At 69.7% G+C, this 115,343-nt stretch carries 83 protein-coding genes and 2 pseudogenes (1 of these 85 running past the window's edge); 53 read left to right on the top strand and 32 right to left on the bottom strand.

Translation table 11 applies throughout. From position 1 onward, the window contains the following. A protein-coding gene (locus AB0M35_RS24395; RefSeq protein ID WP_363748102.1) for an AAA family ATPase crosses the window boundary here: on the bottom strand, positions 1-1,684 show its 5' portion. 1,049 nt of this gene lie to the left of the window's left edge; 1,684 of the gene's 2,733 nt are visible here — the first part of the coding sequence; it begins with the start codon at positions 1,682-1,684; the stop codon falls past the left edge of the window. A 191-nt stretch (positions 1,685-1,875) separates the two neighbouring features. Continuing rightward, the gene (locus tag AB0M35_RS24390) at positions 1,876-4,677 is read right to left on the bottom strand and encodes an AAA family ATPase (protein WP_363748100.1); all 2,802 of its coding nucleotides are present in this window, start codon (positions 4,675-4,677) and stop codon (positions 1,876-1,878) included. A gap of 691 nt (positions 4,678-5,368) precedes the next feature. On the opposite strand from AB0M35_RS24390, the gene AB0M35_RS24385 reads away from it, so the two are divergent. From AB0M35_RS24385 to AB0M35_RS24350, 8 genes are all read left to right on the top strand, one after another. Next, positions 5,369-6,139: an alpha/beta fold hydrolase gene (locus AB0M35_RS24385; RefSeq protein ID WP_363748098.1), complete on the top strand. Its 771-nt coding sequence runs from the start codon at positions 5,369-5,371 to the stop codon at positions 6,137-6,139. 10 nt (positions 6,140-6,149) lie between these two features. Continuing rightward, positions 6,150-6,806, top strand: a complete 657-nt coding sequence (locus AB0M35_RS24380) for a 4'-phosphopantetheinyl transferase superfamily protein (RefSeq protein ID WP_363748096.1) — start codon at positions 6,150-6,152, stop codon at positions 6,804-6,806. Between the two features lie 146 nt (positions 6,807-6,952). Further along, positions 6,953-7,177 (top strand): DUF5988 family protein, encoded by a 225-nt coding sequence (locus AB0M35_RS24375; protein ID WP_363748094.1) that lies wholly within the window; start codon positions 6,953-6,955, stop codon positions 7,175-7,177. Between the two features lie 9 nt (positions 7,178-7,186). After that, a complete protein-coding gene (locus AB0M35_RS24370) occupies positions 7,187-8,929 on the top strand; it encodes a methylmalonyl-CoA mutase subunit beta (protein WP_363748092.1) in 1,743 nt (580 codons plus the stop codon). Next, positions 8,926-11,031 carry a methylmalonyl-CoA mutase gene (gene scpA / locus AB0M35_RS24365; protein WP_363748090.1) on the top strand — a complete coding sequence of 702 codons (2,106 nt, stop codon included), beginning with the start codon at positions 8,926-8,928 and terminating at the stop codon, positions 11,029-11,031. The genes AB0M35_RS24370 and scpA overlap by 4 nt, the downstream gene beginning before the upstream one ends. After that, positions 11,028-12,017, top strand: a complete 990-nt coding sequence (gene meaB, locus AB0M35_RS24360; protein WP_363748089.1) for a methylmalonyl Co-A mutase-associated GTPase MeaB — start codon at positions 11,028-11,030, stop codon at positions 12,015-12,017. The genes scpA and meaB overlap by 4 nt, the downstream gene beginning before the upstream one ends. Continuing rightward, entirely contained in the window at positions 12,014-12,442 is a 429-nt protein-coding gene (gene mce, locus AB0M35_RS24355; RefSeq protein WP_363748087.1) for a methylmalonyl-CoA epimerase, read from the top strand. Before meaB ends, mce begins: the two co-directional genes overlap by 4 nt. A 320-nt stretch (positions 12,443-12,762) precedes the next feature. Continuing rightward, on the top strand, positions 12,763-13,713 hold the full coding sequence (locus tag AB0M35_RS24350; protein WP_363748085.1) for a Gfo/Idh/MocA family oxidoreductase: 951 nt from the start codon (positions 12,763-12,765) through the stop codon (positions 13,711-13,713). Between the two features lie 78 nt (positions 13,714-13,791). Here the strand turns inward: AB0M35_RS24350 and AB0M35_RS24345 are convergent, their stop codons facing one another. After that, positions 13,792-15,384, bottom strand: coding sequence for an MFS transporter (locus tag AB0M35_RS24345; RefSeq protein ID WP_363748084.1), 1,593 nt, complete (start codon positions 15,382-15,384; stop codon positions 13,792-13,794). Between the two features lie 245 nt (positions 15,385-15,629). On the opposite strand from AB0M35_RS24345, the gene AB0M35_RS24340 reads away from it, so the two are divergent. Then, complete coding sequence (locus AB0M35_RS24340; RefSeq protein ID WP_363748083.1) at positions 15,630-16,181, top strand: dihydrofolate reductase family protein; 552 nt, start codon at positions 15,630-15,632, stop codon at positions 16,179-16,181. A gap of 66 nt (positions 16,182-16,247) precedes the next feature. Here AB0M35_RS24340 and AB0M35_RS24335 read toward each other — a convergent pair whose 3' ends face one another. Next, the gene (locus AB0M35_RS24335; RefSeq protein ID WP_363748082.1) at positions 16,248-17,669 is read right to left on the bottom strand and encodes a class I SAM-dependent methyltransferase; all 1,422 of its coding nucleotides are present in this window, start codon (positions 17,667-17,669) and stop codon (positions 16,248-16,250) included. A gap of 12 nt (positions 17,670-17,681) precedes the next feature. Beyond that, positions 17,682-20,855: an amino acid adenylation domain-containing protein gene (locus AB0M35_RS24330; RefSeq protein ID WP_363748081.1), complete on the bottom strand. Its 3,174-nt coding sequence runs from the start codon at positions 20,853-20,855 to the stop codon at positions 17,682-17,684. 296 nt (positions 20,856-21,151) lie between these two features. Here AB0M35_RS24330 and mtnA point away from each other — a divergent pair, with 296 nt between their 5' ends. The 6 genes from mtnA to AB0M35_RS24300 are packed head-to-tail and all read left to right on the top strand — an operon-like array spanning position 21,152 to position 26,101. Beyond that, positions 21,152-22,186 carry an S-methyl-5-thioribose-1-phosphate isomerase gene (mtnA, locus tag AB0M35_RS24325; protein ID WP_363748080.1) on the top strand — a complete coding sequence of 345 codons (1,035 nt, stop codon included), beginning with the start codon at positions 21,152-21,154 and terminating at the stop codon, positions 22,184-22,186. Continuing rightward, positions 22,183-22,803, top strand: a complete 621-nt coding sequence (mtnB, locus tag AB0M35_RS24320) for a methylthioribulose 1-phosphate dehydratase (protein WP_363748079.1) — start codon at positions 22,183-22,185, stop codon at positions 22,801-22,803. Before mtnA ends, mtnB begins: the two co-directional genes overlap by 4 nt. A 27-nt stretch (positions 22,804-22,830) precedes the next feature. After that, positions 22,831-23,415 (top strand): cupin, encoded by a 585-nt coding sequence (locus tag AB0M35_RS24315; RefSeq protein WP_363748078.1) that lies wholly within the window; start codon positions 22,831-22,833, stop codon positions 23,413-23,415. Continuing rightward, positions 23,412-24,098, top strand: coding sequence for an acireductone synthase (gene mtnC / locus AB0M35_RS24310; protein WP_363748077.1), 687 nt, complete (start codon positions 23,412-23,414; stop codon positions 24,096-24,098). Before AB0M35_RS24315 ends, mtnC begins: the two co-directional genes overlap by 4 nt. Next, positions 24,099-25,322: a pyridoxal phosphate-dependent aminotransferase gene (locus AB0M35_RS24305; RefSeq protein WP_363748076.1), complete on the top strand. Its 1,224-nt coding sequence runs from the start codon at positions 24,099-24,101 to the stop codon at positions 25,320-25,322. Beyond that, positions 25,295-26,101 (top strand): S-methyl-5'-thioadenosine phosphorylase, encoded by an 807-nt coding sequence (locus AB0M35_RS24300; RefSeq protein ID WP_363748074.1) that lies wholly within the window; start codon positions 25,295-25,297, stop codon positions 26,099-26,101. Before AB0M35_RS24305 ends, AB0M35_RS24300 begins: the two co-directional genes overlap by 28 nt. 93 nt (positions 26,102-26,194) lie before the next feature. Here AB0M35_RS24300 and purD read toward each other — a convergent pair whose 3' ends face one another. Together purD and AB0M35_RS24290 are read right to left on the bottom strand one after the other, a co-directional pair. After that, the gene (gene purD / locus AB0M35_RS24295) at positions 26,195-27,511 is read right to left on the bottom strand and encodes a phosphoribosylamine--glycine ligase (RefSeq protein ID WP_363748073.1); all 1,317 of its coding nucleotides are present in this window, start codon (positions 27,509-27,511) and stop codon (positions 26,195-26,197) included. A 24-nt stretch (positions 27,512-27,535) separates the two neighbouring features. Continuing rightward, the gene (locus tag AB0M35_RS24290) at positions 27,536-29,158 is read right to left on the bottom strand and encodes a PLP-dependent transferase (RefSeq protein ID WP_363748072.1); all 1,623 of its coding nucleotides are present in this window, start codon (positions 29,156-29,158) and stop codon (positions 27,536-27,538) included. Between the two features lie 331 nt (positions 29,159-29,489). Here AB0M35_RS24290 and AB0M35_RS24285 point away from each other — a divergent pair, with 331 nt between their 5' ends. Together AB0M35_RS24285 and AB0M35_RS24280 are read left to right on the top strand one after the other, a co-directional pair. Beyond that, positions 29,490-30,653 (top strand): MFS transporter, encoded by a 1,164-nt coding sequence (locus tag AB0M35_RS24285; RefSeq protein WP_363748071.1) that lies wholly within the window; start codon positions 29,490-29,492, stop codon positions 30,651-30,653. A gap of 10 nt (positions 30,654-30,663) precedes the next feature. After that, positions 30,664-31,041, top strand: coding sequence for a RidA family protein (locus AB0M35_RS24280; protein ID WP_363748070.1), 378 nt, complete (start codon positions 30,664-30,666; stop codon positions 31,039-31,041). 190 nt (positions 31,042-31,231) lie between these two features. On the opposite strand, the gene AB0M35_RS24275 is transcribed toward AB0M35_RS24280, so the two are convergent. Then, positions 31,232-32,560, bottom strand: coding sequence for an FAD-binding oxidoreductase (locus AB0M35_RS24275; protein WP_363748069.1), 1,329 nt, complete (start codon positions 32,558-32,560; stop codon positions 31,232-31,234). An 11-nt stretch (positions 32,561-32,571) separates the two neighbouring features. Next, complete coding sequence (locus AB0M35_RS24270) at positions 32,572-34,173, bottom strand: PLP-dependent transferase (protein WP_363748068.1); 1,602 nt, start codon at positions 34,171-34,173, stop codon at positions 32,572-32,574. Between the two features lie 160 nt (positions 34,174-34,333). Between AB0M35_RS24270 and AB0M35_RS24265 the strand changes: the two genes are divergently transcribed. The 12 genes from AB0M35_RS24265 (at position 34,334) to AB0M35_RS24210 (ending at position 46,972) form a co-directional block, all read left to right on the top strand. Further along, positions 34,334-35,365: a GNAT family N-acetyltransferase gene (locus AB0M35_RS24265; protein ID WP_363748067.1), complete on the top strand. Its 1,032-nt coding sequence runs from the start codon at positions 34,334-34,336 to the stop codon at positions 35,363-35,365. Continuing rightward, positions 35,362-36,597 (top strand): MFS transporter, encoded by a 1,236-nt coding sequence (locus AB0M35_RS24260; RefSeq protein WP_363748066.1) that lies wholly within the window; start codon positions 35,362-35,364, stop codon positions 36,595-36,597. The genes AB0M35_RS24265 and AB0M35_RS24260 overlap by 4 nt, the downstream gene beginning before the upstream one ends. Before the next feature lie 81 nt (positions 36,598-36,678). Continuing rightward, positions 36,679-37,515, top strand: coding sequence for a methyltransferase domain-containing protein (locus AB0M35_RS24255; protein ID WP_363748065.1), 837 nt, complete (start codon positions 36,679-36,681; stop codon positions 37,513-37,515). A gap of 528 nt (positions 37,516-38,043) precedes the next feature. Continuing rightward, entirely contained in the window at positions 38,044-38,487 is a 444-nt protein-coding gene (locus AB0M35_RS24250) for a DUF6069 family protein (RefSeq protein WP_363748063.1), read from the top strand. 277 nt (positions 38,488-38,764) lie between these two features. Continuing rightward, positions 38,765-39,682: a DMT family transporter gene (locus AB0M35_RS24245; RefSeq protein ID WP_363748062.1), complete on the top strand. Its 918-nt coding sequence runs from the start codon at positions 38,765-38,767 to the stop codon at positions 39,680-39,682. Positions 39,683-39,860: 178 nt separating this feature from the next. Next, positions 39,861-40,358 (top strand): helix-turn-helix domain-containing protein, encoded by a 498-nt coding sequence (locus AB0M35_RS24240; protein WP_363748061.1) that lies wholly within the window; start codon positions 39,861-39,863, stop codon positions 40,356-40,358. Between the two features lie 372 nt (positions 40,359-40,730). Beyond that, positions 40,731-42,251, top strand: a complete 1,521-nt coding sequence (locus AB0M35_RS24235) for an AMP-binding protein (RefSeq protein ID WP_363748060.1) — start codon at positions 40,731-40,733, stop codon at positions 42,249-42,251. A 2-nt stretch (positions 42,252-42,253) separates the two neighbouring features. Further along, on the top strand, positions 42,254-42,526 hold the full coding sequence (locus AB0M35_RS24230) for an acyl carrier protein (RefSeq protein ID WP_363748059.1): 273 nt from the start codon (positions 42,254-42,256) through the stop codon (positions 42,524-42,526). Beyond that, on the top strand, positions 42,527-42,931 hold the full coding sequence (locus AB0M35_RS24225; RefSeq protein WP_363748058.1) for an ectoine synthase: 405 nt from the start codon (positions 42,527-42,529) through the stop codon (positions 42,929-42,931). It abuts the gene before it with no gap. A gap of 10 nt (positions 42,932-42,941) precedes the next feature. After that, entirely contained in the window at positions 42,942-44,120 is a 1,179-nt protein-coding gene (locus AB0M35_RS24220; protein WP_363748057.1) for an acyl-CoA dehydrogenase family protein, read from the top strand. Further along, positions 44,117-44,809 (top strand): transglutaminase-like domain-containing protein, encoded by a 693-nt coding sequence (locus tag AB0M35_RS24215; protein ID WP_363748056.1) that lies wholly within the window; start codon positions 44,117-44,119, stop codon positions 44,807-44,809. The genes AB0M35_RS24220 and AB0M35_RS24215 overlap by 4 nt, the downstream gene beginning before the upstream one ends. Positions 44,810-45,544: 735 nt before the next feature. After that, positions 45,545-46,972 (top strand): multicopper oxidase family protein, encoded by a 1,428-nt coding sequence (locus AB0M35_RS24210; protein ID WP_363748055.1) that lies wholly within the window; start codon positions 45,545-45,547, stop codon positions 46,970-46,972. A 78-nt stretch (positions 46,973-47,050) separates the two neighbouring features. Here AB0M35_RS24210 and rfbA read toward each other — a convergent pair whose 3' ends face one another. Beyond that, complete coding sequence (gene rfbA, locus AB0M35_RS24205; RefSeq protein WP_363748133.1) at positions 47,051-47,944, bottom strand: glucose-1-phosphate thymidylyltransferase RfbA; 894 nt, start codon at positions 47,942-47,944, stop codon at positions 47,051-47,053. 210 nt (positions 47,945-48,154) lie between these two features. Here rfbA and AB0M35_RS24200 point away from each other — a divergent pair, with 210 nt between their 5' ends. Next, positions 48,155-49,021 carry a putative sugar O-methyltransferase gene (locus AB0M35_RS24200; protein WP_363748054.1) on the top strand — a complete coding sequence of 289 codons (867 nt, stop codon included), beginning with the start codon at positions 48,155-48,157 and terminating at the stop codon, positions 49,019-49,021. A gap of 184 nt (positions 49,022-49,205) precedes the next feature. Then, entirely contained in the window at positions 49,206-50,483 is a 1,278-nt protein-coding gene (locus AB0M35_RS24195; protein WP_363748053.1) for a nucleotide disphospho-sugar-binding domain-containing protein, read from the top strand. A gap of 138 nt (positions 50,484-50,621) precedes the next feature. Here the strand turns inward: AB0M35_RS24195 and AB0M35_RS24190 are convergent, their stop codons facing one another. Next, on the bottom strand, positions 50,622-51,596 hold the full coding sequence (locus AB0M35_RS24190; protein ID WP_363748052.1) for an alpha/beta hydrolase: 975 nt from the start codon (positions 51,594-51,596) through the stop codon (positions 50,622-50,624). Between the two features lie 828 nt (positions 51,597-52,424). Next, positions 52,425-53,801, bottom strand: a complete 1,377-nt coding sequence (locus AB0M35_RS24185) for an extracellular solute-binding protein (protein WP_363748051.1) — start codon at positions 53,799-53,801, stop codon at positions 52,425-52,427. Between the two features lie 258 nt (positions 53,802-54,059). Here AB0M35_RS24185 and AB0M35_RS24180 point away from each other — a divergent pair, with 258 nt between their 5' ends. Genes AB0M35_RS24180 through AB0M35_RS24170 form a run of 3 tightly spaced genes read left to right on the top strand, consistent with a single transcriptional unit; the run spans position 54,060 to position 56,419 of the window. After that, a complete protein-coding gene (locus tag AB0M35_RS24180; protein WP_363748050.1) occupies positions 54,060-55,241 on the top strand; it encodes an acyl-CoA dehydrogenase family protein in 1,182 nt (393 codons plus the stop codon). Between the two features lie 18 nt (positions 55,242-55,259). Continuing rightward, complete coding sequence (locus AB0M35_RS24175; RefSeq protein ID WP_363748049.1) at positions 55,260-55,526, top strand: phosphopantetheine-binding protein; 267 nt, start codon at positions 55,260-55,262, stop codon at positions 55,524-55,526. A 2-nt stretch (positions 55,527-55,528) separates the two neighbouring features. Beyond that, the gene (locus tag AB0M35_RS24170) at positions 55,529-56,419 is read left to right on the top strand and encodes a phytanoyl-CoA dioxygenase family protein (protein ID WP_363748048.1); all 891 of its coding nucleotides are present in this window, start codon (positions 55,529-55,531) and stop codon (positions 56,417-56,419) included. Between the two features lie 201 nt (positions 56,420-56,620). Here the strand turns inward: AB0M35_RS24170 and AB0M35_RS24165 are convergent, their stop codons facing one another. From AB0M35_RS24165 to AB0M35_RS24145, 5 genes are read right to left on the bottom strand one after another with little or no spacing between them, the layout of a single operon-like run. Further along, positions 56,621-56,824, bottom strand: coding sequence for an MbtH family protein (locus tag AB0M35_RS24165; RefSeq protein ID WP_363748047.1), 204 nt, complete (start codon positions 56,822-56,824; stop codon positions 56,621-56,623). A gap of 25 nt (positions 56,825-56,849) precedes the next feature. After that, positions 56,850-67,085 (bottom strand): amino acid adenylation domain-containing protein, encoded by a 10,236-nt coding sequence (locus AB0M35_RS24160; RefSeq protein WP_363748046.1) that lies wholly within the window; start codon positions 67,083-67,085, stop codon positions 56,850-56,852. Then, a complete protein-coding gene (locus tag AB0M35_RS24155; protein ID WP_363748045.1) occupies positions 67,082-73,342 on the bottom strand; it encodes an amino acid adenylation domain-containing protein in 6,261 nt (2,086 codons plus the stop codon). The genes AB0M35_RS24160 and AB0M35_RS24155 overlap by 4 nt, the downstream gene beginning before the upstream one ends. Then, positions 73,339-76,470: an amino acid adenylation domain-containing protein gene (locus AB0M35_RS24150; RefSeq protein ID WP_363748044.1), complete on the bottom strand. Its 3,132-nt coding sequence runs from the start codon at positions 76,468-76,470 to the stop codon at positions 73,339-73,341. The genes AB0M35_RS24155 and AB0M35_RS24150 overlap by 4 nt, the downstream gene beginning before the upstream one ends. Beyond that, a complete protein-coding gene (locus AB0M35_RS24145; protein WP_363748043.1) occupies positions 76,470-79,172 on the bottom strand; it encodes an amino acid adenylation domain-containing protein in 2,703 nt (900 codons plus the stop codon). The genes AB0M35_RS24150 and AB0M35_RS24145 overlap by 1 nt, the downstream gene beginning before the upstream one ends. Positions 79,173-79,378: 206 nt before the next feature. On the opposite strand from AB0M35_RS24145, the gene AB0M35_RS24140 reads away from it, so the two are divergent. The 4 genes from AB0M35_RS24140 (at position 79,379) to AB0M35_RS24125 (ending at position 83,941) form a co-directional block, all read left to right on the top strand. Then, entirely contained in the window at positions 79,379-80,662 is a 1,284-nt protein-coding gene (locus tag AB0M35_RS24140; RefSeq protein ID WP_363748042.1) for an MFS transporter, read from the top strand. 19 nt (positions 80,663-80,681) lie between these two features. Continuing rightward, positions 80,682-81,149: a pyridoxamine 5'-phosphate oxidase family protein gene (locus AB0M35_RS24135; protein ID WP_363748041.1), complete on the top strand. Its 468-nt coding sequence runs from the start codon at positions 80,682-80,684 to the stop codon at positions 81,147-81,149. A gap of 181 nt (positions 81,150-81,330) precedes the next feature. Then, entirely contained in the window at positions 81,331-82,953 is a 1,623-nt protein-coding gene (locus AB0M35_RS24130; RefSeq protein WP_363748040.1) for an MFS transporter, read from the top strand. 256 nt (positions 82,954-83,209) lie between these two features. Continuing rightward, entirely contained in the window at positions 83,210-83,941 is a 732-nt protein-coding gene (locus AB0M35_RS24125) for a class I SAM-dependent methyltransferase (RefSeq protein WP_363748038.1), read from the top strand. A 78-nt stretch (positions 83,942-84,019) separates the two neighbouring features. Here AB0M35_RS24125 and AB0M35_RS24120 read toward each other — a convergent pair whose 3' ends face one another. Then, on the bottom strand, positions 84,020-85,390 hold the full coding sequence (locus AB0M35_RS24120; protein ID WP_363748037.1) for an NDP-hexose 2,3-dehydratase family protein: 1,371 nt from the start codon (positions 85,388-85,390) through the stop codon (positions 84,020-84,022). A gap of 30 nt (positions 85,391-85,420) precedes the next feature. After that, positions 85,421-86,668 (bottom strand): class I SAM-dependent methyltransferase, encoded by a 1,248-nt coding sequence (locus AB0M35_RS24115; RefSeq protein WP_363748131.1) that lies wholly within the window; start codon positions 86,666-86,668, stop codon positions 85,421-85,423. A gap of 227 nt (positions 86,669-86,895) precedes the next feature. On the opposite strand from AB0M35_RS24115, the gene AB0M35_RS24110 reads away from it, so the two are divergent. Next, positions 86,896-88,128, top strand: coding sequence for a cytochrome P450 (locus AB0M35_RS24110; RefSeq protein ID WP_363748036.1), 1,233 nt, complete (start codon positions 86,896-86,898; stop codon positions 88,126-88,128). Positions 88,129-88,164: 36 nt separating this feature from the next. Here the strand turns inward: AB0M35_RS24110 and AB0M35_RS24105 are convergent, their stop codons facing one another. Together AB0M35_RS24105 and AB0M35_RS24100 are read right to left on the bottom strand one after the other, a co-directional pair. Then, positions 88,165-88,767 carry a dTDP-4-dehydrorhamnose 3,5-epimerase family protein gene (locus AB0M35_RS24105; protein ID WP_363748035.1) on the bottom strand — a complete coding sequence of 201 codons (603 nt, stop codon included), beginning with the start codon at positions 88,765-88,767 and terminating at the stop codon, positions 88,165-88,167. A gap of 16 nt (positions 88,768-88,783) precedes the next feature. After that, a complete protein-coding gene (locus tag AB0M35_RS24100) occupies positions 88,784-89,935 on the bottom strand; it encodes a DegT/DnrJ/EryC1/StrS family aminotransferase (protein ID WP_363748034.1) in 1,152 nt (383 codons plus the stop codon). A 438-nt stretch (positions 89,936-90,373) separates the two neighbouring features. Between AB0M35_RS24100 and AB0M35_RS24095 the strand changes: the two genes are divergently transcribed. The 5 genes from AB0M35_RS24095 to AB0M35_RS24075 all read left to right on the top strand — a co-directional run bounded on the left by AB0M35_RS24095 (position 90,374) and on the right by AB0M35_RS24075 (position 97,493). Beyond that, a complete protein-coding gene (locus AB0M35_RS24095) occupies positions 90,374-92,554 on the top strand; it encodes a molybdopterin-dependent oxidoreductase (protein WP_363748032.1) in 2,181 nt (726 codons plus the stop codon). 238 nt (positions 92,555-92,792) lie between these two features. Continuing rightward, the gene (locus tag AB0M35_RS24090; RefSeq protein WP_363748031.1) at positions 92,793-93,050 is read left to right on the top strand and encodes a hypothetical protein; all 258 of its coding nucleotides are present in this window, start codon (positions 92,793-92,795) and stop codon (positions 93,048-93,050) included. Next, positions 93,047-94,558 carry a 4-hydroxyphenylacetate 3-hydroxylase N-terminal domain-containing protein gene (locus AB0M35_RS24085; RefSeq protein WP_363748030.1) on the top strand — a complete coding sequence of 504 codons (1,512 nt, stop codon included), beginning with the start codon at positions 93,047-93,049 and terminating at the stop codon, positions 94,556-94,558. Before AB0M35_RS24090 ends, AB0M35_RS24085 begins: the two co-directional genes overlap by 4 nt. A gap of 92 nt (positions 94,559-94,650) precedes the next feature. Beyond that, positions 94,651-96,198 carry an amino acid adenylation domain-containing protein gene (locus AB0M35_RS24080; protein ID WP_363748029.1) on the top strand — a complete coding sequence of 516 codons (1,548 nt, stop codon included), beginning with the start codon at positions 94,651-94,653 and terminating at the stop codon, positions 96,196-96,198. A 113-nt stretch (positions 96,199-96,311) separates the two neighbouring features. Next, positions 96,312-97,493, top strand: coding sequence for an acyl-CoA dehydrogenase family protein (locus AB0M35_RS24075; RefSeq protein ID WP_363748028.1), 1,182 nt, complete (start codon positions 96,312-96,314; stop codon positions 97,491-97,493). 146 nt (positions 97,494-97,639) lie between these two features. On the opposite strand, the gene AB0M35_RS24070 is transcribed toward AB0M35_RS24075, so the two are convergent. The 5 genes and pseudogenes from AB0M35_RS24070 to AB0M35_RS24050 all read right to left on the bottom strand — a co-directional run. Then, entirely contained in the window at positions 97,640-98,455 is an 816-nt protein-coding gene (locus tag AB0M35_RS24070) for a helix-turn-helix transcriptional regulator (protein WP_363748027.1), read from the bottom strand. A gap of 671 nt (positions 98,456-99,126) precedes the next feature. After that, positions 99,127-100,503, bottom strand: a complete 1,377-nt coding sequence (locus tag AB0M35_RS24065; protein ID WP_363748026.1) for an FAD-binding monooxygenase — start codon at positions 100,501-100,503, stop codon at positions 99,127-99,129. A gap of 21 nt (positions 100,504-100,524) precedes the next feature. Beyond that, on the bottom strand, positions 100,525-100,698 hold the full coding sequence (locus AB0M35_RS24060; RefSeq protein WP_363748025.1) for an SDR family oxidoreductase: 174 nt from the start codon (positions 100,696-100,698) through the stop codon (positions 100,525-100,527). Positions 100,699-100,999: 301 nt separating this feature from the next. Continuing rightward, on the bottom strand, positions 101,000-102,019 hold the full coding sequence (locus AB0M35_RS24055) for an NAD-dependent epimerase/dehydratase family protein (RefSeq protein ID WP_363748024.1): 1,020 nt from the start codon (positions 102,017-102,019) through the stop codon (positions 101,000-101,002). A gap of 18 nt (positions 102,020-102,037) precedes the next feature. Continuing rightward, positions 102,038-102,276, bottom strand: a pseudogene (locus AB0M35_RS24050) (GMC oxidoreductase); the annotation flags it as partial. A 138-nt stretch (positions 102,277-102,414) separates the two neighbouring features. Between AB0M35_RS24050 and AB0M35_RS24045 the strand changes: the two are divergent. The 5 genes from AB0M35_RS24045 (at position 102,415) to AB0M35_RS24025 (ending at position 107,934) form a co-directional block, all read left to right on the top strand. Next, positions 102,415-102,837: an SgcJ/EcaC family oxidoreductase gene (locus AB0M35_RS24045; protein ID WP_363748023.1), complete on the top strand. Its 423-nt coding sequence runs from the start codon at positions 102,415-102,417 to the stop codon at positions 102,835-102,837. A 337-nt stretch (positions 102,838-103,174) separates the two neighbouring features. Then, a complete protein-coding gene (gene cmdF / locus AB0M35_RS24040; protein ID WP_363748022.1) occupies positions 103,175-104,791 on the top strand; it encodes a tyrosine 2,3-aminomutase in 1,617 nt (538 codons plus the stop codon). A gap of 13 nt (positions 104,792-104,804) precedes the next feature. Continuing rightward, the gene (locus tag AB0M35_RS24035) at positions 104,805-106,142 is read left to right on the top strand and encodes a condensation domain-containing protein (RefSeq protein WP_363748021.1); all 1,338 of its coding nucleotides are present in this window, start codon (positions 104,805-104,807) and stop codon (positions 106,140-106,142) included. A gap of 11 nt (positions 106,143-106,153) precedes the next feature. Next, a complete protein-coding gene (locus AB0M35_RS24030; protein ID WP_363748020.1) occupies positions 106,154-107,407 on the top strand; it encodes an acyl-CoA dehydrogenase family protein in 1,254 nt (417 codons plus the stop codon). 200 nt (positions 107,408-107,607) lie between these two features. Further along, on the top strand, positions 107,608-107,934 hold the full coding sequence (locus tag AB0M35_RS24025; protein WP_363748019.1) for a hypothetical protein: 327 nt from the start codon (positions 107,608-107,610) through the stop codon (positions 107,932-107,934). A gap of 10 nt (positions 107,935-107,944) precedes the next feature. On the opposite strand, the gene AB0M35_RS24020 is transcribed toward AB0M35_RS24025, so the two are convergent. Continuing rightward, complete coding sequence (locus AB0M35_RS24020) at positions 107,945-108,577, bottom strand: transcriptional regulator (RefSeq protein WP_363748018.1); 633 nt, start codon at positions 108,575-108,577, stop codon at positions 107,945-107,947. Positions 108,578-108,648: 71 nt separating this feature from the next. After that, positions 108,649-108,771, bottom strand: a pseudogene (locus tag AB0M35_RS24015) (transcriptional regulator); the annotation flags it as partial. Positions 108,772-108,897: 126 nt separating this feature from the next. Between AB0M35_RS24015 and AB0M35_RS24010 the strand changes: the two are divergent. The 3 genes from AB0M35_RS24010 (at position 108,898) to AB0M35_RS24000 (ending at position 111,743) form a co-directional block, all read left to right on the top strand. Beyond that, the gene (locus AB0M35_RS24010) at positions 108,898-109,626 is read left to right on the top strand and encodes an Atu4866 domain-containing protein (protein ID WP_363748017.1); all 729 of its coding nucleotides are present in this window, start codon (positions 108,898-108,900) and stop codon (positions 109,624-109,626) included. A 19-nt stretch (positions 109,627-109,645) separates the two neighbouring features. After that, entirely contained in the window at positions 109,646-109,813 is a 168-nt protein-coding gene (locus AB0M35_RS24005) for a hypothetical protein (RefSeq protein WP_363748016.1), read from the top strand. A 133-nt stretch (positions 109,814-109,946) separates the two neighbouring features. After that, on the top strand, positions 109,947-111,743 hold the full coding sequence (locus AB0M35_RS24000) for a carbohydrate binding domain-containing protein (RefSeq protein WP_363748015.1): 1,797 nt from the start codon (positions 109,947-109,949) through the stop codon (positions 111,741-111,743). Here AB0M35_RS24000 and AB0M35_RS23995 read toward each other — a convergent pair. After that, entirely contained in the window at positions 111,732-112,292 is a 561-nt protein-coding gene (locus AB0M35_RS23995; RefSeq protein WP_363748014.1) for a helix-turn-helix transcriptional regulator, read from the bottom strand. The genes AB0M35_RS24000 and AB0M35_RS23995 overlap by 12 nt on opposite strands. 254 nt (positions 112,293-112,546) lie before the next feature. Here AB0M35_RS23995 and AB0M35_RS23990 point away from each other — a divergent pair, with 254 nt between their 5' ends. Beyond that, entirely contained in the window at positions 112,547-113,551 is a 1,005-nt protein-coding gene (locus tag AB0M35_RS23990) for an XRE family transcriptional regulator (RefSeq protein WP_363748013.1), read from the top strand. Between the two features lie 21 nt (positions 113,552-113,572). On the opposite strand, the gene AB0M35_RS23985 is transcribed toward AB0M35_RS23990, so the two are convergent. The 3 genes from AB0M35_RS23985 to dmpG form a co-directional block, all read right to left on the bottom strand. Further along, positions 113,573-113,989 carry a RidA family protein gene (locus AB0M35_RS23985; RefSeq protein WP_363748012.1) on the bottom strand — a complete coding sequence of 139 codons (417 nt, stop codon included), beginning with the start codon at positions 113,987-113,989 and terminating at the stop codon, positions 113,573-113,575. Then, the gene (locus AB0M35_RS23980) at positions 113,986-114,699 is read right to left on the bottom strand and encodes a fumarylacetoacetate hydrolase family protein (RefSeq protein WP_363748010.1); all 714 of its coding nucleotides are present in this window, start codon (positions 114,697-114,699) and stop codon (positions 113,986-113,988) included. Before AB0M35_RS23980 ends, AB0M35_RS23985 begins: the two co-directional genes overlap by 4 nt. Continuing rightward, a partial coding sequence (gene dmpG / locus AB0M35_RS23975; protein ID WP_363748009.1) for a 4-hydroxy-2-oxovalerate aldolase occupies positions 114,696-115,343 on the bottom strand: 648 nt, incomplete at its 5' end. The genes dmpG and AB0M35_RS23980, both read right to left, overlap by 4 nt.

Genomic DNA, 115,343 nt, shown 5'->3' with positions numbered 1-115,343 from the left:
GGCCCGCCCAGATCAGCGCCATCAGCGGCGCGGTCAGCGGCCCGATCGAGCCGCCGTCGGCGTGGTGGCGCTGCAGGACCTGCTCGGCAGCACCGGTCACGTCGCAGTGCGCCTCGGGAAGCAGGCTCGTGGCGAGCACGGTGAGGGCCTCCCGTGCGGCGTGCGACGCCAGCGGCGGACCGGCCGCCAAGACCTTCCGCGTCCACGTCTCGCGGTGCGGGCTGTTGCCGGGACGCACCACGGCGGACAGCAACCGGGCCGATCCCGGTGCGTCGGCCGGCGCCGACGGGCCGACGAGCCGGTCCACCTCGTCGAACCGGCCCTGCCACAGCAGGAACGGCACTGCCGCCTCCGCGTCGTCAACCAGATCGGCCAGCTCGGCGGCGGCGTCGAGTGGGTTCATCTGCCAGCGGGCGGTGAGCCGCATCGCGGTGATGTCGACCCGGCGCTCGCCGGTCGGAACGGCGCGCTCGGCGAGTCCCAGGTACGCGCTGGCCAGCTCGGGCCGGCCGAGGGCCAGCGACTGGGCGGCGGACTCCTGTAACGCGGTCACTGCCCAGTCCGCCTCGGCCCGGTCCGCGGCCAGCAGGTGCCCGGCCACCTCACCCGGCTCCGCGCCGTGCTCGTCCAGCGTCGCAGCAGCTCGCTCGTGCAGCCGTTGCCGCCGCTCGGGCGCCATGTCGGCAAGGATCGACCGGCGCATCACCTGCTGTCGCAGTTGGCCGTTCTGCACCAGGCCCGACGCAGCCAGCACCCGCAGGGCGCGGTTCGCGACGGCCGGATCGACGTCGAGCACCTGGCTCAGCAATTCGACCGGCACCGGCCCGTCCAGGACGGCGAGCGCCTCGGCCACTTCCCTGGCGACCTGCTCGTGGCGGCGCAGCGAGTCGAGGACGGCCCGGCGGAAGCGGGCTTCCGACTCCGGGCCGGCGTTCGTGCGAGACTCCAGCAACGCCTGCGCGAGTATCGGATTACCGCCGGTCAGCGTCAGGCATTCGTCGGCCCAGGCGGCTGCGGCGTCGGGCGTGACCGCACCGGCCATCCGGGCCAGGGCGCCGTGCCGAAGCGGTGGCAGGACGAGCCGGGTGGTGTGCGGCTGGCTCAGCAGTTCCGCCCGGAACAGCGGGTAGCGCGGCTGCACGGTCGAGGACTCGGTGAGCAGCATCATGACGACGGCCTGGGCGTACCGCAGGCGGCGGACCACGTACAGCAGGGTGTGCAGCGACGCCGAGTCGGCCGCGTGCACGTCGTCGACGGCGATCACGACCGGCCGGCGCGCGGCGTGCTCCAGCAGTGCCGTGGAGATCTCCTGCAGCACCGCGCCGTGGACCCGTTCGTCGGAGCCGGCCGACGTGGTGATCGGATCGCCCGGCTCCGGCAGCGGTCCGGCGGATGTGGGATCGCCCAACTGATCGGCGATCCACCGCTTGGTCGCCGGGCTGATCGGTACTCCGGCGAGCAGTCGGTCGATCACCCCGAACCGCCGGTAGGCGCCGGCCGCGCCGCGAGAGGTGAGGAAGAGCGCCGGACCGTCCATCAGGTCGCGCCCGAACGCGTCGAGCACGCTGGACTTGCCGCTACCCACGGCGCCGGTCAGCAGCACCACCTGGCTACGTTGTCGCCGTACGCACTCGTCGAGTGTCGACCGCAGCTCGCTTATCTCTGTTTCTCGCCCCAGCAACATGTTGTGCCCCCCGTGGCAACCGTCTACCTCGCTGGGCGAGCGGGATCCAGCTCACGGTGTCGAAGCGTCCCCGCACGCCCCCCGGTCGTCAGCATCGACCGGACCGTCGCCCGGTCACGCACGCCTTCGGCGGGCCGGGCACCTGACTCACGTTCAATGACGCCGAGTCTGTCATCGCGTGGTGATGTCGTTCAATCTCCGGTCACCCCTGACCATTGGCGGACAGATGACTCGCCCACCGGAGAACTAGGGGTTGACTCCGCCGCTGACTGGGCCCGCAGCCGCAGCGCAAGCTCACCACGGTTGTCCACCTGGAGCTTCCGGTACGCCTTCGTCAGGTGCTGTTCCACGGTGCTGACGGTGAGGAACAGCGTGGCCGCGATCTCGCGATTGGTGTGGCCCTGCGCGGCCAGCGTCGCCACCCGGCTCTCCGCCGGGCTCAAGCCCTGCACGACGGCCGCCTCGTCGGTCCCCGCCGGCTGCGATTCACTCCTGCCCAGCGGTATCGCTGCCGGAAGGTCGCGGATCAGCGCGTTCGCGGCCCGGATCGCGCGCCGGGCATCGTGGGTACGCCGCACCGCCTGGTAGGCCCCACCCAGATCGAACAGCGCCTGCGCCTGCTCCACAACGTCACCGCCGTCGGCGAGGGCGTCGACGGCCTGTCGGAGCAGCCGGACCCGCTTCCCTGCGCCCGCCGTGGCCGACAGCACCCGCAGCGCCTTACCCCGCAGCCGCGACGCGGTGGTCGGCAGCGCGGAGAGATCCTCCAGGGCGAGCCGCCGGGCGTCGTCGGTGCGCCCGAGTCGCAGACAGGCCCGGGCGGCGTTGGTCCGCCAGGGCAGCAGCACCGGCAGATCGAGTTGCCAGGCGGCCATCAGCCTGCCGCACGTCTCGAAGTCGCGCAGCGCCGCCTCGGCGTCGTCGGTGAGTGCGTACTCCCCGCGGGCATGCAGGTAGAACAGGCCGAAGGGGGTGTCGAACATGGCCGGCGGCACCGGCGTACGCAATTGTTCGGCGGCTTCGTCGAAACGGCCCATCAACGTCAGGGCCCGTACCCGGATGGCCAGCGGATACCCGATAGCCACGCCCCAACTGCGCGGCCCGAGGTGCGTGAACGCCCGTTCGCCGAGGCCCTCGGCAGCCGCCGGGTCACCCCGGCGGACCGACACCTCGGCCATCAGGGCGTTCACCACGGCCAGCGCCGTGAAGTTGCCGTTACGCTCGGCCTGGTCGGCCACCAGCCGGCACCACGTCGTGGCCGCCTCGAGCCAGTCGGCGTAGATCAACGCGGCGAGCGCCCAGACCGCACACCACAGGTCTCGTTCGTCAGTACCGACGGCGCGCAGTATTCGCTCGGCGTCCCGGAGCGACCGGTGGTGCGCACCCCGGTGCAGCACGCTCGACAGCGTGGACAGCCCCTGCTCCAGATGCCAGACGTCATTTCCGATCGAGGAAGCGTTGCCGGGCGTCGTGCACCCGGACTCCGGTCGCGGGGCCGACATGGGATAGAGCATCCACAGGAATTCCAGGTACGTACCCAGCTCGACGGTCGCCGACGTGTCGCGTGCCCTCCGCCGCCGCTCATGGTGGATCAGGTGGACCGCGGTGTCCGCCTGCCCGTGCCAGAGAAGACCGCGCAGGGCCGACACGGTGCCGCTGAGACCCAGGTGGCCGTCGCGCACCGCCCGGACCACCGCGGGCAGATGGCGCACGGCGGCCTGTGGGTCCCGGCCCCACTCGGCCTGCGCCAGGGCGGCCTGGACCCGGGCCTGCTCGGTCACGTCCGAGCAGCGCCGGTTGGCCCAGCGCAGGTAGCGCAGCGCCAGTTCGCTGCGGCTCTCGCGGATCAGCTGCTCGCTAGCGGACACCATGGCGCGGATCATCCACGGCTCGGCGGTGTCGCCGGTCTCCAGCAGGTGCGGCGCCACCGTGGTGTGCGGCTCACCGTCGAGATACAGCCGCCGGGCCACCGCGTGGTGCAGCCGGACCCGTTCGGCGAGCGACATGGCATCGTGGATCGCATGCGCCACCGCGTGGTGCGCGACGCGATCATCGCGGACCAACCCGGCCGTTGTCTCCTCGGTGAGCCGCACCTCGCCCGCCGCGCCGTCGAGGTCGACGAGGTCGCGCAGCAGCGGGCCGCCGATGCGGTCGCCGGTGACCGCCAACGCCCGCAGCGTCGTGAGCACCACCGGCTCGCACCGGTGCAGGCAGGTCAGGATCGCCTCGCGGAACGCGTCGCCGGCGAGCGCGACGTCGGTGGCTCCGCAGCCGCGCTGGTCGTCGAGCAGGGCTCGGACCAGCAACGGGTTGCCGCCGCTCATCGCGTGCAGGTCACTGGTCAGGGCCTCCGCAGCCGCCGGACCGAGGCGTCGCGCCGTCATTGCCCGTACCTCGGCCGCCCCCAGCAGCGACAGGTGCAGCCGGAGCAGGCCGGGCCGGGGCAACAGGAGGGCGCGGGCCGCGAAGTGCCGCGGCGCGGCCTGCGGCGCCTTGGCGAGCACCATCAGCATGGGCAACGGGGTGATCTGGTCGCTCAGCGCGGCGAGGCAACGCAGTGAGGCCGAATCGGCCAGGTGAATGTCATCGACCACGACGACGGCCGGCGACGTGCCGAGGGCCCGGCCGAGCGCTTCGCCCCAGCAGGCGATCTCCTCGTCAGGGTGCCGGGCGGGTTCATGCCGGCCGCGATCGGGCGGATCGGCCGGCGGGACGCTGGCGCCTGCGGCATCGAGGAGCTGCCGCACGATGCCGAACGGCACGTCCTGCTCGGCGCGTGAGGCGGTGGCGGCGAGCAACCGTGCGCCGGAGTCGGCGACGTGCGGGAGGAACGCGTGCAGTAGGTGAGTCTTGCCGGTGCCCACGGCACCGGTGATCACCACGACGGGCGGGCCGGTCGGCGCCGCGCCGGTGTGACATCGGCCATCGAGCGCCGTGGCGAGGTGACGGAGCCCGTCGGCCGCCGTGCCGCCGGTGATGGGCCGGAACGGCACCTCAGCAGCCTGTGCGTGTTCGGATGGAGAGATCAGATTCATGCTATGTGCCGGCAACTCGTCAACCATTCCTAGATTGGCAACGGCAGCAAAGAAGAGTTGTAAGTTGGTGCACCGGAGCGGCCGAGAACTCGGCAATGATGGTAGTGCCGGCTGGAATTATGGCAGCCGCTGCGATTTGCACACAAGCACTTTTTTGAAAGACGCCTCCCGGATTTTGGGATGTTGGGTGACCGTGAGCCGGATAGTCCGTATTCGCCGGTTCACTCTGGGTGGTGCTGTCGACTGTGATTCGTACTCCAAGTCGGACTAAGAGCTGTTCAATCGGCTTGATCGGGTATCGCTCTTATTGACCTCTTGGGCGTTTTGCGCCCTTAATGATGGTCTGGTATTGAATGTCGCGATGTGGAAGTTCCCTCACGCATTCAGGAATTGCTGCCGTCCTGCAAATTGGGGCTGGATAATGGCTGCGCAGGCATCGGAGTCAAAGGAGCCGTGTGAATAGCAGCCCGCCGAACGTTCGAAGAGAAGTTCCAGATGGCGAGCAGGATCATCCGGGGCGGACCATTCTGTCGGATCAGCGATAACGAGCGCGCTGAAGGCGGCGTAGGGGCAGCAGTCAGGGGTTGGCGCCGCCCGGGGGACAGCCGATGATCGATCACAATGCCTGGAGACCGATCGAGGAGCCGCCATGGCCACCGCACCAGCCGAGCGATGGTTCCGCCGGTACCGTCCTGCGCCCGACAAGGCGGTGCAACTGCTGTGCCTGCCGCACGCCGGAGGCTCGGCCACGTTCTTCCATCCCCTGGCCCGTGCGCTGGCGTCGGAACTCGATGTGATCGGCGTGCAGTATCCCGGCCGGCAGGACCGGTGGGGCGAGACTCCGCTCGACGACCTGCGTACGCTCGCGGACCGGGTGTTCGAGGCACTGGCGACCCAGCCGGTGCGGCCACTCGTGATCCTCGGCCACAGCATGGGCGCGGTGCTCGGCTTCGAGGTGGCCCGCCGCGTCGAGGCGGCACGACCCGGGACGCTGCTCGGACTGATCGCCTCGGGCCGACGCTCGCCGACGGTCCACCGCGACGAGGACGTGCACCTGCGCGACAACGCCGGGCTCCTCGCCGAGGTGCGCCGGCTCAGCGGCGACGAACTCGAGGTCGTGGCCGACGAGGACCTGCTGCGGATGATCCTGCCCCCGCTGCGGGCCGACTTCTGCGCGGTGGAAACCTACCGGCTGCGTCCTGGCGACCGGCTGCGCGCGCCGATCACGGTGCTGACCGGCGACCGCGATCCCCAGGTGACGCTGCCCGAGGCGCGCGCCTGGGCGGGGCTGACCGACGGCGGGTTCGCGGTGCGCGTCTTCCCCGGTGGACACTTCTATCTCCAGCGGCAGCAGGAGGCGGTGTCGGCGGCCGTCGCGGACAGCGTCGCCGGTTTCCGACGTCAGGTGGCTGTCGGGTGAGGCCCTCGCCGTGATCGAACGGATCCTGCCGGCCGGGGTGGCGGCCGTCGAAAGCTTCGGCGACCAGGCCGGTATCCCGCTGTTCGCCGAGGAAGAGGCCGTGGTGGCCAGGGCGGTGGACAAGCGACGGCGCGAGTTCGCCGCGGTGCGGCACTGCGCTCGTACGGCGTTGGCGCGCCTGGGATACCCGCCGGGGCCGATCCTGCCCGGTACGCGTGGCGCCCCGCAGTGGCCGGCCGGTGTGGTCGGCAGCATGACCCACTGCGACGGCTATCGCGCGGCTGCCCTGGCCCACGCCACGGACGTCCTCTCGGTGGGCATCGACGCCGAACCCGCCGCGCCGCTGCCGCCGGGCGTACTCAGTGCCGTCGCAATGCCCTCCGAGCGCGAGTGGATCGCGAAGCTGGGTGCCGAACGGCCCGGCATCCCCTGGGATCGTCTGCTGTTCAGCGCCAAGGAGACGGTCTACAAGACGTGGTTCCCGTTGACCGGACGGTGGCTGGACTTCGCCGAGGCGGAGATCGTCGTGCGACCCGAGGAGGGGGCCTTCGCCGCGCGGCTGCTGGTGCCCGGGCCGCTGGTCGACGGCCGTGCGATCAATGCTTTCACCGGCCGGTTCGTCGTCGCCGACGGGCTCGTGCTCACCGCGATCGCCCTGGTCGCGTAGGGGTCCGCTTAAGGGTTGGCCGTCCACGGGGCCGCAGTTACCGTCAGCTACGGGATGTTCGCCGAGGCGGCACAGAGCAGTCCGCCGGTTGACCCCCCGTCACACGTCAACCTCTGTCGCGTCGCGACAAGAACGGAGGCCGTGTCATGACCGAGATCTCGAGTGCCACCCACCTGATCGACGCGGTGCTTGAGGGCGGGCCGGCCGACTTCCCGGCCGAGCTGCGCGCGCACCGGGTCGCGCCGACCGAGGAGAAGATCAAGGTCTGCTCGTACCGGGGCTACGAACACTTCGAGCGGGTCGGCGCGGCCGGCGACGACACTTCGCCTGTGGTGTTCCGGTGGACGGGCCGCACCCGGGTGGCCGAGTAGCCGAATACGATGACGAACCAGGAACTTCGGCAGTCCGCGATGGACGACTGGCGCTCGGCGGTGACCGCGGTGCTCCGCAGGAGCGGCCGGCTGGCACTCGAAGAGGCGCCACCCGACGTCGAGCGCTTGCTCAGCGTCGAGACGTACGACGGCATCCGCATCGACCCGCTCTACACCGCCGATGACGTCACCGTGTCGTGGGAACAACCGGGCGTGACGCCGTTCACCCGTGGCTCCCGGCCGCCGGGAACCCCCTGGGAGGTCCGGCAGCGACACGACGACACCGATCCGCAGCGCTGCGCCACGGCGATCCGCAACGACGTCGCGGGCGGCGTGGACAGCGTCTGGCTGTCAGTCGGACCGGCCGGGATCCCGCTCGATGCGCTACCGGTCGTGCTGGAGGCCGTCGATTTGCGGCGTACCACGGTCGTCCTGGACGCCGGCCCGGACGTGGCAGACGCATTTGCGGCGTTGTGTGCGGGTGGCGTCGCACCGAGCGGAAACCTGGGCCTCGACCCGGCGCTGTTCCCGGAACTAGCGCTGCGGTGTGCCACCGAACTGCCCGGGATGCGGGCCGTGACCGTGGATGCCACCGTCCACCACGACGCGGGTGGCTCCGACGCCGACGAACTCGGCTGTGCTCTCGCGGCCGGCGTGACCCACCTACGGGCCCTGGTCGTGGCCGGGCTGCGCGTCCCGCAGGCCTTGGGGCAGATGGAGTTCCGGTATGCCGCGACCGCCGACCAGTTCCTCACCATCGCCAAGCTGCGGGCGGCGCGTCGACTCTGGGCCCGAGTGGCACAGTTGTGCGGTGCCCCCGAGGCGGGCGCGCAGCGGCAACACGCCGTCACCTCGTCGGTGATGATGACCGCCCGTGACCCCTGGACCAACATGCTGCGCACCACGGTCGCGGCGTTCAGCGCCGCGGTCGGTGGCGCCGACGCGATCACCGTGCAGCCCTACGACTCCTGCCTCGGGGTGTCCGACGAGCCGGCTCGCCGGCTCGCCCGCAACACCCTGGCCGTGTTGCGTGAGGAGGCGCACCTTGGCCGGGTGGCCGACCCGGCCGGCGGCTCCTGGTACGTCGAGAGCCTGACCGACGAGCTCGCGCAGCGGGCCTGGCAGTGGTTCACCGACATCGAGCGGGCCGGCGGGATGGCGGCCGCGCTCGCCTCGGGGCTGGTGGCGGAACGACTGGCGGCGACCTGGGAACGGCGTGCCGCCAATCTCGCGCATGGTGTCGACCGCATCACCGGAGTGAGCGAGTTCCCGGACGTGCACGAGGTACGGCCGCACCGCCTCGCCCGGTCCGCGGCCCTGCCGCTGCTTCGTCATGCGGCCGTCTTCGAGGCGCTGCGCGACCGCGTCGACCGGCACACCGAGGCTACCGGGGCCAGGCCGGTCGTGCTGCTCGTACCCGTCGGCGCGGCCGGCGCACCGGAGACGACCTGGGCGACCAACCACTTCGCCGTCGCCGGACTCACCGCCGAGGTCGCCGTGGCGACCGACGCCGACGGCGTGGCCGAAGCCCTGATCCGGGCGGGCACCACCGTCGCCTGCCTCTGCGGCGGCGTCGACGACCCGGCGCGGACGGCCGAGTTGACCAAGGCGTTGTCGAACGCCGGAGCCACCCGGATCTGGGCGACCGGCAAGCCGTCGGACCGGCCCGGCGTGGACGGGTATCTGCACCGTGGCTGCGACGTCGTCGACGCCCTCCGGAGCACCCTGGACACATTGGAAGTAGCGGAATGATCCCGAGCTTCGCCGACGTGCCGCCGGTGTGGCACACCCCCGAAGGCATCGACGTCAAGGCGTGCTACGACGAGGCCGACCTGGCCGGGCTGGACCTGTCGTCCTTTCCGGGCGCGCCGCCCTACCTGCGCGGCCCGTACCCGACGATGTACACCACCCAGCCGTGGACGATTCGGCAGTACGCGGGCTTCTCCACCGCCGAGGAGTCGAACGCCTTCTACCGCCGCAACCTGGCGGCCGGGCAGAAGGGCCTGTCGGTGGCGTTCGACCTGGCGACGCACCGCGGCTACGACTCGGACCATCCCCGGGTGGCCGGCGACGTCGGGATGGCCGGCGTGGCGATCGACTCGGTTGCCGACATGCAGCGGCTCTTCGACGGCATCCCGCTCGGCCGTACCAGCGTCTCGATGACGATGAACGGCGCGGTGCTCCCAGTGTTGGCGATGTACGTCGTCGCGGCCGAGGAACAGGGCGTGCCGCCGGAGCAGTTGGCCGGCACGATCCAGAACGACATCCTCAAGGAGTTCATGGTCCGCAACACCTACATCTACCCGCCGGCGCCGTCGATGCGGATAGTGGCCGACGTGTTCGCCTGGACCGCCGCGCGGACTCCGAAGTTCAACTCGATCTCCATCTCCGGCTATCACATGCACGAGGCCGGTGCCACGGCCGACCTGGAGCTCGCGTACACCCTGGCCAACGGTGTCGAGTACCTGCGCGCCGGGCAGGCCGCCGGGCTCGCGGTGGACGCCTTCGCGCCCCGGCTGTCGTTCTTCTGGGCGGTGGGCATGAACTTCTTCATGGAGGTGTCCAAGCTGCGCGCGGGGCGGCTGCTGTGGGCGCGGCTGGTCCGCGAGAACGGTGGCGAGTCGGCGAAGTCGCTGAGCCTGCGCGCCCACTGCCAGACCTCCGGGTGGTCCCTGACCGCGCAGGACGTCTACACCAACGTCGTACGTACCTGCGTCGAAGCCATGGCGGCCACCCAGGGCCATACGCAGTCGCTGCACACCAACGCCCTGGACGAGGCGCTGGCGCTGCCCGGCAGGTTCTCCGCCCGCATCGCCCGCAACACCCAACTGCTGCTGCAACACGAGTCGGGAACCACGCGAGTGATCGACCCGTGGGGTGGCAGTGCGTACGTCGAGCGGCTGACCCGGCAACTGGCCGACCGGGCCTGGGCCCACCTCACCGAGGTCGAGGAGGCGGGTGGCATGGCGCGGGCGATCGAGCAGGGTATCCCGAAGCTGCGCATCGAGGAGGCAGCTGCCCGCAGCCAGGCCCGGATCGACGCGGGCCGTCAACTGATCATCGGCGTCAACGCGCTGCGTGCCGAGACCGAGGAGCCGGTCGAGGTGCTCAAGGTGGACAACTCCGCGGTTCGGGCGGTGCAGATCGAGAGGCTGCGGCGACTGCGCCGTGAGCGGGACGAGTCGGCGTGTGTCGCGGCCCTGGAACGGCTCACCCGGGCGGCCGGCGACGGCCCCGGCGGGCTCGACACCAACCTGCTGACCCTGTCGGTCGAGGCGGCGCGGCTGCGGGCCACCGTCGGCGAGATCTCCCTCGCGCTGGAGCGGGCGTACGGGCGACACACGGCCGAGGTACGCACGTTGTCCGGTGTCTACTCTGCGGAGCTGGCCGGCGACGCCCGGGTCGAGCAGGTCCGCACCGCGGTGGCCGCCTTCGCCGAGGCAGAGGGCCGCCGTCCACGCCTGTTGGTGGCCAAGATCGGCCAGGACGGCCACGACCGTGGGCAGAAGGTCGTCGCCACCGCGTTCGCTGATTTCGGCTTCGACGTGGACGTCGGCCCGCTGTTCCAGACGCCGGCCGAGGTGGCCCTGCAGGCCGCAGACGCCGACGTGCACCTGATCGGCGTCAGCTCGCTTGCCGCCGGACACCTGACGCTGGTGCCGCAGCTGCGGCGCGAGCTGGACCGGCTGGGCTTCCCCGGCATCCTGATCGTGGTCGGCGGGGTGATCCCGCCGGGCGACCACGCCGAGCTGCGGGCGGCCGGCGCGGTGGCCATCTTCGGGCCGGGCACCGTGCTGGCCGAGTCGGCGCTCAGCCTGCTGGACCTGCTGGCCGAGCACCGAAAGACACCGTGACCGGGCGGCCGCCGGACGCCCGGGCGTACGCGGCCGCAGTGCGGGCCGGCGACCGGGCCGGGATCGCCCGCGCCATCACGCTGATCGAGTCCACCCGCCCCGATCACCGGGCCGTGGCCCTCGACCTGCTGACCGAGCTGGGTCCGCACACCGGCGGGTCGCGGCGGGTCGGCGTGACCGGGGTGCCCGGCGCCGGCAAGTCCACGTTCATCGACGCAGTCGGATCGGTGCTGACCGGCAGCGGGCACCGGGTGGCGGTGCTGGCCGTCGACCCGTCCTCGACGCGCACCGGCGGTAGTGTTCTCGGCGACCGTACGCGGATGGCCCGCCTCGCCGCAGACCCTGCGGCCTTCGTCCGCGCGTCCTGCTCCGGCGGTGTGCTGGGCGGCGTCGCGGACCGCACGTCCGAGACGATTCTGGTGATGGAGGCGGCCGGCTACGACGTCGTGCTGGTCGAGACGGTCGGCACCGGCCAGTCCGAGCTGGACGTGGCCGGGCTGGTCGACGTGGTGCTGCTGGTGATGGTGGCCGGCGGCGGCGACGGGCTTCAGCACATCAAGATGGGCGTGCTCGAGGTCGCAGACCTGATCGCGGTGAACAAGGCGGACGGCGGTGGTGAGGCGGCCGCCGGTGAGCTCGCCGGTGCTTTGCGGCTGGTGAACGGCGGCCGGGCGCGTACGCCGGTGGTGACGTGCAGCGCGCTCACCGGTGCCGGCCTGGCGGACGTGTGTGCGCGGCTGCGCGAGCAGCACGACGGTCTGCTGGCATCGGGCCGGTTGGCGGCCCGCCGCCGCGACCAGCAGGTGGCGCAGATGTGGCGCGCGGTACGGACCACCCTGCTGACCGAGTTCAACAACGACGTCGCGGTGGCGGCCGCCGCCGTGACCCTGCAGGCCGCCGTACGCTCCGGCGAGCTACCGCCAGCGCGGGCCGCCGAGCGGCTCGTGGCCGCGTTCCGAGTCGAGCGAGAGGTGGCGACGCCATGACCGAGCCCGTTGGACTGTTACGGATCGACCACGTCGGGGTGGCGGTGGGCGACCTGGACGCCGCGCTGGCGCTCTACGAGGGAACCTTCGGCATGCGCCGGGTCCACGAGGAGGCCAACGCCGAGCAGGGCGTCCGCGAGGTGATGCTGGCAGCCGGTCCCGGCGACGAAGGGGCCCGGATCCAGTTGCTCGCCCCGCTGACGCCGGAGTCGCCGATCGCGAAGTTCCTGGACCGCCGCGGGCCGGGCTTGCAGCAGTTGGCCTTCGTCGTCGAGGACGTCGACGCGACCGCCGATGCACTGCGCGCCCGCGGGGTGCGGCTGCTCTACGAGTCGGCGCGGCCCGGCACCGCCGGATCGCGGATCAACTTCATCCACCCCAAGGACGCCGGTAACGTGCTGGTGGAGATAGTCGAACCTCGGTAGGAGCGGCCGGCGTGTGCCGGTGACGCCGTCTGGCGTACTCGTCGAAGCGTTCATCCGCCCGGGAAACCGCTCGGTGCTTCCCTCCATGATGGACGGCGATCGCCATCGCAGGCTTCTCGGACGGTGCGCTGTCGACCTGCGGTGGGTGGCGCAGTCCGGCACGCAATCCAGGAGATGCCGGGGAGCGGCGTAACGCAAAGACTTGCTCGAAGCGTCCCGGCTGAGCACCACCCACCAACTACCGCCGGCTGACGCTCGGCCGACTCAACCGGCTCAACCCATAACCTGCCTGCTCTGACGTACCGACTGAAGGGGACGTGATGAACCTGCTGCTGATCGGTATGTCGCGGTTCGCCCGGCGGCGGGTGCTGCCGGCCGTGGCCGCGCTGGACGAGGTGACCACGCTGCACGTTGCCAGCGCGCACGCCGACCCGGACGAGCCGGTGCCGAAGGCGGGCCGGCGGTACCGGGACTGGCGGACGGCGCTGGGTGACACCGATCCTGGCCTGGTCTACGTCTCGTCGGTCAACAGCGACCACGCGGAGGCCATCCGGTACGCGCTGGACCACGGACACCACGTCGTGGTCGACAAGCCGGCGCTGCCCGACCGGGCCACGGCCGCGGAGGTCGTGGCCCGCGCCCGGTCGGCTGGACTGGTGGTCGCGGAGGCCACCTGCTACTCGTACCATCCGATGTTCGCCGAGGTCGGCCCGGCCGGCCTGGGTGCGGAACTGACCCAGGCGGTGGCCGTCTTCACCCCGCCGGTACCGGCCGGCGATTTCCGCCACGACCGCCACCGCGGCGGCGGCGCCCTGCTCGACACCGGCCCCTACCTCGCATCGCTGGGCCGTGTCCTGTGGGGACTGGAACCCGACGACGTACATGTCGTCGTGGGCGATCGCACCCCCGACGGACTGGAGCTCTCGTACGGCGCCCTGGCGAGATATCCGGGCGGACGCACGCTGGTGGGGCAGTTCGGCTTCACCACCACATACCGCAATTCGCTGCAGCTGCTCGGTCCGGGCCTTTCCGTCGACATCGAGCGACCGTTCTCCGCCCCGCCGGACATGGCCCCCGAGATCCGGGTCAATACCCGGGGGGAACAGGCCGTCCGGCGGGTGGAGCCGGCCGACAGCCTGCGGATCTTCCTCACCGAGGTGCTCCGCGCGGTACGCGACGGGTCACGGGAATTCGACGCTCCGCTGCTCAGCGACGCCCGTACCCGAGATCGCCTGACCCGGGCCGCCGCAGTGCGGAACCGGCGGGCCTGATGGCCCGCGTCGTTCGTCGCGGCGACGACGGAAAACGCCACCCGCGCGGCGGGTGGCGTTTCCGCTTACGGGCGGGCGTCAGACCTGGGCGCGCGTCTCCGCCGACTCGGCGGTCGCGTCGCCGTCGGCTGCGGCGTCGGGCGTCTCGCCCGTCGGCGGGAATCGGCGCAGCACCGTGACAGCCACGATCGCCAGCAACGTCGCGACCACCGCGGAAATCCCCGCGACACTCTGCAACGCCGTGGTGAAGGCCTCACGCGCGGCGTCGAGCAGGGCCGCGCCGGCGGCGCCTGGAAGTTCGGCCACCGCGGCTACCGCGCCGGTGATGTTCTCCTCGGCCGTCTCGGCCGTACCCTCCGGCACGCCGGCCGGCACATCCAGCAGGCCACGGTAGACGCTGGTGCCGATGGTGCCGATCACCGCGATGCCCAGCGCAACACCGAGTTCGCCGCTCGTCTCCGAGACCGACGACGCCGAGCCCGCCCGCTCCGGCGGCACCGAGCTGACCACGAGACCGGTGGAGAGCGATGCGAAACCGCCGGCGCCCAGCGACACGATCGCGATGGCGACGATCGGCAGTGCCAACGAACCCGTCGTCTGCACCTGGGTCATCAGCAGGAAGCCGGCCACCGCCCCGAGCAGGCTGATGGCGATGACCACGCCGGGGCGGATCTTCTGCGCCAGCGTCGGCGCGGTCATCGAGCCCGCCACCAGCGCCACCGCCGAGATCACCATCCAGAGTCCGGTCTCCAGCGGCGTGAGGCCGCGCACCGACTGCAGGAACAGCGTGAAGAACAGCGACATGCCGGCCATCATCATCGAGCCGACAAGCATGATCGTGAGGGCTCCGGTGAAGGCGTGATGCCTGAAGAGCTTCAGGTCGAGCAGGGGATCGCTCTGGGTCTTCTGCCGCCGCAGGAACAGAAAGCCGAGGACCAGCCCGGCCACCAGGCTGAGGGCGGGCAGGGCCTCCCACCCGTTGCGTGCCAGTTCCTTGAGGCCGTAGATGATCGGCAGCATCGTGCCGAGTGACAGCACCACACTGACCAGGTCGATCCTGCCGCCCTCGGGGCTGCGGTACTCCGGCAGCAGCATCGGCCCGGCCACTATGATCATCAGCATCACCGGCACGTTGATGAGGAAGACCGAGCCCCACCAGAAGCTGGTCAGCATGGCGCCGCCGACCACCGGGCCGATTGCCGCGCCGCCCATGAAACAGCCGATGAAGACCGCGATGGCCAGGCCCATCTGCTTGGGGTCGCGGAACATGTTGCTGATCAGGGCGAGCGCCGACGGCATTATGGTGGCCCCGGCGACACCCATCAGAGCCCGCGCGAGGATCAGCATCTCGGGGCTGGTCGAGTATGCCGCGAGCACGGACATGAGCCCGAAGGCGGCCGCGCCGATGAGCAGGATCCGGCGCCGCCCGATCCGGTCGCCCAGACCACCCATGGTGATCAGGAAACCGGCGATCAGGAAGGCGTACACGTCGATGATCCAGAGTTGCTCGACGCCAGTGGCACCCAGGTCCGCGCTCAGTTGCGGAAGGGCCAGGAACAGCACGCTGGCATCCACGGACAGCAGCAGCGCGGGAAGGGCCAGCACCGCCAGCCCGATCCACTCGCGCCTCCCGGCCTTGGCGACCGGTGCGGTGTCGTCAGTGGGTTGCATCAGGTATCCCTCCTGGTCCATTCCGTTTACCGATGGACCCCGAGTACATGGTCTCCGACAGGGAGCCAGATTATCGAGGTCGATGTTCGTTGGTTCTCCGAGGTTGCTCAGTGGTGAGCACATTGGTCGGACATCCGACCCACCGGTTGCGACACACCACGCACCGCCTTCCCGACTGGTTGCGATCTACCACTGTTTGGCATAAGGTGTGCCGGTTGTAAAACGCAATCAGATTGAGGTTCAGAATGCACGAGTTCACGCCGCAGACCGCTGAAGGAAAGGTGCTCTGGCACTTCTCCATGTCCCTCGACGGGTTCGTCGCCGGGCCGAACCACTCAATGGACTGGATGGAAGGTCTGTCGGACACGCCGGGAATCATCGATCCGTACATCGATACCCTCGGCGCCGTGCTCGGCGGCCGGGACGGCTATGACATGTACGGCGACACCAAGCCTTACGGCATGTGGGATGGGCCGGTCTTCGTCCTCACCCACCACCCCGAGGACGCCACGCCATCGCCGAACATCACGTTCCTGAGCTGCGACGTCGCCGAGGCGTTGCGGATCGCCGTGAAGGCCGCCAACGGGAAGAACGTCGAGGTGCACTCCGCCTCGATCGGCCAGCAGCTGCTCCAGCTCGGCCTCATCGACGAGATCGACCTGCACATCGCGCCGGTGCTGCTCGGCGACGGGATCCGGCTGTACGACAACCCCGGCGGTAGCCCCATCCGGCTGCGCGCGATGCTGCAGGACGACCCGCTGGCCGAGCTCAACGTCCGCTACCGGCCGATCCGCTGACCGTAAGCGCCCGCATCCGACATCCCGCTCCTGGCCGTCCGGCGCAGCTGGCCGATATCGCCAGCCTCACGGGTGGGATCCGTTCTGTTGTTGTGCGAGTTCACGCAGTCGCGTCTCGACAGCCGGCGGCAGCGCGCTGACGACCCTGATCGGGGCAACGTCGGAATCCGGTAGCCGTTCGGCGGCGAAACGGCGTACGTCCTCGGCCAGATCCGCCGCCTGTGGGTGGTTCAGGTAGCGCGCCGCCGGCTCGAGCGGCTCCCGCACCTCGTAGAGGTCGGTCAGCGGTTCTTCCGCCGCAGTGCCGAGAAAGACCGCGTCCATCTCGTCGGGGCGCGCCGATGCCGTCACCACGACCTTGCGGCCGAGTTGCTCCGCAAGCAGATGCAGATCCTCCGGCAGCCAGCCCCAGGCGTCCTGCGGCACGACCGGCTCGGCGCGCTCGATGGTGGCCGCCGCGGCGACGAGTCCGGTCAGGGCACGATTCGGGATTCCGGTCACCCGCAGGTCCGCACCCGCCCGCTCCTCGAGCAGACGAGCGAGGCCCGTGAGGTCGGCGCGGTCGGTCAGATCGGAAAACGCCAGCCGCGGCACACCGGCGAGCGAGCGAACCCGCGCCGGTGCCTTGTGCAGCACCGCGTCGAACCGGAAGCTGGTCAGCTCGTTCACCGCGGAACTGCGCTTGAGCTGAATGTCGACGCCCGCGACGTCCGGCAGTTCCCGCGCGGTGGCGACGAAATACTCCGGGGAGAGCAGCATCCACTGCTGGGTCATGGCCGCCTCGCGTACGCGGTCGCGGATCTCGGCCGGCGCGGCCGACGGGTCCCGCGTGCGCTGCACCTCGGTGAGGAACTGCGGCAGCAGGGTCAGGTTCTTGTTGTCGCCGATGAACAGCCGGCCGCCCGGCGCCAGCACCCGCAGGGCCTGCTCGATGAACCGGCGCAGATACCCCGGCCCCGGGAAGTGCATGGTCACCGAATTGAGGATCACCGTGTCGAAGTACGCCTCGGGGAACCGGTCGGTCTGGACGGCCTCGGCCGCCCGCAGGTGCACCCGGCTCGCCCAGGGTACGTTCGCCTTCCTCAGCCGGGCCCGCAGCTTCGCGATGGTGACCGGCGAGAAGTCGGTGGCCCGGTACTCGACGCAGTCGGGGGCCAGGTGCCAGAGCAGTAGTCCCGACCCGACGCCGACCTCGAGCACCCGCGACGGCTTGAGGGCACGGATTCGTCGGACGGTGGCGCCGCGCCACTGCTCCATCTGGTCGGTCGGGATCAGCTCGCCGGTGTAGCTACTGGTCCAGCCGCTGAAGTCGGACGTGTGCCCGGCCGCCTCGGAGTCGGCGGAGTAGAGGTCGTCGTAGAGTTGGCGCCAGTGCGTGACGAACTCGGTCTGGCGTTCCTCGGCCGGGATCACGTATGTCACCCCGTCGCTCACCACCGCACGCTCCACCTGAGGATGCGTGGCGAGGACGTTCTCGATGGCGGTCATCTCGCACTCCCCCTAGGCGTTCGCGTGCGCGGCCAGGGCCCGCAGGTCGACCTTGCCGTTCTTGGTGATCGGGAAGGCCTCGATGAAGGACCACAGCTCGGGCACAGCCCATGCCGGCAGCGTCTGACCGACCCAGGCCCGCAGCTCGGCCGGCGACGGGGCCGGCCCTTCGGGGATGACCCCGGCGATGAGTCGCTGGTCGGCGACCTTGCCCTCGCCGACGACCACCGCGTCGCGTACCTGCGGGTGCTCGCGCAGCCGGCGCGCCACCGCCTCGGGCTCCACGCGGAATCCACGTACCTTGAGTTGTTGGTCGAGCCGGCCGACGAACATGAGGCGGCCGCGGCCGTCCCAACGCACCAGGTCCCCGGTGCGGTAGAGGCGCTCACCGGTGTCCGGCGCCGTGGCGCCGAACGCGCGGGCCGTCTCCTCCGGCTGGTCGACGTAGCCGTCGGCGAGCGCGATGCCGCCGACGCAGAGCTCGCCGATCGCGCCGGGGGGCACCGGACGGCCCTCGTCGAGCACGAACAACCGGGTGCCCGTCAAGGGCCCGCCGATCGGCAGCGGGTCGCTCACCTCGGCCGGCGAGTCGAAGTGGTGGATGGTGGTGAACGTGGTGCACTCGGTCGGGCCGTAGGCGAGGCTGATCCGCAGTCCCTCGTAGCGTTCCAGCACCCGGCGCACCTGCTGCGGCGGCGTGACCTCGCCACCGGTGATCACCTGGCGCATGTGCGCGAACGCCTCGGGCCGGTGGTCGGCCATGAGCCGGAACAGGCCGGTGGTCAGGAACGCGACGGTCACCCCACGGTCGATCATGAACCGAGCCAGCTCGGTCGGGGCGACCGGCCCGTCCGGGAGGACCTGCAGGCTGGCGCCGGACAGCAGTGAGGCGAAGATCTCGAAGGTGGAGCCGTCGAACGCCAGGGGTGAAACGCGCAGGAACCGCTCGCCCGGGCCCTTCCGCGCATAGTCGGTGTCGCGGACCAGACGCATGATCGCCCGGTGCGGCGCCGGGACGCCCTTGGGCTGCCCACTGGAGCCGGAGGTGAAGGCGATGTACGCGATGCGGCCCGGGTCGGCCGGCGCCGGCTCAGGTCCGGGCTCCAGCGGCATCGCCGGCGTCCACGGCTCGACCAGCGGCCGACCGGCCAGCTCAGCCACCTCGGGCGAGCCGATGACGGCCACGGGCGAGACCTGGCGCAGGATCTGGGCGAGCCAGTCAGGGGGCGCGGCCTGGTCGACCGCCACGTACGTCCCGCCCCGGTGCAGCACCGCCAGCACGGCCACCACCTCGGCGACGCCGCGCGGCACGGCCAGCACGACGCGGTCGCCCGGGCGGACGTCGGTCAGGGCGGCGGCCTGGGTACGCACGGCGGCCAGCAGTTCGTCGTACGTGAGGTCCTCGACCGCCACCTCGTCCGGGAACGTCTCGGCGGTCTCCTCGAAGAGTTGCCACAGTCCCGCCTCGCAGTCGGTGGCCTTCCCGTCGGATCGCGCCTTGAGCCACCGCCGCTGCTCCGCCGACATGGTCCACACCGACGACACCGGTGCGTCCAGGTCCGCGACCAGTTCTTCCAGTGCCGCGGTGAAGCTGTCGATCAGCGCGAGCGCCTCGTCGGGCCGGAAGACGGCCGGCTGGTACTCCAACTGCAACGACGGCCGATCGCCCCAGTTGGTGAGGAACAGCGTGGTCTCCATCATCGACGATCCGCCGAATCCCTCGTGCAGCCGCAGATCCAGCCCGCTCGCGCGCAGCCGGTCGCCCACCAACTCGTCGTGGGCCTCGAAAACGGCCTCGATGATCGGCGTGCGGTCGCGGACCTCATCCTGCCCGAGCGCGCGGATGATCTCCTCGAACGGCAGCTCGGAGCGCCCGGTCGCGGCTGACCAGGACGCGGCCCAGGCCCGCAACTGATCGGCGACCGTGCGGGTCTCGTCGATCCGGAACCGGACCGGCACGATACGGACGCACAGTCCGAGCACGTCGTGCAGCTGGGTGGCCTCGCGTCCGGACATCGCGACGCCGATGGCCAGGTCGCGCAACCCGGCCCGCCGTCCCACGGCCATCGCCCAGGCGCTGCACACCACGACGGTGTGCGGCACGCCGAGCTGCCGCGCGGTCGCCTCGACGCGGTCACGCAGCTCGGCGCTGAGCCCGAACGGCAGGTGCACGCCGATGACGTTGGGGACCTCGGGGCGCTTGCGGTCGACGGGCAGCGGCACGGTCTCGGGCAGCCCTGCGAGGTCGTCCACGGCGACCCGGGTCAGCTCGGCCAGTCGGCCGTTCTCGCTGATCTCGCGGTGCCAGGCCGCGATCAGCTCGGGCGAGGGGCCGGGCTCGGCCACTCCGGTGGCGTACGTGTGGGCGAACACGTGCCAGAACCGGCCCAGCGCCCACCCGTCCATCAGTGCGTGGTGGAACAGGACGGTCAGCAGATCGTTCCCGCCTTCGACGCGGGTGTGCACGAACAGGATCGGCGGCTCGTCGAACGGGCGCAACAGCCCCGGCGCGGCCGACAGCTGGCTGTGGACGATGGCCACCGGGTCGCCGCCGGACGGCGGGACCAGTCGTTGTTCGAGCAGCCGTGGTTCCCAGCTGGGCAGCACCTGCCGCCTGAAGTCGTGGCCCGGTGATCCCGACACGTACCCGCCCTGGGAGGACGCGAGGGCCTCGCGCTCGGCACGTTCCGTGCTGCCGCTGGCGAACACGGTGCGCAGTGCCTCGTTGCTGCGGGTCAGCGCGGCCAGGGTCGCCCGTAGCCGCTCCGGGTCGAAGGGTGTGGCGCTCTCCGCCGTGAAGATCACCCGTACCGGTCGGCCCTCGATCATGTCCTCGGCCAGGAGCATGCCGGCCTGGCCGGTGAGCAGCGGCCGGTCCACCGCATTACTCACGTCACCGGCGGAGACCGGCCGGTATTCGGTCGCCTGGGCCATGGCCTGCGCGAGCGGCACGGCTCCGCGCAGGGCACGCAACGGCGGTGCGACGCCGAGCCGGCGCTCCACCCGGGCCGCGAAGTCGGCCGCCCGCAGCGAGGTGCCGCCGAGGTCGATGAAGGAGTCGGTGTCGGCGCGCTCCTCGACCGTCTCGATCGCACACGCGAGCACCTCCGCCGCCAGCTGTGTCCACTCCTTGCGATCGACGCCGTCGGTGCCGACTGGTGCGCGGTCGAGCTCGTTCGTGGTCATCGCCACCCCCACAGGTCTCGCCATCTCTGTCGACGCACCCATGCTTCTCGCTTCCCGAAAAGGCATGCATCTCCCGCCTTGCTGATCCGCTGTGGTGGTCGGTGCTCGGCCGTAGGACGTCGTCCGACCAGCGAGCCATCGACTGCGGGGGCATGGGGAGGCACCGTCGCGTCCGTCTCCGCCGTCCTGGCGGCGACGATCGAGGCTTGCTCCCGAAGACCGCATTTCCTGAAGGCCGGAAATGTCCGCACGATCGAAGATGACCACTTGACGCACCGGTTGGGACACTGAGCCCCATGAGCCTCTCCATCGCCTGGCAGGACGGTGTCGTCGAGGCGGTCGACCAGTGTGCGCTGCCGCATGAGTACCGTCTGCTGCGGCTTTCCACGCCAGGCGAAGTGATCGATGCCATTCAGCGCCTGGCCATCCGTGGCGCCCCGGCCATCGGGGTCGCCGGTGCGCTCGCGGTGGCGATGTCGGCGAGGGCGCACACCCGCGACGGTGTCTGCGACGAGGCCGCTGTGCGCGCCGACGCTCAGCGGATAGCCGATGCCCGGCCGACCGCCGTAAACCTGAGCTGGGCGGTGCGCCGGGTGGTCGGCAAGCTCAGCGGTGGCGCCGACGCCGTGCTGGCCGAGGCGTACGACATTCTCACCGAGGACGAGAAGCGTAACCGCGCGGCCGCCGACGAGGCGGCCGACCTCGTTCAGCGGTTGTGTGGGCGGAGACCGTTGCGACTGTTGACCCACTGCAACACCGGGCGCCTCGCCACCGTGGCCTGGGGCACCGCGCTGGGCGCCATCCGGGTGCTTGCCGGGAATGGCCACGTGACCGAGGTGTTGTTCGGCGAGACCCGGCCGCTGTTGCAGGGTGCGCGGCTCACCGCGTGGGAACTGGCCGAAGCGGGCATCCCGCACCGGATGCTGGTCGACTCGGCCGGGCCGGCCGCGCTGGCCTCCGGCATGGTGGACTGCGTTCTGGTCGGAGCGGACCGGGTGTGCGCCAACGGCGACGTGGCCAACAAGATCGGCACGTACTCGCTCGCACTGGCTGCACATCGAGCCGGCGTGCCCTTCATCGTCGTCGCTCCCGAGTCGACCCTGGACCTGTCATTGGCCAGCGGCGCGGACATCCTGATCGAGGAGCGGTCCGCCGCTGAGGTCACCGCATTCGGGGGAGTGGAGGTCGCTCCGGCCGGCACCGAGGTGTTCAACCCCGCGTTCGACGTCACGCCGGCGGAGCTGATCACCGCCGTGGTCACCGAATCCGGTCTCTTCGGCCCGCTGCGGACAACACTGTTGACGTCGACGGTGAGTGAGCGAGCCTCATGACCCGGTCCATCGACGCCGCGGGTATCGCCCTGGCCGAGACCGCCGCCGCGCTCTACGCACGCGGGTGGATGGAGGGCACAGCCGGCAACATCTCGATCCGGTTGCCGGGTGGCGAAACCGCGTTGATCACCGCGAGTGGCGTCAGCAAGGGCTCGATCACCGCCGCCGACGTGGTCGAGGTCGACATCGCCAACGCACGCCCGGTGCACGACGGTGCGCCACGCCCGTCGGCCGAGACCACCATCCACACAGCGTTGTACCGGTTGGCGGACGATTCCCACGCCGTCGTTCACGCACATCCGCCGTACGCCACCGCGACCGCGATCCTGGCGGCCCAGCGCGGCGTCGACACGGTCACGTTCACCGACCTGGAGATCATCAAAGGGCTCGGCCTGTCTGATCCGTCCAAGGTGGTCGTACCGGTCTTCGACAACCACGCTCATGTGCCCCTGATCGCCGACGACGTCCTCGATCGCATCGCTGCGGATGCGCCACCTGTGATGCTGATCGGCAATCACGGGGCGACCACCTGGGGGCCGACGCTGGACATCGCACGCAATCGCATGGAATGCCTGGAGGCGATGTGTCAGCTCATGATGCTGGTCGCCCGCTCATGACGTGCCATCAGTGAGAAGGAGAATCAGATGACCCTGCTTCAGGTCATGCCGAAGGACGACGGCACGGACGTGTTGCTGCGCACCGAGGACATCACCGAGATCGCCGCCGAGCTCGCGCCGCACGGCATCCGACTCGAGCGTTGGGCGACCGTCCCGCTGGCCGGTGACGCCGGGCAGGAGGAAGTGCTCGCCGCCTACGCCTCCGAGGTGGAGCGGCTCTCGGCGGAAGGTCCGTACCCGCTCGTCGACGTGGTCCGATTGGTGCCGAACGACGCCGACCCGCAGTGGCCGGCCAAGGCGGAAGCGGCGAGGACGAAATTTCTCAGCGAGCACACTCATGACGAGGACGAGATCCGGTTCTTCGTCGAGGGCGCCGGCTGCTTCTACCTCCACCTCGGTGACAAGGTCTACGCCGTGGTCTGCACCGCCGGCGACCTGATGTCGGTGCCGGCGGGCACGACGCACTGGTTCGACATGGGCACCCGGCCGCATTTCTGCGCCATCCGGTTCTTCCAGGAGGAGGACGGCTGGGTGGCTGAGTTCACCGGCTCGGAGATCGCGTCTCGGATGCCGACGCTCGACGAACTGCTCGCTCCCGCACCCACCTCATGAGCAGTGCGGTCGTCCTCGACATCGAGGGTACGGTCAGCCCGCTGTCGGCCGTGCACGACGTGCTGTTCCCCTACGCCCGCGATCGGATCGAGAGCTGGGTACGGCAGGATCGTCCCGGCACCCGTGAGGTGATCGCCGACGTGCGGAGCATGCTCGGCGGCGAGTCCGGTGTGGACGACGTGGTGCGGGCGCTGCTCGGCTGGCACGACGAAAACGCGAAGCACAGCCCGCTCAAGACACTGCACGGGCTGATCTGGGAGCAGGGTTTTCTCGCCGGTGAGCTGGCCGGCGTGTTCTACCCGGACGTGCCGCTGGCGCTTGCCGAATGGCACCGGCTCGGCATGCGGTGCTGGATCTACTCCTCCGGTTCGGTGCTCGCCCAGCGGCTCTGGTTCTCCCGCAGCGACCAGGGTGACCTGCTCGGTTACCTGGCGGGGCATTTCGACACGCGCAACGGCGGTCCCAAGCAGGATCCGGCCTCGTACCGCCGGATCGCGGACGCCATCGGTACGGCCGCCGGCGACATCCTGTTCCTGTCCGACAGCCGGGCCGAGCTGGACGCCGCCGCAACAGCGGGCTGGCGGGCCGTGGGGGTGCGTCGGCCGGGCTGCGAGACCGAGTTCGGCGTCCATCCGGTGGTCACCGACTTCACCGAGCTCGGCGTGAGAACGGAGGTGGCCTGAGTGAGCGACGACGTGCTCGTACCCAAGTTCGCGGCCTTTCGCAGCACGATCTTCGCCGAGATGACCGCATTGGCGAACCGTCTCGGCGCGATCAACCTCGGTCAGGGCTTCCCGGACAGCGACGGGCCCTCCGAACTGCTCACGGCCGCCGCCGAAGCGGTGCTCGCCGGGCGCAATCAGTACCCGCCGCTGCCGGGTGTGCCCGAGCTTCGAGCCGCGATCGCCGAGCAGCGGTCGGCCGATTACGGCACGCCGTACGATCCCGACACCGAGATCCTCGTGACCGCGGGCGCGACCGAGGCGATCACCGCCGCGATCGCCGCTCTGGTTCCGGAGGGTGACGAGGTCCTGGTCTTCGAGCCGTACTACGACTCGTACAGTGCGGCGATCACGATGGCGGGAGCCCACCGGCGCACCGTCCGGCTGCGTCCGGAGCACGACCGGTTCACCTTCGATCCCGACGAGCTGGCCGCCGCGGTGACTCCACGCACGCGCGCCGTCCTGGTCAACACGCCACACAATCCGACCGGCACCGTGTTCTCGGCGAGCGAGCTGGCCCACATCGCCGCCCTCTGCCTGCGACACGACCTGATCGCCATCACCGACGAGGTCTACGAGCACCTGATCTTCGACGGCATCCGGCACATCCCACTGGCTTCGCTGCCGGGGATGGCCGAACGAACGCTCACCATCTCCTCGGCGGGCAAGACCTTCAACGTCACCGGCTGGAAGATCGGCTGGGTGTGCGGGCCCGCGCGGATGGTCGCCGCGGTGCGGACGGTGAAGCAGTACCTGACCTTCGCCGGTGGCACGCCGTTCCAGTACGCCGTCGCCGTGGCGCTGCCCGAACGGCACAGCTGGCTGAACGACCTCCGGGCACGCCTGTCGACGGCCCGGGACACGCTGCGGGACGCGCTCACCTCGTCCGGATGGCGGTGCTTCTCCTGCCAGGGAGGCTATTTCCTGCAGGCGGATGCCAGGTCGGTCGGCTATCTCGACGGCACCGCACTGTGCCAGGATCTCGCCACCAAAGCGGGGGTGGTCGCCATTCCCAGCTCGGCGTTCTACGCCGACGCCGAGGCCGGGCGGCACCTGGTTCGTTTCGCGTTCTGCAAGAAGCAAGCGGTGATCGACACCGCAGCCGAGCAGTTGACCACGTTCGCCGGCACCACACAGCAGGGGGAAGGAACAGCACCATGGAGGCAAGCACGCCAGTCGGCGTGATCGGTGGTAGCGGGCTGTACTCGCTGCTGGAGGACGCCGAGCAGGTCAGCGTCGACACTCCCTACGGGGAGCCGTCCGACAATCTGGTGCGCGGCACGGTCGGCGGCCGGGAGGTGATCTTCCTTCCCCGGCACGGTCAGGGCCACAAGCACCCGGCCCATGTCATCAACTACCGCGCCAACCTGTGGGCCTTGCGATCGCTCGGGGTACGCCAGGTGCTCGGCCCGTGCGCGGTCGGCTCGCTGCGCGCGGAGCTCGGACCTGGTTCGTTTGTCGTGCCCGACCAGGTGGTCGACCGCACCAGTGGGCGGGCGGCGACCTTCTTCGACACCGGGGCGGTGCACCTCAGCTTCGCGGACCCGTACTGCCCGGACGGGCGGGCCGCGGTCGTGAAGCACGCCGCCGACCTCGGTCAGCCCCTTGTGGACGGCGGGACCATGGTCGTGATCAACGGCCCACGCTTCTCCACCCGCGCCGAGTCGCAGTACTACGCTCGGCAGGGCTGGTCACTGATCAACATGACCGGGCTGCCGGAAGCGGCGCTGGCTCGCGAACTGGCCATGTGCTACACCTCGATCGCCCTCGTCACGGATCTCGACGCCGGCATCGACGAGGAGAGCGCGGTGGCACAGGACGAGGTCTTCCGCGTGTTCTCCGAGAACGTCAAGCGGTTGCGTGAACTGGTGCTGCGGACCGTCGCGGGCCTCGGCGAGCAGCGTGACTGCCGGTGCGCCCACGCGCACGACGGGCTCACCCTGCCCTTCGCCCTGCCCGGCTGAACCTGCCCCGTCGACAGAAGATCGTCCTGCGCCGCGAGATTTCGTGGCGCAGGACGATCTTCTGTCGTCACCTGCGTCGGGAATGGTCCTCGGTCAGTCCCACGGCATGGTCTTGGCGATGTCATTGCGGTACCTGATGCCTTGGAAGCTCACCTGGGCTATCGCCTCGTAGGCGTTGGCGGCCGCCTCGTCGAGCGTGGCACCGCGCCCGACCAGGTTGACACCTTTTCCGCCGTCGGTGACCAGTTGCCCGTCGGGCCGGGTGCGGACGGCTCCGTAAAAGACGAGGCAGCGGTCCCGGTCGACGGCGTCGAGCCCGGTGATGGGGTATCCCCGGCCGAACGCGCCGTACGGCCAGCCGGGGTAGGACTTTCCGGGCTCCGTGGTCGGCCCCTGCGAGGCCACGACGTTGACGAAGCACTCGTCGGTGATGGTCAGCGGTGGTTGCCGATCGAGCCGACCGTCCAGGATGGAAGTCGCCACCTCGGTGAAGTTCGTGACGATCCGGGGCAACACCACTTCGGCTTCCGGGTCACCCATGCGGGCGTTGATCTCGATCAGGTAGAGCTGGTCTCCGACGAGCATGCAGCCGACGTAGATGACTCCGGTGTAGTTGAGCCCTTCAGCGTTGATCGCGGCCAGCAGCGGCCGCATCATCTGGCGTTCGAACCGGTCGATCTCTTCCGGAGTGTCGTCGGGGCTCGGTGAGAACGCGCCCATCCCGCCGCACATGACGCCGCGGTTGCCGTCGTCGGACCGGGGATAGTCCACCGCCATCGGCAGCATCAGGTGGTGTTCCCCGCCGACCACCGCGAAGTACAGCAGTTCACGGCCGACCAGCTTTTCCTCGATGATGATCGTCCTGCCGCCGGCGCCGAAGTCCTGGGAGACCATGAGCCGGTTGATCGCCTCGATCGCCTCGGCCTCGGTCTCGCAGATGAAGACGCCGTTTCCCTGGCACGATTCGTTGCCCTTCACGACGTGCGGGGCGTCGACCGAGCGGACGTATTCGATGGCGGCTTCCGGGTCCTCGAAATATTGGTACCCGGCGGTCGGGATACCGTATTTCAAGCACAGTTCCTTGGTGAACTTTTTGCTGGACTCAAGACGGGTCGCGGAGCGGTCCGGGCCGATGGTGGGGATCCCGGCGGCGCGCAGCGCGTCGACGAATCCCTCGGTCAACGACCTGGGGTGGGCGGGCATGGCCAGGTCGGCGCCGATCTCCTTGGCGTACTCCACCACCGGGCCGGGGTGGTAGATGTCCAGCCAGGGGGCCGAGATGATGCGATCGTCGGTGATCGCCGCGCAGCCGGGGGCGAGGTGCACGGTGACGTCCGGGTCGGTTCTCACGAACAGGTCCGCGAAGGCGTGCCCCCGGCCGGTGTAATCGATGATGAGCACGTTGCGCATAGAGGGCTCCCGCTTCGGCGACGGCTACGAGACTCGAGAGATCCGCGGCGAATGGTCATTCGCGAAATCGCGGTGCGGCTGACCGACGTGGTCGGTGACCGCCTGGGCGAACGCTTCGACGAGCGCTTCGACCTGGTCGGACCGATCGCCGGCGTACAGGCGCAGGAAGGGGGGCGCACCCTCGGCGAAGGCGTCCGCGGCGGACACCCGCGGGACCGAGAAACCGAAGCTGGCTCCCTTGGTCACCTGTACGCCCAGAACCCGCGCGTTCGCGAAGATCCGGTCGAACAGCACGTTCAGTTCGTCCTTGGTGTTGCGGGCCCGTTCGTGGAAGAGGAACGTCACGCAACCGCCCGCGTACGGCAGCCGTTCGGCGACCCGGACATCGGGATGGTCGGGGAGGCCGGGATAGAAGATGTCACCGGCCTCGGTGACCCGGCGGTCTTCACGCAGCAGCCTGGCGGCCCGTAGTGCGTTCGCGCCGATCCTCGTCATCCGCCGGCGGTAGGACGATCTCTCGTATCGCGGGAACAGGTCCGCGCCGTGCCGGTAGAGGATCAGCCCGGTGTTGCGGCGTTGCCGGTCGAAGGACTCGCGCAGTTCGCTCGGGTAGGCCACCATGCCGGCCATTCCCGCGTCCATGCCGAGTTGCAGATACTTCGAGCCGCTCTCGTAGTACAGCACTTCGACCTTGTCGTCGCTGTCGAGTAGTTCGGGTGGCAGGCCGCCGGAGAGCATCGTGCCGTCGATCACGACCGTGGTCCGTTCGAGGACCACCGACCGTAGCCCGGCCAGCAGGCCGGGCAGGTCGATCATCCGCTGCTCGGCGGTGTTGGCCAGCGGGTCCACGAAGAGGACCCGCGGCCGATAGAGCACGACATCGGCGATGATCTCGTCGACGCCGTACCCCGAGGCCCGCTCGACCCGTACGAACGGCAGAGTGGTCAACTGCTCGGACGCCTCGAAGTAGATGTACGGCGCCATTAGGACCAGGTCACCGTTGCGTAGCCGTTCCCGTAACAGGAAGGCCTCGACCAGGGTGTAGGCGGCGACACCCGACGAGGTGGCGCTGATGGAGTGTCTCTCCGACGACAGGCCGAGGATTCCGAGCAGTTGCGCCTCGACCCGACGCACCGGGTCGTGCTCGTATCGCTCGTAGTTGACGATTGGAGATCCCTGGGCCCGGAGATCGAAGAATTGCACGGCCAGGGACTGGTCGAAAGCGGCGGAACGCCACTCCAACGCACCTCGCACATAGGAGAGCGTGGCCAGCCCGAAGCGGAAGGCCAGCTCGCTTGCAGACAACTGACCCGCGTGGACCGTCGGTTGCGTCAGAAGCAGTTGCCGCTGTTCGGTGATGCGTTCGGTGGCCGCGTGGGCCGCAGCGACCAGGGCGGCGACGACCGGTTTGTCCACCGGGAGCAGGTTGCGCTCGCAATAGCCGACGAATTCGTCGATGTCGCGTCGCGCCGCCTGCAGATCCAACGCGCAGATGTCGAGTGCCTCCACCAGATCGCTGACCTGGTGGAGCGTGGCGGATCCGGTGGCGCCGTCGGCCCGGTCGGCCGGCACCGTGGTCGCCGGCGAGCCATCGGAGAAGACCGACTCGCCGCCGTCGCCGATCGCCGACCGAGTGTGCTCTGGCAACGTGCTCCTCCAACTCAGGCCGGCGGCTGTTCTGGCGAACGCCGCCCCACCGGACATCGTCGTGGCATCACTGATGCTACTTTGTGCCCGCACCGCGGGATCTTGTTCTAAATTGCTCATTTGCCGGCTCATGTCGATCTGCCCGGTAGGCATAGGAACACATGCCGCGGATCTTGAGCTACATTGACGGCGAGGGTTATATGGGCATTCCCATGGCTACCGAACCCGCAGGCACGACCTGGAATGCGGGAGCGCGGACACGAGAGCGGGTGACCTCTTGAGGCGCCGAGGGCAGAAGACCTCTCAGGCGCAGCCCATCCTGAATCGCTCGATGCTCCTGCTGTTGTTGGCGGCGTTCGGCGCCCTCACGAACTTCTTCCTGCTCCTGTCGGTGGTCCCCCTCTATGCCGGCGGGTCAGAGGCGGGCGACGTCGGTGCCGGGCTGTCCACCGGTGTGATGATGCTGTCCACGGTGCTGTTGGAGTTGGCCGCGCCGAAGTTGTTGGCGCGGTGGGGATACCGCACCGTGCTGGCGCTGGGGCTGCTTCTGCTGGCGCTGCCGTCGCTGTTGCTGACCGTCTCGCCGGCGGTGGAGCTGATCGTCGCGGTTTCGCTGGTACGGGGAGCCGGGTTCGGCGTCTTCGTGGTCGCCGGTGGCGCCCTCGTCGCCGAACTGGTTCCGGCCGAGCGTCGTGGCGAAGCCCTCGGGCTGTACGGGGTCATCTGCGCGATTCCGGCCATCGTGGGGTTGCCGGCCGGGGTGTGGCTCACCGCCCAGGTCGGATTCGCCACGATCTTCACGGTGACCACGGCGATCGGGCTCGTGGGGGTGCTCGCCGTCCTCTTCCTACCGGCCAAGGCCGGGCAGGTCGAGCAGGGGCCGAGGGTTTTCAAGGGAATGACCGGGGCCTTGGCTCGCCCGACGCTCATCTTCACCGCACTCGCGGTGGCGTCGGGCGTCTTCGCCACGTTCCTGCCGCTGGCGGTGTCGGAGGGGTCGCGTGGGCTGGCCGCACTGGCTCTGCTCGTCCAGTCGTGCGTGGTCGCGTTGGCGCGTTGGGCCGCCGGCTGGTTCGCCGATCGTCATGGTGCGTCCCGTCTGTTGATCCCGGCCGTGCTCTCGGCCGCCATCGGCACCTTCTGCGTGGTGTGGCTGGAGAGCCCGTTCGCGCTGATCGCGGGAATGGTGCTGTTCGGCATCGGTTTCGGCGTGGGGCAGAACGTGACGATGGTGATGCTCTTCGAGCGGGTAAAGAAGTCCGAGTTCGGGCGGGCGAGCGCACTGTGGAACTTCGCGTACGACGCGGGGCTCGGGATAGGTGCTGTGGGGTTCGGTTTCGTGGCCGATCTGCTGAGTTACCCGGTCGGCTTCGCGGTGACCGCGGCGGTGCTGCTGATCGCCGTCGTTCCGGCGGTACAGGACCGTGGACGTGCCTGGGCGTCCGTGGACAAATTGAGCACGCAGGAGGATGACACCCAGGTGAAGGCTTCCTAGCATCGCTGTCATGAACTTCACCAACGTGGATCCCCCGCATCTCGCCGATCCGGGGCTCTCCCAAGGTGCGCTGGTCACCGGCGCCCAGCGGCTGCTGTTCATCACCGGTCAGGCGCCGTTGACGAACGACGAAGCGGTGCCTGAGGGCTTCGAGGCCCAATGCCGGCTGGTATGGCGCAACGTCCTGGCGGTGCTGCACGAGGCCGGCATGTCGGTCGAGAACCTCGTGAAGGTCACCACCTACCTCGCCGATCGCTCGGATCGGGAGATGAACTCCAAGATCAGGCAAGAGGTGCTGGCGGGCCACCGGCCGGCTCTGGGGATCATCATCACCGGCTGCTGGGACGAGTCCTGGCTGCTGGAGATCGAGGCCATCGCGGCAGCCTGACGTTGCGACACTCGTGATCGGCAACTGAACTTCAACCAGTCGGCCCCGCCGAGTCGGCGTCCAATCGAGATGGACGCGGCTCGGCGGGGCCGAACTGCGCGGTAGGGGATCACCGCCGCTGCGCGCCGGCTCGGGCAGATCCGCGAAGATCAGCCGAACCGGCGGTCGCCCCGGCGAAGCGTCGCGGCGCTCAGGGCGCCGGTTTGATGTTCTGGTTGAGGTGGAACACGTTGTCCGGGTCGTACGCCTTCTTCACCTCGGCCAGGCGGGCCAGCTTCGCCGGTGGGTACGCGCGGCGAACCCCGTCCGTCCCGTCGTCACTGAGCATGTTGACGTAGACGCCGCTGGCGAACGGTTCGAGTGCCGCCGCCACCTGCTTCGTCACCGCGATCCGGTCGGCGTCCTCGGCAGGATCCGTCCACGGGGAGCGGACGCCGAATTCGAGTAGCGTCTGCCGGTGGCCGAATGCGGTCTCCTCGTCCGGGACGTCGGCGATCGCCCCGCCGTACGCCTCCAGCCAGCCGCCCGGCAGCCCCTCGCCGCTGCCGTCCTTCGCGCCTCTGGTCAGAAACGCCTCGATCGCCGCGTCCGGGAACGTCGCCAGGTAGTGGCACTTGGAGTACTGGCGCAGCCCGTGCCGGTCCGCCTCGTCGTCGATGGTCTGCAACTCGGGGTAGGTCAGTTCGGACACCCGCTCGCGCACCGGCCGACCGAGCCCACGTAGCTCCGGCACCAGGCCCTTGCCCTGGTCGGGTTCGCCGACCCAGACGTATCCGACGCTGACCTCCGCCCCCGAGACCGACGCCGTGAAAGTGGCCTGGCGCGGCGCCATGGCGCTGAGGTCCCGCCAGCCGCCGAGCACCGCCAGACCGGCGTCGAGCGGGAAGGTCAACTCCACCAGCAGCGCGCGCGGGTCGACCTCGTGCAGCCGAAACTCGAACTCGGTGACCACGCCGAAGTTCCCGCCACCGCCGCGCAGCCCCCAGTACAGCTCCGGGTGCTCGTTTCGGCTCGCCCGCACCACCTCACCGTCCGCGGTCACCACCTCGAACGACAGCACGTTGTCGCAGGCCAGGCCGTACTGTCTGGCCAGCCAGCCCATGCCGCCACCGAGGGTGAACCCGCCGACGCCGGTGTGCGAGACGCTTCCGGTCGTGGTGGCCAGGCCGTGCGGCAGCGATCCGCGGTCCACCGCGCCGAGCATGGTGCCGCCCTTGACGACGGCGGTACGGCGCTCCGGGTCGACCTGGACTCCGTGCAGCGGCCGGAGATCGATGAGCAGAGCGTCGTCCGGCACGGCCGGCCCGAGTGCGGCGTGTCCGCCGCACCGCACGCCGATGCCCAGTCGGGCATCGCGCGCGTAGCGCACCGCGGCCACGACGTCACTCACGCTCGCACACTTGACGATCATGCGCGGCCGGTGGTCGACCATCCCATTCCAGGCCGCCCGAGCGTCGTCGTAGTCAGACTCACCCGGCCGGAGCACCCATCCGTCCAGTCCGTCAAAGAAATCACCCATGCTTGCTCCTGTCACTCGGCGATGGCTTCGGCGATGGCCTCAGCGAGGCCGTCCAGCTGATGCACGCGGTCTCCGACGGAGAGCCGGAGGAACCGCGGCTCGTCGTCGGGGACCGGCACGTACTTGTACTCCTCCTCGGTGGTGCTGACGCTCTGCGCCCACACCCTCGGAACCGAGTAGCCGAAGCTGACGCCCTTGGTCACCTGGGTGCCTCGTGTCCTGGCGCGCACCAGGATCCGGTCGACCACCGCGTCGAGATTGTCCCACTCGTTGCGTACGCGATCGTGGTACACGAATGTCACGATGCCGCTGCCGTAGGGCAGGTCGGTAGCCAGCCGACTGTCCGGATGGTGGGGCAGCGCCGGGTGGTACACCACACCGGCCGCGGTGACCCGGGGATCGGCGTGCAGAAGCCTGGCGAGCTGTTCGGCGTTGGCCCAGATCCGCCGCATTCTCCTGCGGTGCAACGGAATCTGATAGCGCGGGAACAGTTCGGCGTTGTGCCGGGCGAGCACCAGCCCGGTGTTGCGGCGCAGCATGTCCATCCGCTCGGCCAGCTCGATCGGGTACGCGACCAGGCCGGCGAGCGCGAAGTCCATGCCCAGCTGGAGATACTTGGTGCAGCTCTCGTAGTACACCAGTTCCAGCCGGTCGTCGGCGGCGAACAGCTCCGGCTGCAACGACGCGCCGGTCATCGTGCCGTCCACGACCACGGTGCAGCGTTCGGTCAGCACCTCACGCAGCCGCCGGAACAGCTCGGGCAGGTCGAGGATCCGCTGGCGCACGTTGTTCGCCAGGGGGTCGACGAAGATGGCCTTCGGGCGAAGCCGGACGACGTCGGCGATGATCTCCTCGACGGCGTACCCGCTCGCCCGCTCGGCCCGGATGTCAGGCAGCGCGTGGAGTTGCTGCGCCGTCTCGTAGTAGATGTACGGCGCCAGTAGCACGGTGTCGCCGGCGCGGAGCCGGTCCCGCAGCAGGAACGCCTCGATCCAGGTGTACGCGGCCATGCCGGACGAGGTGACCCCGACACCCCAACGGTCCGGTGGGAGGTCGAGCAGCTCGACCAGTTGTCGCTCGACTCTGAGCACCGAGGTGTGTGTGCCGTTGCGGTCGTAGTGGATCGTCGGCCATGACTCGGCCTGGGTGCCGAAGAACTGCACCTGTGCGGACTGCCCGTAGGACTTCGCCGTCCAGTCGAGCGAGTGTCGTACGTAGGCCAGCGTCGCCAACCCGAACCGCAGGATCGACTCGCTCGCACTCAGCAGGTCCGCCGCGTTCGGGGTGGAGGCCGCGAGCAGGGCCCGCTGCTGCCGGGTCAACCGCATGCCGACCTGGTGTGTCGCGGCGATCAGCTGGGCGAGCACCGGCTCGTCCACCGGTAGGTCGTTGCGCGTGCAGTAGGTCGCGTACTCCTCGATCTCGCGACGTGCGGCACGCAGTTGGAAAAGGCACCCGTCGAACTGCTCGCTGAGGTCGCTTACCTGCTCAGGCAGCACCTCACCGAGCGGGGCGCCGGCGCCGAAACGCGGTGCCGCCACGTTGTCCGTCGTCACGCCGGCACCGTGGTCCCCGCCCGTCATGCCGTCATGCCAGGCGATGGAGCGCGTCATGGGCCCCATCGTCGCAACCGGCCGGCGCGGCGAGCATCTTCGAACGTGCGGGTGTTCGAACATCCATCTTGGAAAATGCGGACTTTGCGAGCAGGCCTCGCCCGCAAACCCGATCCGGGCCTACGTTGTGGAGGATCGTCCGCGGTACCGAGGAGTCTCCATGACCGTCACGCCGTTTTCTGAGGCGCAGTCCTTCCGGCCGACGGTGTTCGACACCGAGGAGTGGCTCGACGCCTGGACACGCGCGACGATCGAGCGGCGGCGGATCATCGATCCCGGTCGGGCGCCGCGTTACCTCCTGGAAGATTCGCCGTTCTGGCATGGCCTCGAGAACGACACCGGCAGCGGGGTCGTCTGGGACCGGCCGGTGCTCACGATCGGCACGATCTACTCCGTCTACGGTCCGGCCTATCTGACCGGTGACGAGCAGGCCGTGGCCGCCCTGGTCGACGGAGCCCTCGAACAGGCGCGGGACCTGGGTGCGGCCGGTCTGCTGGTGCTCAACCTGCCACCCGAGCCGGCCCGCCAGTGGGCCGCCGTCCGGCCGCCGGACGTCTTCGCCCGCCTGGACACGGCCTACTACAAGAATCCGGGCAGCGGGCCGGATCCGGTGCTCGGCGAGGTCAAGACGAAGAAGCGGACCGACTGGCGGCGGCGGTGGCGGCGGGCGACCGAGAAGGGTGTCAAGCTCGTCGAGGAGACGGGGCCCGAAGCGGTGGCGCAGATCGACCGGCTGCTCGAGCTGACCAACGGCTCGGCGGTCAAGCACGGCTGGCCGGCGTTGTACGACCACGCCACGCTGGAGGCGGTGCTGTCCACGCCGTACGCCAGCCTGGTCCGGGCCGAGTGGGAGGACCAGACGATCGGTGCGGCCGTCGCGCTGGAGCACGACCGCAAGCTCTACCTCTGGTGCGCCGGCACCGACGCCACCGTGTACAGCGAGGTCAGCCCGTATCCGTTCATGCTGTACGAACTCCTCGCCCAAGGCGTGGACCGAGGCTGGGACATCATCGAGTTCGGCCGGGGCAACGACACGTTCAAGAAAGAGCACGGTTTCAGTGGCATCCACCTCTGGGGTCTGTGGTACGCGACCGACCCGGGTGACGTCGAGATCTACCGCCCGAGGTTGACGGCCGTGCACGAAGGCCTGCTGACCGTGGCGGGATACGAAGGGCTAGCGCAGCGGCCGTGACCACCGGCAAACGATCCGGGATAGCGGCGCTGCTGCTGTCCGCGGTGATGATGAACATCGCGTACACCATGCTGGTTCCGCTGGTGCCCGAGCTGACCGGGCGGTTCCAGATGTCCGCGCTGGAGGTGGCTGCGGCATTCAGCGGATTCGCCGTGGCCAAGGCGCTGACGCAGCCGATCGGCGGGATCCTGGTCGACCGCACACGGCGTCCGCAGCTGATGGGTTTCATCGGCATGACCATGACCGCGGCGGCCGTTCTTGGTCTGGCCTTCGCCGCCACCGGCTGGCAGGTGCTGGCCTGGCGGCTCGCATGGGGCGTGGCCGAGGGCCTCACGATGCCGGTGCTCTATCAACTGGCCAGCTCGTTGGGGGCCAGTTCGCGCTTCGGGACGGCGCGCGTGATGGGCTGGTTCGGTGGCTCCTGCACGGCCGGCATGGTGCTCGGCCCTGCCGTGGTCGGACTGCTGTACCCGGTGCTCGGCTTCACCGGGGTGTTCCTGGCCGGCGCGGTGGTGACCGCCGCCGGCGGAGTGCTGTTGCTCGGCTTGAGTGTCGACCGGGTGGAGGAGCCGCCGCCGGCTGCTGTTGCGGGAGAACGGTCGACCATTGCGGCGGTTCGTCCGCTGATCGTCCTGGTAGCCATCTTCGCGGTGGTCGATCTGGTCAACAACGCGCTGTTCGCGGCGTTGGAACCGGTGGTTCCCCTGCACCTTGACAAGGTCACGGGCAACGGGGTCGCCTACACGTCGGCGATCTACACGGCCGGCTTGGCGGTGTTCATGGTCGTCGCCCTGACCTGCGCCAAGGTGGTGGAGTCCCGGCCGCTGCTGGTGATCGCCGCATTCGCCTTCGGCGCCGAAGCGGTCGGTCTCGCCGCAGTGGGCCTGTTCGACGGCGTGGTGGCGATGGGTGCCGGGCTGTTGCTGTTCATGACGGCCCAGCCGGTGCTGTACCTGGTGGCTCGGCAAGGGGTGAATCTCGTGCCGCGGCATCTGCTCGGGCGGGCCTTCGGCGCCTTCGGACTGGTGTCCGACATCGGTTTCGTCGTGGGGCCTCTGCTGGGCGCTCTTGCCTACACCTGGCTCGGCATCTCCGCTTTCCTCGCCATGGCGGCCGTCGCCGCCGCAGCGGGATTGGGCGTCGTGCTCCTGCATGTTCTGCGCAGCGGGCTCGTCGTCGAGGAACGCGCAGGAAGTCTTGGCGGCGGCAGCAAGGTGCAGGCTGAGCGATGAGCGCCCGGATGAATTGCGAAGTGTACGCACATCGGATCATGCCGTCATACAGCAACATCAAAGATGGCGCGCCGATGTCCGGTGGGGCAGCATTGGCCTGACAATTGCCGGGTCGAGCAGGGGAGTGACGTGTCGTCCGTTTCGCCCAAGGTCATGGAGAACTACGCCTCACAGGCCTTCCTTGGCAGCTACTTGTATACCGACTGGGGCGACGTCGTCCTTCCCGAGGCGGAGCCTGACCCCCGTCTCGCGCGAGCCGAGCCACCGATCGCCGGGCGTTTCGCCCGCGCCACGGCCGACCTCGTGACGCAGTGGTGGCCGTCGGCCGAACCACCGGCACGGGTGTGCGACGTCGGTGGGGGCACGGGACGATTTTTGTACGAGATGGCCCGACGTGGCTTCGGCGACGAGGATCGCGTGCTGTCGGAGCCGGCCGACCTGTTCAACGTGTGGGCGCGGCGCATGCTGTGCGGCGAGGCGTTCGACGGCTGGTTGCCTACGCCACCGCGTGATTCCGAGCGGCCGGATTTCCGCCGAGTGAACCTCGCGGATGTCCCGAAGCCGGACAGCAAGGCCACTGTCTACCCTGTGCCAGCCGAACAGGTTCCCCGGCCGGCTGGCTACTTCGACCTCGTCACCCTGCTCAACGTCGTCGACCGGGTGCCGGATCCACGTCAGGTCGTATCAGCGGCTGCCCGTCTGCTCCGCCAGGGCGGTCTGCTCGTGATCGCGAGCCCGCTGGCCTACGAGAGCAAGTACACCGACGAGGCCAACTGGATCAGCGACCTTCACGAGTTGGTGCCCACCGATGAGTGGTCGGTGATCGGCGAGCACGAGGGCGTGCCCTATGAATTCCTCTACTACGATCGACACCTCACCCGGTACTACAGTCAGGTAATTGCCGCGACCAAGCGGTGAAGCCGGCCACAGCTTCCTGGGGCATTTGACGACCCCTGGAAGCGGCCAGGTGAAGTTGACTTGAGCGAGAGCCCTCGGCCGGCGTGGCCTGAATAGGACCACGCCGGCCGAGGGCTCTCGGGGGACTGGCCTGCCTGCCGCGACCCCCCGACGACTCGGCGCGATCCACGTCGAGGAGGCCTGCGGATCGTACCCGCCGGTGGAACTCGAACACCTCGTCGAAGCCGCCGGACTGCGCCTTCGGAGGACCACCGCAAAACACCTCCAAATTGCGCACGATAGAAGATGCGCCGACAGTCGCCGGCCGATACTTTGACGTTCGTGACCCTTCCGAGCCGACCCGAGCGGAAGCTGTCTGCACGCGCTGGGACTGTGTCGCGCGCTTCTCGCACTGCCGAGAAGCGCAACCACGATGCGGCATCGTTCCGCGCTGGCCGCGTATGAAGCTCACGTCGCCAGCGCTGCCATTGTGGATGCTTGAGTCATCTCGAAACCATCATCCACCCGTGATCCGAAGGAATTTCACCGATGCAGGATGACACGCAGAGCCGGACGACGTTGTCCCCCAGCCCACAGGCCTCGGACGCCGGGCGGCAACCGCTCTGGAAGCACGGTGTCGCTGCGGCTGTCGTCGCCGCGATCACCACAACCGTCCTCGCGGCCATCGCGTCGGCCGCCGGTGTCTCGTTCGGTCAGGGCACGGACGAAACCATTCCGATCCCCATGTTCACGATACTGACGCTGGTCTTCTCGCTCATCGGTGTCGCTATCGCCGCTGTCATGGCACGCAAGGCGCGTAAGCCTCGTTCCACGTTCGTGCGGACGGCGATCGTGCTGATCGTGCTGTCCTTCGTCCCGAACCTCACGTTCGGGTTCGACGCCGGCAGCGCGGTTACCTTGATGGCGTTGCACGTCGTGGCTGCGGCGATCGTGGTGCCGGTCCTGGCGAAGCGGCTCCCGCAAACGCGCTGACCTCGGCGGCAAGTTCGCCACACACGTGTCCGCCGGGCGGTCGATCATCTGCCGGGTTTCGATCCGGCAGATCCCGCCCGGTGTGGACGTTTCAAATGACTGCGCTCGTCACCACACGGTGACGAGCGCAGTGGCGACCACACCGTCGACGCGGAGCGTCGACCGGGGTCTACGAACCGCCGGCGAGTGTGCGCCAGAGGGCGGGCCTTGTCTCAGGAAGAGCTGACGCCATACCCTCACTCGCCCGACACTCAACATCGATCTCAAGGGGCTGTGCGTGAGCCGACGTGGCTGGGTGCTGTTCGCACTGATGTCTCTTATCTGGGGCATCCCCTACATGCTCATCAAGGTCGCGGTCGGCGAGGTCTCAGCGTCCGTGCTGGTCTTCGCGCGGACCGCGATCGGCGCCGCTCTGCTCCTGCCCCTGGTATTGCGAGGCGGACAGTTTCGGCTGGTCCGGCGACACTGGCGGCCGGCTCTCGTATTCGCCATCCTGGAGGTGCTCGCACCATGGTGGCTGCTCTCGGACGCCGAAAAGCGGTTGTCCAGTTCGACCACCGCGTTACTGATCGCTGCGGCACCGATCATCGGGGTGGCGCTGGCCCGGCTGATCGGCGTCGAACGGCTGGACAAGATCCGCTTCGCCGGGTTGGCGCTCGGACTGGCCGGCGTCGCGGTGCTGGTCGGGCCGGGCCTGGGTGGGGGAGACACCTGGTCGATCACCGAGGTGGTGCTGACCGCGGTCGCCTACGCGCTCGCCCCGCTCATCGCCGACCGCTACCTGCAGGACGTGCCCACCCTGCCGCTGACCGTGGCGTGTCTCGGCTTCGCCGCTCTGGTCTTCACACCGGCCGCGATATGGACTTGGCCGAGCGTCATGCCCAGCGGTGAGGTGCTGATAGCGATCGCCACGCTGGGGGTCCTCTGCACCGGGCTGGCCTTCGTGGTTTACCTGGAGCTCATCAAGGAAGCCGGCCCGTCGCGCGCCCTGTTGTTCATCTACGTCAATCCGGCGGTGGCGGTCGCCGCAGGCGTGCTGCTCCTCAACGAGCCGCTGACCGTCCTTGTCGTCGCTTCCTTCGTGTTGATCCTGGCCGGATGCGCCTTGGCCACCCGGTCCACCCAGGCCGAGACTGCCGCTCCTCCCCGGACACCGCAGTCCGCTCTGCCGAACTCGGAGCTTGGATCCAGCTGACTTGCTGTCACGCTGGTGTACGCGGGCTTCCGCGTCCGGGAGCCGGGCTGGGCCGGTGGCTGCACAGCGCCGGGCCCACCTGACCGAGTAACCTGCCTCAGCACGCGGTTCGCCAGCATGTGATCTGCAATCGCTCGTCGAGACGACCGTATCTGGGCGATGGTATCTTGCAATCACTATGGGCGAATCGAATGAGCCACGGTCGGAGTGTCCAATCAACGCGGCCGTCGAGGTGTTCGGCGATCGCTGGAGCCTGCTCGTCCTCCGCGACATCGTCTTCGGAGACCGCCGCTACTTCCGAGAGCTGCAGGCCAACTCCATCGAGGGCATCGCCTCCAACATCCTCGCCAACCGGCTCAAGCGACTCGTCGAGTCGGGACTGCTCACTCGTGAGGACACGCGCCCCGGTCAACGGGCGCGTTACAGCCTGACCGAACCCGCGATCCAACTCATACCCGTGTTCGCGCACCTCGGCAGTTGGGGACTTCGCCACCGGCCCGCAAGTCCCACCCTGCGCCTTGGTGCCGAGCTGCTCGAACAAGGCGGCCCGGTGCTCTGGGAAGAGTTCATGGACGAGCTTCGCCACGTACACCTCGGCTCCGGGTCCCCGCCTCGGTCACCGAGCGTTCGCCAGCGCCTGTACGCGGCCTACCTCGCAGCCAGCCAGTCCTCGTAGCCTCGGCCAGGCGAGTTCGAGGACAACGCCCTGGCCGCCGCCTTCACGCGGCTTGGACAGCTCAGTAGCGGCGTGGGCCGAGGTCGCCGGCTCACCGGGACAACCAGCGCCCACGCTAGACCGTGCGCCCTGCTGCGAGCCGGAATCCGCCCATACCGGCAGCGACGCCCATAGACAATGGCGTACCAGCTAGAAAGATCGCAAAAGATCGGTGTTGAGCAATATCGAAGATGACGCCGACGGGAGGGAACCACATACTAGGCTGATGCACGACCTGGACGGGAATAGTTCACACTGGCCTCCGCTATCCGGGCACCCTTCGCGGCGGAAGCTTATTGCGCAACGACCGTGTCGCAATTCGGCGACGTCGGCATGACCGTCCCATTCTCGTTGCCGGATCGGCTGCTTGAATACGGCCGTACGCAGCCGGATTCGGTTGCCGTGGTGATGGGACACGATCGTGTTTCCTACGCTGAGCTCGCGGAAATGGCGGTGGCCGCCCGCAGTCAGATCGAGTCGTCCGGCTGTGCCGGTTCCAGTCGGATAGCGGTACGGGCGGAAAAGTCCGCGCAGACCATCGCGTTGATCGTCGCGTGCATGATGGCGCGCCGATCGTTTCTGCTGCCGTCGACGGCGCTCGGGGCCGGCTCGCTTGGTGCACTGCTCGGCAGGGCCGACTGCCAGCGCCTGCTGTCGGCCGTACCAGCGGACGGGGGAGCAGGTATCCGGGTAGAGGCCGGCGATGTCCGGCTTGACGCCGATTCCGGCGAGCCGCAGGTCGTCGCACCGGCCGGCCGGCTGGCAGCAATGGTCGAAGCGGACGTGTCTTTCATGCTGACGACCTCCGGGTCGACCGGCCTGCCGAAGATCGTGCCACTGTCAGCCGGGGCCGTGGACCGGTTCACCGACTGGGCCGCGGCGCGGTTCCGCATCTCATCGGGCACCCGTGTGCTCAGCTATGCACCCCTCAGCTTCGACCTGTGCCTGCTGGATATCTGGGCGACTCTCAAGGTCGGCGGAACCGTCGTGTTGGTGGACGAGGAGCGGGCGACCGACGGCAGGTATCTCGCCGAGCTGGTACGGGCGGAGCGGATACAGGTCGTCCAGTCGGTGCCGATGTTCTACGGCCTGCTCGCCAATGCGTACGGCGGACAGCCGTTCGCCGGCGTCGAGCAACTGATCGTCACCGGGGACAAGGCGCCGACACAGTTGCTTGGGCAGCTGCCCAGCCTGTTCCCGAACGCCCGGATCTACAACGTCTATGGCAGCACTGAGACGAACGACAGTTTCCTGCACGAGGTCGTGGGCGTCGCCGACATCGCGGTCGACCTGCCGATCGGTCGACCGATCGACGGCGTGGACGCTCTCGTCGTCGACGTGGACGATGCCGTGCTCGACGGGCCGGCCGAAGGGGAACTGCTCGTACGTACGCCGTTCCAGACGGCGGGCTATCTCGACCCGGCCGCCAGCGTGGGCAAGTTCGTCGCCATCGGCGACGGTAAGCAGCCTTACTTCCGGACCGGTGACCTGGTCCGGCGGGACGCGCACGGGGTGTACACACTGCTCGGCCGCAGAGACTTTCAGGTCAAGGTCCGCGGTACTCGGGTCAACCTGGCCGAGGTCGAGCACGTCATTCTCGGCCACAGCGCGGTGCTTGAGGCGGCGGTCGTCGGAGTGCCGGATGAGATCACCGGCACGCGCATCCATGCGGTGGTCCGCCGCTCCGCGCCCGGCTCGCCGAACAGCCTGATCCTGCGTGAGCGGTGCCGGCTCCAGCTGCCACGAGCGGCGATCCCCACCACGATCGACCTTGTCGACACCCCGCTGCCCGCGACGGCGACTGGGAAGGTCGACCGGCAGGCCCTCATCCGCGCTGTGCTCGACAGGAGATAGGCATGGACCACAAACAAGCGATCAAGGAATACATCGTCACCGAGTTCATACCCGATATCCAGGTTTCTGAGTTGGACGACGACTATGACCTCATCGCCGGTGGGGTTATCGACAGCATCAGCCTCCTCAGGGTGATCACCTGGCTCGAAAATCGCTTCGACATCCCTGTCGACGAGGTGGAAATTGCTGAGAAGAACTTCACCTCGGTGACTGCAATTTGTGAGTTCGTGCACCTCACGGCACCTCACGGCACCTCGGCAGGAAATCCCGGTTGAGTGAACACAAAGAAAAGAGGGTGGAAGAAGATGATAGTCCGTCACAGCTCCGAGGTTGAAGACGTCCACTGGGGCAATGGCGTCAGTAAGCGTCTCCTGACCGCCAAGGACGGCGTGGGATACACGATTACTGACACGATCGTCACTGCGGGAACGAGGTCGCCACTCGAGTACAAGAACCACTTCGAGGCATGCTACTGCATCTCGGGTAGCGGAATGGTGATCGACGCCAACGGTGACGAGTATCCGCTCACGCCGGGCACGATGTACGCCCTCGACAAGAATGACCCGCATCACCTGGTCGCTTCGCCGCTGGAGGATCTGCGCCTGATCTGTGTGTTCGCTCCGGCGCTGATGGGTGATGAGCGGCACGACTTCAGCCAGCTCGAATTCTCCAGCTACTGAGCGGTGGGTCATGCGTCAATGGACCGACGAACAGCAGGCGCTGCGGCAGGGCTTCACCGATAGCTTCGCCTATTGGGGCGAGGGCCATATCCAGCGCGATCAGGACAGCGAGTTTCCGCGCGAGCAGTGGAAACTGGTGGGGGAGTCCGGCCTCCTCGGTCTTCCTTTCGAGGCCGAATGGGGAGGTGGGGCGCAAGACCTGCTCACCACCATGTATGTGCTCGAAGGTCTCGGATACCACTGCCGCGACAATGGGCTGAATTTTTCGGTGGCGACTCAGATCGTCAGTGCGGGCATACCCATCCAGCGATTCGGGTCGGACTATCTCAAGAGCCGTTACCTGCCAGGTGTCTGCACTGGCGCCCTGATCGGCGCGCATGCGATCACGGAGCCGCAGGGTGGCTCTGATGCGGCGGCGATGCAGACCAGCGCGCAGCGAGACGGCGACAGCTTCGTGCTGAATGGCGAGAAGTGCTTCATCAGCAACGGGCCGGTAGCCGACCTGTTCCTCATCTATGCGAGAACGGCAGCCGGAAACAGTCCGTTCGGCATGACGGTGTTCGTCGTCGAACGAGGCACTCCAGGGTTTGACATTGGGCCGCCGGTCGAGAAGATGGGCCTGCGGACCTCACCTTTCGGCAACCTTTCGTTCCATGACTGCCGGATCCCTGCGGCGAACGTGGTCGGGCGCGTCGGGCGTGGCTTTGTCATCCTGGACTATGTGATGAAGTGGGAAATTCTGTGCAACTTCATCACGAGCGTCGGCACGATGCAACACCGGATGGAAAGATGTGTCGAATTTGCCAGGTCGCGCGTCCAGTTTGGCGCTTCAATCGGCTCGAACCAGCTTATCTCCAACAAGATCGTCAACATGAAGATAGGCGTGGAGACCGCTCGTATGTGGATGTACGAGACCGCCGAGCGCTTCATGGCAGGCGAGGATGTCATGACAGATATCGCGGTCGCCAAGCTGCTTGCCAGTGAGAGCAACCTCAGTTCGGCGCTCGATGCGGTGCAGATATTCGGTGGTCGTGGATACACGGTCGATTGCGCCCTCGAGAAGGATCTTCGTGACGCCACCGGCGGCACGATCTACTCGGGGGCCTCGGAACTCCAGCGCGCCAAGATCGCTCGGATGATCGGTGTCGAATCAAACCGGAGTCAAACCAGCCCGATGGAGAGATCATGACCGTTGACCGACTTCTCCCGGGCCTGGTGGCTGCCACCGCGAGCCTTGACCACGAGGATCCCACCGTACAGGCGTTTGTCGATCGCACGCTCGGGGGCCGCCGCGGTTCGCCGCGGGAGAACGCGGTCTCGCTGTACTACGCGGTCCGGGACCGGATCCTGTATGACGTCTACGACGCAGACCTGAGTCGTGAGGGCTTACGCGCGAGCGCTGTGCTACGCAAAGGCCGAGGATTCTGCCTGCACAAGTCGATCGTCTACGCCGCCGCGTGCCGGGCCGTCGGCATCCCGAGCCGGCTGGTCTTTGCGGACGTACGCAATCATCTGGCCTCGGGTCATCTGCGCGAGCTGGTCGGCGGAAACGTGTTCTTCCACGGCCTGAATTCCGTGTGGCTGGATGGGCGATGGTTGAAGGTGACGCCAGTCTTCAACAAGACGCTGTGCCGTCTGTACGGCATGGCGCCGCTTGAGTTCGACGGCACGGCAGACAGCCTGTACCAACCGTACGACGCGGAGAACAGGCGCCATATGGAGTTTCTCAAGCATTATGGCGAGTTTGACGACTTCCCGTACGAGTTGGTCATCGAGAAAATGCACCAGTCTCATCCGAAGCTGTTTTCGAGCAAGTACAAGACGGCCAGCGGATCGCTCGTAGCCGAAGCGGAGCTCACCGGCTCTTCTCCGAATTAGTCCCGATCTTTCTGCGGACTGGTGGCTGACGATCGTCCGGCGAGTTCCCAGTCCCTAACTGCGGGGGTCGGAGTGTATGGCAGCCCGGCGGCCCGGTCGGGCCGCCGGGCGATCGGCTGGCCGGCGACGGTCGGCAAACGAAGCCATGGCTGGCCACCGTCGACCGGAGCTGCGGCCGCAACTTCTCGGTTGGTTGTCTCCACGGCGCGCCAGGACTGAAGCTGGAGAGACGGCCCAGCCGTCCAGTGCGAGGCCGGCGCGACGCCCCGTCTGCCTTGGACGGTGTTGAGGTCTTCGACCGCCGGGCTTGTAGTGACGGCCAAGGCCCACCAGGCGTTGAGTAGGGCGGAACGTGTGCTCATGGTGCGCGAGTGCGGCGCTGGGTGCTGCTCGAAGTCGAGTGCGTCGATTCAGGGTTTAAGTGAACCAGGCATGGTCAAGGGGCTGAAATGCTCCGATTCCGGTCAGGGCGTCCGGCGATTTACCGATCCCCAGGTCGAGTCGGACACCTTGCGTTCCCGGAACCGATATGCGAATCTGTCCGTACGGCCGTGAAGGTAGAACAAACGGCTATGCCAACTACACCCCGGCGGCCATGGCCTCCGATTCCATTGCAGTTGAGCAATTTGGAAGGGGTGATGTTGCAACGTGCGTCGATAACATCCCGCTCACAACCGAGTGACGGGTGAAGATGCGATGAGAAGACGGGCGATCCTAGTCGCAGGCGGATCGGTCGTGGGCGGTGTGTTGCTCTCCCGCGGGGCAATCGCCGCCACCGAGCCGACCGCATCCACTGCGGCCAACGCACATAAGCACATGCACGGCCCGGCCGGTGCGAGGCCGGGCAAGAGGGCGCCGCTCAGCGTCGCGCCGTTCCAGACGCGCATGCCTGTGCCGCCGGTCGCGGCGCCGATCCGGCAGACCGCAGCCGGCGACGAGTACCAGGTCGTGGTGCGTCCCGCCAGGCTCGAGCTGGTGCCCGGGGTGATCACCGATACGCTCAGCTACGGTGGTGGCTGGGTCGGCCCGACCATCCGCGGTCGTACCGGCCGACCGGTGAAGGTGACCTTCCGTAACCAGCTCACCTCGCACACCAACGTGCACCTGCACGGCGGCCACGTGAAGGCGGCCGACGACGGGCATCCGATGGACATGATCCTGCCGGGTGCCGCCAAGACCTACCACTACCCGAACAAACAGCGTGGGGCGACTCTCTGGTACCACGACCACGTGCACGTCGACGAGGCCGAGCACACCTACCGCGGGTTGCACGGCTTCTACCTCATCGACGACCCGGCCGAGAAGCGCCTGGGGCTGCCGACCGGCTCGTACGATGTTCCGATCATGTTGACCGACGTCGAACTGGACACCGCCGGCACGCTGATCTGGGGCTTTCCGAATGACCGCACCACGGTGCTGGTCAACGGGAAGGCCAAGCCGTTCTTCCCGGTCGCTGCCCGCAAGTACCGGTTCCGCCTCCTCAATGCGACCAACGAGGGCACGTACACGCTGAGCCTCGACAGAGGACAGATGTGGCAGATCGGCTCGGACGCCGGTCTGCTGCCCACGCCGATGGCCCGGCCCTCGATCACCTTCAGCTCAGGCGAACGGGCCGACGTCGTCATCGACTTCAGTCGCGTGCCGGTCGGCACGTCGGTGGTGCTGAGCGACGCCAGCAAGGGGCCGGTGCTGCGCTTCGACGTGACCCGCAGGTCCGCCGATCCTGCCAAGCTTCCCTCCAAGTTGCGGTCACTACCCGTGTTGCCTCCGGCTACGAAGGAGCGCGATGTGCACCTCGGGTTCGAGTTCAACGACGAATCGGCGGTCGCTGTGGTCAACGGGCAGCCGTTCGACCCGGATCGCGTCGACTTCACCATCAAGCGGGGCACCACCGAGATCTGGAACGTCTACAACGACGACGGCGAATTCGGCATCAACCACAATTTCCACCTGCACATGACGCATTTCCGGGTGCTGGGTCGCACTGGCGCGCCGATGACCCCGGACGATGCAGGGCTCAAGGACACCGTGCTGGTGCCGCCCGGCACCTCGGTGCGGCTGCAGGCGACCTTTGCTGACTACGTGGGTCGCTATGTCTATCACTGCCACTTCCTCGAGCACTCCAGCTTCGGCATGATGGCCCAGATGGAGGTCATCCCCTGAGTCGATCCGGTCGAACGAGCCCGGGCCATGGCGTCCGGGCTCGTTCGACCGCGTGACGACGGCGGGATCCGGCTGATCTCAGCAGTCTTTCCACCGTCCCTCATCGTGCGCGAATGCGATCTCGGTGAGATAGCGGCCGTAGTCCGACTGCCGCATACTGGCGCCGAGTTCATAGCAGGTCTCGGCGTCGATGAAGCCCATACGCAGGGCGATCTCCTCCAGGCAGGCCACTCGCACCCCCTGCCGCTCCTGGATCACCTGTACGTACTGGCTGGCGGCAAGCAGGCTGGCGTGCGTACCGCAGTCCATCCAGGTGTAGCCGCGGCTCAGCGGCACCAGCGCAGCCCGACGCTGCCGCAGGTACTCCTGATGAACGTCGGTGATCTCCAACTCGCCGCGATCCGACGGCCTCAGCTCCGCGGCGATGCTCACCACGTCGTTGTCGTAGAAGTAGAGACCGGTGATCGCCTGGTTGGAACGCGGCCGGAGCGGCTTCTCGGAGATCGATATCAGCTGGCCATCCGCGTCGGTCTCGGCGATGCCGTAGCGTTCGGGGTCCGAAACGGAGTAGCCGAACAGCGTGCAGCCGTTGCCCGAGCGGGCCTCCCGCTGCAGGAGGCTGTAGAAGCCGGCGCCGTGGAAGAGATTGTCGCCGAGGATCAGCGCGGACCGATCGTGTCCGATGTGGCTGGCGCCGATCAGGAACGCCTCGGCGATGCCACGCGGCTCCTTCTGCTCGGCGTAGCTGACGTTCAGACCCAGCCGAGACCCGTCACCGAGCAGGTGCCGCATTTGCGGGACCACGTCCGGGTTCGAGATGATCAGAATGTCTCGGATGCCGGCCAGCATGAGCACCGAGAGCGGATAGTAGAGCATCGGTTTGTCGTAGACGGCAAGCAGCTGTTTGGATGTGGCCAGCGTGAGCGGGTACAGCCGCGAGCCGGTGCCACCGGCGAGAACAATTCCCTTCACCATCGGGTCCGTTCGTCGAGTCGGATCTACCGGAGCACCAGTATGTGGTGACCGACCCGGCTCCCAGGTCTCCTGAAATGCGGTGCACGCTGCCCTTTCCGCGAGCGGCCCGATGGTGCGCATTCTTGGAGGCGTGACCGTCCGGGAAACAGGCTGATACTCCAATTCGCCGGGCCGTTCGGGCTCCGCTTATCCAGGAGGTCGGTAGCAATGACTGTCGATCAGAACATGGAGACTCTGGCCGGATTTCGGTCCGGTGACGCCAACTTCAAGTTGACGTTGTGGGACCCGCGTGACAACGGGATCCGTTACCTCAAAGCGTTGCTGTACAGCCTCAGCGGCTTGCTGAGCCCGCCGGACCGCGAGCGGTTGCGTCAAACCCGGAACCGGAACGTCGGTAATCCGATCACCGTCCGGCACGAGGGCGACGAGATCGACATGGACTATCTGCGGGCGGTGCAGGAGGTCGGTTTCGTTGCGGACCGGTTGCAGTTGAGCGGCGCGCGGATCGTCGAGATCGGCGCGGGATACGGCCGTACCTGTCACGCGTTGATCGCCAACCACGACGTCGCGGAGTACCACATCGTCGAGCAGGAGGGTTCGCTGCGGCTGGCCCGCGCGTACCTGCGCGCAGTGCTCGAGCCCGCGCAGTTCGCCAAGGTCTCGTTCCACACGGCCGAGGATGCTGTGCACGCGTTCGCGCGCGACGTCGACCTGGCCATCAACATCGACTCGTTCGCCTGCATGACGCCGGAGGTGGTCCGCGGCTACCTGAGGCTCATCGACGAGCGCTGCCGTGCGTTCTACGTCAACGGCCCGGTCGGCAAGTATCTGGACAAGGCGCTGGACGCCCACTCGCAGGGCGCCGATCCGGTGGCGACGGCGCTGCGGTCGGGTCTGCTGACCGAGGTGATCGACATCTTCGACAGCGAGGCCGTGTACAGGCAGTCCCGCCAGTTCGTTTCCGTCTACACCCTGGGGGACCGCTGGAAGTGTGTCGCCGAGACCGGCACTCCGGCGTGGAGCCACTACTGGCAGGCGCTGTACCGCTCCTCCGGCGTGGGGCAGGCGGCGTAGTCCGATGCGGTCGGGTGCGGGCGCCGCAGTGCGCCCCACTGGCCGCAATTCGAAGGATGCAGCTACCCGGTGGAACGTCGATCATGAATTTCTGACGGAGCGCCGAAGGCGACCTGTCGCCGCTGTGTGGGCTACCGCCGAGCAGCGCACTTGCGACGGCGCCGCCGAAGACCCGGGAGATCTCATGCGCATCCTCTTTGTGACGTGCCCGAGCAAGACGCACCTGTACGCGATGGCGCCGCTGGCCTGGGCCCTGAAGACCGCCGGGCACGAGGTTCAGGTCGCCAGCCAGATCGATTCGGTCAACTTCAGCGCTGACCACATCGCCCACACCGGCCTGCCCGCGGTCCCGCTCGGCAACGACCTCGACGTGAGCACCTCGATAGCGGCGGCAATCGCGGCATCGGAGGCATCGTCCCCGCCGCCGCCCGCACCGGCCGAACCGGGGCGCAGGCAGACGCAGCGCGAGTACGCCGCCGAGGATCCGTACGCCGAACTCGACAGCCTGGCCCGGGAGCACTTCACGTTCTTCAATTCCGATCCGTTGATCGACGGCGCGGTCCGCTATGCCCGCCGGTGGCGGCCCGACCTGGTGATCTGGGACGGGATGACCATGGCGTACGCCGGTCCGGTCGCCGCACGGGCGGCCGGCGCCGCACACGCCCGCTTCGTGTTCGGCCCGGACTCGGTGGCTCAACTGCGGGCTGCCGTGCCGGACCGGGACCCACTGCGGGACGTCGTGCAGCCCATTCTCGAACGGTACGGCCTGGCCTATGACGAGCAGACTCTGACGGGCCATTGGTCGATCAACGCCATGCCACCGTGGATCTGGTACCCGCCCGGCATGCATTACCTCTGGATGCGTCCCTCGCCGTTCAACGGGCCGTCCGTGGTGCCGGACTGGGTGCTCGACGAGCGCGAGCGCAGGCGCGTCTGCATCACCTTGGGTCTGAGCTTCCGCGACCTCGACGCCGGTGCCTCGGCCGGCGCTCTGCTTGAGGCGGTCGCCGACCTGGACGCCGAAGTGATCGTCACGCTCAGCCGGGATCAGGTGGCAGCGTTGCCAGGGCTGCCCGCCAACGTCCGCGCGGTCGATTTCGTTCCGCTGACGGCGCTGCTGCCGACCTGCTCGGCCGTGGTCCACCACGGCGGTTACGGCACGTTCGTCTCGGCGCTGGAGCACGGGGTGCCGCAGTTGATGGTCCCGGGCAAGTTCGGCAACGACAAGTTCTGGGGCCCGTTGGCCTACCTCGACTACATGGAGCCACAGGGCGCCGGCCTCTACGTGAGCGAGCCTGACCAGCTGACCCCAGACGTGCTGCGCGACAAGCTGCTGCGGGTGCTCAAGGAGCCGGCGTTCGGCCGCAACGCCGCCCGCCTGCGCGCGCAGTCGGACGAGCTGCCGACGCCGAACGAAGTCGTACCGATCATCGAGCGGCTGACGGCCCGCTACCGTCCCTGACGGCCCGCCTTCGCATCCAGTTGATCAGCAGGAGACCTGATCATCGTTGTGTGGTCCCCGCCGCCCGGTGATGTGCGAGCAGCGGGCGGCGGCCCCGCAGGTGGGCCTGGGGGCCGCCGGGTTACCGCACGCGGCCGGTCAGCCGAAGAACGCTTGCAGATGCTGGACGAGGGCCTGCGGCTGCTCGTCGACGAAATAGTGACCGGTGTTCCCGATCTGTACCAGCTCAAGGTCGGTGGTCCGCGAGGCGAGCGAGGCCGCGAAGCTGGGGTAGAACATGTCGTGCGCGACGCCCAGGACCGGCACCGTCAGCGGGGCGTACGTGGTGCCGTCCTGGATGTCCTGGCCGAAAGCCTGGTACCAGCCGTTGCCGCCGCGGATGGCGCCCGGAGTGTTGTAGGCAGCGGCGTAGACGGCGCGGTCGAACGCGCTGATCGCCGCCTGGTTGACCAACAGGTTGTCGAACATCCAGTCGACCAGGAAGCGGGCCCGGCCGGCGACCAGCTGCTCGGGGAGCTGGGCGACCTGATTGAATGCGAACCACCAGGGGTGGAACGGTGCGCCCGGCGCGGGCAGCGCCCGGAACTCGTAGTAGTTGGGTTCCGGATGCGAGACGTCCAGGAGAGCGATCTTGTCGACCACCTGCGGCGAGTTCGCCGCGAGGCTGAAGGCCACCATCGCGCCGATGTCATGCCCGGCCACGTTCACCTTGGCGTAGCCGAGGTGGGCGGCGAGCGCGGCGATGTCGGCGGCCATGGTCTTCTTGTCGTAGCCGCCCTGCGGCTTGCTGGAGTTGCCGGCGCCGCGCAGATCCACCGCGATGACCCGGTAACGGGTGGCCAGCGCGGGCATCACCTTGTGGAACCCCCACCAGGTCTGCGGCCAGCCGTGCAGCAGGACCAGTGGTGCGCCGGTGCCACCGATGACGTAGTGCAGCCGGACGCCGTTGACGTCGGCGTACCGGCTGCTGAAACCCCGCAAGGTGTTCGCCAGGCGGGTGCTCGACAGGGCGAGCTGGGTGTCGTCGGAAGACGCGGCCGCCCGGGCCGGGTCTGCGATCGCCGACGCGGCCGCCGCGCCGACGCCGAGCGCCATCAAATTTCTTCTGTTCACCGAAACCTCCATGATGCCGATGCCCGCGGCCGCCGGGAGTGGTGACGGTCCACGGCGCCGAGCTGCCGAAGAGTGGCGAATGACGATGTCTGACGGGATGCGCAGGGAAGCCACGATTAGTGCGCCTGCGACCGTCGTTGTGATCGCGGCCAGGCTACTCGACGCGTACGCGGTGCCCGAGAGCTCGCAAAGCGGTCCGGGGACGCCCGACCGGCTGATGGCCCGACCGGGTGCCACGGGGGTGTCGGTCGGTGTATCGCCTGGTCACGAGGCAGGCGGAGGGTACCAGTGCGGGTGTCATGATGCTTCTTGCATTATGCGCATCGGGGGCCGGGTGGCCAGTTGTCGATCCCCGGACCAGGCCAGGAACTGCGCATTCTGAAAGAAGCTCGGAACCGAGGGCGAGGCAATTGTCCCTTCCACAAGGGACTATGCGCGCGATCCACGGACGCGTGTGAACCAGGAAGCGCCACCCTTGAAGCAACCTGACGCCACGACGGCCCGGCCTCGTGGCCGGGCGGGCGATCGACCCGGCAGCGGCTCGGCATCATCCCCGGTCAGCCGGTCAGGGTGCGGTAGGAGCGTTCCGCCGCGAGGGGCGGTCGTGGCGGAGGCCGTCGGCCGGCACGGGCAGGGTGCGGACGGCAACCGCCCGGGGGCAGTTTTGCGCCCAGGTCGGTCGGGCCGACCTGGGCGAACATCGGATCGTACGATCGGCGACAACTGGTCCGTCGGCCATGACGCGCACCGGCGGCGCACCTCGGCGGCGCCGCCGGCTACAGCGTTTCCTAATCAGGTCGAGCGCGAGTTGGCCGAGTCGAGGGCGGCTCAGGCGCCGAGTCGGATCCGCTCCGCTTCCCCCAGCGGCATCTCCTGCGGACCCTGGCCGCCGTTGGCGGTGGCCGATGCACGTTGCTCGTACTCGTCGAGCAACTGCTGAGCCTGGGCGTTGGCCCGGCTGAGTCGCGCCACGAGATCCTCGCCGTTGACCAGTACGTCGTGCATCGCCTGCATGCCCGCACTCTGGATGGGCAGGAAATTGCCGAAGACCGCGCCTCGGGTGGCGGGGGAGTCGGGGCTCATGCGGAGCTGGTCGATGGCGGCCCGCTGCTGCGGATGCTGGTCGAACCAGCCCTCGCTGGCCAGCAGGTCGATCGACGCCTCGGTGGTGGGGATGAACGTCCGCCCGTTGTCGTAGATGCCAGTGCCGTTGCGAGGGTTGGTGAGGAACTGCATGAAGGCCAGTGCGCCGTCGCGGGTCGGCTCGTCCAGCCCGTCGCGCAGCCACAGCGACTCACCGCCGATCAGGTTGCCCGCGTAACCGGCCCGCTCGTTGTAGGGCATTCGGCTGGCCTGCACGTGGAACCCGGCCCTGCGTCCGGCTCGGACGATCGGCCCGGTCTCGACCGATGAGCTGAGCGTCATCGCCACGTCTCCGTTGGCGAGCGCTTCCATGCAGCCCCACCAGTCCGACTGCTTGCCGGTGTAAAGGTAGTGGCCCGCCCGGTGCAGGTCACGCCACCAGGTCAGGTAGGCCAGCATCTCGGGCGACAGGTAATCGACCTTCTCGCTCCGGCCCGACCTGCCGTTCTCGTGGTCGGAGAGCAGCCCGCCCTGCTGGGCCACCGACTGCTGGAAGAGCCAGCCGAAATTGGGCCAGGTGATTCCGGCGCGGCGTGCGCCGTCCCGGCCGGCCAGGGCGGTGCACGCGGCCTCCACCTCCGCCCAGGTGCTCGGCGGCTCGGTGATCCCGACAGCACGCAGCGCGTCCATGTTGGAGTAGAGCAGAACGGTGGAGGTGTTGCGCGGCAACGAACTCAGGTCGCCGTCGATCGTGTAGAACGCACGCATGTTGGGCACGATGTCGCCGAGGACCACGGGCTCACCGAGGATTTCGTCCCGCCCGCCAATTGCCTTGGTCACCGAGGTGAACAGCGGTCGCCCGTCCTGGTCGCGGGTGTCCTGGGCCTCCTGCACGTACGTGTAGTGGTACGCGACGATGTGCGGCGCAGTTCCCGCACGCGCGGTCCGCGCCACCTCTCGGGGGAGGGCCCCCACGTTCACGGCGTCGATGACGACCCGGTATTGCGGGTGCCTGCGGTTGAACTCCGCTGCCTGTTTCCGGATCGGGTCGACGAGCTGTTGCCACATCGGCCAGCGATTGAGCCAGACGTTGATGGTTAGCTTCTCGGCTGGTTCGTGCATCAGTCTCCCCATCTCAGGGCGGTACCGGGAGCGTCATCGGCATTTCATGCTCCCGCGCCGTTGTCGGGGATCGCATCTCCACGCTTGCTTCGGGCCCTTCGGCAGCGGATACGCGTAAATCGGCGGCGGGATACGCGGAAAGAGGTCCTGTTTGATGTGCCCGCATCCGGCCGAGGTCGATAGCAGCACAGAAGATGCGTCGCAGTAAATCCGGCTGCCAGAGTCGTACCCGAAGCTGTCCTGACTCTAGGAGGGTCGATGGAAGCAGACACTTTGCTGCCGCGAACCGAGCTGTTGAGGCGCGCGGTCGAGCTCGGCCCCGTGCTGAGGGCCAATGCGCAGGCGTCGGAGGAGCGCAGGCGGCTCAGCGTTGACACGCTCGAAGCGCTGGGCGGCTCCGGTCTGCTGCGCATGCGGGTGCCGCGTCGCTACGGCGGCTACGAGTCCGACATGCGGACCGTCACCGAGGTGCTGGCCGAGCTGGCGCGTGGCGACGGCGCCACCGCCTGGACCGCATCGGTCTGGCTGATCAGCAGCTGGATGGTCGGCCTGTTCCCGGACGCCGTGCGCGACGAGGTGTTCGCCGATCCCGACGTGCGGATCAGCGGGATCCTCAGCCCCGGCGCGGTGGCCGTACCGACCGCCGGCGGTTACCTGGTCAACGGGAAGTGGTCGTTCAACACCGGTGCCCAGCAGAGCACCTGGAACGTGAACGCCGCCGTCCGACCCACCCCGGACGGGCAGCACGAGCCGGTCTCGGTGCTGATCCCGATGAGCGACCTGAAGGTGATCGACGACTGGCATGCCGCCGGCATGCGCGCCTCCGGCAGTGTCACGACGGTCGCCGAGGACGTCTTCGTGCCGGCCGAGCGCGTACTGCCGGTAGGCCCGGTGATCGGTGGCGTGCACCCGCTGCAGCAGGACCCTGCCGCGCCGATGTGGCGGGCCCCGTTCATGCCGATCGCCTGCACGACCGTCGGCGCGACCATGTACGGGCTCGCGATCGCCGCCCAGGACGCCTTTCTGGAGCGGCTGCCCAGCCGCAAGATCACCTACACGGAGTACACCGAACAGAGCGCCGCACCGCTGACCCATCTGCAGGTGGCCGGCGCGGCGGTCGGAGTGGACGAGGCCGGTTTCCACATCCTGCGTACCGCCGATCTGATCGACGCCAAGGCGGCCTCCGGCGAGCCGTGGAGCCTTGAGGAACGGGCCCGTGCCCGGCTGGACCTGGGTGCGACCTGTCTGCGCGCCAAGGAGGTCGTGGACGTGCTGGCCGGCGCCAGCGGCGGGTCTTCGCTGTACAACAGCGTGCCGATCCAGCGGATCGAGCGCGACATAAAGGCGCTCAACCTGCACGCGATCATGCACCCCGACACCAACTTCGAGCTGTACGGGCGCCTTACCTGCGGCCTGCCACCCAATACCCAGCACCTCTGATGTCGCCCTGGAGGAGACATGAGCACCCAGCAGTCGGCTCTTAGCACGGCAGAAATCACCCAGCGCGTCTCGGCGATCTGGACGGATGTCCTGGGCCCGGGCTCCGATCGTCCCGGCGCCACGTTCTTCGAGCTCAACGGGCAGTCCATCGCCGCCGTGCAGATTGCCGCGGCGATCGAGGAGCAGCTAGGCGTCACCCTCGACATCGGGGATCTCTTCGAGGACCCGGACCTGGAGACCCTGACCCGCGTCGTCCTCACCGCATCCAGCGATTCGGCGGGCTGACCGTGGGGACCGCGACACACGAACTGACGCACGTCGGGTCGGATGCGGACCTCGACGATGTGGTGGCGATTCTCGACCGCGAGGGAGCGGTGGTCGTCGAAGGCTTCACCGACTCGGTGACGCTCGCCGGGCTCCGAGCGGACCTCGGACCCGGCCTCGAGGACGCCAGTTACAGCGAGAGCGGTTACGACGGGCAGAAGACCAAGCGGCTGTCCAGCTTGTTCCGGCGGTCGACGCACATGAGCCCCGTCGTGACCCAGCCGCTGTTCCTCGGTTCCGCCCGGCGGCTGCTGCAAACTCCACGGCACATCTGGATCGGCAAGGTCCGAATGGAGGTGACGCCGAGTATCCAGATCAGCTTCACCCAGGCGATCCGGATCGACCCGGGCCAGGGCCGGCAGCCGTTGCACCGCGACGACGCGATGCATCTGTGGCGGCATCCCGGGCCACCGTGCCGGCTGCAGCTGATGCTGGCCATGACCGACTTCACCGCGGCGAACGGCGCGACCCTGGTCGTCCCCCGCAGTCACCACTGGGACGACGAGCGGGCCCCGTCGTACGCCGAGGCGATCCCGGCCGTCATGCCCGCCGGTTCCGCGCTGCTCTGGCAGGGCGGTGTCTACCACGGCGGCGGGGCCAACACCACGGACTCGCCGCGGTACAGCCTCTCCGTCGCGCTCGACCTGGGCAACCTGCGGCAGGAGGAGAACCAGTACCTCGCCGTCCCCCAAGAGACCGTGCAGACCCTGCCGGAGGAGGTGCAGCGGCTGCTCGGTTGGGAACGCTGCCCGCCCGGCCTCGGCCAGGTCGAGACGCAGGATCCGCTGCTGCTGCTGGAGCAGTCCCTGCAGGAACTCGCCGTCAAGCCGCGTGGTGCGAATCCGTTGATGTAGCGCGCCTGCCCGGGGCCCACCTGACCTGGTCGGCCCCGGCGGCCCGCCGACCCGTGCCTTCGCGAAATGCTGCCGGTGCGCGCTGCGACAGTAGGCGCACCGGCAGCGGCGTTCACCGGCAGGCCCACTGGGTTCGCAGCCGAACCGTGACTGCCCCGGGGTACGGGCGGACAGGCCGCCCGCAACCCCGGCGGGGTGGTGTCAGGTCCCGGTGACGATGCTGCGCGGCCGCATGTCGGTCCAGTTCCGCTCGATGTAATCGAGGCTCACCTGCCGGTTCGCGGCCGGTTGGACGCTGTGCCAGCCGGCCGGAACGGCGACCGACGCCGGCCACAGGGAGTACTGTCCCTCCTCGTTGATCAGCACCAGGTAGTCGGCGTCGTCGTCCTCGAACGGGTTGGTCATCGTCGCTCCATCGGTCGTCGGTCGGTCATCGGGAACGCTTGAGTTCGGCGGCGATGATCGGGCCGATCTCGGTGAGCGGACCCTGGCGCATCATCGTCGTGTGGTGACAGTCGATGGGGTGCTCGTCGAGATTGCCAGTGACGTGATCGCGCCAGGTGGCGGCTGCGGAGTCGCCGTCGCGGGTGGCGGTCAGCAGGACGGCGTTGCCGTCGAAGACGCCCGGTGCCGTCTGCGCCAGGATCCGGTGGGTGTGCACGCCGCTGTCGATCAGCGACTCGAGGTCGATGCCGGTGGCACCGACGTCGTCGCCGATGGCCATGGCGATCGCCTCACGGGCCACGTCGCCGCTTGCCGTGATCGGCGCCGAGTCCAGCAACGCCAGGAACCGTACCTGCTCGCCGTCGCGCCGCAGCCGGCACGCGACGGCGTGCGCGATGACCCCGCCTGCCGACCAGCCGAGCAGGTGGTACGCGCCGCCCGCCTGAACCGTCCGGATCTGGGCCAGGTAGTCGTCGACCAGTTCGTCGAGATCGGCCGGCGGATGCGAGCGGCGCGCCTGCAGGCCGTACACCGGATGGTCCGGCAGGTAGGGCAGCAGGCCGGCGTAGCACCAGCTGAGGCCGGAGATCGGATGGACGCAGAACAGGGCCGGTGCGCTGCCGGCGCGCCGGATCGGCAGCAGGACGTCGCCGGCCGCTGAGGGCGACGCAGCCCGGTCCAACTGGCGGGCCAGGGCCGCGGGGGTCGGCGCGGCGAACAGCGCCCGCATCGTCAGCTGCACGCCCAGGGCCGAACCGATCCGGCTCATCAGCTTGACCGCCAGCAGGGAGTGACCGCCGAGCTCGAAGAAGCCGTCGTCGACCCCGACCCGCTCCAGGCCGAGCGTCTCGGCGAACAGGCCGCACAGGGCGACCTCACGGGCAGTGCGCGGGGCGCGGCTGGTCGCGGTGAACTCCGGTGCCGGCAGAGCCGCGCGGTCGAGCTTGCGGTTCGGAGTGACGGGGAAGGCGTCCAGCGTCACGAAGGCCGACGGGATCAGGTGGGCCGGGACGATCTTGCGCAGCCACTCCCGCAGCTCGGCCGACGTCGTCCTGGTGCCCGGCGTGTTGATCAGGTACGCCACCAGACGCGGATCGCCGGGCCGATCCTCGCGGACCACGACGACGGCCCGGTCCACGCCGGGGTGACCGGTCAGCACGCTCTCGATCTCACCGAGTTCGATCCGGAAGCCCCGCACCTTGACCTGGCCGTCCATCCGGCCGAGGAATTCCAGGTTGCGGTCACGCCACCGCACCAGATCACCGGTGCGGTACATCCGGTCACCCGGGGCACCGAACGGGTCGGCGACGAACCGTTGCGCGGTCGCCCCCGGCCGGTTGAGATAGCCGCGGGCAAGTCCGGGACCGGCCAGATACAGCTCGCCGGTGATCCCGGGCGGCACCGGTTGCAGTGAGCTGTCCAGGACGTACAGGCGCATGTCGCGTACGGCTCGGCCAATCGGAGGTGCCCCCGAACCGGTCAGCGGGTCGCTGACCGTGGCGACGCTGGTCGCCTCGGTCGGCCCGTAGATGTTGTAGAAGGATCGCCCGGTCGACCAGCGTGCCGCCAGGTCCGCCGGGCAGGCTTCACCGCCCACCAGCACGGTGAGATCCCGAGGCACCTCGTCCGGGTCGAGCGTGGCCAGTGAGGAGGGCGGCAACGTGAGATGGGTGATCCCACGTCGGTGCAGCAGTTGCGCCAGGGCCGGTCCCGGCATCAGTTGGTCGGCCGGCGCGAGCACCAGCCGTGCCCCCGCCGAGAAGGCCATGACCATCTCCCACACGGACGAGTCGAAGCTGGGCGAGGCGAACTGCAGAACGGCGTCCCCCGGACCGATGCCGAACCGTTCCGCCTGGTCCATGGCGAGGGCGGCCAGACCGGCGTGCGGGACCAGCACGCCTTTCGGCTTACCGGTGGAACCGGACGTGTAGATCAGATACGCGGGGCTCAAGGGCGACGGCCGAGGTGCGACACCGGGCCGCAGCGGCTCACCAGGCTCGGCCGAGTCGAGCAGCAGGACCGGGCAGCGGTGCGGCGGAAGCGTCGCGGCGATCGGGCCGGTGGTGACCATCAGCACGGGTGCGGCGTCGCTCAGCAGGTACGCGATCCGTTCACCGGGATACTCCGGGTCGACTGGCAGGTACGCCGCGCCGGCCCGCTGCACCGCCAGCATGGTGGCGATCAGGTCCGCCGATCGTGGCAACGCCAGCGCCACCACGTCCTCCGGGCCGACACCGTGTGCGACGAACATCCCGGCCAGTTCGTCCACCCGCGCACCGAACTGGGCGTACGTCCACTCCACGTGCTCGTCGACCACCGCGATCGCGTCCGGGGTCGCGGCGATCGTGGTCTCCAGCAACTCGGGGAAGGTGCGAAGCGGCACGGACCGGTCATCCTCGGCCGGTAGCACGAGGCGCCGGTCCTCGGCGGAGAGCAGCGGGAGCTTACTGATCCGGGTCTGTGGATCGGCGGCGGCGGCGGTCAGCAGTCGCACGAAGCGGTCGGCCAGCGCAGCCGCGGTGGACCGGTCGAACAGGTCGGTGCGGTACTCGAGTTCGCCGTCGACGCCGTCGCCGTCCTCGCTCAGGTTGAACGTCAGGTCGAACTTCGCCCCGACTCCGCCGACGGGTTCGGGTTCGGCGCGCAGCCCAGGCAGGGTGATCTCGGCGTCGTCGGTGTTCTGCAGGACCAGCGCCACCTGGAACAGCGGATGGCCGGCGAGGGACCGGACCGGGTTGAGGATCTCGACGAGACGATCGAACGGAAGGTCCTGGTGGGCCAGCGCGGCCACGGTGCCTCCCTTGACCCGGGCCAGCAGGTCGCTGAACGTGGGGTCGCCGGACGTGTCGGTGCGCAGCACGATCGTGTTGACGAAGAACCCGATCAGGTCGTCGAGCGCCTCGTCGTGGCGACCGGCGACGACCGTACCGATCGGCAGGTCGGTCCCGGCGCCGGAGCGGGTCAGCAGGGTGGCGAGCCCGGCCTGGAGCACCATGAACAGCGTGCATCCGTGCTCGCGGGCCAACCCGGCCAGTGCGGTGTGCACGTCGGCACCGAGGCGGAAGGCAACCACCCCGCCGCGGTGATCCGTGATTGCTCCGCGGGGCCGGTCCGTCGGAAGGTCCAGCATTTCCGGGAGGCCCTGGAGGGCGTCGCGCCAGAAGGCGATCTGCGCGGCCAGCGTGCTGTTCGGCTCGTGTTCGTTGCCGAGCGACCGGCGCTGCCAGAGGGTGTAGTCCGCGTACTGGACGGGCAGGGCGGGCCAGTCCGGTGCGGTGCCGCGCAGCCGGGCGGCGTACGCGGTGCCGAGGTCGCGGGTCAACGGTGCCAGCGACCAGCCGTCGCCGGCGATGTGGTGCAGCACCACGACCAGCACGTGCTCGTCTTCGGCGAGCCGGAACAGATGCGCTCGTAGGGGCGGCTCGCTGCCCAGGTCGAAGCCGGTGCCGCAGGCGTCGGCGATCGCGTCCGCCAGCGAGCCGGGCGAGACGTCGGTCACCACCATCTCGGGCCGTGCCGTGCCGGCGTCGAGGATCAGCTGGCAGGGCTCACCGTCCACGTCGGGGAAGATGGTTCGCAGCGCCTCGTGCCGGCCGGTGAGGTCGGCGAGCGCCTCCCGTAGCGCCTGGTGATCCAGTGTGCCGGTCAGCCGGAGCGCGAACGGCAGGTTGTAGGTCGGGGCCAGGCCCTCCAGCCGGTGCAGGAACCACAACCGCTGCTGGGCGAAGGACAGCGGCAGAACCGCCGGGCGGTCGACGCCGCGCAGCGCCGGCCGGTCGGCGGCCCGCCCGGCGGCGGCCAGCCGCTCGGCCAGTCCGGCGACGGTGGGCGCCTCGAACAGCAACCGGACCGCAAGGTCCGCGCCGAACACCGACCGGATCCGGGTGAGCAGCCGGGTGGCCAGCAGCGAGTGCCCGCCGAGCGCGAAGAAGTTGTCGTCGACGCCGACCGTCGGAACCGCCAGCAGTTCGGTGAACAGGCTCGCCAGTGTCTGTTCGGCCGGCGTGCGCGGCTGGCGGGAGTCCGCCGCGACGGTGAAGAGCGGCGCCGGCAACGCGTCGCGGTGCAGCTTGCCGTTGGTGTTCATCGGGATCCGGTCGATCGGTACGATCGCCGCCGGCACCATGTAGTCCGGAACCGACCGGCTGGTGAACCCGCGTAGCTCGCCCGGATCCGGATCTGCACCCGCCTCCGGCACCACGTAGGCGACCAGGCGTGGATCACCGGGCCGGTCCTCGCGAGCCACGACGACCGCGTGCGCGATCGCCGGGTGCCCGGTGAGCACCGACTCGATCTCACCCGGCTCGATCCGGAACCCGCGGATCTTGATCTGGTCGTCGGTGCGGCCGAGGTACTCCAGCGTGCCCCCGGCCTGCCAGCGCACCAGGTCCCCGGTGCGGTACATCCGTGTCCCGGGCGGGCCGAACGGGTCGGCGACGAATCGCGTGGCGGTCAGCCCCGGCCGGCCGAAGTAGCCCCGGGCCAGCCCGGCGCCCGCCAGGTACAGCTCACCGGCCACGCCGGGCGGCACCGGTTGCAGATCGGGGCTCAGCACGTACGCCCGGGTGTTGGCCAGCGGGCGGCCCAGCGAGACAGGCCGGTCTCCGGTGATGGGGCTGCGGAGGGCGTCCACCGTGCACTCGGTGGGGCCGTAGTAGTTGGCAGCGCTGGTGCGGGTCGCGGCGCTGATCTCGGCCCACAGCGGCGCGTCGATCGCCTCGCCGCCCACCGAGAGCAGCGCGGGTGTGTATCCGCTCTGGTCGAGCAGCCCGGCGGCGAGCAGCGGCCGGGCGTACGAGGGGGTCACGTCGAGGAAGTCGATGTGGTGCTCGCGGACGTAGGCGACGACGGCGTCGGTGTCGGCCCGCCGTTCCTCGTCGACGACGTGCAGCGTGTGCCCGTCGACCAGCCACAGCAGTTCCTCCCACGACGTGTCGAAGGAGAACGAGGCGGTGATCGCGACCTGGACCGGGCGTACCCGCGCCGCCATCGGCTCGAACAGGGTGGTGCGGTGCTCGTGGTGCAGGTTCGCCAGATTCCGGTGCTCCACCACGACCGCCTTGGGTCGCCCGGTGGAGCCGGAGGTGTAGATCAGGTAGGCCGGATGTTCCGGCAGCAGCGGCTGTACCCGCTCCCGCTGGCCGAGGTCGCCGTCCGGCTGTCCGGCCAGCAGGTCGTCGCCGACCTCGGTGAGCACCATCGCCGGGGAGGCGTCCTCGATCATCGCGGCGATCCGGTCACCGGGCAGGCCGGGGTCGATCGGGATGTAGGCCGCGCCCGCCTTGAGTACGCCGAGGATCGCGACCACGAACTCGCTGGTACGCGGCAGGATCAGCGCGACGCGGTCCTCCGGCCCGACGCCGGCTCCGGCGAGGTGACGTGCCAACCGGTTCGCGCGGGCGTTGAGTTCGGCGTGCGTGAGCCGGCCGTCCCGGGCCACGACGGCGGGCAGGTGCGCCACCGTGGGAAGCTGGCGTTCGTACAACTCCGGGATGGTGACCCGGGCGACGGGATGCGCGGTGTCGTTCCACTCGGTGAGAACCTGCCGGCGTTCCGCGTCCGACAGCAGCGGGCACCGGCCGAGTTCCGTCTGCGGCGCGGCGGCGATCCCGGTCAGCAGGGTCTCGAAATGCCGCAGCATCCGCTCGGCGGTGGCCTCGTCGAACAGATCGGTGTTGTACTCCAGCCGGCACAGCAGGCCGTCGCCGCGCTGATAGACGTCCAGCGACAGATCGACCAGCGCGCCACCCGGGCCCACATCCAGGCGTTCCCGCACCTGCACACCGGTCAGGTCCACTGGCTTGTCGTTCAGATTCAGCAGGTTGAACATGACCTGGAACAGCGGATTTCGGCTCGGGTCACGGACCGGATTCAGCTCTTCCACCAGCCGCTCGAACGGCACCTCCTGGTGGGCGAACGCGCCGTGCGCGGTTTCCCGGGCCTGCGCCAGCAGTTCGGTGAAAGGCATCCGGCGGTCGAGCCGGGCGCTCAGCACCAGCGTGTTGACGAAGAACCCGATCATGCGTTCCAGTTCGACCTCGGTACGCCCGGCGACCGGCGTACCGACACAGATTTCCGTAGCCCCGCTGTAGTGGTGCAACAGGGTCTGGAAGCCGGCCAGCAACGTCATGAACAGCGTGGCGTCGTGGCGTCGGCCGAGTTGTTCCAGATCGGTACGCAGCTGGGCCGACAACCACCGGTCGGTCACCGCGCCGCGGTAGGTCTGCACCCGAGGCCGCGGCCGGTCGGTCGGCAGTTCGAGCTCGCCGGACAGATGGGCGAGACGGCCCTTCCAGTACGCCAGCCCGGTGTCGAGAACGTCAGCCAGCCGGTCCCGCTGCCACAGGGCGAAGTCGCCGTACTGCACGGGCAGTTCGGGCAGGGGCGACTCGCGGTGCTCCAGGAAGGCGTTGTACAGGCGACCGAGTTCGTCGCAGAGAATGTCGATCGACCAGCCGTCGATGACGACATGATGCATGGAAAGCGCGAAGACGTGCCGGTCCTCGCCGGTCCGGTACAGGGTCGCGCGCAGCAGCGGGCCGCTGGCCAGGTCGAACGGCTGCCGCAAACTGTCGCGCAGAGCGTCGGCGAGCCGCCGCTCGGGTTCGTCCGCCGCGCAGAGGTCGATGAGCGCCAGATCTACCGGCGCGGCGGGCCGGACCACCTGGATCGGCTCGCCGTCGTGTTCGATCAGCACCGTGCGCAGCACTTCGTGTCGCCGGACGACCTCGGTGAGGGCAGCGCGCAGCGTGTCGACGGCGAGAGGGCCGTCCATGTCCAGGACAAGCGGGATCGTGTAGGCGCTGTCGACGCCGGCCTGCTCCAGGAACCACAGCCGCCGCTGCATGAAGGCGGCAGGCAGTGGCTCGTCGCGGTCCGAGCGGGCGGCGATGCCCCGCCGCCGGCCGACGCCGGAGGCATCGACAGCGAGGGCCAGCGCGGCCACGGTCGGATTGTTCAACACCGCCTCGATCGGAATCTCCCGCTCGAAGCGGACACGCAGCCGCGAGGCGAGCTGGGTGGCGAGCAGCGAGTGCCCGCCCAGCTCGAAGAAGTCGTCGTGCCTGCCTACCCGGTCCAGCCCGAGCAGGCTCTGCCACACCGCCGCGATCGCGGCCTCGGTCCCGTCGAGCGGCTCGTGCGCCACCACCTCGTCGGTGTCGTCCGGGCCGGCCGGCGGTTCGGTGACCGGCTCGGTGTCGTGCGGTTCCTCGTCCAGGGCCCACCAGCGGCCGCCACGCCAAGCGTGCACCCCGCCGGCGCCGCCCGTCGGTGGGCGGGTGGGCGCCTCGCCACCGTCGAGATCGAACACCGTGATCGAGGCTGTCCGGCGCAGCTCCTCGACCAGCTCGGTCAGCGGGCCACCGTCGAGCAGGCCCCGGCCGAGCAGGATGACGCGTACGCCGGCGGGTGCGGCTTCGGCGGTGAGCCGTACCAGCTCGGCCTGGAACTGCCCGCCGGCGTCCGCTCCGACCGCCACTGCGATGGCGGGTGCGGTCGCGCCCGCCGTCGCGGCCGGCGCGTCCTTCAGGGTGCAGCGCCGAACGCCTGTCGGTTCGGCGGCCATCGCGGTGAGCAACTCCGGTGCCGGGACGTCGCCGACGGTCACGAGAACGTCGTGCCGGCGTGTTCCGGAGCCCGGGGTGGCGAGCCGGCGCCGCGTACCTTCGCAGTCGATCCGCTCGAACGGGTGCGGTGGCAGCGCGCACCGACTCGCCTCGTCCAGCAGGTCTTGAACCGGAATTTCGAAGCCGCGCTCCCACAACCGGGCCAGCCCGGCGAGCAGGCCCTGTTCCTCGCCGTCCTGCACAGCACCGGCGAGCGGCACCGCCAGATGATCCGTGCTCCACGCGGGGTGGGCCCGCACCATGCGGCTCATGGTCTGGCCGGGCCCCAACTCCAGGAACACTCGGCACGACCCGGCGAGCAGGGTGTCCACGCAGTCGGACAGCCGTACCGTGTTCACCGCGTGGTCGGCCCAGTAGTCGCCCCCCACCAGCGCCGCGGGATCCGCCCAGCCGCCGGTGAGATTCGACAGCACCGGCAACGACGGCATGTTGGTGGGAATCTGCGCCGCCACCTCGCGCAGCCGGTCCGCAGCCGGCCTGACCGCCGTGGTGTGGTACGCCGCGCCGAGATCCAGCACGCGGTCGCTGACGCCGTCGGCCCGCAACGCCTCGATCAGTTCGACCGGCCCACCCAACACCGAGTACTGCGGCGCCTCGATCGCCACGGTCAGCCCCGGCCGGGCCGTCACCAGCGCCCGCACCTCCTCCGGCGGCGCGTGCACGGCCAGCATCCGGCCGGGTTCGGCGTCGCCGAGGAGCCGGCCGCGCTCGTGCACGAACCGCAGCGCGTCGGAGGGAGTCCACAACCCGGCGACGGCCGCGGCGACGCACTCGCCGGCACTGTGGCCGAGCATGGCGACCGGCTGGATGCCGAACTCCTGGAACTGTCGGGCGAACGAGAACCCGAGCGCGAACAGCGCGAGCTGCTCGTGCATCAGGCTGCGCAGCCATTCCTGGTGGTCGCCGGGGCGCAGGACGGTGCCGATGTCGATCCCGAAACGCTCGCCTGCCTCGGCGGCCAGGGAGTCGAACACCTCGCGGAACACCGGCAGGTGGCGGTGGGCGGCGCTGCCGAACCCGGACCTGAGCACGCTCGTGCCGGGAAACAGGAAGGCGGTGTCGCGCCCGGCGGTGGCCCGCACCGGCGGTGCACCCGAGCGCAGCGCCTGGACCGCCTCCGCGCGGTCGGTCGCCACCACGGCGCTGCGGTGCGCGAACCGGCGCCGCCCGGTGGCGAGGGTGAAGGCCACGTCGTCCAGCGGGTCGTCGGTGGACTCCAGGTGCCCGGCCAGCTCGGTGCGCATCGTACGCACCGCCGGTGCGGTGGTTCCGGCCAGGCAGAACACCCGGGGCCGTGGCGTCGCGGCCCGTCTCGGCGACACCGGCGGCGACTCGAGAACCACGTGCGCGTTGGTGCCGCCGACCCCGAACGCGCTCACTCCGGCCAGCAACGGGCCCTCGGCGGGCAGCGGCCTGCGGTCGGTCGCGATCCGAAACGGCGTGCTGTCGAGTTCCAGGCCGGGGTTCGGTCGCCGGAAGTGCAGCGTGGGCACCAGCTCGCGGTGCCGCAACAGCAACGCGGTCTTGATCAGGCCGGCCGCGCCGGCTGCCGCGCCGGTGTGGCCGATGTTGCTCTTCACCGCGCCGAGCCAGCAGAAGCCCACGTCGTCGGTGGACTCGCGGAAAGCCGCGGTCAACGCGGCCACCTCGACCGGGTCGCCCACCCGGGTGGCGGTGCCGTGCGCCTCCACGTACGAGATGTCGCGCGCCGCCACGCCGGCCTGCGCGTGCGCGAACTGGATGACGTCGCGCTGCCCGGCGAACGAGGGTGCGCTGTATCCGATCTTCTCGCCGCCGTCGTTGTTCAACGCGGACCCGCGGATCACCGCGACGATCCGATCCCGGTCGGCGAGCGCGTCGGAGAGCCGCCGCAGCACGACCACGGCGACGCCGCTGCTGCCGACGGTGCCGCTGGCCGAGGCGTCGAACGGGCGGCAGTGCCCGTCCGCCGACTCGATGTAACCCTCCTCGTAGAGGTAGCCGGTGACCTGGGGCAGCCACAGCGAGGCGCCACCGGCCAACGCCGCGTCGCACTCGTAGTTCATCAGGCTCTGCGCCGCCTGGTGCACCGCGACCAGCGAGGTGGAACAGGCCGTCTGGACGGTGATCGCCGGGCCGCGCAGGCCGAGCTTGTAGGCGACCCGGGTGGCCAGGTAGTCCTTGTCGTAGCCGATCATGCGGGACAGCCCGTCGCCGTCGGACCCCTGCAGCGCGGGGTTCATCATGTCGCAGCCGGCGTAGACGCCGATCCAACCGCCGAAGCGCTGCGGGTCGATGCCGGCGTCGTCGAGCGCCACCGACGACGTTTCGAGGAAGACCCGCTGCTGCGGATCCATGGCGGTGGCCTCGGCCGGGCTGTAGCCGAAGAAACGCCGGTCGAAGCACTCACCGCCGTCGAGTACGCCGCGCGCCGGAACGTACCGGGGATGCCGCGCCAGTGCCGGCTCCACCCCGGCGGCGACCAGTTCCGCGACGGTGAACCGGCGGATCCCCTCGACGCCCGCCCGGAGGTTCTGCCAGTACGCCCCGGTGTCGGCGGCACCCGGCAGCCGGCAGGCCGTGCCGACGATGGCGATCGCGTCGTTCTCGCTCATGAGGGTCCTCCGGTCTTCGCGGATCGGGCGGACCGGGCCTGGCGGGCGCGCTGCGCACGCTGTGCCCGGCCACGGACATCCGCCGCGGCCGACGGCTCGGGTGCTCCGCCGGCCAGCGCCTGCGCGAGGGCGTGCACGGTCGGGTGCTCGAAAAGGCGCCGGATCGGCAGGGTGATCGACAGTTCGCGTTCCAGTCGGGCGTGCAGGGTGCCCAGCAACAGGGAGTTGCCGCCGAGGTCGAAGAAGTTGTCGTGTGCGCCGATGCTGTCCAGGCCGAGCACCCCCGACCACACCGCGGCGATCCGCTGCTCGGTCGCGGTAGCCGGTGCGGTCCAGGTGGTCTGCCCGACCCGGTCCTCGCGGCGAGGCCGGGGCAGCGCCTGCTCGTCGAGCTTGCCGCGATGGTTCAGGGGCAGGGCGGGCAGCCACACGACGGCGTTGGGCACCATGAACTCCGGCAGCCGGGTCTTCAGCCGGGCCAGCACCGACGGGGTCTGCGGGGCGCCGCCCGGCGGTGCGACCAGATAGGCGACCAGCGGTGCGGCCTCGCCCGGGAAGCCGCGCACCACCGCCTGGTGCACCTGCGGATCGAGCAGCAGCTGTGCCTCGATCTCCGCCGGCTCGATGCGGTAGCTACGGATCTTGAGTTGCCGGTCCAGCCGGCCCAGGTATTCCAGCGTGCCGTCCGGCAGCCAGCGGCCACGGTCGCCGGTCCGGTAGACCCACCCCGGGCGGCCGTCCGGATCCCGGTCGCTGAACCGGTCACGGGTCAGCTCGTCGCGCCCCCGATAGCCCTGCGCCACGGTCGCCCCGCCGACGAGGATCTCGCCGGGCATCCCGACAGGGCAGCGCTGCCCGGCGGTGTCGAGCACGTACAGGCGTACCCCGTCGATCGGCCGCCCCACGCAGTTGAGTGCGGTCGCCGTGGCCGGGTCGAGCACGTGGGTGGTGGTGATGTACGTCTCTGTCGGACCGTACGCGTCGCAGATCCGGTACGGCGTGGCCGGTGGAAGCGACGTCAGCGCCGAGCCCGCGAAGAACAACCACCGTAGCGACGACGGGGCGGCGCCGGCCGTCCACAGCGCCTCGGCCACCGGCGTCGGCGCGAAGAACATCGTGACTTCCCGCTCCTGCAACCAGGCCGCCAGTTCCGGGACCACGACCGACCGTTCGTACGGCAGCAACTGCGCGCCCCCGCACAGCGCGGGCCACACCTCGTACTGGGTCATGTCGAACGCCACGCTGTGGATCTGGCTGACCCGGTCGCCCGGCCCGACGTCGAAGGTGTCGACGTGCCATCGGGTCACGTGCGCCAGGCTCCCGTGGCTGTACGCGACACCCTTCGGCTCCCCGGTGGTGCCCGAGGTGTAGAGCACGTACGCCGTCGAGTCCGGATCAACCGGCGTGGGCGGCACGTCCGCATCGGCGTCGGGTACGTCGCGGACATCGACGATCGCGGTACGCGCCGGCACGGCGCCCGACAGCCGGGCCGGGTTGTCGGTCACCACTGCGCTCGCGCCGAGGTCGTCGAGGATGAACCGGATTCGGGCGTCGGGGTACACCGGGTCCAGCGGGCAGAAGACGAAGCCCGCCTGCCAGGCGGCCAGCATGGCCACCACCAGATCCGCGCCGCGCGGCAGGACCAGGGCGACCACCGGCCCGGGCCCGCTGGCGAGCGGTCGCAGCGTGGCGGCCAGCGACGCGGCCCGCCGGTTCAGCGCGGCGTAGCTGAGCACACCGCCGCCGAAGTGCACGGCTGGCGCGTCGGGTTGAGCGGCGCACCGCTGGGCGAAGAGCGCGGGCACCGTCGTCGCCTCGCCGGCCGGCGCCGTCTGCTCGAAACCGGCGAGTTCCGCCAGGTCACCGGAGTCGGTCAGGTCCAGTGTGTCCACCGGACGGTCGGCGACGGTGGCGAAGGAGTCGACGAGACGGCCCAGCCAGGCGGCCATCCGCTGCGCCTCGCCGTCGGTGATCCGGTCGCCGCGGTACAGCAGCGTGCCGTGCAGCCGGCCCTCGATCTCCTCGAACCCGACCGTGATGCCGAACTTGGCGGCGTACCCGGCACCGGCGTGGTCCAGTTCGATCGGGGTGAGGGTGGCACCGCCCAGCGACACGGTCGCCGGTCCCGCGGCGGTCGCGGCCAGCACCACGTCGGCGTACGGTGTCCAGCCCGGCCGTCGGGGCGGCCGCAACCGGTCGACGACGTCCTCGAAAGGCACCCGTTGGTGGTCGAACGCGCTCAGGACGGTCTCGCGCATCGCGAGCAGGAGATCGCGTACGGTCGTGCCGGGGTCGCACTGCGATCTCAGTACGACGGTGTTGAGGCATGGACCCAGCACGTCGGGGAACTCGTCACGGCTCGCCACCGGGCAGCCGAAGGTGATGTCCTGCTGCCCGGTCCACCGGTGCAGCAGTGCGGCGAGCGCGGTGGCGGCCACCATGAACCAGGACACGCCGTGCTCGGTCCGGATGCCCTGTAACCGGCTCAGCGCCGCCGGGTCCAGCGGAATCACCGCCGAGCCCGGTGGCCCGTGGCGTAGCGGCGGGGTCAGCGCCGGAAAAGCCGGAGCATCGGACAGCCGCCGCGCCCACTCATCGAGGGCTTCCCGGCCGGCCGTGCTGGCGCGTTCGTCGGCCTGCGCCAGCGCGACGTCCCGAAACTGCGGGCGGTTGGACGGCAGCATCTCGGCCAGCGGCAGCCGCGCCAGGTCGGTGATCCGGTCGAGGATCCGGCCGAGCCGCTGGGCGAGGCGCCGGGCCCGGGCCGCGGTGTGCCGGTCGCCGCGGTACGACAGAACGCCGCTGAGCCGGCCGCCGTCCTCGACGAAGGTGACCGTGAGCCCGAACTTCGCCTCGTGCTGCCAGCGGTCGAACGGCATCGGGGCCATCGTGGCCGGGCCCAGCGGGTGCCCGGCCGCGTCGCCCGTGACCAGGTTCAGCGCGACGTCCAGAAACGGGGTGTGCGCGTACCGGCGCCGGGGCTGCAACCGGTCCAGTACGGCGGGCAGCGGCACCGCCTGATGCTCGAAGGCGTCGAGCATGGCGTCGCGGATGTCGAGGAGCAGGTCGGTGAAGCTGGTCGAGTCCGTCGCCTCCGAGCGCAGCACCACGGTGTTCAGGCAGGGACCGAGCACGTCGGCGAAGTGCTCGGGCTCCCGGTTGGCCATCGGCAGGCCGAAGGTGACATCGTCGGCCCCGCAACTGCGGTGCAGCCAGGCGGCAACCGCCGCCACCGTCACCATGTACCAGGACACCCGGTGCTCGTCGCACAGCGATGCGGTCCGCTCGACGAAGTCGGGGGAGAAGGGTACGGCTACGGCGCCGTGCGGTTCGCATCGTTGCGGTGCCGCACCCAGGCTCAGCGTGTCCGGGGCGCCGCTGAGCCGGTCGACCCAGTAGTCGAGTGAATCCTCGCCGGCCACCCCGGCCAGCTCCTCGTCCTGCCACCGGGTCACCTCGCTGAACTGGACCGGTGGTGGCAGGTCGGCGGTGGGCAGGCCGAGGGCCCGGGTGTAGCCGTGATTGAGGTCGCGGTGCAGCGCCGGCAGTGACTGCGCGTCGAAGACCATGTGGTGCAGGCACAGCAGCAGCACGTGTTCACCGGGTGCGGTCGCCAGCAGGCGGGCGCGCAGCGGCCGGCCGACGGCCAGGTCGAAGGCGGTCTGCGCCTCCTGGTCGATCAGCACGCTGATCCGTTCCTGCCGTTGCGCCTGCGGTAGCGACCCCAGGTCGACCTGCTCCAGCTCGGGAACCCAGGGTGCGGTCACCACCTGGTGCAGCCGGCCGTCGCGGTGGTGGAAGGCTGTCCGCAGGATCTCGTGCCGGTCGATCAGGGCGGTGAGCGCGGCCAGCAGCGCGGCCGGCTCCAGCGCGCCGGTGATCCGCCAGGCCAGCGGCACGTTGTAGACCGGTCCGGTGGCGTCCAGCTGCTCAGCGAGCCACATCTGCTCCTGGATGCTGGACGCCGGGATGCCGGGCCCGCCGGGCGTGGGCGCCGGTGGCAGCGCCGAGTCGGCGGCCGCGTCCAGATGGTCGGCCAGCTCCTGTAGCCGGGGTAGGCGGTAGAGGTCGCGCACCGTGATCCGCAGCCCGGTACGGGCGGCGATCTCCGTGGTGAGCCGGGGTACCAGCAGGGAGTGGCCGCCCAGGTCGAAGAAGGAGTCGTCGGCGCCCGGCGCCGGACACCCGAGCACCTCGGTGAAGATCTGCGCGAGCAGCCGGCCGGTCGCGGTGGCGGGCTCGGCGTACGGGCCGGATGCCAGTCGTGCGCCCCGGTCCCGCAGCTGTCGTCGGTCGACCTTGCCGTTGCCCGTCAACGGGAACGCGTCCACCACCCGGAACACCGTCGGGATCATGTACGCGGGCAGCCTCCGGCCGAGCAAGGCGCGCAGGTGCGCCGGGGACGGCGGCGGGCCGTCGCAGACCAGGTAGCCGGTCAGGGTTTCGTCGTCGCCGAGTAGGACCACCGCATCGCTGATCTCGGCGCGTTCCCGCAGCAGGGTCTCGATCTCGCCCGGTTCGACGCGGAATCCGTGCAGCTTGATCTGGTTGTCCACCCGGTTGACGTACTCCAGCTCGCCGCTGGGCAGGGCCCGGACGAGATCGCCGGTCCGGTAGAGCAGGCCGCCGTGCGGATCGGCGGGATCCGGGCGGAACCTGTCGTCGGTCAGTTCGGGACGCCGCAGGTAGCCGGCGGCCACCCCGTCACCGCCGATCCACAGTTCGCCGTGTGCACCCGGCGCCACCGGGCGCATGGCGTCGTCCAGCACGTGCAGGGTGGTGTTGGTGACAGGCTCACCCAGGGTGACCGGGCCGGTGGGGGCGACCCGGCTCGCGGTCGACCAGATGGTCGTCTCGGTGGGGCCGTAGAGATTCCAGACCGCGTGGGCGCGCGGCAGCAGTTCGTCGGCGAGCGTGCGCGGCAGCGCCTCACCGCCGCAGAGGACGGTCAGCCCCGGATCGCCCGGCCAGCCCGCGGCCAGCAGCATCCGCCAGGTTGCCGGGGTGGCCTGGACGTGGGTGGGCCGAGACCGGGACAGGTGCCGGACCAGCGAATCGCCGTCGCGCGCCGTCTCGGCGGGCGCCACCTCCACCGTGCCTCCGGTGATCAGCGGGAGGAACAGTTCGAGTGCGGCGATGTCGAAGCAGACGGTGGTGAGGGCGAGCATCGTGTCCTGCGCGCCGAATCCCGGTCGGCCGGCCATGGAGCGCAACAGGTTCGCCAGCCCGCGATGGGTGACCCGGACCCCCTTGGGCTGCCCGGTCGAGCCGGAGGTGTAGATGACGTATGCGATGTCGTCCCCGGTCACCGCCTGCGGGGCGGCCGACCGCCCACTGGCCAGCACCTGACTGAGCAGCACGGTCTCGACGCCGGTGGCGGCGATCTCGGGGCCCGGCATCCGGTGCGCGATCAGCAGGCTCACGCGGGCGTCGTCGAGCATGCCGGCGATGCGTTCCGGCGGATAGATCGGGTCCAGCGGCACGTAAGCCGCACCGGAGAGCAGTACGCCGAGCAGCGTCGGCACCAGATCGGCGCAGCGGTCGAGGTACACCCCGACCAGGTCGCCGCGGCCGAGACCGCGGGCGGCCAGGTGGCCCGCGACGGCCCGGGCCTGACCACCGACCTCGGCGTAGCTCAGCGACGCACCGTCGAAGACCAGCGCGGTACGCTCCGGCGTGCGCTCGACCTGGTCGAGGAACAGTTCGGGAAGGGGACGTGCCGGTGCGGCCCGGGTGACCGTGCCGACCGGCCGGGCGTCGCCCGTGCCGACGTCCCCGACAGCCGCGTCGTAACAGTCCTTCAGCTCGCGCAGGAACAGCTGGCAGGACGTGGCGTCCCAGACCAGGTGGTGCGCACACAGGGACAGCACCTGTTCCGACCCGTCCAGGTCGGCGAGGCCGATGCGGAGCAGATGGTCACCGTCCATGCCGAACGGGCGGCGCGCGGCGCCCCGTAACCAGGCCGACAGTTTCTCGTCGGCGTCCGGCTCGCCGCGCAGGTCGATCCGGTCTAGGCCGGGCCGCCAGGCGTCGCCGATCTGCTGGTGCAGCCGGCCGTCGCGTTCGGTGAACGTGGTCCGCAGGATCTCGTGCCGCTCGATCATCCGTGTCACGGCCAGTTCGAGTGCCTCGGCCGCCAGATGGCCTCGGATCCGCCACGCGAACGGCACGTTGTAGAGGCCTACGTCGAGCTCCATCCGCTCGGCGAACCACATCCGTTCCTGGACGCTCGTCGCCGGCGTCTCGGTGGTGGTCATCTCCGTGCCCCCCTGAGTTCTCGCACGGCAGCGGCGAACGCCTCGGCCGTGGGGTGGTCGAACAGCGTTCGTACGCTGATCCGGACGCCGAACTCGCGACGCAGGCGGCCGACCACGCGAGTGGCGAGCAGCGAGTTGCCGCCCAGATGGAAGAAGTTGCCGGTGACGCCGATCTCGGTGGCGCCGAGCAGGTCGGCCCAGACCCGGCAGATCGTCTTCTCCAGCTCGGAACGCGGCGCGACGAAATCCGCCCCCGGACCGGCCTGAACCGGCTCCGGCAGCCGGGCCCGGTCCACCTTGCCGTTGGCGTTCAGCGGCAGGTGGTCGAGCAGCACGATGTCGCTGGGCACCAGATGACCGGGAAGGGTCTGCGCCAGCCCGGCCTGTAGGGCGGTCACCGACATGTCGGCGGCGGCGTGCGGGACCACGTAGGCGACCAGCCGGGCCCCACCGTCGCCCGGCTGGACCAGCACGAGCGCGGTGCGGACGCCGGGTTGGGCGGTCAGCTGGGCTTCGATCTCGCCCGGCTCGACGCGGTAGCCACGGATCTTGACCTGGTTGTCGCGTCGGCCGAGGAAGTCGAGCGTGCCGTCCGAGCGCCACCGCGCCAGGTCGCCGGTGCGATAGAGCAGGTCACCGGGGCTGCCGTACGGGTCCGGCACGAATCTCTCCGCAGTCAGCGTCGGGTCCCCGAGGTAGCCGTGCGCCAGGCCCAGACCCGCCACGCAGAGCTCGCCCGGTACGCCGACGGGGACCAGGCGAAGCGCCGCGTCGGTCACGTAACAGCGGGTGCCGCGGATCGGTGTGCCGATCGGCACCGCGACCGCGTCGTCCGGCACCTCGGTGATCCGGTGCGTCGTGCTGAAGGTGGTGTTCTCGGTGGGGCCGTACCCGTTGAGCAGCCGGGTCGGTGCGTGTCCCGAGGACAGCACGGTGCGGATGACGGAGGGATCGAGCGCCTCGCCGCCGACGATCACCGTACCGATGCCGGCGACCGCGTCCGGCACCTCACCGATCGTGTGGTTGAACAGCGAGGAGGTCATCCAGAGCACCGTGACGCCGTACCGGCGCAGGTCCCGGGCCAGCGCCGCCGGCTCGACGACCGTCTCCTTCGACAGGACGACCAACTCCGCGCCGGTGAGCAGGGCACCCCAGATCTCGAAGGTGGCGGCGTCGAAGGAGATGCTGCTGCTGTGGGCGACCCGCTCACCCGGCCCGAGGCTGACGTAGTCGGTCTCGTGCACCAACCGGACCACGGCGCGATGTGGCACCCGGACACCCTTGGGTCGGCCGGTCGAACCCGAGGTGTACATGACGTACGCGAGGTCTTCCGGACCGGCCGCCGGCGGTGCCGGCCGGGGAACCTCCGTAGGCAGGGAGTCCACCAGGATCACCGGCCCGTCCCAGCCGGGGGTGCGCTGCGCGTACGCGGTGCCGGTGACCACCACGGCGGCGCCGGCGTCACCGAGCAGATAGGAGAGCCGATCGGCCGGGTAGCCCGGGTCCAGCGGCAGATAGTGGCCGCCTGCCTTGAGGATGCCGAGCAGGGCGGCGACCTGATCGATCGAGCGGTCCAGGCAGACACCGACGCACGGGGCCCGCTCGCCGGTGTACGCCCGTACCGCGGCGGCGATCAGCTCGGCCTGCGCGTCGAGTTCGGCGTAGGTCAGCACCTCGGTTCCGTGCCGCACCGCCGGCGCGTCCGGGCGGACCGCGACCTGGTCGGCGAAGAGTTCCGGCACGGACTTCGCCGGTGGGTGCAGTGGTGTGTCGGCATTGCCCCAGACCAACAGGTCGGCCTCATCGGCGGGCGCCAGCAACGGGAGCATGGACACCGGCCTTGCCGGGTTCTCAGCCGCCGCAATGAGCACCCGTTCCAGATGCCGCAGCAGCCTTTCGATCGTGACCGGCTCGAAAAGGTCCCTGCGGTAGTCGACGTCCACCACCAGGTCGCCGTCCAGCTCGGACACCATGACGTCGAGTTCGAACTTGACCACGCCGGGGTCGAAGACGAACTCGGCGACCGTCGATCCGGGGATTCGCAGCGGGTCGGCCGGTGTGTTGAGGAAGGAGAGCACGACGTTCACCAGCGGCGGCCGGCTCAGGTCCCGGTCCGGGCTGTGCAGGTCGGCCAGCCGCTCGAAGGGCAGGTCCTGGTTCTCCCGGGCCTGCAAGGCCGTCTCCTGAACCTGGGCGAGCAGGTCGGTGAAAAACGGGTCATCGGAGAGGTCGGTGCGCAGCACCACCGTGTTGACGAAGAAGCCGAGCAGATCCTCGAACTCGGGGCGGTCGCGGTGAGCGATGGCGGCACCGAAGGCGATGTCGCCCTGACCGGTGTGGCGGGCCAGCACCGCCGAAAGCCCGGCCGCCACCGCCGTGAACAGGGTGACGTCGTGCCGCGTGGCCAGGTCGCGTACCGCGTCCAGCACCGGTGCCGGGATCCGGTGTCGGGCCCGGGCGCCGTCCCAGCACTGCACCGGAGGCCGGGGCCGATCGGTGAGCAGTTCCAACGGGGCGAACCCGGACAGTCGCTCCTGCCAGTACCGCAGCTGCGGGTCGAGCTTGTCGCCGGTCAGCGTTTCCCGCTGCCACCGGGTGAAGTCGGCGTATTGCACGGCCGGCTCGGGCAGCGGCGACGGGAAGTCGAGCAGGTACGCCGCGTACAGCTCGGAGAGTTCGCGCAGCAGCAGGGAGAGTGACCACTGGTCGGCCACCAGGTGATGCAGGCAGACCAGCAACACATGGTCGTCCTCGTCGATCCGGAACAGTTGCGCCCGCAGCAGCGGGCCGCGGCGCAGCCCGAACGGTTGCAGGACGTGCTCGCGGGCCAGCTCCGCGGTTCGCGCCAGCCGCTCCTGCGGTGTCCCGCCGCCGACCGAAACGACCGGGAGCGGCACGTCCTGCGACGGTTGGATGCGGTGTACCGGTTGCCCAGGATGCTCCTCCGCCACGACGGATCGCAGCACCTCGTGCCGGCGGACCACCTCGGTGAGGGCACGGGCGAGCAGATCCGGCGCCAGCGGGCCACGTACCCGATGCGCGGTCGGGATGTTGTAGCCGGTGGCGCCGGGATGCAGCTGGTCCAGGAACCACAACCGGTGCTGGGCGAAGGACAGCGGTGCCGACATCAGACCACCTCGTACCGGTCGGCGGACGCCTCGATCCGCTGCGCGATGGCCGCGACCGTCGGAGCCGCGAGCAGTTCCCGTACGGGCACGTGTACGCCGAACTGCCGCACGATCCGGGCGGACAGCTGAGCCAGGGTCAACGAGTGCGCGCCCAGCGAGCGAAGGTCGTCGTCGCGGCCGGCACCCGCCCGGCCGAGAACCTGCTCGGCCAGCGTGGTCACCGCCTGCTCGACGGGGGTACGGGGCGCGGCCGAGGACGGGCGCTGTCCGTCGAGCCAGTGCGGTGGCGGCAACGCGTTGCGGTCGACCTTGCCCACCGGGGTCAGCGGGAGACGGTCCAGTACGACGTACACGTCCGGCATCTCGTACGGGGCGAGTCGTGCCGCCAACGCTCGGCGCAGGTGCAGCCGGAGGTCGTCGTCCCGGCCTGGGGCCGGTGCACCGGTGGCGAGCACGTCGGGGACGGTCTCCGGACCCGGCCACGGGATCCCGGCCGGCTCCGGTACGCAGTCGTGCAGCCATACCGCATCCACCGAGCCGTCCGGCCGTCCCGCCGCCCAGCTGAGCCGGACACGATAGGGCAGACCGATGGTGAGCGCGTGCAGGTCGATCATGGACGGCAAGCCGGCAGCCGACCGAACGCGGGCCCGCAGCACGTCGGCCGTCGTCTCACCGGCGGCGGCCGTCCAGGCGGCGAATCGCATCGCGGCCTGGGCATGCGGGATGGCCCGTACCCCCAGCACCCGATGCTCCCCGGCGCGCAGCCGCGCCCGGAGCACGGCCAGATCCAGCCCGTCGCCGGTCCAGTCGAGCCAGTCGAACTCCGGCGCCGGTGGCGTCTCACCGACGTGGAACAGCACGTCGTAGCGGCTCGGCCCGTCCCGGTCGAAGCGTGGCACGACGTGCGCCACCGCCGTCGAATCGGCGAAGGCCGCGGGGTGGATCGCCAACGCTGTGTCGGCGCGCATCCGGGCGTACGTCCGCCAGCGGAGTTCGGCGCACGTGGTGTCATCCGGCGCCGCCGCCAGTTCGGCCGTGCAGTGGAAGGCCGGCAGCAGGGCGAGTGACCGTACGCCGCTGACCACGACCGTACCGCCGTCCGAGGTGAGCCGCGTCGCCCGCTCGACGGCAGCCAGCACGTCGCCGACCGAGCCGAGGCCCGAGGCGTGTGCGTCGATGAGCACGGTGGCGAAGCCGGTGTGTGGCGACGCCGCGAGCCCGGCCACCGAATCAAGCCGGATGTGCGACCCGCACACCTCGCTGAGGCCGGGTACCCCCGGCCCGATCTCGAGCAGCGACTCCGGTGCCAGTGCCCGGATCCTGGCCACCGTGGCGGCGTCGCTTCCGGCGGGCTGCGTAAGGGGGGACCAGCCGGCCGTGCCCGCCGCCCGGTTTGGGGTGGGCTCGACGTAGGCGACGAGCTGAGCTGTCTCCGGCGACGGCCGGACCGCAGCGACGGCGGCTTGCCGGACATCCGGCTGCTGTAGCAGCACGCGTTCGATCTCGTCGGGCTCGATGCGGTGCCCACGGATCTTCACCTGGCGGTCGATCCGGCCGACGAACTCGAAGGCGCCGTCCGGCCTGCGTCGGGCCAGATCACCCGTCCGGTACGTGCGCCGGCCGCCGGTCACGCCGAAGCGCTGGGCAGTGAGGTCCGGCCGCCCGCGGTATCCCCGGGCCACCCCGGTACCCGCGACGACGATCTCTCCGGTGTCGCCCTCGGGCACCGGTCGGCCGTGCGGGTCGAGCAGTTGGACGTCGATCTCGCCGAGGGGACGGCCGATCGGGATCGGCCCGTCGTCGCTGGCCGAGTCGGCGACGACCGCCGAGGTGACGTACACCGTCGTCTCGGTCGGACCATAGATGTTGATCAAGCGGAACGGCAGGCCGGGACGGGGGCGTCGCCGTAGTGCCTCGCCGCCGGTCACCAGATACCGCAGCGGGAGGGTCCCCAGATCGGGCTGGGCGAGGAAGATCTCGGCCAGTGCGGTGGTCAGGAAGCACACTGTCACGTGGTTGTCCCGTAACGCCCGCAGCAGGCCATCCGGATCAGCACGGTCCTCGTCGGAGATCGCGATGGCATGCCCGCCCACGCTCAACACCGGCCACAGATCAAGGATCGACGCGTCGAAGCTGAGCGGGGCGGCCAGCGATCCCCGGTCGGCTTCGGTCAGGCCGAGCGCGGCGATGTGCCAGTCGCACAGGTCCGCGATGCCGCCGTGCTCCAGTTGCACACCCTTCGGCGGACCGGTCGAGGCGGAGGTGTACATCAGGTACGCCAGGTCGGCGCGGCCCGCCGGTTCGGTTGGCGAGGTGGCCGGCAGCGCGGCGAGGCGTGCGGCGACGGTATCCAACCGCACCACGGTGCAGTCGGTCACCGTGGGTGGCGCCGCCCGGGTGAGCAGTACCTGCGCCTTGCTGTCCTGCAGCATGTACCGCAGGCGGGCGTCGGGGTAGCCGGGGTCGAGCGGCAGCACGGCGCCGCCGGCCCGGAAGACGCCGAGCAGTGCCACGTAGTGGTCCAGACCTCGATCGAGGTGGATCGCGACCACGACGTCTCGCCGTACGCCGAGCTGACGCAGGTGGTGGGCCAGCCGGTTGGCCCGTTCGTCGAGGTCGCGATAGGTGAGCGTGCCGTCGGCACAGGTGACGGCGGGTGCATCCGGCGTCTGCCGGGCCCATCGTGTGACCGCCTCGTGCACTGTGCGTGCATTTCTTCGGTGATCCACAGCGATGTCCTTCCCCTGGGGAATTGCCGCCTCGCCAGCAATGGATCATGCGGGCAGTGGATCAGCGCTGGCATCTCCTATCGTGCGGAGCACAGGGGTCACCCCATTGAGCACGATGCGAGATGAGAGGTCGGCCGGGTGATCGGAAAGATGAAGGCTCGCCGGCGAAAAGGGTTGTTTTGGATGCGAGTGGGCAGCACGGCACCGGTCGCCGACCCGGCTGGACGACGCCGGAGTTCTGGCAGGCGCCGATCGGGCCGCTCTACGTCGCGACCCTGGTCCTGGCGATCGGGCGTGGGGCCTGGTACACGTGCTGGGCGTTGTTCTACCTGCGTTCGATCGGCCTCACCGCCGCCGAGTTCGGCATCGGCATCACCGTGGCGGGGCTCGTCGGCATGCTCGCCGGGATGCCGTTCGGCTACCTGGCCGACCGGATCGGGCCGCGTGAGGTGCTGTTCGTCCTGGCGACGGTGCAGGGCCTCGCCACCATCTCGCTGGCGTTCGTCTGGGACTTCTGGGCCGTCATGCTGGTCACCTGCGCGGTGATGATGGTCGAGCGCGCGGCCCCGGGCATCCGGGTCGCCGTGACGTCGGGGCTGACCACCGGTGAGACACGACTCAAGACGATCTCGAACTGCCACGTCATGAAGGAGATAGGGGCGGTCGCGGGCTCGATCCTCGGCGGAGTGGTGCTCTTCTTCGACAACCGCCCGGCGTACGTGTCGATGGTGGTGTTCTGCGGCGCGGCGAACCTGGCCTTCGCCTTGTTGATGACGCGCGTGCCACATGTGGAGTCGCTGCGCGAGCGTAAGGTCCGCCGCAAGGTGCTGGTGTTGCGCGACAAGCCGTTCCTTGCGCTCACCGCACTGAGCGGGGTGCTGGCGCTGAACTGGGGCATCTACGACGCAGGGCTGCCCTTCTGGCTCACCACGCAGACCGAAGCGCCGCCGTGGACGATGGCGGCTCTGATGGTCTGCAACGGCGTGATGATCGTGCTGTTGCTCAATCGCTTCACCCGGGCCGCCGCGACCGTGCCCAGCGCGGGCCGGTTGGGTCTGCTCGCCGGCGTCACACTCGGCCTGTCCTGCCTGGTGTACGCGATGACCGGCGGCGGTGCCGGTACGGTGGTGATAGTCCTCCTGTTCGCTGCCGCAGCCGTGCACACGGTGGGCGAGTTGTTCCTCCTGGGCAGTGGCTACGGGCTCTCGGTCGGGATGACCAAGGAGGACGCCCACGGCGAGTACCAGGGCATGTACGGCGTGGGCGAGGGTGCCGCCATGATGCTCGCCCCGGGCCTGCTGACCGCGCTGTTCAGCGGCTGGGGGACCGGTGGGTGGCTTCTGCTCGGCGGGCTGTTCCTGCTGTCCGGCGTGGGGCTGCTGCTGACGAGTCGCTGGTCGATGCGGGAACAACGGCGGGCGGAGCAGGTCGGGGTGCCGGCCGAGGTGGGAGCCGTAGCGTGAGAACGTCGAGGAGGATGCGGTGAGCCTCGCCGCCGAGTTGACCGCCGTGGCACGAAAGGTCATCGACGCGAACCTGTACATGACGCTCGGCACGGCCGATCAGGACGGTAGGCCGTGGGTGTCGCCGGTGTACTTCGTCGCGTCGCCCGGGCTCGGCGAGTTCTACTGGGCCTCGACCACGCAGACCCGGCATTCCCGCAACCTGGCGGTGCGGCCCGAGCTCAGCATCGTCATCTTCGACTCCCAGGTGCCGGTATACCAAGGCCGGGCGGTCTATCTGACTGCGGTCGGCCAGGAACTGTCGGGTGCTGAGCTGGACGACGGCCTCGCGGTCTACAACGGGCCGGCCGCCGTGCGCGGGGTCTCCCTGGTCGAACGCGCGGACCTCGAAGCCCCGGCGGCCTACCGGCTGTACCGTGCCGTGGTCCGCCGCCCCTACACGCTCGATCCGAGCGGTCATGATCTGCGGGTCCCGGTGGACCTCTGACGTCCGATGGTGGCCGGGTGATCGGGTGATCGTCCGGCAAGTTGTCGATCACCGTTTCGGGCTGGGATTGCGCATTTTGAAAGACGGCCGGCGATCGAGCGCCATGGCAATCTGTCCCTTCGGGCCACCGGGCGGAGGTTCATCGGCGTGCGCCGGGTGAACCAGAAGGGACAACACACAGATGCATTCCAACGACAACTCTCCGGCTCCACTCGCCGGACGGCGTGAATGGCTAGGCCTGGCGGTGCTGGCTCTTCCCACGCTGTTGCTCTCCTTGGACATCAGTGTGCTGTTCCTGGCGCTGCCCGCGCTGAACGCCGACCTGGGTGCCAGCAGCACCCAGCAACTGTGGATCATTGACGTCTACGGGTTCATGACCGCCGGTTTCCTCGTCACCATGGGAAGCCTGGGCGACCGGATCGGCCGGCGCCGCCTGCTGCTCATCGGCGCCGCCTGTTTCGGTCTGCTGTCGGTGGTCGCGGCCTACTCGACCAGCGCCGAGATGCTCATCGGCGCCCGGGCGCTGCTCGGCATCGCCGGAGCCACTCTCATGCCCTCGGCCCTGGCCCTGATCAGCAACATGTTCCGCGACGCGAAACAGCAGGGCATGGCCATCGCCGTGTTCATGAGCTGTTTCATGGCCGGTTCGGCCATCGGCCCGGTGGTGGGCGGTGCCATGTTGACCTACTTCTGGTGGGGCTCGGTCTTCCTGCTCGGCGTGCCGGTCATGCTCCTGCTCCTGCTGGCCGGTCCGACGCTGCTGCCCGAGTTCCGCAACCCCGAGGGATCCCGGCTGGACCTGGTCAGTGTCGTGCTCTCGCTCGGCTCAATCCTGTCGATCATCTACGGGCTCAAGGAGCTGGCGCGGGCCGGCTGGGAGCTCGCCCCCGCGTTGGTCCTCGTCGCGGGCGTGGTGATCGGCGCGGTCTTCCTGCGCCGGCAGCGGACGCAGCCTGACCCCCTGCTCGACCTGGGCCTGTTCCGTCACCGCTCGTTCAGCGCCGCGCTGACCATCATGCTGCTCGGCTCTGTGATGATGTCCGGCCTCTCCCTGTTCTTCATCCTGTTCCTTCAGACGGTCAAGGGTCTGTCGCCGCTGGAGACCGGACTGTGGATGGTGCTCTCGGCGGTCGGCATGGTCATCGGTGGCATGGCGGCACCGGGTGTGGCGCAGAAGGTCCGCCCGGCGTACGTGATCGCTGCCGGGCTCGGCATCACCATCATCGGCTTCCTGCTGATCAGCCAGGTGGAGCAGACCGCCTCGATCGCGATGCCGCTGATCGGTATCGCGGTCGTCTCCATCGGCGCCGGCTCGTACGCCTCTCTCGGCACCGGCCTGGTGGTCGGATCGGTGCCGCCGGAGCAGGCCGGTTCAGCCGCCTCCTTGTCGGAGACCAGCGGCGAGTTCGGTGTGGCGCTCGGCATCGCCGCGATCGGCAGTGTCGGCACCGTCGTGTACCGCAGTCAGCTGGAAGTGCCGGCGGGCGTGCCGGCCGACGTCGCGGCATCCGCCGAGGAGAACATCACCGGCGCCGTCGCGGCGGCGGCCGAGCTTCCGGGCCAGGCCGGCTCGGCGCTGCTCGACGCCGCGCAGACGGCGTTCACCGTCGCCGTGCAGAACGTCGCGATGGTCTCCGCCAGCATCGCTGCCATCCTCGCGGTGATCGCCGTCGTGGCGCTGCGTAGTGCCCCGCCGACCGGTGCCGCACCGGATTCGACCGGAGCGGACGAGGACGGCACGGTGCCGGCCGCGACCGGCAGCCCGGTGCCGACCGAGGCGAGCGGCGCACCCGGCAACGCCTGAACCTCTCGGGAGGGACCAGTCACCGCCTCAAGGCGATGCCTGGTCCCTCCTTTGCGTCGCCGCCCAGCCGACGGATCGACGGCGGGTGCGGTCGCCACCGATCGGCCGGACCCTGTCCCATCTCGCTGCTTGCGAGACACCATCGGTCGACGCGGCGACGACGGGCACGGGACGGCGGATCGCAAGCCGGGAGATGCGGCACTCGGTTGACCGGCGGAATGCTGACTGGACCTTGTCCGTCGTGAGGAGAGACAGCATGGAGTACGGACCAGACCACGCGGAGCTCTACGACATCGTGTTCCGTAGCCGCGGTAAGGATTTCAACGCAGAGGCGGAGGAGCACACCCGTCTGATCCGGTCGCGGCTTCCGGCCGCCCGGACGCTGCTGGACGTGGCCTGTGGCACCGGCGCCCATCTGGAGACCTTCGCGAAGCTTTTCGACCGGGTCGAAGGGCTCGAACTCACCCCGGCGATGCGGGACGTCGCGACCCGACGGCTTCCCGGGGTCACCGTGCATCCCGGAAACATGGTCGACTTCGACCTGGGCCGGACGTACGACGCGGTGGTCTGCATCGGCAACGCGGTGGCTTCGGTCGCCACCGCGCAGGAACTGTCCGCTGCGATCGGGCGGATGGCGGCGCACCTGGTGCCGGGCGGCGTGTTGCTCATCGAGCCGTGGTGGTTCCCGGACAACTTCATCGACGGCTACATCAGCACCCACCTGGCCGAGGAAAAGGACCGGGTGATCTCCCGGATCAGCGTCTCGACCCGGCAGGGCGACCGCAGCCGCATCGAGATAAACAGTGTGGTGGCCGACGCCTCCGGGTTGAAGGGCTTCACCGACGTGCTGTCGGTCGGCCTGTTCACCCAGGACGAGTATGAGCAGGCGTTCCGGGATGCCGGATGCACGGTGGAGCGACTGCACGGCCTGCGCCTCGGCGACGGCCGGCCCACCAGTCCCGGCATCTTCGTGGGCACCCGCCGCTGAGGATGACTCGACGGGGCCGGCGGTGGGCTTCAAGCCCACCGCCGGCCCCGCGTCGTACGTCGACGGTGGGCCGGGCGTTCAGAGCAGGCAGGCCATCAGGCTGCGCGCCTCCACGTTGACGTAGTAGCCGTGCCGGCTGAGCCGTTCGAGTAGACCGAGGCTCATCCATCGGTAGTTCGTAGGCGCCTTGATCGGGTGGCCTTCGGGTAGTTCGACGACCAGGTGTTCGGTGTCGGCGCGGTGGAACCGGCCGCCGTCCTCGGATTGCAAGGATTTGGCGCGAACTTGGGCGGCCGGTGCGGTGAGGTATTCCATCAGTGGCGGTTGGTCCTGCGGGCCGCGTAGGTAGCCGGGCGCCAGTTGTACGGTGGCGGCCAGTTCCAGTCGGTCGGTGGAGCCGGGTTGTACCAGTGCTTGGACCAGGAAGCGCAGGACGCCGTTGCGGCGCTGACAGACGAAGGCCACCAGGTTGCCGGGTACGGGTTGCAGCATCGGTTGGGTCCAGGTGTCGACCTCTCGGCTGGTGGCTCGCACCGACAGGCCGATGATGCGGAAGTAGGCGCCGTCGCGGTGCCGGATGCTGCTCCCGTCGGTGATCCAGCCGTCCATCTCGGACAGACCGACCCGGCGGACGTCGAGGTGGTACCGCTCCTTCTGGTCGATGAGCCAGGTCATCGCGGTCGACAGGTCGTCGTCGGTGCGGTCCGCCTGGTGTGACTCGACGACCGCCGTGTGGAAGCGGCCGCTGCCGCGGGGGTTGGCGGTGTCGGCGTAGATGATGCAGGCCAGGACGGTGCGGGCGTTCATGTTGACGTTGCCGAGCGCGAGTTGGCGGCGTAGTTGGCCGAGGGTCAGCCAGGTGAAGTCTTCGCGTACCGGGATGTCGACGTCCGACGGGATCTCGACGATCATGTTGCGGTTGCGTTTGTGCAGGTACCAGGAGGCGTGTTCGGAGAGCAGCCGGTCGACGACGATCCGGCCGCGGGTGCCCCGGAGGAAGTACTTCAGGTACGGGGTGGCGCGCCCCCCGTGGACCCGCTGGTAATTACTCGGCGTGGCCTGCACCGTGGCCGCGTACTGGACCAGGCGGGTGTTGCCGGGTTCCATCTTGACCTGCATGAGGAAGTGCAGGACGCCGTTGATCCGCTTGACCAGGATGCCCAGGATCCCGATCTCGGGCTGCACGATGATCGGCTGGTACCAGTGCGGCACCGGGCCGAAATTGGTACGCACGGACAGGCCCTCCACGGTGAAGAACCGGCCGGAGGAGTGGATGAGCCGATCCTCGGCGCGCCATTCGGTCAACGTCTCCAGCGGCACCTCGGACACCTGGTAGGAAGCGGACGCGGAGCGTTCCTTCAGGAACACGTCCGGGTCCGGGGTCTCGGGGGTGGTCGTCGTCAGGGCCGACGTCAGAAAGTCGTCAGCGCGGCTCACAGGATTCGACATCCTGTTCTCCTTCCGAGGCGGGGCGGCCGGTCAGATCGACGAGATGGACGGCAACGGGAAGACCAGCCGGCCACCGCGGGCCAGGAAGTCCTGCTCCCGCTCGATGAATCCGCCCCGGTGCACCCAGGGCAGCACGAGCAACTGATCGGGCCGACGCGCCTTCGCGTCCTCCTCGGACACGATCGGAATGTCGCTGCCGGGAGTACGGCTGCCGTGCTTCTCCGCGCTGACCTCGCCGATGCACGGCAGATCCCGTGAGTCGATGCCACAGAACTGGAGGATCACATTGCCCTTGGTGGACGCCCCGTACCCGAGGGTCAGCTTGCCGGCGGCTCGGGATTCGTCGAGGAACGACCGCAGCTTGTCGCGGTGCTCGTGGACCCGGCGCGCGAACGTCTCGTACGGCGTGGTGGTGTCCAGCGCCAATGCCGCCTCCTGGCGGCGGATCCGCTCGATCGAGGCGGTGTCGATCCGGTGCCGGGCCGGGTCCTTGACCAGAGTGACGCACAGGCTGCCGCCGTTGACGTCGGTGATCTCGGCGCTCGTGAGGGTCAGTCCGACCCGCTCGGCCATCCACTCGATCTGCCGCAGGCTGTAGTACTCCAGATGCTCGTGGCAGATCGCGTCGTACGCCGGCGTCTGCAACAGCGGCAGCAGATAACTCATCTCGATCATCCACATGCCGTCGGTGGCCAGGACGTCGCGGACGTCGGCCATGAACCCGAGCGGGTCCGGCAGGTCGTAGAACATCGCGATCGACGTGACGATCTTCGCCTGGCGGTCGCCGTACCGCTCGGTGAACAGGGCCTTGCTGAAGAAGTCCGGAATCAGGTCGATGTCGTCGGGGTAGTACTCACGCCACTTCTCGCCGGTGGGGTCGATACCCACCCGGGTGATCCCGGCCGGGTAGGCCTTGAGCAGCGTGCCGTCGTTGCTGCCGATGTCCAGCACCAGGTCCGAGTCGGCCAGGTCCACCATGCCGGTGAGCTGCTCCACCTTCCGAGCCAGGTGGTTGACCATGAACGGTCGGATGCTCGATCGATACCCGTAGTGGTCGCCGTACATCAGCGACAGGTCAGCGGTGTGCCGCAGCTGCACCAGACCGCAACCGTCCGGGGAACACCGCACCAGTTGCAGCGGCGCCACCGGCACCCCCTCGCCCGGCCGGGGGAAGATCCCGGTCAGCGCCTGGCTGCCGAGGTCCAGCACCGGCAGCAGTGTGCCGTTGCCGCAGATCCGGCACCGGGCGCACTCGACGATGGCCATGTCTCCGGTCATAGTCACAACGCCTCCACGTGAATCCGATCGGGTACGGGTGCGCGACCCGGACACTCTGGGGGCCAGTCTTTGCTGACCGGGTAGCGCCGAACATCTCCTGTATTGCGTGCCAGGCCACACCGCCCGCCCAACGGCGAACAGCGCACCGTGGAAGACGTCCGGGGCCGTGCTGACTGGCCACGATGAGAGAGCTACCTGCACCGACCCGTACTGCACTGGGAGTGGACGTGGACGAGGATCCGCCGATTGTCATCGACGCCGCCGGCAACGACATCCACGGCGAAGCCGCCCGCATCCGGGCACGCGGACCCGTCACCCGGGTGGAGTTGCCCGGGGGGCTCGCCGCCTGGTCCGTGACCGGCTACCACGCCGCCCGCCAGATCCTGGCGGACGAGCGGTTCGCCAAGAACGCCCGGCGGCACTGGCCGGCGTACGTCGAGGGCACGCTCGCGCCGGACTTTCCGCTGCTCAACTGGGCGCGCATGGACAACATGTCCACTGAGGACGGTGAATCGCACATCCGCAAGCGCCGGCTGGTCGCGGGTGCGTTCAGCCCGCAGCGCATCGCGGCCATGCGGCCCTGGATCGAGCGGGTCGTGACACGCGCGCTGGACGACCTGGCCGCCCGGGCGGCCGCGGAGCCCGACGTGCCGGTCGACCTGAAGGCGGGGTACGCGCATCCGGTGGCCTCGCAGGTGGTCGGCGAGTTGCTCGGGGTGCCCCCGGCCCACCGGGACCGGATCCTCGCCGGCGCGGGCTACAAGCCGGCAACCCCGAGCGAGATGGCCGAGGCGTTCGCCGTTCTCCGGCGCAACGTCGAGGAGCTGGTCGCGGCGAAGCGTCGTGAGCCGGGCGAGGACCTGGTGAGTGACCTGATCGCGGCCGGTCCGGCCGGGTGCCCGGTGACCGGCGCCGGCCCCGACTCGGACGCGGAACTGGTCAGCATGGTGCTGCTGATCCTGAACACCGGCACGGAACCGGCCATCAACCTCATCACCAACACGGTGGCCGCGCTGCTCACCCGGCCCGACCAGCGCGAACTGGTCCGGACCGGCCAGGTCGGCTGGGACGACGTGGTGGAGGAGACGCTGCGATCCGACGCACCCGTCGCGCATCTGCCGTTCCGGTTCGCGGTCGAGGACGTGACGGTCGCCGGCGTGACGATCAAGCGCGGCGACCCGGTGGTGGTGAGCTTCGCGGCGACCGGCCGTGATCCCGAACTGCACGGCCCCGAGGCGGGGGAGTACGACGCGCTCCGCACGGACAAGCGGCACCTGGCGTTCGGGCACGGCGCCCATCGGTGCATCGGCCCCGATCTGGGTCGGCTCGAAGCGCGGATCGCGGTGGAGTCGCTCTTCACGCGCTTCCCCGGCCTGCGCCTCGGGGTGAAACCCGGGCAGCTCACCGGGCAGGGCACGTTCGTCATGAACGGCCGTAGCGCGCTGCCGGTCCACCTCTGACGTAGCCGGCGGCGGGTACGCCCGCCGCCGGCCGGCTCAGCGCCAGAGCGCGGCCTCCACCGCCAGGCACTGCTCGTACTCCGGGAGCAGGCCCTGCACCCTCGCCTCGGCGAGCGTCGGAGCGACCTGATCGCGGGCGGAGAGGATCAGTGGGATGTCGCCCGGCAGCGGCAGGCCCAGCGCCGCGTCCCGCGGATCCACCGCGTGCTCATTCTCCGGGACGTACTCGCCGGAGATCAGGTACGACATCACGGTGTCGTCGCGCAGCGCGATGAACACGTGTCCGACACCGACCGGGAAGTACACCGACCGGAAGTTGTGGGCATCCACCGCTACGGCGTCCCACCGCCCGTACGTCGGTGAGCCGACCCGGATGTCCACCACGATGTCGAGGGCGGCGCCCTGCGCGCAGTACACGTACTTCGCGCAGCCCGGCGGCGTGGCGGTGAAGTGGACCCCGCGCACCACGCCGCGGCGGGACCGGCTGTGGTTCGTCTGGGCGACCGGGAACAACGGCCGACCGGTCGCCCGCCGGAACGCCGTCTCCTGGAAGGGGGAGACGAACAGGCCACGATCGTCGTGCAGCGGCGTCGGGGTGAACTCGAGGGCGCCCGCGACAGCGAGCTCGCGTATTCGCATCGGTCCGCCCTGGCCGTCAGGCGGCCTGCCGGAGGGTACGTTTCTCGACGGAGGCGATGAGCTCGTCGGCCACCCGCTGCGCCTCCTCGTCGGTGAGCGCCTGGTGCAGGGGCAGCAGCAGGGTCGCGGCGGCGGCCTGGTCGGTGCCGGGCAGTACGGCGTCCGACCCGTAGAGCGGGGCCCGGTGCAGCGGTGGGTAGCGGAACGTGGTGTAGATGTCGCGTTGCAGCAGATCTCCGGCCACGTCGTCGCGAATCCGCGGGTCGAGCTGCACCCAGTAGAAGTAGTTGGTGGAGACATGACCCTCGGGCGGCTGCGGCGGACGGCGGATGCCCGGATACGGGGCGAGCAGCCGGTCGTACGTCTCGGCGATCTCGCCGCGCCGCTGGATGAAGGAGGGCAGGCGGCGCAACTGGATGCGTCCGATCGCGGCGGTGAGGTCGTTGCCGATCAGCCGCCGTCCGATCTCGTGGATCTCCTGATCCCACCAGCGCTGGGGATTGTTGCTCATGGCGGCGAACGCCCCGCGGTCCTGCATGCCGTGGTAGGCGAGGCGGTGCGCCCGACGGGCCAGCTCCGGATCCCGGACGTAGATCATGCCGCCGTCCCCGGTAGTGATGATCTTGCGCGAGTCGAAGCTCCACACCGAGATGTCGCCGAAGGAGCCGCAGGCCCGGCCGTCGACACGCGACCCCACCGAGCAGGCGGCGTCCTCCACCAGGGTGATGCCGCGCTCGCGGCACAGTTCGGCGACGGCGACCACATCACCCGGCAGGCCGCCGTAGTGCAGCAGCGTCACGGCCTTGGTCCGGGGCGTGAGCACGGCCTCGATGTCGGCGACCGAGGCGTTCAGGGTGTGCGGGTCGACGTCGCAGAAAACCGGTCGGGCGCCCGTGGCGGCGACCGTGTTCGCGTTGGCCACGAAGCTCACCGAGGGCAGGACCATCTCGTCGCCAGGGCCCAGTTCGAGGAGCTCCATGGTGAGGCCGAGGGCGGAGGTGGCCGAGTTGACGAAGAGCATTCCCTCGGCGGGCACCCCGATGTGGTCGGCGAACTCCTGCTCGAAGGCCTTCGTACGGCGTCCGTACCCCAGCCAGCTGCTCTCGAAGACCTCCCCGACGGCCGCGAGTTCCTCGGTGCCGACACTCGGCTGGAACATGTGGATCATCGTGCGTCCTCTCCGGCCGGCGGGGCCGCCTGTCGGCATCCGCGTGCTGCTCGGGAGTTCATGCTCAGCGGCGCGGTGATCCGTCGCAACTCCCGGAATGCCGTCTCGTCAGCGACCGGGCCGCGACAGCTGGCACGCCGCCGGGGCCTGCCCCGGGGCACGCTGCATGCGCCCCGCGCACCGGCGTCTTTCGCCGTGCGAGATCACCCGCACCGCAGGCGGTCGGCAAGCACGAAGATGCGGCCGCCGGTCGGCAGGTGATGAGAATCGATCCGCAGCCATGCGGCTCGGCAGCGACCGCCCTTCGTCCGTCACACTTCCGGGAGCGCAGATGACCATTGTCGGAACCGATGTCGCCGTCGAGTTCGACGGCGAGACGCTCGGCGCGGCGGACATCCGCCGCATTACCGATGGCGACGCGCCGGCAGGGGTGTCCTGATGGGTTTGCGGACGGCATACCGGACGTGCCCGCTGTGCGAGGCCGTCTGCGGGCTGAAGCTCACGTTGGACGACAAGGACCGGGTCATCTCGGTCACCGGCGACCAGGACGACCCGTTCTCCCGGGGATTCATCTGCCCCAAGGGCGCCAGCATCGGGCGCCTGGACGAGGACCCGGACCGGCTCACCGCCCCGATGATCCGCACCGGTGACTCCTGGCGGACGGTGGACTGGGACGAGGCGTTCGCCGCCGTGGCGCAGGGCATCGAGGCGGTGGTGGCCGAGCACGGCCGCGAGGCGCTGTCGCTCTACTACGGCAACCCGACCTTCCACACCATGGCCGGCATCCTCTACCGGGGGCCACTGGCCGCTGCTCTGGGCACCCGCAACGTGTTCGGCGCGAGCACCGTCGACCAGATGCCCAAGCACGTGGCCGGTGGCCTGATGGTGGGTGATCCGTGGGCGGTGGCGGTACCGGACCTGGACCGTACCGACCATCTTCTGATCATCGGAGCCAATCCGGCCGTGTCGAACGGGTCGCTCTGCGCGGCACCGGACTTCCCCGGCCGGATGGCCCGGTTGCGTGACCGTGGCGGCCGGATCGTCGTGATCGACCCGCGCCGGACGCGTACGGCCGAACTCGCCGACGAGCACGTCTTCGTGCGGCCCGGCAGCGACCCGGCGTTGTTGTTCGCGATGGTGTGGACCCTTTTCGACGAGTCGCTCACCGAGATCCGGATCCCGGTGGCCGGGCTGGAGCGGCTGCGGGACCTGGCCGCACCGTTCACCCCGGAGGCGGTGGCCCCGTACTGCGGTGTCCCCGCGCCGGTGATCCGGCGGCTCGCCCGCGAGTTGGCGGCCGCGCCCACCGCGGCCGTCTACGCCCGGATCGGCACCTGCACCGCGGAGTTCGGCACCCTCGCACAGTGGCTCGTCGACGTGCTCAACGTGCTGACCGGCAACTTCGACCGCCCCGGCGGGGTGATGTACGCGCGGCCGGCGACCGCCGAGGTGCACAAGAGCCCCGAGCCGTACGTGTCCGGGCGCTGGCACAGCCGGGTGCGTGGGTTGCCCGAAACGCTCGGCGAGTTCCCGGCCGCCACCATGGTCGACGAGATCGAGCGGTCCGGGCCGGGGCAGATCCGGGCACTGGTGACGGTCGCCGGCAACCCGGTGCTGTCCACCCCGGACGGCGCCCGCCTCGACCGTGCCCTCGCCGGACTGGATTTCATGGTGGCCGTGGATCCGTACTGCAACGAGACCACCCGGCATGCCAACGTGATCCTGCCCCCGCCGCGGACCTTGCAGATGCCGCACTACGACTTCCTGATCTCGACGATCCAGGTGCGCAACTACGCCCGCTACTCCCCGGCGGTGCTCCCGCTGGAGCCGGGGCAGCGCTCCGAGGCCGAGATCCTGGAGCGCCTCACGCTGATCGCCATGGGAGCGGGCGCTCAGGCCGACCCGTCGGCCCTGCCCGAGCAGATGCTCGCCCAGATGTTGGGCGCGATGGTCACCATCCCGGGCACGCCGATGACCGGCGCCGACCCGGCCGAACTGCGAGCCGGCCTGGACGGGGCCGACGGTCCGGAACTGCTGCTCGACGCGATGCTGAGGATGGGCCCGTACGGGCTCAGCCTGGCCGCTCTCCGCGAGCATACGCACGGCCTCGACCTGGGCCCGCTCGAACCGCGCCTACCCGGACTGCTCAAGACCCCGCACGGCCGGTTGGAACTGGCCCCGCAACCGCTGGCCGAGGACACCGTCCGGCTGCGGGACGCGATGCGTCGCCCGCCCGCGCCGATGCTCCTGATCGGGCGCCGGCAGCTGCGCTCGAACAACAGCTGGATGCACAACGTGCCGCGGCTGGTGGGCGGCAGCAACCGGTGCACCCTGCAGATCCACCCCGACGACGTGGCGCGGCTCGGCCTCAACGGCCGGGCCCGGATCAGCTCCGTCTCCGGCGAACTGGTGGTCGACCTGGAGCCGACCGACACGATCATGCCGGGCGTGGTGAGCCTGCCGCACGGCTGGGGCCATGGTGGGACGGCGCAGAAGATCGCCGCCGCGCACGCCGGTGTGAACGTCAACGAGCTGACCGGTGGCGGGCTCGTGGACGTGCCCTCGGGTAACGCGGTCTTCAACGGCGTGCCGGTCACCGTCGCCCCAGAGCCGGCCTGAGCTGGATACCTTCTGAACCGCAGCACGTCGACGCCCCGTAGCTGGGCGTCGACGTGCTGCTGCGGCCGATCACCGTGGGTCGACCGCACTTCGAGGGACACGGCGACAGCAACCGTGGAGATGCAGTTTGCCCTGCCCACGGGCCGGGTGCTTGCCCACCGCCCCGTGGTGAACCGGGGTCCCTGCCTGAGCATCGCAGGAGATGTGACGCCGTCGATGCCGGTGAGACGCTTTCGTCATGACCCTCTCCGCCAACGTCGTTGACCAGGCGACCACCCGGGCCGAGCTGAACGAGCAGGCCACCGCCGTGGTGCCGGAGCCGATCGCCCGGCAGCAGGAGACCGAGGACCGGACCTACTACGCCGAGGACACCCACCGGGTCTGGCGGGATCTGTCCATCGGGCACACCGCCTCCGCGGTGGTGCTGACCACGACGAGCCCGCGGCTGCTCACCCAGGTGCGGATCGACGCCAGCGCGGTCGAGGCAACGCAGTGACCCGGCCGCTGACCGGCGATGAGTACGTCGAGAGCCTGCGCGATGGCCGTGAGGTGTTCCTCTACGGTGAGCGGGTCAAGGACGTCACCACTCATCCGGCGTTCCGCAACCCTGTTCGGATGACTGCCCGGCTCTACGACGCATTGCACGACCCGGCGAACCGCGACGTGTTGACCGCGCCCACCGACACCGGTTCGGGTGGCTTCACCCACCCGTTCTACCGGACCCCGCGCACGGTCGACGACATGGTCGCCGATCAGCGTGCGATCGCGGCCTGGGCCCGGATGAGTTACGGCTGGATGGGCCGCAGCCCCGACTACAAGGCGTCGTTCCTCGGCACGCTCGGGGCCAACGCCGGCTTCTATGCGCCGTACAGCGACAACGCCGAACGCTGGTACCGCGAGTCGCAGGAGAAGGTGCTCTTCTGGAACCACGCCATCGTGCATCCGCCGGTGGACCGCAACCGACCGCCCGACCAGGTCGCCGACGTCTACATCCGGGTCGAGCAGGAGACGGACGCCGGGCTGATCGTCAGCGGGGCCAAGGTGGTGGCTACCGGATCGGCGCTGAGTCACTACAACTTCATCGCGCACTTCGGCCTGCCGATCCGCAAGAAAGAGTTCGCACTGATCGCCACTGTGCCGATGGGTGCCGCCGGGGTGAAGATGATCTGTCGCCCGTCGTACGGCGCGACCGCGGCCGCCACGGGCAGCCCGTTCGACTATCCGCTCTCTTCGCGCCTCGACGAGAACGACACCATCCTGATCCTGGACAAGGTGCTGGTGCCGTGGGAGAACGTATTCGTCTACGGCAACCTCGGCAAGGTGCAGATGTTCGCCGGGCAGTCCGGCTTTGCCGAGCGCTTCACGTTCCACGGCTGCACCCGGCTGGCCGTCAAGCTCGAATTCATCGCCGGGTTGCTGATCCGGGCCCTGGAGCTGACCGGCACGAAGGACTTTCGCGGCGTGCAGAGCCGCGTCGGTGAGATCCTCGCCTGGCGCAACCTTTTCTGGGGCCTGTCGGACGCCGCCGCCCGTAACCCGGTGGCCTGGAAGAACGGCGCGCTGCTGCCGAACCCGCAGTACGGCATGGCGTACCGGTGGTTCATGCAGATCGGCTACCCCCGGGTCAAGGAGATCATCCAGCAGGACGTGGCCAGCGGGCTGATCTACGTCAACTCCGGTGCCGAGGATTTCCGCAACCCGGAGATCCGTCCGTACCTGGACCGGTTCCTGCGCGGCTCCGACGGCTCCTCTGCCGAGCAGCGGGTCAAGGTGATGAAGCTGCTCTGGGACGCCACCGGTACCGAGTTCGGCGGCCGGCACGAGCTCTACGAGCGCAACTACGCCGGCAATCACGAGAACACCCGGGTCGAGCTGCTGCACGCGCAGACCGCGTCCGGGCTCGTCGACGGGTACAAGGCGTTCGCCGAGCAGTGCATGAGCGAGTACGACCTGGACGGCTGGACGGCGCCGGACCTCTGGGCTCCGGACCTGCCTACGCGGTGATCCGCGCCTCGGCGCGGTCGCGTGGTTCCTGGTGCGTGCCGGCGCAGCACAGCCTGTCCTGAGCGCGGTTTTGCCGACATGGAGGTGTTGCCATGAGTTTGCCCAGCCCTGCCGTACACGAGCTGGTCCGCCACCGGGCCCAGGCGACGCCGGAAGCCCTCGCGGTGTCCTGGACCAGCGGCCCGGTGAGCGCCGGCGACCTCGACCGGCACGCAGCCCGGATCGCCGCGGCCCTGCCCGGTCTGGCCGGCCGGCCGGTCGCCGTCCGCGTGCCGCCGGGGCCCGACCGCTACGCGGCGCTGCTCGGCGTGCTGCAGGCCGGCGCCCATCTGGTCTGGTCCGGCACCGCTGCCGGCGGCGAGCGTGGCCGGGCGATCCTCGACCAGGTACGCCCGGCTGCCATCCTGAGCGGGGAAGTCCCCGACGAGTTCGCCGCAGCGTACGCCGAACGTACTGGGGTACCGCTGGTGGACGTGACGTCGCTGCCACAGCGCACACCGGCCGTAGTTCCGGTCGTCCCTGAGTCCTGGGCGTACATCGCGCACACCTCCGGCTCCACCGGCCAGCCCAAGGGCGTGCCGCAGACGCACGCCGCCCTCGCCCAGTTCTGCACCTGGTTCGCCGACGAGTTCGGGCTCGGCCCGGGGGTACGCGTGGCGCAGTGGGTGGCACCGGAACACGACCCGGCCATCTGCGAGACCTTCGCGGCGCTGGTGTCCGGGGCACAGCTGTGCCCGGTGCCGCAATCGGCCCGCGTGCATCCCGGCCGCCTGCTCACCTGGCTGGCCGAGCAGCGGATCGACGTCCTGCAGACCGTGCCGAGCTTCGCCCGGGAGTTGCTGCGGGAGAGCACCGCCCGGTCGTCGCCGCTGGCGCTACGACGGTTGTTGCTGATGGGCGAGGCGGTCCCGGAAGGGCTGGTCCACGGCCTGCACGCGGCCGTCCCCGAGCTCGAACTGGTCAATCTGTACGGGCCGACCGAGACGGTGGCTGCCACGTGGCACCGGATTCCGCGGGGAGGGCAGGGCCCGATCCCGATCGGACGGCCGATCCCCGGCCGCGACGTGCTGGTGCTCGACGACGACGACCGGGACTGCCCGGCCGGGGTGGTCGGGGAACTGGTCGTCGGCAGCCCGTACGTGACCCCGGGCTATCTGGGCGGCGACCGTGGGCATGCGGCGTTCCGGCCGGTGGCCGGTCGTGGCCCCGGCCCGTGGTATCGCACTGGCGACCTCGCGCTGCGCCGCGCCGACGGATTGCTGGAGTTCCGTGGGCGGCGCGACCAGCAGGTGAAGATCCAGGGACACCGGCTGGAGTTGGCCGAGGTGGAGGAGGTGCTGGTGGGCCACCCGTCGGTCGCCGAGTGCGCGGTGCTGCCGGTGACAGGTGCCGACGGCATCGTGACCGTGCTGGTCGCGTACGTGGTGCCCGTCGGTGAGCCGGGCCCGTCGCAGTGGCGGGCGCATGTGCGGCAGCGCTTCGGCGACGTGTTGGTGCCGATCAGCTTCCGGGTGGTGCCCGGCGCGTTGCCGCGTACCGAAACGGGCAAGGTGGACCACCGGCGGCTGGCCGGATCCGGCGGTTCGACCGCGCAGCCGGCGCCTGTCGATCAGGGCATGCCGGAAGATGCTCTGCCCTGATCGGACTGCCAGAGTCGGAAGCGGCCAAATGCACGACCGGTCCTGCCCGTACGAGCAGAGCAGTGGACCGGGCGATTCAGGGTTTCAGTGCTGTTCTGCTTCGAGGAGGATCGATGGAGACAATCACCAAGCCGTCACGAGCCGAACTGGTGAGCCGTGCGGCCAAGCTCGGCGCCAGACTGCGGGCGGACGCGCAGGCGGCGGAGGACAGCCGCCGGCTCACCGACGAGGCCCTCGCCGAGCTGTCGGCATCCGGCCTGCTGCGGATGCGGACGCCGGTGCGCTACGGCGGCTACGAGTCCGACATGCGGACCGTCACCGAGGTGGTGGCCGAGTTGGCCCGCGGTGACGGCTCCACCGGCTGGACCGCCGCGGTCTGGCTGATCAGCAGCTGGATGACCGGCCTGTTCCCGGAGGCCGTCCGCCAGGAGGTCTTCGAAGACCCCGACGTACGGATCAGCGGCATCCTGAGCCCGACCGCCGTCGCCGCGCCGGTCGACGGCGGTGTCCTGGTCAACGGCAAGTGGTCCTTCAACACCGGCGCCCAGCAGAGCGCCTGGAACGTCAACGCCGCGGTCCGGCCCGTCGGGGACGGCCAGTTCGAGCCGGTGATGGTGCTGATCCCCATGCGCGACCTGCATGTCGTCGACGACTGGCACACCGTCGGTATGCGGGGCTCGGGCAGCGTCTCGACGGTGGCCGAGGACGTCTTCGTACCGGCCGAGCGGGTGCTGCCCATGGGCCCGGTGATCGTCGGTGCCCACCCGCTGCAACAGGATCCGTCCGCGCCGATGTGGCGCTCGCCGTTCATGCCGATCGCCTGCACCACCGTCGGCGCCGTCGCTTTCGGTCTGGCGCAGGCCGCCCTGGATGCGTTCCTGGAGCGCCTGCCCGGCCGCAAGATCACCTACACCGACTACGCGGAGCAGAGCGCGGCGCCGTTGACCCATCTGCAGGTCGCCGACGCCACCGTACGGGTGGACGAGGCCGGCTTCCACATCCGGCGTACCGCCGACCTGATCGATGCCAAGGCCGCCGCCGGGGACGCGTGGACCCTCCTGGAGCGTGCCCGGGCCCGCCTCGACCTCGGGGCCGTCTGTCGACGCGCCAAGGAGGCCGCCGACGTGCTGGCCGGCGCGAGCGGTGGCAGCTCCCTCTACAACGACGTGCCGATCCAGCGCATCGAGCGCGACATCAAGGCGCTGAATCTGCACGCGATCATGCACCCCGACACGAACCTCGAGCTCTACGGGCGCCTGGTCTGCGGCCTGCCGCCGAACACCCAGTACATCTGATCCCCGTCGAAAGGGACATGAGCACGTAGCAGTGACCAGCGCTCGACGAGGCGGAGACCATCCGCCGTGGGGGGGCGTCTGAAGCGACCTGCGCAGCCTCGGCTCGCACCGCTCAGGCGCCACCTTCTTTCGAGCTCGACGCCCGGCTATCGTGAGCTGACTCGCGCCGCTTCGGTGGTGCCTGCCTGCCGGGCGGGCACTTCGACGTAGGGGCTGCCGATCGTGGCGGCCTCCTGGTGGTCACCGGGGTGGCCCGCCGGCCACGCGTTGCGGCTCAGCTTGCCGGCGCGGCGCAGCGACTCCATGCGGCTGTCGAGCAGGGCAAGCAGCACGGGGGGATCCAATTTGGACACCGGTTGCAGGTGGGGATCGAGACGGAAGTTTCCGTTGCCGGACACCGTCACCGGACCGGCCGTGGCGACGACCACGTCTTCGGGTTCCAGGTCGAACGGGCTGCCCGCGACAGCCTGGCAGAGGACGTAGAATGTGCCGTTCGGGATTCCGTTGAACTGGTAGGGGCCGGGTCTCTCGAGTACGCGACAGGCCACCGGCGAGCCTTCGGGGATGCGGTGCGGGAAGACCCCCATGAAGATCAGGCCCCGCGGCGTGCCGTGGACGACGCCGGAGATGGTGTTGCCCCGCAGTTGGCGGGGCCGGCTGCGCACGATCGGGGTGTAGCCGCCGAACTGGCGGTAGGCCGTGGGGGAGAGGCCGACGCTCTTGGTGAACCGGGTGCTGAACGTACCCACGCTGTGGTACCCGACGCGGAGGCTGATATCGGCGACGGTGAGCTCGGTGGAGATGAGTAGGCGTTTCGCCTCCTGGAGCCGAATTGCTGACAGAAACCGCCGTGGAGATATTCCGGTCATGCGCTGAAAAACGCGCGTGAAGTGAAATTTGCTGAACATCGCAATACGTGCCATGTCGTCGACGGTCAGTTCCTTGGCCAGATTCAGGCGCATTGCGTCGACGACTCTTTCCACCGCTACACGTGTGCCCGGGTGCATGCCGTTCCTCCCCGCATATTGGAACGCCCCGGGTGCATGGCCAGCGAAATTCGATCGAGGTGTCGGCGGCCCCGCGGCTCATTGAGGCCAGAGCCTAGCCAGGGGAGTGTCCTTGGTCAACGTGCGGCGCGCAGTGCCCGGGACGTCGGCCGGGAGGGCAAATGGTATGGATAAGACGTCTGCCATCAATGCGCGTTGAACTGGGCGGATGTTCAGATCGGCCAGCTGTCAAGCGGACACGCGGAAGCGGTGGCGGCCGCGGGGTTCGCCCTCGTGTCTCGTGTTCGTCATCTTCGGGAAGCCGGCCGTTGGGCTGAAGTATTGGCGACCGTCAAAAGCGGGTGCAGGATGCGCATTTCTGGCCCGAGTCGCCGGACTGGTGTGTCGATCCCGACTATAGAATCCACCTTCGGGCAGGTCGCCTCAGGGCAGGTGTGTTGACCGCCCGTAATCGCGTCATATACGGGGAAGCATTTCGCCGTGTTCGGCTCCTGCATGCGCTCGTCGTCGACCGGGAGAGCTTGGGCTGTCCGCAATGCGCAGCTGCTCGCTCCGGTCGACGACGAACGTATGTCTCTGGCCGAGGTGGTCGTGGCGGCCGACCAGCCCGCGATACGCCAGCCGGGTCAGGCCGTCCGGGTCAGCGTGGGCTGCCGCGGGTTGCGGCCGGTGGAGCGCTGGAGAGCGCGCAGGAGCACCCGCGCCAGCATCGGCGGCCGCATCAGCGCGGTCGGCTGGTCGACCATCCCGGCCGTGCGCATGTACGCGGTGGTCACCTTCGGGTCCACCGTGGCCGCGGCCTGCACCAGGGCGAGGAAGCGCTGCAGGAAGAGCACCTTCGCTGAACGCTGCCCGGGTACGTCGGGGAAACTGAGGTCGACGGTGGTGGTCATCTCCCACGGCGCGTCGATGACGTTGCGCGCGAGGTCGCGGAAGTAGGCCGCCGGGTCCGGTGCGGCATCGGACCGCAGGTGGTCGCGCAACGTCAGGGCGGACAGCGCTGCCACCGTCATGCCCTGGGCGTACACCGGGTTGAAGCTGGTGACCGCGTCGCCGGTGACGACCAGGCCGGCGGGAAGGCGGGACATCCGCTCGTACCGCCGACGCAGGGTGACCGGGTAGTGGAAGGCGACCGGCTCGTCGATCGGGCGGGCGTTGCGCAGCGCCTCGTAGATGTCCGGAACGGGCAGCGCCTTGACGAACGCGTAGAAGCCCTCCTGGTCGGTGGGCGGGTGATCGCCGAGCAGGCCGTAGACGGTCAGCTCGACCTTGCCGTGGTCGGTCTTGGTGAAGATCGCTCCGCGCGGGCAGCCCGGGTGGGCGACCGGGATGATCGCCAGGTCACCCTCCCAGGGGTCGTCGTCCAACTCGTAGTGCTGGGTGGCGTACCCCAGATTGATCTTGATGCGGTCCTCCGGGACCCGCGGGTAGCCGAGCTTCGCCAGCATCGCCGGGGTACGAGAGCCGCGTCCGGTGGCATCGACGACCAGGTCGGCCTCGATGACCTCCTCGCCGGCGTCCCCCTCCAGGTGACGAACGCGGGCACCGATGATCCGGGACCGGTCGGCGCTCGCCTCGAGGTCCACGATGTCGCATCGTTCGACGAACTGCACGTTCGGCAGGAGCTCCACCCGCTCCCGCAGGTGCCGCTCCATCAGCGGGGCGGTCGACGGCACGGCGGTGTAGCCGATGTCCTCCCGTTGCAGCGGGAGGCCGTTGAAGAACCAGCGGACGGAGCCGGCGTAGTCACCGGTGGGACAGCCGTCCGCGACCAACTCCTGGATGAAGCCGGGAAACAATTCCTCGGTCACCTGTAGGCCGCGTACGTGCATGGCGTTGATCTGCCGCCCCTGCGGACGGCCGCGCCGGGGACCGGTCACTCCCACCAGGCGATCCCGATCCACGATCAGGACCTCGTCGTACCGGTCGGACAACACACGGGCGGCGAACAGTCCGCCGTAGCTGCCGCCGAGGACCAACGCACGGCGTGCTTTCTCACTCATCGAATGTCGACCTTTCCTCGCTCAGGTGCTCAATTGGGCATAGGGGCGAGCGGGACGCAAACCGAGGAGATCCCCGTCCACCGCGACTTCCTGCCCGGTCACGCACCGGGATCTCGGTGGACATAAGAAGAGCACCGCGTTCGACATACCCATGGGATCGCCGATCCGGCCAAGCGGCACCTGACTGCGGAACATCTATTGCCGATGAGCGTGGCAGCCTGGTGGGCACCGGCTCATCTTCACGGTTGCGGTGATGGCACCACGTCGGGCCGCTGGCCGAATCCGCCTTCCACCTGCGAATACGTCCAAACCTCAGCTGATCGGGGGCACGGTGGACGGCGCGACTTCCTCAGCCGTGCCGACTGCGCCGCGATGTGATTCTTCGCCGTTTCGAACGGGAGGCACGCGCCTGATCGGCCTCGTGTTTTGCGATAACGCTAACGACTTGCCGGCGCGAGGCGTTCTCCGACGATGCGGAATCGGTTTTCGGCTGTCCTCACGCCGAGGCGGCACGACCGGCCTGCGTCGCCGTCAGCCGTCCTGTCGCGTGCAGCCACCCGACGGTGTCCGCGAGGGTGCTCCGCAGTGGGCGCCCCGGACCGAGCAGTTCGCCGGTGCCGGTAGCGTCGATCGGCCGGGCCACCGCGCAGGTGTAGACGGCACCGTACTGGACGGGAACGTGCACCGGCAGGATGCGCTGGATGAGGCCGGCGAGGCGGCCGACCGGCAGCAGCGCCGCCGCCGGCAGGTGGAGGGTCGGCAGCCGGCGTCCCGTGACCTGCCGCAGGGTCCGCAGCAGCTCCCGCGTCGTCACCCACCGGCCGGGGCCGAAATGCCGGCTCGGGCCGTCCCCGCCGGTCAGCAGCGTGGCGTGCAGCGCGGCCAGGTCGCGTACGTCGCCGATCGGGAAGCCGCCGCTGGGCCAGATCGGCATGAGCCCGCGCAGCACGTCACGGATCCGGCTGCTCTGGTCACCGAGGTGCGGGTCGTGCGGGCCGAGGACCGCCGGAGGGTAGGTGATGATCACCGGATCACCCTCGTCCTGGTACCGGCGTGCCACCGCCTCCGCCTCCGCCTTGGTGGCCAGGTACGTCTCTCGCGGTCGGCCCACCGGCGTCGCCGTGGTGAGCGAGCCGGTCGCGGGCAGCAGCGCACCGAAGGTGGAGACGTGGACACGGCGGCGTACTCCGGCGGCGCGGGCAGCTGCCAGCACCACCTCGGTGCCGCGCCGGTTGACCGCCCCCATCTCGGCACGCCGACGCGGATCGAAGCTGTACACCGCGGCGGCGTGCAACACTGCTTCGCAGTTGCGCAGGGCCCGACGCACAGCCGCCGGGTCGGTGACGTCCCCCGTGGTCAGCCGCAGCGTGGACGAATCGACGCCCACCGAGCGCAGCGCTCGGGCCGCGCGGGCCCGGTCGCGGACAAGCACGTTGACGGCGTGTCCACGGCGCTGAAGCTCGGCCACGGTGTGTATGCCGACGAATCCCGATCCGCCGGTGACAAGAATGGTCACCTGTCCTCCTTTGTTGTCGCGCTCGGCGAGGGCCGCGATGGTGACGCGGGTTGACCGTCAGCGCGGCCGGGAAAAGCGGAGCGTCGGTGACGAAGATGCCGGAATGCCCGCGTAGCCCGTGCCGGCCGTCCAGAGTCGACGTCTCGGGGTCGTCGCCGATCCGACAGGAGGAAAACGGGGTGCACGGGTACGCGCCGATCGCGTCGTCGCCAAGGCCTCGACGCGGCAAGTCGGTCGCGTTTCCGGATGTCGTGTAACCATGCTCCGGCCCGTCGTTCACGTGGGCATCTTCGGAATTGCGGGCGCGAGCGGTGAGCATCATCGAAGAGGCCCGGCGAGGGTCACTGCCGACAGGATGGAAGCCGTATTCCGCGACCACCGAAAAGGGAGAGCCGATGACCGCGACTTCCACCTCGCCACAACTGGACCAGGCCGGGCAGGCCGAGATCGTCGGGGTGACGGCCCGGATGGTGGCTGCCTGGGCTGCCCACGATGCCGACAAGTTCGCCGAACTCTTCGCCGAGGACGGGACGCTGATCCTGCCCGGTGTGTACTGCCAGGGGCGCGCGGCGATCCGGGACTTCATGGCCAAGGCGTACGCGGGCCCGTACCGTGGCACGACCGTCACCGGCAAGCCGATCGGACTCAAGCCGCTTGGTCCCGGGGCGGTCGCCCTGCTGACCGAGGGTGGTGTGATCGCCGCCGGCGCCGACGAATTGGCCGCCAAGGATGCCATCCGGGCGTCCTGGATCCTGGTCAAGCGCGACGGTGCCTGGGTCCTCGCGGTGTACCAGAACTGCCCGCGCGACCGCTCCTGAGGTGCGTACGACGCCGCCGGTGGCATGCCACCGGCGGCGTCGTCGTGGGCGGCCGAAGGAGTCAGTCGATTTACCGGCAACGGCAGAAGTCAATGCATGAATCAATGTGCCGAGATGGCTGGCGTATTCCTTGTGGTTTCTGCTCGTCGAGCGCTTCTCCATTCGTGCGGATCGTCGCCGTGGTACGCGCCATGGGTCCACTTGGTTCACCTTTCGACCGGTGGCAAACGGCGGGCAACCGCGAAGATGCGGCGGCCCTCCGGCGGTGATGACAATCGAGGCGCGGCCACGTAGCAGAGCAGTGGCCATCCGTTTGCTACACCACTAGGGAGCGCATATGACCATGGTCGGAACCGATCTCAACGTCGATCTCGACGGCGAGACACTCGGCCTTCCAGATCTGCGCCGCATCGCCGAGGACCACGCGTCGGTCGCGCTCAGTACGCGGGTGCTACAGCGTGCGGCCTCGAGCCGGGAGCAGTTCGAGGAGACCGTGCGGCAGAACATTCCGGTCTACGGGGTGACCACCGGGTACGGCGAGATGATCTACATGCTCGTCGACACGGCCAAGGAGACCGAGCTGCAGACCAACCTCGTGCGCAGCCACAGCGCCGGTGTCGGTCCGCTGCTGAGCGAGCCCGAGGCGCGGGCCATGGTCACCGCGAGACTGAATTCCCTCGCCAAGGGACACTCGGCCGTGCGGCCCGTGGTGCTCGAACAAATCGCGCGCTACCTCAACGAGGGGCTCACCCCCGCCGTACCGGAGATCGGCTCGCTGGGCGCCAGCGGCGACCTCGCCCCGCTGGCGCACATGGCCAGCGCGCTCATCGGGGAGGGCTACCTGCTGCGCGACGGAGTGAAGACGCCCACCGGCCCAGTGCTGCGCTCCCTGGGCATCGAGCCGCTGCGGCTGCACTTCAAGGAGGGGCTGGCGCTGATCAACGGCACCTCGGCGATGACCGGCGTAGGCGCCCTGGTGGCCGAGCACGCTCTGACCCAGGCACGGCACGCCGAGATCGTCGCGGCGCTGGTCATCGAGGTGCTGCGCGGCTCGATGAGCCCGTTCCAGCCGGAGGGCCACGAAGCCCGCCCGCACGCCGGCCAGATCGCCAGCGCCGCCAACATGCGCGCGCTGATGAACGGCAGCAGGCTGACCGTCGAGCACGCCGACCTGCGCCGGGAGGTCGCGGCCAGCAAGGAGAACGGCAACGGCAACGGTACGGGTGTGCACCGCACCGACGTGTACCTGCAGAAGGCGTACTCCCTGCGGGCGATCCCGCAGGTCATCGGCGCGGTCCGGGACACCCTCGGTCACGCCCGGCTCAAGCTCGAGATCGAGCTCAACTCGGCCAACGACAACCCGCTGTTCTTCGAGGGCCGCGAGGTCTTCCACGGCGCCAACTTCCACGGCCAGCCGGTCGCGTTCGTCATGGACTTCCTGACCATCGCGCTCACCCAGCTCGGCGTGCTCTCCGAGCGGCGCAGCAACCGGCTGCTCAACCGCCACCTGAGCTACGGCCTGCCGGAGTTCCTGATCAAGGGCGAGCCGGGCCTGCACAGCGGCTTCGCCGGCGCACAGTACCCGGCGACCGCGCTGGTCGCCGAGAACCGGACCATCGGTCCGGCCAGCATCCACAGCGTGCCCTCCAACGGCGACAACCAGGACGTGGTCAGCATGGGGCTGATCGCCGCCCGCAACGCGCGTCGGGTGCTGCGCAACAACAACATCATCCTGGCCCTGGAGTTCCTCGCCGCCGCGCAGGCGGTGGACGTCTCCGGGCGCCTCGACGGGCTGAGCCCGGGTGCCCGGGTCGTCTACGACACCATCCGGTCGCTCGTGCCGACCCTCGACGAAGACCGTTACATGGCAGACGATCTCCAGCTGGTCGCCGACGAGCTAGAACGCGGCACGCTGATCGATGCCCTCCACAACGCCGGCGTCCGCCTTCACTGAGGAGAGACTTCAGATGACCACCACTTCGGAAACCCAGCAGGCAACTTCGGTGCTCTCGCTGCAGCAGCAGTTCCTCACCATGTTCGCCCAGGGCTTCGAATCCGGGCCGTTCGGGCCGCACTACACGGAGGTCTTCGGGTGGCGGGTCCGCGGTCGCGTCAACGTGGAGGCCCTGCGCCTGGCGCTGGCCGACGTGGTCGAGCGGCACGAGGCGTTGCGTACCGTGGTGCACCTGGACAACGGCGGCTCGCAGAGTGTGCTGCCCGCCGGGCAGCCCGAGCTGCTGCTGGTCGACCTGGACGAGGCGCCGGGCGCAGCTCGGGACCGGCGCGCCGAGCAGCTCATGATCGAGGCGGAGACCCGGTCGTTCCCGGTCGACGAACTCCCGCTGCTGCGGGCCGTGCTCGGCCGCTTCGACGAGGAGGACTCCGTACTGGTGCTGTGCGCCCACCACAGCGCGGCGGACGTCTGGTCGATCCAGGTGGTCCTGCGCGATCTGGCGGAATGCTATGCGGCCCGTACCGCCGGCAACGAGCCGCAGCTGCCTGCGGTGACCCAGTACCGCGACTACGTCGCCGCCCAGCAGGAGGAGGCCGCCGGCCCGACGGTGGCTGCCTCGCGGGCCTACTGGCGCGAGACGCTGCGCGGCGCCCGGATCATGGTCGCGCCGGTGCGCCGAAAGGAGAACGTGACCCCGGCGACGAGCTACCACCGCTTCGTCACCGAGACGGACCTGAGCGCCGAGGTGGCCCGGCTGGCCAAGGCGACGCGCAGCTCCCCGTTCATGGTGCTGCTCGCCGCGTTCACCGTCTTCGTCAACCGCCGCACCCAGGCGACCGACATCACGGTGCCCACCTTCGCGCCGGGCCGACAACACCGCTTCCAGTCCACGGTCGGCTCCTTCTTCAACTTCGTCCCGCTGCGGGTGGACCTGGCCGGCTGCCGGACCTTCCGCGAGGTCGTGGCGCGCACCAGGACGGCCTGCGTCGGCGCCTTCAAGCATGAGCTGCCGCTGCTGCACGTGCTCGCCGAGGCCCCCGAGCTGATGGCCTCGGTCGGCCCGGACGCGGTGCCCACCCTGTTCCAGGCGGTCCAGCCGCCCTACCTCATGCAGGGCAAGCGGATCGGGGACCTGGAGTACACGGCGATCTGGCGGCGGGTCATCCCGCAGCCGGTCGGCTCCGACACTCCGGACGGCATGATCTGGTCGATGCACCTGAGCAACACCGAGGTGGTCGGCGGGCTCAGCTTCAGCCGTCACCTGTTCGACCAGGCCGAGGTCGAGGAGCAGGTGGCCGGGTTCCTCAGCGTGATCGGCGAGTTGGTGGCCGCCCCGGATGCGGCGATTTGAGGTATGACACGATGACCGTCACCGCGAACAGCGTGCAGGGCGCGGCCCTGTCATCCGAGCCCGAGGTCACCCCGGCTGTGCTGATCGAACGGGCCAAGGCCATGGTGCCCGGCCTGGTGGCCCGCCAGCGCGAGACCGAGGAGCGGACCTACTACGCCGAGGACACCCATCGGGCGTTCCGGGACGCGGGCTTCTACCGCATCACGGTGCCCAAGCGCTACGGCGGCTACGAGTTCGGCTTCGACACCTTCCTGCAGATCGCGATGATCCTGTGCCGTGCCTGCCCGTCGACCGGGTGGATGTACTGCCTGGGCGCGGCGCATTCACTCTTCGCCGGCAGCATGTTCGAGGAGAAGGCGCAGGCCGAGATCTTCAGCCAGGGTGACTTCATCGCGCCCCTGGTCAATGCCCCGTACGGGACGGCTCGGCGGGCCGCCGATGGTGGCTGGATCCTGAACGGCGTCTGGCGGTACTGCTCCGGTGCGCCGTACGCGACCCACCTGATCGGCAACACCGTGATCGAAGGGGAGAACGGCGGCCCGCCCCGCCAGTTGTTGTTCATCGCACCTCGCGATCAGTGGGAGATGCTCGACGACTGGGGCGGGCAGATCGGCCTCAAGGGCAGCGGGTCGCACAGCATCCGGATCACCGACGGGCACATCCCCAGCCACTTCGCCCTGGAGGTCAACTTCGAAGAGATCACGGTGACCGGCGGCACCCCGGGGCGCAAGCTGCACGAGCATCCGCAGTACGGCGGTGCGCCGGCCAGCTCGATGGCCCTGGAGGGCGCCCACATCGCGGTCGGCATGTGCCAGGGCGCGCTGGACGCGTACACCGAGTTGATGTTCTCCCGCACCACCATCTTCCCGCCGTTCCCGCCCAGAGCGGAGGACCCCGACTTCCAGCTCTGGTTCGGGCAGGCCAGCGGCATGATCGACGCCGCCGAGACGCTGGTGCGTGCCACGGCGCAGCGCTGGCAGGAGCTGGCCCGGCAACCACTCGGAGCGTTCACTCCCGAGGAGGACGTGCGGATCGCACTCCTCTGCCGAGAGGCCACTGACCTGGCTTGGCGAGCCGTCGACGAGATCATCCAGCCGACGGCCGGCAGCGCGTCCACGCGGGAGGGGGAACGCCTCGAACGGATCTGGCGGGACCTCTCCACCGGACGTACGCACGTCAGCTCCGCAGTGCTGCTCACCACCGTGGCCAACCGTGGGTTCGCCCAGCTACGGCTGCACAACGCGCGCGAGGTCGGGAACACGTAGCGGTGACCGGCGTGCACCGAGCACGCCATACCGCCGACCGGACGTGGGAAGGATCAGACTCCACATCGGGTCGCCCAGGTTTGCCGGGGCGACCCGATGGAAGTCAGCCGGCGTCCGGGGACCCGGTGAGATCCGGCCGCGACGTTCCTGGGAGTACGGGGGCCAGGCTGCTGGCGGGCGAGATACCTACCGTGGTCGACATGGCGAATCCGAGACCAGGTGGACACCACCAAGGGCTGCGACGCGTTTTCCGGGTACCCGGCCGACCGGCGGGCGAGGGCTCCGGGAAGCCGTACCTCAAAGCCGTGGTCAGCGGGGCGTGCATGGTCCTCGTGCTCGCGGCATGTGCCACCGACGGCGCGGCGCGGCATGACCGGCAGGAGTCCTCGCCCGCCCCGACGGCCGTACCGGCTCCGACGTCAACGGTCGGGTCCGGCGACGTGTCGCCGCATCCGTACGTCGGGATGTGGGTTACCGCCGACGGGCACATCCGGCACCGCAACGCAAGAGGGGAGTGCCCGCTGTGATGGACGCAGCTCACCGCAGCCAGCTGCTGACGGCGAGGGTGCCCAGCAGCCGCAGTGCCTCGGCGCTGCGGGTGCTGGGCTCCGCACGGTACACGATCAACTGCTGGCCGGGCGCGTCCCGCACGTCGAACGCGTGGTACGACAGCGTCAGTTCGCCCACCGTGCCGTGCCGGAACGTCTTCGCCTCGTGCGTCTTGCCCTGCACGTCATGACGCCCCCACAACCGGCGGAAATCCGCGCTGGCCGAGCCCACCTCCTCGACCAGGTCCAGTGCCTGCCGGTCGTGCGGGTCGTGGCCGAGGGCCAGGCGCAGGTTCGCCACGCACGCCTCGGTGGCCCGTCGCCAGTCGGCGAAGAAGGTCGGACCGGCCGGGTCCAGGAACGTCATCCGGACGAGGTTGTCCGCCTCGGCGAAGTCCGCGTAGAACGCGTCGGCCAGCGCATTGCCGGCCAGCAGGTTGAGTCGTCGGTCGAGGACGAAGGCCGGGGTGTCCGGCCAGGCGTCGAGCAGCTCCCGCAGGCTCTGCGCGACCCGGGGCCGGGCGGGGGTCGGCGCGTCGCCGGGGGAGAGCCCGGCCAGCCGGAAGAGATGGTCGTGGGCGTCCGGCCCGAGGTCGAGCGCCCGGGCCACGGCGGCCAACACCGACGCTGACGGGTTGCGCTCCGCCCCTGTTCCAGCCGGGTGTAGTAGTCGACGCTCACCCCGGCCAGCACCGCGACCTCCTCGCGCCGCAGCCCCGCGACGCGCCGGTTGCCGGTGGACACGAGACCGACGTCGCCCGGTGTCAGCCGGGCACGCCGAGCGGTGAGGAACGCCCCGAGCGCGGTTGTCGGCATGCCGCCCACCGTAGCCGCGCATGCTTCCGCCAGGCAGGGTGCGGCGCACCCTGGTTGTGCCCGGCCTGGCTGGCGGCTCCGACTCCGGCGACGGTGGGAGCACAAGCCAACCCCAGGAGGTACGCCATGAGCAGCCCGATGCTCGACGAGGCGGTGCTGGCCGAGATCACCGCAGTCGCCGGTGACCGGCACCGACCGCTGATGTTCGTCAACGCCGCCATCTACACCCTCGACCCGATGATCGGTGACTTTCCCGCCGCCGATCTGCTGATCGGTGCGGACGAGATCGTCGCGGTCGGTCCGGGTCTGCACACCGCGGCCGAGGACGACGGCGCGATCGTCGTCGACTGCACCGGCCTAACCATCGTGCCCGCGGTCCTGGACGGTGTCGCCGTCGCCGGCCTGCGCGAACGTCGCGCCGACCGGGTCGGCACGCTCACCCCCGGAAACCCCGCCACCTTCGCCCTGATCACCGGCCCGACCTCCGGCACCTCCGCCCTGGAGATGATCGTCTGGCGTCCGGAACAGGCCGCCGCGATCGTCGTCGACGGTGAGATCGCGCTGGCCAACGGCCGCCGACTCACGCCCGCCCCGATCGAGCCCGACCTCCGTTCGCGCTCGGTCCAGAGCCCATACCTCGGCATGTGGATCGACGAGACCGGCTTCCTGCACCAGGAACTCACCGCCGACGGCCGGTACGACGAGACCCGGGGCGGCCGCCCACACGCCTACCAGGGGGCGTTCTGGATCGACGGCGACCGGATCGTCTACCGCGACGACCTGGGCTTCTGGGCGTACGGCCGGTTCATCGACGGGGTGCTGCACCACGCCGGATACGTCCTGCACCGCCAGTGACAACAACGGTGACGACGCCGTGGGCACGCCGGTGCTCGGGGCCGATTCCCGCAACATCGAGATCGTGCTGGTGGCCGGCCGGGTCCGGAAGAGGAACGGGCAACTCGTCGGCGTGCAGACGGACGAGTTGCGCCGGGAGGTGACCGCCTCCCGCGACGCGATCCGCATGGCCGTCGCCGCCCGATGACCTCTGGCGCAAGACGGGCGTTCGGCACTGTTCCGAAGCCTGTTCGGTGGCTGTGAACAGGGAGAACGCTCCTACGGTGAGCCGACATCCACGGCGATGGACTGACCGTCGCCGATGTCCGGAAAGGCTCTCCATGACCCGATCGATCAGCCCGCGGCACCCCGCTGACGGACGACGACTGCGTCGTCTGCTCAGCGGGCTGCTCGCGGTCGTGCTCGCCAGCACCCTCCCGGCCCTCGTCCGTTCCGCACCGGCCGCCGCCGCATCCGGCAACCTCATCAGCAACGGCACGTTCGACAGCGGCAGCACCGATCCCTGGTGGACCCGACTCGCCGCGACCAGCACGACGGTCAACGCCGGGCAGCTGCGCATCCGCACCGCCAACACCGTCGGCAAGCCCGTCTGGGAGGACCTGGTCGGGCACTTCGAGTTCGGGGTGACGGCGGCACGGCCGTACCGGTTGCAGTTCGACGCCTCCGCCGATGTCAGCCGCAACGTACGCGTCTCGGTTTCCCGGGTCGACACGCCGTTCACCTCCGCGGTCGACCAGAACGTCGCACTGACCGCCACGATGCGCCGCTTCACCTTCGACTTCGTCTCCCCGTTCGGTGACCCGAAGGCGGTGCTGCTGTTCCACTTCGGCGGGCGGGCGGCCTCGACCGTCCGGCTGGACAACATCTCGCTCACCCCGCTGGCCGTCGACGCGGTCCGTGACCCGATCCTGTATTGGAACGACGTGCTGCTGGACAGCTACCGCGCTGCGGCCTCGGCACCCACCGCCGCCGCCCGGGACGCGGCGATCCTGCACGCGGCGATGCACGACGCCGCCGTCTCGGTCACTGGCGTCGGCAACCACTACCGGGTGCGGGTGCCGGTCAACTACCCGGGCACCATGGACGACGTGGTGGCCCCGTCCCTGCACGCGGCCCTCGACCAGGCGGCGTTCGACGTGCTGGTCGCCCGGTACCCGCAGCGCAGAACGGCCCTGGAGGCGGCTCTCGCCGCAGCCGTCGCTCACCGTCCGTCCGGGCTGAACTCCGCCGAGGCCACCCGGGGTACGGCGGTCGGTGCCGCAGCCGCCGCCGCCAACCTCCAGGCACGCGCCAACGACGGCTCCGGCGATGCCGGACAGTACCAACCTGACGGGGTCGACGGGGCGTGGCGACCGACCGACGCCAGCCCTGCGGTCACCCCGAACTGGGGTCTGGTCACCCCGTTCGTGTTGACCTCGGGGCAGCAGTTCCGGCCCGACCTGCCGGCCGGCGCCGTCGACTACCAGGACCTGCTCGGCAAGCAGGAGTACCTCGACCAGGTCCAGGAGGTGCGCGAATACGGCAGCCGGACGTCGACGCTGCGTACCGACGACCAGACGCAGCTCGCGCACTTCTGGGCCAACGACGTGCCGGGCACCTACAAGCCGCCGGGCCAGCTGTTCGCGCACACCCAGCTCGTGGCGAAGCAACGACAGCTCGGCATCCTGGCCAACGCCCGACTCTTCGGTCTGATCGGCCTGGCGTTGGCCGACGCCGCCATCGCCGCCTGGGACGCCAAGTATCTGACGCCGATCGACCTCTGGCGACCGGAGACCGCGATCGGCAACGATTGGCGGCCGTTGTCGCAGCATGAGAACGGGGTCTCCTTCTCGCCGGCCTTCCCGGCCTACATCTCCGGACACGCCACCTTCGCCGGGGCGTGGGCAGCGGTGATGAAGCGATTCTTCGGCACCAACGACATCGCCTTCGACGCCACCACCGACGACCCGTTCGCCAGGGGCGTCGTCCGGCGCATGCCTGGCTTCGACCAGGCGGCCCAGGAGAACGCGCTCAGCCGGATCTACCTGGGCGTGCACTACCGATTCGACGCCGAAGCCGGCCTCGACACCGGCGGATCCGTGGGCGAATACGTCTACGCAAACCGGCTACGACCGTGAGTCGTCAGTCGGTGTGAGGGGAAGCTCCCCGTCCGGTCCGTCGACCGGGCGGGGACCTGCCTCGCCCCGGCGATGTCCGCCCCGGCGGCGGGCCAGCAGCATCCCGTACGCGCCGACGAGCACGCCCGCCCCGGCGATCGCCGCCGCCTGCAGCCTCCGGCTCGGGGGGTACGTCGTCGCCGACCGCCCCGGGTCGACGGCCGGGCGCGGCACCCCGCAGCACGCCGGAGGTGTCGGAGCGGCGACCCATCGCGTCGGCTCGTTGAGGCGTACGTCGATCTCGCGCCGCAGGCCGACCCACTGCTCGATGACTGCTGCCGGCGTACCGCAGGCGGCCAGCAGGGCCACGACGGTCCGTTCGCGGGGCAGGGTGGTACGCCCCAGCATCGTGGCGAGAGTGCTCGGCGGCAGCCAGTGCCCGGCAGCCGAGGCTCGGCGGGAGATCTCCCGATAGGTCAGGCCGGAACCTCGCCGGATGTCCCGCAGCAACCCGACGTACTCGCCGGCGGTGGCCGCCTGCGGCACCGGGCTCCGGGCAGCGTCATGCATCGCTCTCAACCCCGTGTCGTGGATGTGGACGGGCTCGGACCGCAGTGCCGGTCCGAGCCCGTCGGTCCCGCGCCGATCGGCGCCGGCCATCGATGAACACGCTAGGTATCCGGGCTGTCCGGAGCAATGCCCTGCTCGGTGCCCTGCGATGTCCGCGCAGCTCAGCGCCGACTGTCCGGGTCTTGTCCGACCAACTCGGACAGTCGCGCGTCAGCGGGTTGCCCCGGCATCTGCGGGATCGGAAGAATCGGGCGATGACCACGGGGGAGCTACGACCGGAGGAAGCGACCGACGCCGCCGGGTTCGTCGACCTGTTGCGCCGGCTCAAGGAGCGGTCCGGACTCACGTACCGGCAACTGGAGCAGCGCGCTGCTGTGCACGGCGACGTGTTGGCCCGCAGTACCGCCGCCGACGTGCTGCGCCGGTCCACCCTGCCGCGACCGGAGGTGCTGGCCGCGTTCGTCCGCGCCTGCGGGGCGCAAGCCCAGGTGGGGGAATGGCTGCGGGCCCGGGACCGGCTCGCCGTCGGGGCGTACGCCACGCCTGGTCCGATGTCGACCGCGCCCCCGCCGGACCTGCCGCCGACCGGGGGAGCCCCGGGTGTGGTGGCGCGACCATCCGGCGCGGCGCGGCGGGGTTGGTTCGCCGGACCCGCGCCGACGGCGCTCGTCGTCGGCACCCTGCTGGCCGCGCTCGGCGTCGGCGCCTGGTTCTGGTGGCCCGACGACGAGCAGCGGACAGCGGCGGAGCAGGTCGGCGGGGCCACCTCGCCGGGCAGCGGTTCGTCGGCCGGGCCCAGCGGCGGGCGGAGTCAGATCCGGCCCGCCCGCGCCCCGCAGCTCTGCATCACCGAAGGGCGCGACCGCACCGGCGGATACCGCAGCGAGGTGGCGGTCCAGCGTCCCTGCGCGGCGGCCACCCCACCGGACACCTACCTTCAGCCCGTGGCGGACGACCTGTACTTCATCAAGTGGCATCACCCGGTGCACGGGCCAGGCTGTCTGACGGTCCGCCGGGAAGATCCCGGCCGGAACCTGATCGAGCCCTGGCCGGACTGCCGCACCGACTTCTGGCCGCAACTGTTCCGCTTCGAACCGACCGGTTCGGCGCCGAACGCGTACCGGCTCCGGCCGGCGGGCAGCGATCTGTGCGTGGGGATTCGCGACGACGACACCGAGGTGCCGGCCGAGGCGGCGGCGGAGCCGTGCACCGGCGGCGCGGACCAGGTGTTCCTGGTCGATTCGTTGCCGGACGGCTGATCCGAGGCGGTACGCGCTGCCTCAGCGGACGGGCAGCAGCGCGATCCCCTGCATCTCGATCAGCAGGTGCGGGTGCGGCAACTGGTGCACCGCCACGGTGGTGCGCGTCGGCCCGGTCTCGTCGAAGAAATCGGCGTACACGCGGTTGTAGCCGCCGAAGTCGTTCATGCTGACCAGGTACGTGGTCACCTGCACCAGATCGGACAGGTCCGCGCCGACCTCACGCAGGATGTCGCGCATGTTCTCGATCACCGCGCGGGTCTGCACCTCGATGTCCAACGAGGTGGTGCCCAGCGCGTCCACTGTGGCACCGGCGATCGTGTTGTCCGGGCGGCGGCTGCTCGTACCGGAGACGAAGGCGAACCCGCCCGCGACCTTGACGTGCGGGAAGCGGCCACGCGGCACGGCCTTGCCGGCGACGACCCGAGCCCCGCTCATGCCGACGCCCGCAGCGAGACGGTGCCGAGCTGTTCGACCGTGACCCGGACGTGCGCGCCCGGCGTCAGCGGCACCGCGGCGGTCGCCGCGCCGGCCAGCAGCACCCAGCCGTCGCGCAGTTCCCCGGCGAGGCGGGCCGCCTCGGGCAGGGCGCGGCGCGGGTCGCCGAGGATCGCCGCGGTGGAGCCGACCTGCGCGACCCGGCCGTCGACCTCCAGCAGCACACCGAGGTTGTCCACGTTGTCGGGCACCGGCTGCCACGGCCCGACGACGAAGCCGGAGGCGGAGGTGTTGTCGGCGATCACCTCCGGCAGGGTGAACCGGAAGTCCTGGTATCGGGAGTCGATGAGCTCGACGGCGGGGGCGACGGCGGCGATCGCGCCGCCCTCGACGAGGAACGCCACCTCCGGCTCGACCTTCGGATGGATGTGTCCGGACAGGTCGACGGTGCCGCCGTCGGGAATGTGCATCGCGTCGGTGAGCCGGCCCCAGATCACCTCGTCGACGCCCATCTGGGTCATCTTCGCCCGGCTGGTCAGGCCCAGCTTCAGCCCGACCACCGCCTCGCCGCGACCCAACCGGCGGGCCACCAGGGCATCCTGCACCTGGTACGCGGTGGCCACGTCGAGGCCGGCGTCGGCACCGAACTGGGCGAGCGCGGTCCGCGTCACGGCGGCCTCGTCCAGCCGGGCGGCGAGAGTGTCGATCACTGCGGGTCCTTCCCGGCGTCCCGGACCAGGTCCAGCGCCACGTCGACGATCATGTCCTCCTGGCCGCCGACCATCTTGCGGCGACCCAACTCCAGCAGGATGGTGCGCACGTCCACGCCGTACCGACCGGCGGCGCTCTCCGCGTGCCGCAGGAACGACGAGTAGACGCCGGCGAAACCGAGCGACAACGTCTCGCGGTCCACCCGCACCGGCCGGTCCTGCAACGGACGCACCAGATCCTCAGCGGCGTCCATCAGCGCGAACACGTCACAGCCGTGCTGCCAGCCGTTCAGCTCGGCCACCGCGACGAAGACCTCCAGCGGCGCGTTGCCCGCCCCGGCACCCATCCCGGCCAGTGAGGCGTCCACCCGGCGCACCCCGTGCTCGACCGCGACGAGGCTGTTCGCCACCCCGAGTGACAGGTTGTGGTGCGCGTGGATGCCGATCTCCGTCGTCGGGTCGAGCACCTGCCGGTACGCGTCCGCCCGCTGCGCCACGTCCGCCATGGTCAGCCGGCCACCGGAGTCGGTGATGTAGACGCAGTGCGCGCCGTACGACTCCATCAGCTTGGCCTGTGCGGCCAGCCCGGCCGGGTCGTTCATGTGCGACATCATCAGGAAGCCGGACACGTCCATGCCGTTCTC

Source organism: Micromonospora sp. NPDC051196, assembly GCF_040682415.1.
Lineage (GTDB): Bacteria > Actinomycetota > Actinomycetes > Mycobacteriales > Micromonosporaceae > Micromonospora.
This window is presented reverse-complemented; position numbering and strand designations above follow the sequence as displayed.

Excerpts from the sequence above, each read along its gene's own strand:
- AB0M35_RS24385 (WP_363748098.1), top strand. The coding sequence starts at position 5,369 with ATGGCCACCGCACCAGCCGAGCGATGGTTCCGCCGGTACCGTCCTGCG.
- AB0M35_RS24375 (WP_363748094.1), top strand. The coding sequence starts at position 6,953 with ATGACCGAGATCTCGAGTGCCACCCACCTGATCGACGCGGTGCTTGAG.
- AB0M35_RS24370 (WP_363748092.1), top strand. The coding sequence starts at position 7,187 with ATGACGAACCAGGAACTTCGGCAGTCCGCGATGGACGACTGGCGCTCG.
- scpA (WP_363748090.1), top strand. The coding sequence starts at position 8,926 with ATGATCCCGAGCTTCGCCGACGTGCCGCCGGTGTGGCACACCCCCGAA.
- mce (WP_363748087.1), top strand. The coding sequence starts at position 12,014 with ATGACCGAGCCCGTTGGACTGTTACGGATCGACCACGTCGGGGTGGCG.
- AB0M35_RS24350 (WP_363748085.1), top strand. The coding sequence starts at position 12,763 with ATGAACCTGCTGCTGATCGGTATGTCGCGGTTCGCCCGGCGGCGGGTG.
- AB0M35_RS24345 (WP_363748084.1), bottom strand. The coding sequence starts at position 15,384 with ATGCAACCCACTGACGACACCGCACCGGTCGCCAAGGCCGGGAGGCGC.
- AB0M35_RS24340 (WP_363748083.1), top strand. The coding sequence starts at position 15,630 with ATGCACGAGTTCACGCCGCAGACCGCTGAAGGAAAGGTGCTCTGGCAC.
- AB0M35_RS24335 (WP_363748082.1), bottom strand. The coding sequence starts at position 17,669 with ATGACCGCCATCGAGAACGTCCTCGCCACGCATCCTCAGGTGGAGCGT.
- AB0M35_RS24330 (WP_363748081.1), bottom strand. The coding sequence starts at position 20,855 with ATGACCACGAACGAGCTCGACCGCGCACCAGTCGGCACCGACGGCGTC.
- mtnA (WP_363748080.1), top strand. The coding sequence starts at position 21,152 with ATGAGCCTCTCCATCGCCTGGCAGGACGGTGTCGTCGAGGCGGTCGAC.
- mtnB (WP_363748079.1), top strand. The coding sequence starts at position 22,183 with ATGACCCGGTCCATCGACGCCGCGGGTATCGCCCTGGCCGAGACCGCC.
- AB0M35_RS24315 (WP_363748078.1), top strand. The coding sequence starts at position 22,831 with ATGACCCTGCTTCAGGTCATGCCGAAGGACGACGGCACGGACGTGTTG.
- mtnC (WP_363748077.1), top strand. The coding sequence starts at position 23,412 with ATGAGCAGTGCGGTCGTCCTCGACATCGAGGGTACGGTCAGCCCGCTG.
- AB0M35_RS24300 (WP_363748074.1), top strand. The coding sequence starts at position 25,295 with ATGGAGGCAAGCACGCCAGTCGGCGTGATCGGTGGTAGCGGGCTGTAC.
- purD (WP_363748073.1), bottom strand. The coding sequence starts at position 27,511 with ATGCGCAACGTGCTCATCATCGATTACACCGGCCGGGGGCACGCCTTC.
- AB0M35_RS24285 (WP_363748071.1), top strand. The coding sequence starts at position 29,490 with ATGCTCCTGCTGTTGTTGGCGGCGTTCGGCGCCCTCACGAACTTCTTC.
- AB0M35_RS24280 (WP_363748070.1), top strand. The coding sequence starts at position 30,664 with ATGAACTTCACCAACGTGGATCCCCCGCATCTCGCCGATCCGGGGCTC.
- AB0M35_RS24275 (WP_363748069.1), bottom strand. The coding sequence starts at position 32,560 with ATGGGTGATTTCTTTGACGGACTGGACGGATGGGTGCTCCGGCCGGGT.
- AB0M35_RS24270 (WP_363748068.1), bottom strand. The coding sequence starts at position 34,173 with ATGACGCGCTCCATCGCCTGGCATGACGGCATGACGGGCGGGGACCAC.
- AB0M35_RS24265 (WP_363748067.1), top strand. The coding sequence starts at position 34,334 with ATGACCGTCACGCCGTTTTCTGAGGCGCAGTCCTTCCGGCCGACGGTG.
- AB0M35_RS24250 (WP_363748063.1), top strand. The coding sequence starts at position 38,044 with ATGCAGGATGACACGCAGAGCCGGACGACGTTGTCCCCCAGCCCACAG.
- AB0M35_RS24240 (WP_363748061.1), top strand. The coding sequence starts at position 39,861 with ATGGGCGAATCGAATGAGCCACGGTCGGAGTGTCCAATCAACGCGGCC.
- AB0M35_RS24235 (WP_363748060.1), top strand. The coding sequence starts at position 40,731 with ATGACCGTCCCATTCTCGTTGCCGGATCGGCTGCTTGAATACGGCCGT.
- AB0M35_RS24230 (WP_363748059.1), top strand. The coding sequence starts at position 42,254 with ATGGACCACAAACAAGCGATCAAGGAATACATCGTCACCGAGTTCATA.
- AB0M35_RS24220 (WP_363748057.1), top strand. The coding sequence starts at position 42,942 with ATGCGTCAATGGACCGACGAACAGCAGGCGCTGCGGCAGGGCTTCACC.
- AB0M35_RS24215 (WP_363748056.1), top strand. The coding sequence starts at position 44,117 with ATGACCGTTGACCGACTTCTCCCGGGCCTGGTGGCTGCCACCGCGAGC.
- AB0M35_RS24200 (WP_363748054.1), top strand. The coding sequence starts at position 48,155 with ATGACTGTCGATCAGAACATGGAGACTCTGGCCGGATTTCGGTCCGGT.
- AB0M35_RS24195 (WP_363748053.1), top strand. The coding sequence starts at position 49,206 with ATGCGCATCCTCTTTGTGACGTGCCCGAGCAAGACGCACCTGTACGCG.
- AB0M35_RS24185 (WP_363748051.1), bottom strand. The coding sequence starts at position 53,801 with ATGCACGAACCAGCCGAGAAGCTAACCATCAACGTCTGGCTCAATCGC.
- AB0M35_RS24180 (WP_363748050.1), top strand. The coding sequence starts at position 54,060 with ATGGAAGCAGACACTTTGCTGCCGCGAACCGAGCTGTTGAGGCGCGCG.
- AB0M35_RS24175 (WP_363748049.1), top strand. The coding sequence starts at position 55,260 with ATGAGCACCCAGCAGTCGGCTCTTAGCACGGCAGAAATCACCCAGCGC.
- AB0M35_RS24165 (WP_363748047.1), bottom strand. The coding sequence starts at position 56,824 with ATGACCAACCCGTTCGAGGACGACGACGCCGACTACCTGGTGCTGATC.
- AB0M35_RS24160 (WP_363748046.1), bottom strand. The coding sequence starts at position 67,085 with ATGAGCGAGAACGACGCGATCGCCATCGTCGGCACGGCCTGCCGGCTG.
- AB0M35_RS24155 (WP_363748045.1), bottom strand. The coding sequence starts at position 73,342 with ATGACCACCACCGAGACGCCGGCGACGAGCGTCCAGGAACGGATGTGG.
- AB0M35_RS24150 (WP_363748044.1), bottom strand. The coding sequence starts at position 76,470 with ATGTCGGCACCGCTGTCCTTCGCCCAGCACCGGTTGTGGTTCCTGGAC.
- AB0M35_RS24130 (WP_363748040.1), top strand. The coding sequence starts at position 81,331 with ATGCATTCCAACGACAACTCTCCGGCTCCACTCGCCGGACGGCGTGAA.
- AB0M35_RS24125 (WP_363748038.1), top strand. The coding sequence starts at position 83,210 with ATGGAGTACGGACCAGACCACGCGGAGCTCTACGACATCGTGTTCCGT.
- AB0M35_RS24120 (WP_363748037.1), bottom strand. The coding sequence starts at position 85,390 with ATGTCGAATCCTGTGAGCCGCGCTGACGACTTTCTGACGTCGGCCCTG.
- AB0M35_RS24115 (WP_363748131.1), bottom strand. The coding sequence starts at position 86,668 with ATGACCGGAGACATGGCCATCGTCGAGTGCGCCCGGTGCCGGATCTGC.
- AB0M35_RS24105 (WP_363748035.1), bottom strand. The coding sequence starts at position 88,767 with ATGCGAATACGCGAGCTCGCTGTCGCGGGCGCCCTCGAGTTCACCCCG.
- AB0M35_RS24100 (WP_363748034.1), bottom strand. The coding sequence starts at position 89,935 with ATGATCCACATGTTCCAGCCGAGTGTCGGCACCGAGGAACTCGCGGCC.
- AB0M35_RS24095 (WP_363748032.1), top strand. The coding sequence starts at position 90,374 with ATGGGTTTGCGGACGGCATACCGGACGTGCCCGCTGTGCGAGGCCGTC.
- AB0M35_RS24090 (WP_363748031.1), top strand. The coding sequence starts at position 92,793 with ATGACCCTCTCCGCCAACGTCGTTGACCAGGCGACCACCCGGGCCGAG.
- AB0M35_RS24080 (WP_363748029.1), top strand. The coding sequence starts at position 94,651 with ATGAGTTTGCCCAGCCCTGCCGTACACGAGCTGGTCCGCCACCGGGCC.
- AB0M35_RS24075 (WP_363748028.1), top strand. The coding sequence starts at position 96,312 with ATGGAGACAATCACCAAGCCGTCACGAGCCGAACTGGTGAGCCGTGCG.
- AB0M35_RS24070 (WP_363748027.1), bottom strand. The coding sequence starts at position 98,455 with ATGCGCCTGAATCTGGCCAAGGAACTGACCGTCGACGACATGGCACGT.
- AB0M35_RS24065 (WP_363748026.1), bottom strand. The coding sequence starts at position 100,503 with ATGAGTGAGAAAGCACGCCGTGCGTTGGTCCTCGGCGGCAGCTACGGC.
- AB0M35_RS24060 (WP_363748025.1), bottom strand. The coding sequence starts at position 100,698 with ATGTTCCGCAGTCAGGTGCCGCTTGGCCGGATCGGCGATCCCATGGGT.
- AB0M35_RS24045 (WP_363748023.1), top strand. The coding sequence starts at position 102,415 with ATGACCGCGACTTCCACCTCGCCACAACTGGACCAGGCCGGGCAGGCC.
- cmdF (WP_363748022.1), top strand. The coding sequence starts at position 103,175 with ATGACCATGGTCGGAACCGATCTCAACGTCGATCTCGACGGCGAGACA.
- AB0M35_RS24035 (WP_363748021.1), top strand. The coding sequence starts at position 104,805 with ATGACCACCACTTCGGAAACCCAGCAGGCAACTTCGGTGCTCTCGCTG.
- AB0M35_RS24030 (WP_363748020.1), top strand. The coding sequence starts at position 106,154 with ATGACCGTCACCGCGAACAGCGTGCAGGGCGCGGCCCTGTCATCCGAG.
- AB0M35_RS24025 (WP_363748019.1), top strand. The coding sequence starts at position 107,608 with ATGGCGAATCCGAGACCAGGTGGACACCACCAAGGGCTGCGACGCGTT.
- AB0M35_RS24010 (WP_363748017.1), top strand. The coding sequence starts at position 108,898 with ATGAGCAGCCCGATGCTCGACGAGGCGGTGCTGGCCGAGATCACCGCA.
- AB0M35_RS24000 (WP_363748015.1), top strand. The coding sequence starts at position 109,947 with ATGACCCGATCGATCAGCCCGCGGCACCCCGCTGACGGACGACGACTG.
- AB0M35_RS23995 (WP_363748014.1), bottom strand. The coding sequence starts at position 112,292 with ATGCATGACGCTGCCCGGAGCCCGGTGCCGCAGGCGGCCACCGCCGGC.
- AB0M35_RS23990 (WP_363748013.1), top strand. The coding sequence starts at position 112,547 with ATGACCACGGGGGAGCTACGACCGGAGGAAGCGACCGACGCCGCCGGG.
- AB0M35_RS23985 (WP_363748012.1), bottom strand. The coding sequence starts at position 113,989 with ATGAGCGGGGCTCGGGTCGTCGCCGGCAAGGCCGTGCCGCGTGGCCGC.